Raw genomic sequence first — 113,689 nt, 5'->3', positions numbered from 1 at the left:
GTCGGACCGCCGCGCCGCCCGGCGCGATGCGGTGAGTTGGACGAGTGGATCTGCGGCACACGTTCAGACTATCGGTAGCCGAGCCGACTACTGTGCACCCCATGACCTCTCGGGGACCACTAGGTGGTTCGACCAGCGACGCGTATCCGGGCGCGGCTTCGGCCGCGCAGAGCTCCCTTCCGGTCGTCCGACGCGCGCGAACCTCCGACGTGCCCGAGATCAAACGCCTCGTCGACGTCTACGCCGGCCGCATCCTGCTGGAGAAGAACCTGGTCACCCTCTACGAGGCGGTGCAGGAATTCTGGGTCGCCGAACTCGACGGCCGCGTGGTCGGCTGCGGGGCGCTGCACGTGCTGTGGGCCGATCTCGGGGAGGTGCGCACGGTCGCGGTGCATCCCGACGTCAAGGGCAGCGGTGTGGGCAAGCTCATCGTGCAACGTCTCGTCGCGGTGGCGCGCGAACTCGAGCTGGAACGGCTGTTCGTGCTGACCTTCGAGGTGGAGTTCTTCGGCAGGCACGGCTTCGTCGAGATCGACGGCACGCCGGTCACCGCCGAGGTGTACGCCGAGATGTGTCGCTCCTACGACACCGGCGTGGCCGAGTTCCTCGACTTGAGCTATGTGAAGCCGAACACTCTCGGCAATACTCGGATGCTGCTGACGCTCTGAGCCCAACCCACAGGAAGCGATACCCGTGCCGATCTTCGCCGTCCACTACGCCTATTCCGAGGCCACCGCCGCAGACCGCGACGTCCACCGACCCGAGCACCGAGCCTGGCTGGCCGGGCTGCTCGAGTCGGGCACCCTGCTGAGCAGCGGTCCGTACCCGGACGGGTCCGGAGCGCTGCTGCTCTTCCGCTCGCCGGACGCGGGACAGCTGAAGGACCTGCTCGCCCAGGACCCGTTCGCCCGCGCGAACCTCATCGACGAGGTCCGCGCCGTGGAATGGGCTCCCGTCTTCGGCGCCTTCGCGCCCTGAGCGGCTACCGGTCCGCTCGGACCCGCGTGCGGAGCAGGCTGGCGACCGTCGCGACCACCAGGATGACCAGGATCACACCCAGCGAGACCGACGTGGAGATCTCCGGGACCGCGACGTGCTCGCCGCCGTTGACGAACGGCAACGTGTTCTCGTGCAGGGCGTGCAGCACCAGCTTCATGCCGATGAACGCCAAAATCGCCGCCAGCCCGTAGGACAGGTACACCAGCCGGTCGAGCAATCCGCCGATCAGGAAGTACAGCTGCCGCAGGCCCATGAGCGCGAACGCGTTCGCGGTGAAGACCAGGTACGGCTGCTCGGTCAGTCCGTAGATGGCCGGGATGGAGTCCAGCGCGAAGAGCAGGTCGGCGAACCCGATGGCCAGTAGCGCCAGCAACAACGGCGTGACCACCCGGCGTCCGTCCACCCTGGTCACCAGCTTGTCGCCGTCGTATTCATCGGTGGTCGGCAGGACCCGCTTGGCCAGTGCGACGATCCGGCTGTCTCGTTTCTCCTCGACCTCGACCTCGTGGCCGCTCTCGCGCAGCAGCTTGACCGCGGTGTAGACGAGGAACATGCCGAACAGGTAGAACACCCAGCTGAATGCGCCGATCGCGGCCGCGCCGACGGCGATGAACGCGCCGCGCATGGCCAGGGCGAGCACGATGCCGATCAGCAGCACCTTCTGCTGGTAGATCCGCGGCACCGCGAAGGTGGACATGATGATCAGGAAGACGAACAGATTGTCGACCGAGAGCGCTTTCTCGGTGACGAAACCCGCGTAGTACTCCCCGGCGTAGGTCGAACCCCACTGCCAGGCGACCACGCCGCCGAACAGCAGCGCCAGCCCGATGTAGACCCCGGACCAGAAGCCGGATTCCCGGAACGTCGGCTCGTGCGGAGTGCGCACGTGGGCGTAGAAGTCGAAGACGAACAGGCCGAGGATCACCACGACGGTGATCCCCCATTCGAGTGCGGTTACGTGCATGCGGCGTGCCGATCGAAGAACATGATGTCCATAATGCCCGATTTGTCCGTTACTGCGCGATAGCGAGGTGATTGCCGACCATAATTCCACATGCGTTCACCCGGCCGTTCGTGCCACCGTCGACGTTCGTGGCCGACGACTACCGCACCGCCTACTTCGAGACCGACGCCTGGTTCAGCCGGACTACCACGCACGAATGGAACCACGGTCTCGGCGAGGTCGTGACCGCGCTGCCGCGGCGGACCTCACGCTGACCGGACTGGTCGAACACCGCAGTGTTCCGTGGAACGCGCTGCCCGGCCTGATGACGGGCCGGGACGGTGAATGGCGGCTGACCGGGCACCCGGAGAGGCTACCGTTGAGCTATACCCTTCAGGCACGGAAGAACTGACCGGGTAGGGTCGTCGGCTAGGGAAAAGCGGTTCCCAACACCGACATCCGGTGTTACCTTCTGAGCCGGCGAAGATCAGACCACAGGAAGGCGAGACGATGACCGGGACGGCGGAGCGACAGGTGTCGCCGAGTGATGTCTCGCGCACCGGCGCCGCGCTATCGGCTTGGTCCGTCTCCTGGCGAGCCGCGCGGAGCCGCCCCTGAACGTGTCTTTCGCAGACCGTATCGAAAGGGGTCACTCCGCGGCGAATCGCCAGGAGCGACCCCTTTTTCATGCGAACGGACGCAGCTCAGCCGGTAGAGCAGCGGTCTCCTTCAGGTCGGAACCCCGACCGATCCCTCGTAGCCCAATCGGTAGAGGCGCCGGACCTAGATTCCGGTAGATGCGAGTTCGAATCTCGCCGAGGGAACCAGCCGGATCACTCCGACTCGTCGGAGTCGCCGCCGTCCCCGCCGCCGCGGATCGACCACAGCAACCCTTCCAGTTCATCGGGTTTCACCAGCACGTCGCGCGCCTTGGACCCCTCGCTCGGGCCGACCACGCCCCGGGTCTCCATGAGGTCCATCAGCCGTCCCGCCTTGGCGAAGCCGACGCGCAGCTTGCGCTGGAGCATGGAGGTGGACCCGAATTGCGAGGTGACCACGAGTTCCACCGCCTGCAAGAAGACGTCGAGATCGTCGCCGATATCGGGGTCGACGTCCTTCTTCTCGCCCGCCTTCGCGGCGGTGACGCCTTCTTGGTATTCCGGCTCCGCCTGGTTCTTGGTGAAGTCGACGACGCCGTGGATCTCCTCGTCGCTGATGAACGCACCCTGCAACCGGGTCGGCTTGCCCGCCCCCATCGGCAGGAACAAGCCGTCGCCCATGCCGATCAGCTTCTCCGCGCCGGGCTGGTCGAGGATGACGCGCGAGTCGGTCAGCGAGGAGGTCGCGAAGGCGAGCCGGGAGGGCACGTTGGTCTTGATCAGACCGGTTACCACGTCCACCGATGGCCGCTGCGTGGCCAGCACGAGGTGGATGCCGGCCGCACGAGCCTTCTGCGTGATGCGGACGATGGCGTCCTCCACGTCGCGCGGAGCGGTCATCATGAGATCGGCCAGTTCGTCGACGATGGCGAGGATGTACGGGTAGGGCCGGTACACCCGTTCGCTGCCCAGCGGCGCGGTGATCGCCCCCGACTTCACCTTCTTGTTGAAGTCGTCGATGTGGCGCACCTTGTTGGCCTGCATGTCCTGGTAGCGCTGCTCCATTTCCTCCACCAGCCAGGCCAGGGCGGCCGCGGCCTTCTTCGGCTGGGTGATGATCGGCGTGATCAGGTGCGGAATGCCCTCGTACGGCGTCAGTTCCACCATCTTCGGATCGATCAGGATCATCCGTACCTCGTCCGGCGTCGCCCGCTGCAGCAGCGACACCAGCATCGAGTTCACGAAGCTGGACTTACCCGAACCGGTGGAACCGGCGACCAGCAGGTGCGGCATCTTGGCCAGATTCGCCGAGACGAACTCACCCTCGATGTTCTTGCCCAGACCGATCACCAGTGGATGGTGGTCGGTACGCGTAGAGGGCGCCTTGAGCACGTCGGCCAGCCGGACCAGCTCGCGGTCGGCGTTGGGCACCTCGATGCCGACGGCGGACTTGCCGGGGATCGGCGCGAGCAGCCGGACGTTCTCGGTCGCGACGGCGTAGGCGATGTTGCGCGCGAGCGCGGTGATCTTCTCCACCTTCACGCCGGGCCCGAGTTCGACCTCGTAGCGTGTCACCGTCGGGCCGCGCACGAACCCGGTCACCGCGGCGTCGATCTTGAACTGCACCAGCACCTCGGTGATCGCCTCGATCATCGATTCGTTGGCGGCGCTGCGTTTCTTCGGTGGATCCCCGTCGGTCAGCAGCGACAACGGCGGCAACGTGTAGTCGCCTTCGACCTCACGGTCGGTGACGAACTCCAGCTGCTTCGGCGGCGGTGGCGTCTGATCCTCCACCACCGCGGCGGGACGCTGCTTCTTCGGCTTCGGTTTCGGCGCGGGTTCCTCGGCCCCGATCTGCTTGGCGTCGCGCAGCGGGGGCTCGCCCAGCGACTCGGTGACCGCGTCGGGATCGCCGAACTCGTCGGGCGGGTAGTTCTCCGCGGGCGTGCGACCGCGCCGCTTGGCGGCGGCGCGATGCACCGGGAATCCGTCGGCGTCGTAGTCGGCCGGGTCGTAGTCTCCATGCTCGCCGTCGAATTCGCCGTATTCGTCGCCACCTGTCTCGGTGCCGAGGTAGCGCCGCAGCTTGGCGGGGACCTCGCGCACCGTCGTCCCGGTCACCAGCAACGCGCCGAAGACGATGGCCAGCAAAAGGATCGGGACCGAGAGCCAGGCGGTGAGGCCGTCGGTCAGCGGCCCGCCGGTCACGAAGCCGATGAAACCGGCTGCGCGGGAACGCCCGTGCGCGTCGGTGGGGGCGCCCGCGGCGATGTGCCACAGCCCGAGGACCGGCAGGCCGATCAGCAGGCCGCCGAGCACCAGCCGCGGCCGGATCTCGGGGCGCGGTTCGGTGCGCATCAGGACGACGGCGATTCCGGAGGCGACGAACGGCAGGCATGCGGAGGCCGATCCGGAGATCGCGCGGATCACGTCCTCGACCAGGTGGCCGATGGGACCGCCTGCCGACAACCAGACCGCCGCCGCTATCACGGCGCTCACCGCGATCAGCGCCAGCGCTACGCCGTCGCGCCGATGTCCGTGTTCGATCTCGCCCGCACGGCTCAGGGCGCGTGTGGTGGCGCCGAGCCCGCGGGCCAGCATGGTCCAGCCGCTGCCGATACCCCGGGTGATCACCGTCAGCGGAGCCGTGTCGGACGGACGGCGCGCCGGGCGCCGGGCCGCGGTGGCGCGTCGGCGGGGCGTGGCGGTCGCCCTGGGCGTGGCTGCGCGGGGCGTGGCCGTGCGGGGCGTGGCCGCGCGAGACCGCGCCGCAGTGGTCCTCCCCCGCGCCGATCCCGCCCGCGCCCGACTGGTCGTGGTGCTGCGGGACTTACCTGCCATGGCCCCAGGCTAGCCGCAATCGCCCCATCCGGACCATCCGCAACACTGGTGCCGTTGCGCCTCTGGCGGCTTTTCGCCGATCCCCCGGTCCCGCGCGACGGGGTGGCGGCGCGGAAATCAGAACGACCGGTCGGACTCGAGTACCGCCCGAACGGCCTCGGGAGATCCGGCGGTCTCCAGCCGCACTTCGTCCCGGCCGAAGGCATGCAATACCAGTTCCGACGGCTTGCCGGTCAGCGTGACGACATCCTCGGCGGCGGACCGCACCACCGTGCGCCTGCCGTCCGGCGTCGCCAGCTCCACCGTGACCGGCGCCTTGCGGTAGGCCATCCTGGCCATCTTGCGCAGCACCGACCACAGCTGTTCCTCGTCGGCTGCGGGCAGTTCACGTGGCTGCCAACCGGGCTCGGCGCGGCGCACGTCCTCGTGATGGACGAACATCTCCGACAGATTGACCACGGCGTCGACCGGTCGCAGCGGCGACCACCACGGCGGGCCGGTACGCACCAGCTCCAGCAGTTCGGGGAACGGCTTGCCCGCCGCCTTCGCTTGCACACGCTCGAGATACCCCGCAAGCGGCTTCAGCAGGATGCCCGGCGCGGCGTCGGGCCGCCGTTCGCGAACCACCAAGTGCGCGGCCAAGTCCCGCACCGTCCACGTACCGCAGAGCGTCCGCGCGTCCGGTCCCGCGGCCTCCATCGCCGCGACGATTCCCCGGCGTTCCCGCTGTGCCATAGTCACACCCTGAACATACCGACCGCTCGGCCATGCTGCCGCGCGGCGCGACGCACCGCGATCACCGCAACCGCCGCGCCACCAGCCGATACCGCACCGGGATCTGACCGCAGCGCGCGGCCGACCGCGGAAACCGAAGCACTGCCGCGCCTCGGCCTCATCCGGAACCGGATTGTTACGACCTTGCGGTTCAGCGGGTTTCACCGCACAAAAAGGCAGCGTGAGTCCCGCCTCCGGGTTGCGAGGCAGCTGACCGTGGGCCACACTTGGCGCCACGCCGATCGACGTGCATCCATAGCATGGCATTCGCGGCTCTCCCTGCCGGGAAATCTCCGGCTAGCGTAATGAGAATCGGCTCTGTACCTTGTCACTCGGTCCATCGGGTCGTGGGCCAATGACAAGAAGGGGCAAATCCTCGTGAAGAAGTTTGCTACCGGTGTGGCCGCGCTCGCGGCGGTAGGTGCCGCGCTGGCTGTCAGCGCGCCTGCCGCGAATGCCTACACCAACAACTACGGCGCGATCGCGCTGTCCACCTCCACCGGTCTGATCGGGTACTCCTACGACTACCCGAACTCGGCTGCCGCGGAGCAACGCGCGATCAACTCTTGTGGCGCAGGGGATTGCCAGTCGGTGGTCTGGTTCCGCAACGGCTGCGGCGCCGTGGCGTACTCCAGCGGCACCGGCACCTGGAGCTGGGGGTACGCGTCGTCGCGGCGCAGCGCGCAGGGCCAGGCCTTGGCGCACAACGATTCCGATGCCTACATCGTGCACTGGAACTGCACGTCCAACCACGGCTGACGCCCGGAATTCGAGAAGGAAACAACGTGAAGCACCGCACTTTCCGGACCACCGTGGCCGTCGTCCTCACCGCACTGGCGTGCTCGTTGACCGCCTGCGCCTCCAACGACGACTCCTCGTCCCCGAGCACCAGCGCCGCTCCCGGGCACCCCGCGGGTGAATTGGAGGGCGGCTCGGGCAAGGGCGACAAGGAGGCAGGCTCCGCGCCGACCACGCCGTCCTCGCCCGTATTGCCGAAGCCCACCACGCAACAGCTCAACGAGCGGCTGCAGAAGGCGTTCGACCCGAACGTGCCGAACACCGAGAAGATCAGCTGGATCCAGGCCGCCGAGCAGGATCCCTATCTGGTCGCCAACCTCGTCGACGCCGCGAAGAAGCAGAAGGTCACCGTCGAGGTCACCAACGTGGGCGACCCGAAGGACGGCAAGCTCAAGGCCGACGCCAAGGTCACCATCGACGGCACCCCGGTGGACAGCGCGTTCATCCAATTCGTGTCCGAGGGCGGCCAGTGGAAGGTCGACCACACCTTCGCCTGCAACATCGTCAAGAGCGCGAAGATCGAGTCCGCGGCCTGCCAGGAGTAAGCCGCTACCGCGTGAGAAGCGCCGGGCAGCTGGGCTGCCCGGCGCTTTTCGCTGTGCGGAAGGTCAGACGCCGATCACGGTCGGCACGATCATCGGACGACGACGGTAGGTATCGGCCACCCAACGGCCCACCACGCGGCGCACGCCCTGCGCGATGCGATGGGTGTCGGTGACGCCCTCGCCGGCCAGCCGCAGCAGTTCGGCTTCCACCAGTTCGGCCGCATCGAGCAGTGCGGTGGGATCGTCGGAGAAGCCGCGTCCGCTCAGCTCCGGCGTGCTCACCGCCTTACCGGTGGTCTCGTCGATGGCGACGGTGATGGCGATGAAACCGCCCTCGCCGAGCACCAGCCGGTCCGACAACGTCGATTCCCCGACGTCGCCCACCGAAAGCCCGTCGACGTAGACGTGTCCCACCGGCACCCGGCCGACGACCGAGGCTATGCCGTCGACCAAGTCGACCACCACGCCGTCCTCGGCGAGCACCACCCGCTCCTGCGGCACCCCGGTCGCCACCGCCAGCGCCGCGTTCGCACGCAGGTGGCGCCACTCGCCGTGCACCGGCATCGCGTTGGTCGGACGCACCGCGTTGTACAGGTACAGCAGCTCGCCCGCCGAGGCGTGCCCGGAGACGTGCACCTTGGCGTTCTGCTGGGTGATCACCGTGGCTCCGAGCCGAGCCAGGCCGTTGACCACCGCGAACACCGAGTTCTCGTTCCCCGGGATGAGCGAGGAGGCCAGCACCACCAGGTCGTCGGGGCGGATGTTGATCTGCCGGTGGTCGCCGCGCGCCATCCGCGACAGCGCCGACAGCGGCTCGCCCTGCGAACCCGTCGAGATCAGCACCAAGCGATGGCCGGGCAAGGTGGCGGCGACGTCGAGGTCGACGACCACGCCCTCCGGCACGGTGAGATAGCCCAGATCCTGGGCGATCTGCATATTGCGGACCATCGAGCGGCCGACGAAGCACACCCGCCGCCCGTACTTCTGGGCCACGTCGACGACCTGCTGGATGCGGTGCACGTGACTGGCGAAGGATGCGACGATGACCCGGCCGCGTGCCTTGCCGATCACCGAGTCCAGCACGCCGCCGATCTCCCGCTCCGGCGTGACGAAGCCGGGGACCTCGGCGTTGGTGGAGTCCACCAGGAACAAATCGACGCCCTCGTCACCGAGCCGGGAGAATCCGGCCAGGTCGGTGAGCCGCCCGTCCAGCGGAAGCTGGTCGAGCTTGATGTCACCGGTGTGCAGGGCGACGCCGGCCGGCGTGCGGATGGCGACGGCGAGCGCGTCGGGAATGGAGTGGTTGACGGCGAAGTACTCGCAGCCGAACGGGCCGTGCGCGGTGTGCTGCCCCTCGGTCACTTCGATGAGCTTCGGGTGCAGGCGGTGTTCCCGGCACTTCGCGGCGACCAGCGCCAGGGTGAACTTCGAGCCGACGACCGGGATGTCGGGCCGCAGCCGCAGCAGGAACGGCACCGCCCCGATGTGGTCCTCGTGCCCGTGCGTGAGCACGACGGCCACGACATCGGCGATCCGGTCCTCGATGGGGCGGAAGTCCGGCAGGATCAGGTCGACACCGGGCTGCTGGTCCTCCGGGAACAGCACGCCGCAGTCGACGATCAGCAGTTGGCCGCCGTACTCGAAAACCGTCATATTGCGGCCGATTTCGCCGATGCCGCCGAGGGCGACCACGCGCAGGCCGTTCTCGGGGAGGGCGGGCGGAGCGCCGAGCCGGTCGTGCGCGGCGATCGGATCCGCCTGCGCCGGAGGCTCTTCGACCCGCCGCGCACCGGACTGTCCCCGTCCGCGGCCCGCTCGCCGGGATCCCGCATCCTGCGTCCTGGTCTGTCGACGCGCCTGCGCGGGCGCGGGCTGCTCGGCTGGAATGGCGGGCACCGTCGTCTCGTCGAGCGCCGGTTCGGGCAGCGCGACGGTTTCCGACGGCGTCTGCTCGGCCGGTGCGGCGGGGGCGGGCGCTCCGGCGGGACGGGACGCGCCGCGACGGCGGCGACGGGGTAGGGACTCGCTCACGAAAGCACTCCCACCGCTCGCAGGTCCGCGGCGAGCACTTCCAGCTGCTCGCCGGTCGGCATCAGTTGCGGCAGGCGCGGTTCGCCGACCTCCACGCCGAGCAGCCGCAAACCACCCTTGCTCATCGCGACGCCGCCCAGCCTGGCCATCGCGGCGTGCAGCGGCAGCAGCGTGGTGTTGATCTCGCGGGCGCGCACGACCTCGCCCGCCGTGTACGCCTCCAGCAGCGCGCGCAGCCGTTCGGGCGCGAGATGTCCGATGACGCTGATGAATCCGGCCGCGCCGACCGACAGCCAGGGCAGGTTGAGCGCGTCGTCACCGGAGTAGAACGCCAGACCGGTGCTCGCGATGAGTTCGGCGCCCATGTTCAGGTCGCCCTTGGCGTCCTTGACCGCGACGATGCGCGGATGCTCGGCGAGCTTGCGGATGGTGTCGCTGGCGATCGGCACCACCGACCGTCCGGGGATGTCGTACAGCGTGACCGGCAGATCGGTGGCATCCGCGACGGCGGTGAAATGAGCGATCAGTCCCTCCTGCGAGGGCCGGGAGTAGTACGGCGTCACCACGAGCAAACCGTGCGCACCCGCCCGCTGCGCGTTGCGCGCGAGCTCGATCGAATGGGCGGTGTCGTAGGTGCCCGCCCCCGCGATCACGGTCGCCCGCTTGCCGACGGCGTCGACGACGGCGCGCAGCAGATCGGCCTTCTCCGATTCGGTGGTGGTCGGCGATTCACCGGTGGTTCCCGAGATCGCGAGCAGGTCGACGCCGCGGTCGACCAGGCGGGCCGCGAGCGCGACCCCGGCATCGACGTCGAGCTTGCCGTCGGCGCTGAAGGGGGTCACCATAGCGACACCTACCGTGCCGGACGCACGCAGCTCCGTTGGCGTCGATTCACCGTTCTTCATGGTCAGAAAGGCTACCCGGTCGGGGACACGCCCTCGACACCGTCGTCGGCGATCAGGCCGCAACAAGGACGCGAATCCATATCGACGACGGTGAGATGATGTCATTTCGCCGCTTGCCTGATGTCATTCATGACGTCACACTGACATCATGGATTTGAACAAGTACACCGGCCAACTGCGCGAGAGCCTGATCGCCGCCGCGGCGCTCGGTGACGAGAAGACGCAGGCCACGGCGGCCGCACTGGCCGCGGCGACGGAAGGCCCGGCCCGCTTGGTGCTGCTCGCCGCGCTGTCGGACCTCGCCGCCGAGGTCAGCGCCGCGCTCGGCGACCGCACGGTGCACGTCTCGGTCGACGGCACCGACGCCTCCGTCGATGTGCGCAAGAGCACGGTGGGCGAGCAGAGCCCCTCCTTCGAGGAGATGACCGGGGACATCAGCAGGGTCACGCTGCGGCTGGTGGAACAGATGAAGGCGCGTGCGGAAGAGGCTGCCGCACAGAGTGGTCAGTCCCTGAACTCGTGGCTGTCGAGCGCCGTCCACGGAGCATTGCGCGATCAGATGCGCGGGTACGGGCCCAAACGAGACATCTGACCCGAACGCGCTACAGCAATGCGGCGAGATTGCCGCGATCGCCTGTCGCGACCTCGTCCAGTTCGAGCCAGTCCGCCAGCTCGCGCAGCGCGCCGCCGAGGGCCTGCGCGGTGGCCGGAGTGTCGTAGCCGGGCTCGGCGAACGCGGCCGGCACCCACAACCGGCCGTTCGCGCGTTCCGCCCGCAGATCGACGCGGCCCACGAGTTCGCCGTCGAGCAGGAACGGGAAGACGTAATACCCGTGCACCCGTTTGTGTTCCGGGGTGTAGATCTCGATGCGGTAGTGGAAGTCGAAGATCCGCTCCGTGCGGGCGCGGAAGAAGATGAGCGGGTCGAACGGGCACAGCAGCGCCGCGCCTTCGATGCGACGCGGCGTGGGAGTGCCCGCCCGCAGATAAGCCGGTTTCCCCCAGCCCGCCACCTCCACCGGGATCAGCTCGCCCGCGTCCACCAGATCGGCGATGGCGGGTTCGGTCTGAGTGCGTTGGAGGCGGTAGTAGTCCCGCAGGTCCGCTTCGGTGCCGATGCCGTGCGCGGTGGCGGCACGCAGCACGAGCTCACGAACGGCGTCCTGCTCGGTGACGTCGCGTGCCAGCACCTCGGCGGGCAGCACCCGCTCGGTCAGGTCGTAGTGCCTGGTGAACCCCACACGCGTGGCCACAGACAGCGCGCCCGCCGCGAAGAGCTGCTCGCAGATCATCTTCGTATCGCTGAGATTCCACCAGGAGCCCTTCGGCCGCGGCTTGTCCAGCTCCAGGTGACGCTCCACCTCACCCGCGGTGGCCGGGCCCACCGCGGTGATCACGTCCAGGATGTCCTTGCCCAAGGTCGGATTGCGCTCGACCACCTTGCGCATGCCGGACCAGCGCCCGTGCTCGTAGCGCCGCATCCGCCAGCGCAGCAGCGGCCAGTCCTCGACCGGGATGAGCGCGGCCTCGTGCGCCCAATACTCGACGAGCGACCGTGGCCGCCGCGAGCCGTTGCTCCACACGGCCTGATCCAGGAGCGTGCGGTCGTAGGGCCCGATCCGGCTGAACACCGGCGCGTAATGCGCCCGCACCACCGCCGACACCGAATCCAGCTGCAGCAGTTGCGTCCGGTCCAGCACGCCGAGCACCGTCCGCCGCGTGATCCGATCGGGCTTGCGCGCCCCGAAGCCCTGCGCCGCCAACGCCGTTCGCCGCGCCGCCGCCGCACCCATCTTCCGCATAACCGACAACGATGCCATGGGGCACCGACAGGTCAGGTGGATACCGTGACCGCGCCCGTGGCGTCGATCTCCGTGCGGCGGTCGCGGTCCGACGCGGTAGCCAGGACGGTAGCCAGGATGCGGCGGCCGGTCGGGAGGATGCGGACGGTGACCGAACCGTCATTGGCGGCGTCCAGTTCTTTGGTGGCGGCGTCGATCACCTGCTGGCGCACCCGATGCGGGACGCCGGTGAAACCGCCGTCGTCGAGCAGGATCACCTCGACACCGCGGGAGCGCGCTCCGCGGGCGGCGCTGTTGAGTTGATCGGTGGCCAGCTGCGGTGCCCGAAGCCCGTCGCGGAGTTCGGCTTCCAGGAGCCTGCACTGTTCCCGCTCGGCGGCGGTGAGTTCGTCGCCGTCGGCGATGCGTTCCAGGATCGGGCGCGCCACCGCGTCCAACCGAGCCAGCTGACGGGTGCGTTCGGAGTTCTCCGCGGCCATGGCGGCTTCGGCGGCGGCGCGCATGGCCGCTTCGTCGCGCAGCAGCCGCAGCGATCGCTGGGTGGGCCGCATGATCGCCGCGAACAGGGAAACCCCGGCGACCGTGGCGACCGGCACGATCGAACCGACGACGACGCCCTCCCGCAGGCCCGCCACCACACCGACCACGGCGATCACCACGCCGATGCCGGCGACACCGAGCCAGGCCGCGGCCGATCGTCCGCGCAGCACCAGCACGGCCAGCACGTAGGACGCGGCGAACGCCGTCCACACCTGCTTCGACCAACCGTGCTCGACATCGAACGAGGTCAGGGTGGTGGCCAGCGGTCCGGAGGCGGCGACGAACACGGTCGCGGGCCAAGGCAGCGGGTCGGTGGGCGCCGCCATCACCACGACACCGGCCAGTGCCAGCACGACCAGTGCCGCGACCGCCGCGGCCACCGGCGATTCCGAGAAGTTCCGGACCATGTACAGCACGATGGTCGCTTCGAGCACGACCAGGAACAACCAGGCCGCGCGGTCGCGGAGCCCGAGCAGATCGCGCAACCCGAATTCGGTTTCCGTCTCAGCCATTTCCGCCCCACACCAGCGTCACGGTCGTTCCCTCGCCCGGCTCGGATTCCACGAACCCGGCGCCGCCGGACAGCTGACGCATGCGGCCCAGGATGCTCACCGAGATGCCGAGCCGATCGACGGGCACCGCGCTCAGGTCGAAGCCCGCTCCGTCGTCGCGGAACACCACGCGAATCCCGCCGGCGCTGATCGTCACAGTGACGGTCCGGCGCACCTCTCGCCCGACGACGGTGGCGTGCCGCAGGCTGTTGCGCACGGCCTCGGCCAGCGCGGCCGCGATCGTGCTCGCGGCGTCCACCGGCAGGTGCAGATCGTCGAATCCGGCCCAGCGCCGCGTGGTGAACCGGATACCGGGGTTCACCTCGTGCACGGCCGAGCGCAGGAACCCGATCGCGGATTGCGCGTCCAGCCGGTCGGGTTCGATCTCGGCGCCCCGGCACTCGTCGAGTTGTTCCAGGGTCCGTTCAGCTTGGCGGCGCAGCACCGGAGATTCGGTCCCGGTGCGAGAGGCATCCAGCAGAGTGGACAGCACGGCGTCGTGGATCAGCGCGGCGAATCGCGCTCGTTCCCGTTCCCGGGCCGCCGTGCCCGCGACCGCCGCCGCGCGGCTGCTCTCGATCGCCGACTCACGATCCACTCGGGCCGCCGCCGCCCTGGCATAGATCACGCACCACAGGAACAGCGCGCTCAGTCCCGCCGCCCTGGCGAAATCGCCCAGCAGCGCGAGTGCGGTGGTCTCCCGCAGCACGACCAGATTGGCCAGCGCGCTGAACGCGGCACCCACCACCAGGTAGGCCACGGCCAGCGGTGGGCGCCAGGCGAGCACGGCCGCGAGCACGCCGAGTGCCAACACCCGATACAGCCACACCGAAGCCGCTTCGGCATTCGGCGCCGCGTACGCCACCGGAACCACCGCCATCGCCCCGAGGAAACTCACCGCCGCCGCACCGGCCACCCGCTGGATCACGCGCGGGCCCATACCGACCGAAACGACCGCGAGCACCGGGAACAGTCCGAACGCCAGCACCACCTCGACGATCGTCCACTGAACGGGCACGAAACGGCCTTGATCGGCGATCTCGGGCAGTTCCACGATCGCGGCGATCACGCCGGCGATGCCGATGGCGAAACCGAACCGGCGCAGGATGCGATCGGCGGCGCCCTCGGAGACCTTCTCCCTGGACAGCGCGACGACTCCGCGACGCCAACGGCTCGCACGCGGCCGGTCGAGCGGGCGGGAACGGGGGTGCGACGGAGTGTCCAGCATGCTGGACGCGGTCATCCGCGCGGCTGCCGCTCGGGAACCGGCAGCCACCCGTCCTCCACCGCCCGCTTGTAGAGGTCGGTCTTGGTGGGCGCCGGACGACCGGCGTCGGCGTACTTCTGCCGGATCCGGCCGAGATAGTCGTTGACCGTCTGCTCGGACAGGCCGGTCAACCGCGCGACCCGGGATGCCTTCTCTCCGGACGCGTACAGCGTGAGCACTTCCTCCTGGCGCGGGCTCAGGCCCACGTCGGACAACTGCGGATCGCCGTCGATGGCGGCCGCCCAGTCGGTGGTGACCACCTGTTCGCCGCTGGCCGCACGGCGCACGGCGGCGACGACCGTCGGCACGTCCTCGGACTTGCGCACCACACCGAGCACCCCGGCGCGCGCGGCGGACCGCACCAGGAAGGCGTTGTCCGCGCCGGTGAAGACCAGCACCTCGATGCCGCGGTCACGCAGGGCGCGCACGTTGTCCTCGGGCGAGGACCCGTCGGCCAGCCGCAGGTCCAGCACCACCAGATCCAGCTTCGGCGCGCCGTCGGCGGCGGACAGCAGTTCCGGCACGGTGCCCGCGGTCAGCACCAGATCGAGATCCGTTTCCCGCGCGAGCATCGCGGCGAGACCGATCGCGACCGATTCGTGGTCCTCGACCAATCCGATTCGGCGCGGGGCGTTCTCGCTCCCTTCGGCCCAGGTCACCTGGCTCTCCCATCCCGAGGTACTCGTCCACATCCCCACCGCGACAACATCGCAGACAGTATGCCGGGCAATGGTGCGCCATGGTCAGACACCAGAATTCGGGGGATCAGGGCATCAGCCCGGCCGCGAGCGTGGCGCCCAGCTCCCAGCACCGCTGCAAATCCTCCTTGGCGGGCGGACCGGAGACCACGACCGCGGCGGAGGCCTGCTCCCAGCCCAGTCCGGTGGTGATGCTCGCCACCCCGCGCTCGGCGCCCTCGGTGCCTTCGTTGCCGTGCAGATACATGCCGTACGGACGCCCGCGCGTGGAGTCCAGGCACGGATAGTAGAACGTGTCGAACGCGTGCTTGAGCGCACCACTCATGTATCCCAGGTTCGCCGGACTGCCCAGCAGATATCCGTCGGCGGCCAGCACGTCGGACGCGGTGACGGCCAGCGCGGCTCGGCGCACCACCTCCACGTTTTCGATCTCGGGGTCCGTGGCCCCGGAGACGACGGCCTCGAACATCGCCTGCATGTGCGGGGACGGCGTGTGATGGATGATCAGCAACCGGGCCACCCTGCGATGGTATCGGCCCGCGCGCTCGTCAGTCGGTGCCGCGCTCGTGCCGTTCCAGGGCGACCGCGCGGCGCATGGTCTCGCGGGCCCTGGTGCGGTCACCGGCGTAGTCGTAGGCGCGCGCGAGGCGGTAGGAGACGCGCCAGTTGTCCGGGTCGGCCTCCCACTCCGCCTTGACCGTCGCGAAGAGCTCGTCGGCGGCCGCACGTTCGATGCGGCCGGACGGCAGGCGCGGCAACGCGGAGGTGTCGAGTTCCAGGCCCTCGTCGTGGATGCGCCGCGCCAGTTGCTGATGCGCCAGGGCCGCACGCACCGTGGCCACGACGATCCAGACGCCCAGCAGCGGCAGGATCAGCACGCCGACGCCGATCACGATCGCCGCCACCTCGCCCGAACCGATCAGGCTGAACGCGATCCGGCCGAGCAGCAGGAAATAGAACACGAGCACCAAGATGAGCACCGCGATCGGCGCGACCACCTTGACGATTTCCCCGCTGCCCTTGCGCTCGGCAGGCTCCGAGCCGCTCACGGTCGCGCTCCAGCCCGCCGCGGCGCTCGCCGCCGGCTCACAGGTCCAGGAACGGGTCGAGTCCGACGGTGAGGCCGGGGCGGTTCGCGATCTCACGCACGCCGAGCAGGACACCGGGGGCGAACGACGAGCGGTCGATCGAGTCGTGCCGGATCGTGAGCGTCTCACCCTGCGTGCCGAACAGCACCTCTTGGTGGGCGACCAGACCGGCGAGCCGCACCGAGTGCACCCGCACCCCGTCCACCTCGGCGCCGCGCGCACCCTCCAGCTCGGTTGTCGTCGCGTCGGGACTGCGGTTCAGGCTCGCTTTGTCCCGGGCGGCGGCGATCAAGCCCGCGGTGCGGTAGGCGGTCCCGGACGGCGCGTCCGCTTTGTTGGGGTGGTGCAACTCGATGACCTCCACCGATTCGAAGAACCGGGCGGCCTGCTCGGCGAAACGCATGGTCAGCACCGCGCCGATGGCGAAGTTCGGCGCGATCAGCACGCCGACTTCTGGGCGACCCGACAACCAGCTCCGCACCTCCGCCAAGCGAGCCTCATCGAAACCGGTGGTGCCGACCACCGCGTGGATGCCGTGCTCCACCAGGAACTTCAGATTCCCCATCACCACGTCGGGGTGGGTGAAGTCGACGACCACCTGGGTATCCGCCGCGACGAACCCGTCGAGCGAATCGTCCTTGTCGACGGCGGCGACCAGTTCCAGATCGTCCGCCGCCGTCACCGCCGCGCAGATCGCCTGTCCGACTTTGCCTCGCGCTCCGAGCACTCCGACCCGAATGGCCACCGCACCTCCTCGTTCCGTTTCCGGTCGTGATCAGCCTAATGGGCCGGGCCGACCGCGAACCCGCCGCCCGACAGTGCCCCGCGAAAGGGCGGCAACCGCCTATCGCGCCCGCTGCGGTTCCCCGATCTCCGAGTTCGGCGCGCCGCCGAGATTCTCGACCATCCGCTGCAGGGTCCGCACGGTCGCGGCGAACTGTTCGTCACTGATTCCCTCCGCGAATTGCCTTCTACGCTCGGCGATCCGAACGAATGCCTGGTCGTGAGTGATGCGGCCCTCAGCGGTCAGCGACAGCACGCCACCGTCGTCGGAGACCAGCCCGTCGGCGACGAGTCCGGCCAGTTCGGTCGGCCATTCGGAGTCGTCGGTCCAAAACGTGTCGAGCGCGTGGCGGATGTCATCGGCGCGCTGCGGTCCGTCGGCCAGCGAGTGCGTCACCTGCCAGCGCCTGCGAGTGAGTCGACCCGAGGCGAGGTCTTCGTCGAAGCGCTGGTTGATCAGTCGATCGAGCTCCACCAGCCAGTACCCGATGGGGCGATGAACGGCCATGACCACTTCCAATCTATGCATGTCAACAACTACATGTAGTATTACATATAAATTCCGGGCATGACAAAGTGAGCGAATGGACGAGGACGATGCGATCACCGTCGCCGTCGAAGCGGCGATGGTTCGGATCCGGCGCAGGCAGACACGCGGTGCGCTGAGCGACGGCGCGATTCCGGTCGCGGTGTTCCGCGCGCTGGACGCCGTGGCCGACGGCGCGGCCGACACGGTCGGCGCGCTCGCTCCCGCGCTCGGCGTGGATCAGCCGAGGGCCAGCCGCCTCGCAGCCCAGGCGGTGTCCTCCGGCCTGCTGGAACGCGTCGCCGATCAGCGCGACGGACGGCGTTCGGTCCTGCGCCTGACCGCCGCCGGGAACCAGGCGGTGGCCGCGGCCAGAGCGGGCAGGCGCGCCGCCATGGCCGCCGCCATGGCCGACTGGACCCCCGCCGAGCGCGCCGAGTTCGCCCGCCTGCTGGAGCGATTCGTCGACCGGATGGACCGGCCCGCCGGTTGAGCGACGCGCGCCGCACGCCCGCGGTCGAGCGGGTTCCGGCGGCGCACCGGGTCAGTCGAAGACGATGACCTGCCGCAAGGCGTGGCCCGCGGCGAGTTCGTCCATGGCGCGGTTGATTTCGTCGAGCCCGACGTGCGCCGAGACGAGCCGCTCCACCGGCAGACGTCCCGCCCGCCACATGCGGACGTACTCGGGGATGTCCCGCGACGGCACCGCGGAACCGAGGTAACTGCCGACGATGGAGCGCCCCTGGGCGACCAGCGCCAACGGCGAGATGCTGGCACGGGCGTCGGGAGCGGGCAGTCCGACCGTCACGGTCGTGCCGCCCGGAGCGGTCGCGGCGACGGCGGTCTCGAAGGCACGGACGTTGCCCGCCGCCTCGACCACCACCTCGGCCTGCACACCGAGCTCGGCGACCTCGGCCGGGGTGTATGCCGCGTGCACGCCCAATTCCCGGGCGAGCGCCAGCTTCTCCGGCACGGTGTCGACCGCGATCACCTCGTGTCCCTCGGCGGCGAGCGACACCGCGACCAGCACCGCCGCCATCCCGACGCCGCCCAGGCCGACGACCATCACCCGGTCACCGGCGCCGGGTCGCGCCGAGTTCAGCAGAGCGCCACCGCCGGTCAGCACGGCGCAACCGAGGACGGCGGCGACCTCGGCGGGCACGTCGTCCTCGACCGGCACGACCGACCTGCGATCCACCACCGCGTGGGTGGCGAAAGCGGACACACCCAGGTGGTGGTGCACCTCGGCGCCGTCACGGGACAACCGCCTGCCGCCGTTGAGCAATTCGCCCGCGTTGTTGGCGACGCTGCCGGGCACGCAAGGCGTGCGACCGTCGGTCGCGCACCCCGCGCACTCACCGCACCGCGGCAGGAACGTCATGACCACGCGCTGCCCGACCGCGATATCGCCGTCACCGGGACCGACCGCTTCCACCCGGCCCGCGGCCTCGTGGCCAAGCAGCATGGGCACCGGCCGGACCCGGTTGCCGTCCACCACGGACAGGTCCGAATGGCAGATCCCCGCCGCCTCGATCCGGACCAGCAGTTCTCCCGGCCCCGGCTCGCGCAGCTCCAGATCGCACACGGTGATGGGCGCCGACTCGGCGAAGGGCGCCTGCGCCGCGATCTGCTCCAGGACCGCTCCACGAATCTTCATGCCGCCGACGCTACCGCGCCCTGCGGTCCGGGCACATGGGACGGTCGCCGCTCCTCGCCACGTCGGTCGCCGCCTGCGTACGATGCCGCGCATGGGTGTGGATCTGGTGGATGCGGTCGAGCGGTTGCACGCCGACCTCGCCACGTGGCTCGGGTCGCAAGCGCAGGCGGAGGTGTTCGAGCGATTCGCCGCGGCGCAGCACGAGCGGTTCAGCATGGTGACGACCGGTGGCGAAGTACTCGGGCGCGGCGCGTTGCTCGCGGGTGTCCGCGGCGCGCGAAACGCTCTGCCCGGATTGGCGATCGAAGTGTCCGAAGTCGAGGAACTCCTGCGCTCCGGCGACATCGCGGTGGTGCGATTCCTGGAGACACATCGGACGGCCGGAAGCGTCACCAGCCGCCGGGTGACCGCCGTGCTGACCACCGATGACCCCGGCGCGGTTCGCTGGCTGACGGTGCACGAGACCGAGTCCGCACCGACCTGACCCTTCCCAGCGTCGGGATGCGCGCGATGCGTTCTGGTCCCCGGCGCCCCCAGCTTGCGCGCGGTGTGGGAACCCGCGCACGACGAACCGACGGGCTGATGCGCTCGGTATCTCCGGAGCGGTGATTCCTCGCCGGACGGGACGACCCGGGCGCTCCGGGCCGACTCGACCGGCGAGGAATCACGGCCACCCCGAGTCCCGTTGCGGTGTAGGCGACTCGAGGTGGCTCGATAGTGCGGTTGTCGAATGTCGGCACATGGCATCTACCTCCGTTCTGGCGGGCAGCGCACGGGCTGCCGGTGGATGGGCGCGAGAATCAGGCGTACAGCTTCGCCAGGAACGTGTTCAGGTTGTCGCGCACCCGCTCGATCTTCTCTTCTGGCGTGAGGTCCTCGCGGTATCGGCTCCCGAGTGCGGGGCGCTTCTTGTTGCGCGCGTAGAGCGAGCAAGCGAGATCGGTGCACATGTAGGTGCCGACCGAGTTGCCCCTACGGCCGGATTCGCCCGCCTTGTGCGCGGTCATCAGCGAGACCCCGCCGCCGGTATGGGTGGTCAGGCAGATCGTGCACATCTGCGCCCGGCCGGTGCCGCCGGTCGCATAGCGCAGCGCCACGCCCACCAAGCGGTCGTCCTGCGGGACGACCAGGTAGCCGCGCCCGGGCAGAGACAGATCGCTCCAGCCGAGGAAGTCCAGATCCGCCCAGGGCCGTTCGTCCAGGTCCTTGGGTACCGGCAGCCGTTTGGCGTCGCCTTTCGAACAGTTGACGAACGACGACCTGATGTCGCGTTCGGTGACGGGTTCCACGATGGGTCTCCTTCGGTCGATCGGTGGACAAACTCGAGCGACGTTACGGTTCCGTGCTACGGGGAACAACGGATTTTCCGCCCTCCGCGCACCGCGCCCAGCACCCATCGAGTGCGCCGAAATCATCGAACATCACTGCCTCCGAATCTGTTTCGGAGCCCACCTGCCGGGTATCCGTCGCGAGCGGAGGTGAGGCGGGTGGCGCAGGGATTGCAGAAGAGGTTTGCGGTGCGACGCCGGCTGCGCGGGCCCGCGGATCTGCCGTGGCGGTCGTGGTGGGGCGTGGTCGAGCGGTCGGTCGGCGAGTTCCAAAGGGACAATCTCACCGACTGGGCCGCGGCGCTGACGTACTACAGCGTGCTGTCGCTGTTTCCGGGGTTGATCGTGTTGACCGCAGGACTGGGCATGCTGGGACGCGACGACACCAAGGCGCTGATCGACACCATGCGCGAGATCGCGCCGGGCAGCGGTACCGATCTGCTTGTCGACGCGGTGAACAACATAGAGCAAGCGCAAGCACCCGCCGGACCGCTGGCATTGCTCGGATTGGCGTCGGCGCTGTGGACCGCGTCCGCCTACATCGGCGCGTTCATGCGCGCGACCAACGCCATCTACGACATCGCGGAGGGGCGGCCCGTCTGGAAGACCGTGCCGGTGCGGGTCGCCCTGACCGCCGCGGTGGTGGTCTTGCTGGGCGCCTGCACCGTCGGCGTCGTCGTCAGCGGTTCGCTGGCCGAGCAGATCGGCCGGTGGCTCGGCCTCGGGCACGCCACGATCACAGTGTGGGGCATCGTCAAGTGGCCGGTGATGATGGCACTGATCGGTCTGGTCTTCGCCCTGCTGTACTGGGCGGCGCCGAACGTGCGGCAGCCGGGATTCCGCTGGCTGACGCCCGGTAGCGCCATAGCCGTTCTCCTCTGGGCGGGCGCGTCCTGGGGATTCGCTTTCTATGTCGGCCACTTCGGCTCCTACAACCGGGTCTACGGCTCTCTTGGTGGCGTGGTCGTCTTCCTCGTCTGGCTGTGGATCTCGAACATCGCGATCCTGCTGGGGGCGGAACTCGATGCCGAACTCGCGCGTGCGCGCAGCATCGCAGGCGGCCACCCCGAGGAGGCCGAGCCCTACTTGCCGCCGCGCGACGAGCCGGACGAATGAGCGACAACCGCAAGGGTTTCGCGGGGCAGCGCCGGCGCATCGGTGACACAGCCGCGCCGCACACGGCGTTTGAACCCGGCCGGTCAGGTAAACCGAAGCCCGTCTGGATCGGGCATTTTCGAGAGGATTCGCATGGCTCAGCGCACTGAAAACCCCGTCGCCGGAAAGCCCGCCACCATGCCGTCGGACATCAAGGGAAAACTGTCGGTGTTCGACCGCTTCGCGACAGCGGCCAGCGCACTGGCCTCCAAAGCGGGATTCTTCGTCTTCTGTGTGATCCTGGTCTTGGTGTGGGCGCCGACGATCTTCCTGCTGCCGAGCGTCGACACCTGGCAACTGGTCATCAACACCGCGACGACGATCATCACCTTCCTGCTCGTCGCGTTGCTGCAGAACACCCAGAGCCGCTCCGACGCCGCCATCCAGCAGAAGCTCAACGCCATCGCCGACGGGCTTGGCGATCTGATGCGCGAGCTGAGTTCCGAGCACCCCGAACTCCTGCGTCACCGCCGCGAACTCACCGACGCCGTCGGCCTCGAGAACCGGGAGAGCGCGGGATGATCGGCGCGCAGGCCGGCAGCAGCCGGCCTGCGCGTCCGCCGATCCGTCACCGCTGCTCGGTCTCGCCGCTCTTGTCGGCTTCCCGGATCGCTTCGGCGAGCTCACGGCGCAGGCGCTCGGCATTCGCCTCGTCACCCGCGTCCGAGGCGGTGGTGATGTCCTGGCGCAATTGCGCGATCGTGTCCTGCGAAACCATAGGGCCTCCTTGTCTCTCGGGACGGCGTTGCAGAAGGACGCCACCGCGCCCTTCGTGGTCAGGGTGGCCGCTGAGGTGCGGACGAAACACGTCGATGCCCGCGCCACCCGCGCGTGCCCGTCCCAGGCGCCCGGTGCGATCGCCGCGCGGCGGGTAGAGTAGGAGTCTCCCGACGGTTGAAACGCAGCCGGAGCGGGTATTCACCTCATCTCGGTGCGTGCGGGATCGGAGCCTCGTCGCAGTTGGTGGTACCAACCGCGCGCCTCGCCTGAATCGACCACGATTGTGACCAGGCCGCACGTCGAAGCAGAGTTGCTCGACAAACCTTTTACGACGTGCTGGGCGGGATGCCTTATCGAAACAGCAGGAGTGTCGCAGCAATGGAGTCCTTGGCCTTCCACAGCGACAGTTTGGGCGACACAGAGGAATTCCTCAATTCCAACTACACCAGGATGCGGATCGGCACCAGCACCGGTGTGGCGGTGCGCACGGACATCACCCGGAAAATGCTCGGTCCGGTCAGCCTGGATGATCTCGACCTGAGCTTCGACATGAAGTACGACGCTCAGCCGCTGGGCAAGATCTGCCTGTGCGAGGTGGACTCGGGATCGATCGAAGAGAACTATGCCGACGGCACCACCGACTTCTTCCAGCCCGGTGAACTCGGGCTGCTCACGCCACCGGACCTGCCGTACTCCGGGGTGGTCCACCACGCCCGCTACCGCATCACGATGTTCGATCCCGCGCTGCTGACCCGGGTGGCGGCCGCGAGCCCCGAGCACGACCTGGAGCCGGTTCGCCTGACGGGTCATCGCCCGGTCTCCGCGGTCGCGGCGAAGCATCTGTCCGACGTACTGGGGCATATGCGCGGTGTCGCCGCGGATCCTGTGGCCAGCGAGGCGCCGCTGATCGCATCCACCGCCGTGCAGTACCTGGCCGCCACCGTGCTGCACACCCTGCCGAGCACCGCACACCTGGATCCGACGGCTGGCGACCGCAACGACGCCCATCCCGACACCGTGCGGCGCGCAGTGGCGTACCTCGAGGCACATGTGTGCGAGGACATCAGCGTGGCCGACATCGCCGCGGCCTCCTATGTCAGCGCCCGTGCGCTGCAACTGGCGTTCCGCCGCCATCTGGACACCACGCCCATGGCGTATCTGCGGCGGCTTCGCCTGCGCGGGGCGCACGAACAACTGCGCGACTTCTCGCCCGACGACGGGCACACAGTGACCTCCATCGCCGCGGCTTGGGGCTTCGCTCACCCGGGACGATTCGCGACCGCCTATCGCGGCGCGTACGGCCGACCCCCGCACACGACGCTCAGCGCGTGACGCGGCGGGGCCTTCGGCCCGCGACGAGTCCGGGCGACCGCGGTCAGTCCCGCATGGCGCGCTCGCGCAACTCGGCGAGCGTCCGTGCCAGCACCCGGGAGATGTGCATCTGCGAGACGCCGAGCACCGCGGCGATCTGTGCTTGCGTGCGCGATTCGAAAAAGCGCATGTGCAGCACGCGCCGCTCTCGCTCGGGCAGTTCGGCGAGCAGCGGAGCGATCGCCAGGGCCTCGTCGGTCAACTCGTAGGACGGGTCCTCCTCGCCGAAGGTCTCCGCGATCCGGACCGAGGTGCTGCCGGTGTCGTCGTCCTCGACGACGGCGTCGATCGAGTTCGTGGAATAGGCGTTGCCTGCCAGCAGCGCTTGCGTGACTTCCGTCAGGTCGAGGTTCAACTCCACGGCGATCTCCAGAGCGGTCGGCATCCGTTCCAGGCGCTGGGAGAGCCGCTCCACGGCCGGGCCGATCGTCAACTGGATCTCCTTGATCCGGCGCGGCACCCGCACCGCCCAGCTGTGATCGCGGAAGTGGCGACGCACCTCGCCCATGATCGTGGGGACCGCGAACGACAGGAACGACGGTCCCCGCGCCGGGTCGAACCGATCGACCGCGAGCACCAGCCCCACAGTCGCGATCTGGTACAGATCGTCGTAGTTTTCCCCGCGACCGACGAAGCGACGGGCGATGTGCTCGGCGAGCGGTAGACACCGCCGCAGAATCGCTTCCCGCAATCGCGAGCGTTCGGGATCGTTCTCGTCCATCGCGGACAGTTTCTCCAGCCACGGTTCGATGCCGTCGTAGCTGTCGGTTCCGCGCCGCGTCCGGCGGGGTGTGGCGGTCCTGTGGTTCGCGGTCGCCAATGACATGAGCTTCCTCGATTCCCGTTGTCCAGCGATCGACGCGCTCACCGGTGGTGAACGAGGCGATGATCGCGGGGTACCGCCCGGCGGCTGCCTCAAGCGCTCGTGGGCGGTCTTGTTCGTAAATCGGACGGCCGACAGCGTGGATCTGCGTTCTCGGGACCGCGGGTCAGCGCCGGACGCCGCCGGAGCGGAACTCCGGACGAACGGCACTCGCGCGGGTCGTGGGCGCCGCCATGTACCGCAGGCGCCGGGCACGCGACGACCGGCACGCTCCGTCCCACTCCGAGGACGTCCACGATGCGCCGCACGGGGCCGTCGTCGGGCACGGTCACGCCGACCGAGATGCCCGCTCGCGCAGCCCATCTCGCCAGCCGCAGCACCATACTGACGCCCGCGCAGGAAAGAAAACGCAGCCCGCAGAGGTCGATCACGACCGAAGTGGGATTCGCGGTTGTGTCGCAGTAGTTTTCGACGACATCGATGATCGCGGTGAAGCACTCGTCGGCGTTCGCCGCGTCCAGTTCACCGTACGTCACCACGAGCAGACCATCCGCGGTCCGGATGCCTTTCACGCCGTACCGACAGGTCATGCGCACCTCCCGCGGCCGGTGTCGGCACGAGACCGCATGCTCGAGCCTGACAGCCATCGACGTGCATGTCAGCGCGATAGACGAAGTCCCACGGAACATCGGTCCGAAAAACGAAATGCCCGCACCGCCGGGGAGCCGCCTCTCGCACGATCAGTCGGGCGGTATCCGGTGATGGACGGTGAGCAGGATGTGGTCGAACGCGGCGACCAGGTCCGCAGGTGGCGGCGGGACGAGCGGAAGTTCGGCGATCAGTTGCTGGGCGAGCGCTCGTAATTTGGTGTTGGTCTCCTGAGAACGCCAGCGCAGCACTTGGAACGCCTGATCTGCGCTGATTTGATAGATGCGCATGAGCACCCCTTTGGCCTGCTCGATCACCGCGCGATTCTCGTAGAGTCCGGGCAGGGTCGCGGCGAGCATGGCTTGGTGCGCTTCGGCGATGGTGCCGGAGAGGTCGACGTAGAAACCGGAGGTGCCGACGGCGGTGCCGGCGTCGTCCAGGATCCGGTCGGCGACGACGAGCACGGTGTGTTCCTGACCGGACAGGTCGATGAACCGGTGCCTGCTCGAGAAGGTCTCCCCTCGATCGATGGCGCGCTCGATGATCTCGGCGACGTGCGTGCGGTCGTCCGGGTGCTTGTGCGCCAGCAACAACTCCGTGGTGGGCTCGATCTCACCGGGCCGGTAGCCGTGCATGCGATACACCTCGGCCGACCATTCCCAGCGACGGGTGGCGAACCAGAACCGGAAGCTTCCCACCGCGGGCTGGTCCGACGGCATGGAGCTATCTGCGAGCACATCGGACATGTGGGGTTGCACGTGTTGAGTCATGAATGCAATGCCTCTCCGAGGTACAGGGGCTTGCGGCCGCGACACCACGGCACCGCCGCCATCCCTTCGACGGGATCGCGCGGACACGGGCGCGTTCGGCCGAGAATCCGCTGTTGACTCAACGGCCGGCGCGCGCACATCGTGATGGCAGCCGGTGACCTGCGAACCCAGTATGTCATCCGCGGCGGGCTCGGGCACGAGGAGGTTCGGTTACCTCCGGAAAAGCGAGGCAGGACTCGGTTTCCGAACTTCGGGGTGATCGCTTGGTACACAAGGTTTTCGAGGCAGGCGGATCAGGTCCACAGCCGGTCGCGGGCGGCGGACGCTCCGGAAACCGTCGCCGCTTCCGTCTCCGAGAACGCGGCGGCGGCGCCCGACCCGACGAACTCGGCTGCCGCGAGCACCGCGCGGCGCACCGCGCTCTCCGGTCCACGCCCCTCGGCCAAGCGGGCTGCCGCGGCAACGGCGAAGCTGTCCCCCGCACCGCAGGTGTCGGCGCCATCCGGTGCCCTGGCCACGGACGGAAGCGGGATGCGCAGGCGTTTGCCCGACGCGCGCAGGCAGACCAGGGCCCCTTCCGTTCCGAGGGTCACCGCGATCGCCCCGACAGCCCACCCTTTGGCGAGCCTCCACAGGTCAGGTCCGTCGTCGAGCCGCCCGGACAGCAGGGTGAGCGCTTCCGCGTGATTCGGGGTGACCAGGGCCGCGCCCGGGATCGGTACGGGTCCGCGGGGATGGGGGTCCCAGACGATCGGAACGTGGTCGGCGTGGGCGCGCAGCAGCCCACGGATCTGCGGGTGGGCCGCGGCGCCGCCACCATAGTCCGAGACCAGGACCGCGCGCGCCGCCGCAAGCACGGCGACCGCCTCATCGGGAAGCAGGTCGGCGCCGACCTGCCCGGCGCCGGAGTCGATTCTGGTGATCAGGATGGGCCGCAGGGACTGCCGGGCACGGGCGTGGCCGTTCGGGGCGCAGGGGCCGATCGCCCGCACTCGCTGTTTGCAGACCGTCGAACCGCGCTGGGGAAGGGCGATGACCCGCACGTGCGAGTCCAGCAGCCCGCGCAGCCGGGCAGCCGCCTCGTCTGCCGCGAAGCCCGCGATCAGCACCACTTCGCGCTCCTGCGCCGCGGCGAGCCGGGCCGCCAATCCCGCGCCACCGGGGCGGAACGTCCGGTGCGCGACGTCGACGACGGGAGCGGTCGTATCCGGGCTGCATCGGTCGGCGCGGCCCTCGACATCGATGTCGAGCAGCGCGTCGCCGATCACGACGAGCGGGTCGCCCGCTGCCATCACGGCCGCTCCAGCTGGGAAGACCCGAAGTCGGCCGACAGGTGCCGGGCTTCGGCGGCGCTCCCGCCACGGCCGTCGCCACCGGATCCGGCCGCCGGGCCCGCGTGCTCGGACACCGTGACGATCTGCACTGCTGTCTCCGTTCGCCGAGGACGATTGGATGGAACGCGCAGTTACCGATCCGGGCCTCACGGCGAAGCCCGCACGTGCGGACATGCCCGGACCGACCGCGCCGAAACATTCCGTCTCGGATGCGGCGCGGTTTGTGCCGTCGGACCCCGGGTAGAACGACGACATTCGTTCCGGGCCGTCGGATCGTCTCCACAGGAGGTCGCATGGGACAGACGAGCGCGATCGATCCCTCGACCGGGACATGGCGGTCGTCCTCTTGGGCTCGGAGCCCGATCGCGACCTCGTCGAGGACCTCCGCTGGCGTATCGGCGCGCGATCGTCCGACGGCGTGCGGACCCGGCAGGTCCGCACGCTGATCGGCGCGCCGCTGCCCACGCTGTGCGGCGTCCTGGCCCGCAGTGCGATCTTCGTGGGCAACGACAGCGGACCCCGTCATCTGGCCAGGGCGTTCGGTACCCCGACCGTGGGCATCTTCTGGATCGGCAACGTGATCAACGCCGGGCCGCTCGGCCGCGCCCGTGACCGGGTGCTGATGTCGTGGACCACGGCCTGCCCGGTCTGCCACTGCGACTGCACCGACGAAGAACTCCCCCGCTGCCCGCACGACGTGTCGTTCGTCGCGGGCGTACGGGCCGGAGACGTCGTCCGCGACATCGATGATCTGCTCGATCACCGCTGACCACAGACCGATACACACCCGCGCGAGTCCGGGGAACCGCTCACCAGGCGACTGATACACGTTCTACGCTGGTTGGCCGGTACCGCACAGCAGGTCCACCGGGGGATGGCGAGTGACCATCGACTGGATGTGATCGCGTGAATCCGGCGGAGCGGCCGGGTGATTTCGTGGAGCGGATGACGGGATTCGAACCCGCGACCCTCACCTTGGCAAGGTGATGCGCTACCAGCTGCGCTACATCCGCATTCGCATCGCGGTGACCGTGATGCGACACAGAACATTAGCGGACACTCATGACAAAAAGCCAATCGCCGCTATGCCCGTACGACCCCAGACCGGTCGCGGCGCAGGCCGAGACCGGCCGCGATCAGGCAGGCGACGGCGACGACACCGACGAACCACGGGAACACGGCGCTCAGGCCCCAGGTGGTGGCCGCCCAACCGGCCGCGATAGTGGGCAGCGCCATGGCCGAATAGGCGAGCAAGTAGTACGCCGACATGGTCTCGCCGCGCTTGTGTTGCGGCACGACATCCGACAGGTGGCGCAGCGATCCGCCGAAACCGAGTCCGAAGGTCGCGCCCAGCGCGACGCCCGCGGCGAGCACCACCACCCAGTTGTGTGTGGCCAGCGCGGGCACCGTCAGCACAAGCGCCAGCGCCATGCCGGTGTCGCCGAGGATCGCGGCCCGCCGAGCGGGCACGCCGGTCGCGAACAGTTGCGCGGTGGCGCCGGAGAGGGCGGTCGAGGCGACGACGGCGCCGCCGAAAACCAAGTTGTGGATGCCGGTCTGCTGCGTGGCCAGCGACGGGTACAGCGACAGCAGCACGCCCAGCACCGACCAGGCCGCCATCACGCCGATGGCCGAGAACCAGAAGTCGGCCCGAATCTCCGGCGGCACGGCGGGTTTCGCGATCCGGATGCGCCCGGCCACCCGGGCCGAATGCGGTTCGCGCAGCGCGAGCACACCGACGCCGATCGCGAGGCAGACGACGGTGATCACGACGTACGGCGTCCGCAACGGATGCGGCGCGTACTGAGCCAGCAGCGCCGAGCCCAAGATCGCCACCGCCATTCCCACGTTGAACGCGACGCCGCTGAGTTGCCCGGACCGCGCGCCGCGGTGCGGACGCAGATCCAGCAGCGCGGCCGCGCCCGCGACCACGGTCGAGCCGACCGCGACGCCGTGCAGCGCACGGGCCAGCAGCAGCATGGGCACGCTGTCGGCGAGCACGAATACCAGCAATCCGGCGACCATTGTGGCGAAGGCGCCGAGCAGCACCGGTTTCCGGCCGACCACATCGGAGATCCGCCCGGATACCAGCACCGCGCCCAGGGCGGCCACCGCGTAGACCGCGAACACGATGGTCGTGGTGAGCGGCGAGAGATGCCACTGTTTCTGATAGATGCCGTAGAGCGGCGCGGGAACGCCCGAAACCCCCAGCGCCACGCCGCTGGCCGCCAGCACCAGGGCGTAAGCCCAGCGCTGTGAGGTCTGCTCGTCGACGGCCACCGCCATCGTCGCTGCCATCGGAACTCCGATCAGGTAGGTTTGATGATGATCGAACAGCAGTCGACGATACATCCGGTACGACGATCATCAAACCCGAGAGTGAGCCAGATCATGGTCGATGTCCGAGACGCGGACCAGCAGGCGCCCCCGGTGGCCACCCTGCCCGCGGTGCTCAGCGCGCTGCAGGACCCGGTGCGCCTGGAAATGGTGCGCCGGCTCAGCAACGCGGGAACGGCGGTCCGCTGCGGCGCGCTCTACGAGGTGATCAACAAGTCGACCGCCACCCACCATTTCAAGATCCTGCGCGACGCGGGCGTGATCGAGCGCCTGGTCATCGACGGCCAGACCTGCCAGCGTCTGCGCACCGACGACCTCGAGTCCGCTCTGCCCGGACTGGTGCCGACGATCGTGGCGGCCGCCAACCGCGCCCGGCCGGAATGACCCGGCCGAGCGGGTCTGCGGTCAGCAGTTGTCGAAGCGCCACTGCCCGTCGACGAATGTCCAGGTCTTGGGCTTCGAGTCGTCCTGGGCGGCGCGGGCGTCGAAATTCTTGACCGTGACCGTCCCGGTCGATCCGGACGTGGTGACGGTGATCTCCGACGGCTTCGACTTCAGGTCCCGGCCGTCGTACAGCTGCGCCATGGACGCCACGTAGTCGTCCTCGTTGAGCGTGAGCCTGCAACGCGCGGAACGGAATCGGTACGCGGCGGCGTAGTCGTGACTCGCCAGCGCCTCGGTCATCTTCGTGGCTTCCGTGCGCAGTGCGGCCTCGGTCGGCTCACCCGGCTTGCCCGCGTCCGCGTCCGTTCCGCCGCACCCGGCCAGCACGACGACGGACAGCGAAACCGCGCCGAGCACGCGAAGGGCACGACTTGTTCGGTTCATCTCGACTCCTTGCCAGAGATCGCCGGATCCGACACCCGGACAATCGAGTTCAGCGCCCTCCGGCGAAGAACCGACGGCCGGGCGGCCGAAACAGTATCGCGGCGGGGGATGCTCCGCCAAGCGGCAACCCCGCGCCCGCGTGCGGATCAGCTCGGCACCAGCCGCCGGACGGCAGCGGGCAGATCACGGGTGCGCTTGTACGGTCCGGCGACCGACGCGGCGAACGGCCGCGCCAGCAAGGTCCGCGCGACGGCCGACACTTCCTCGGTCGTGACCGCGTCGATGCGGGCCAAGGTCTCCGACACGGTGCGGTGGTTGCCGTAGCTGAGTTCGCTGCGCCCCAACCGGTTCATGCGCGAGGCCGAATCCTCCAGACCGAGCACCAGCCCGCCGCGCAACGAGCCCTTGGCGCGGGCGCACTCGGCGTCGCTGATGCCGTCGGCTGCGACTTCCTCGAGAACGCCGCGGGCCAGTGCCGCCACCTGACCGAGGTTCTCCGGCTGGCAGCCGATGTAGACCGAGAACGCTCCGGTGTCGGCGAAGGTGTCCACGCTGGAATACACCGAATAGGCCAGTCCGCGCTCCTCCCGGATGCGCTGGAACAGACGGGAACTCAACCCGCCGCCGACCACGGTGTTCAACACCGACAGCGGCCAGCGCCGGTCCCCTTCGTGCCGCCCGAAGGCGCGCACGCCGAACACCAGATGAGCCTGCTCGCTGTCGCGATGGCTCCAGTGCAGCTGCGGGTCGCCGTGTGGGCGGAACCGGCCCTCGCGCCGCCGGGCGGGCGCCGCCGCCAGGTCGAGCCGGTTCTCGAAGGCACGATGCACCAATTCCACGGTGTGGTCGTGCTCCACGTTGCCCGCGACCGCGACCACCATCCGGTCCGGCCGGTAACGCCGCAGGTGGAACGACCGCAGCTGCGCGGCCCGCATCCCCTCGATGGATTCGATCGAGCCGATCACCGGACGCCCGATCGGATGATCGCCGAACAACGCCGCCAAGAAGGAGTCGCCGACCAGGTCCTCGGGGTCGTCGTCGCGCATGGCGATCTCCTCGAGCACCACCTGCCGCTCCACGTCCACGTCCGAGGCCCGGCACAAGCCGTTGAGCACCACGTCGGAGACCATGTCGACCGCCAAGGGCAGGTCGTCGTCCAGGACATGCGCGTAGTAGCAGGTCTGCTCCTTCGCGGTGAACGCGTTCAGCTCGCCGCCGACCGCGTCCATCGCCTCGGCGATGTCCAGGGCCGACCGCGTCGGCGTCGCCTTGAACAGCAGGTGCTCCAGGAAGTGGGCAGCTCCCGCGACGCTCGGGCCCTCGTCACGCGACCCGACACCGACCCAAACACCCACGGACGCCGAACGCACCCCGGGCAGATGCTCGGTGACCACCCGCAATCCGCCGGGCAGTACGGTACGCCGCACGCCGCTGTCCGAGTCCGCCCGCAGCTCGAGTGACGAACCCCCCTGCCCGGTGCTGAGCAGAGGGGTTGTCGTCTTCTTCTTCGTCACAGAGACAAGTACTACTCGGTCCCGGCCGAACCCGCATCGGCCGTGTCGTCGCCGGTCTCCTCGGCGTTCTCCTCGACCGGCACGAGCGAGATCTTGCCGCGGTTGTCGATGTCGGCGATCTCCACCCGCAGCTTGTCGCCGACGTTCACCACGTCCTCGACCTTCGCCACGCGCTTGCCGTTGCCCAGCTTGGAGATGTGCACCAGACCGTCGCGGCCCGGCAGCAGCGAGACGAACGCGCCGAAGGCGGTGGTCTTGACGACCGTGCCCAGGAAGCGCTCGCCGACCTTCGGCAGCTGCGGGTTGGCGATGGCGTTGATGGCGTCGATCGCGGCCTGCGCGGACGGGCCGTCGGTCGCGCCGACGAACACGGTGCCGTCGTCCTCGATGGAGATGTTGGCGCCGGTGTCCTCGGTGATCTGGTTGATCACCTTGCCCTTGGGGCCGATCACCTCGCCGATCTTGTCGACCGGGATCTTGATCGCGGTGACGCGCGGCGCGTACGGGCTCATCTCGTCCGGGGTGGTGATGGCCTCGGCCATCACGTCCAGGATCGTGGTGCGCGCGTCGTGGGCCTGGCTCAGCGCGCCGGCCAGCACCTGCGACGGGATGCCGTCCAGCTTGGTGTCCAGCTGCAACGCGGTGACGAACTGGCGGGTCCCCGCGACCTTGAAGTCCATGTCGCCGAAGGCGTCCTCGGCGCCGAGGATGTCGGTCAGCGCGACGTAGCGGACTTCTTCCTCACCCTGGTCGTTGGTGATGGTGTCCGACACCAGACCCATCGCGATGCCGGCGACCGGCGCCTTCAGCGGCACACCGGCGTTGAGCAGCGACAGGGTGGAGGCGCACACCGAACCCATCGAGGTGGAGCCGTTGGATCCCAGCGCCTCCGACACCTGACGGATGGCGTAAGGGAACTCCTCCTGGCTGGGCAGCACGGGAATCAGCGCCCGCTCGGCCAGCGCGCCGTGGCCGATCTCGCGACGCTTGGGCGAACCCACCCGGCCGGTCTCGCCGGTGGAGAACGGCGGGAAGTTGTAGTGGTGCATGTAGCGCTTGCTGGTCTCCGGGCCGAGCGAGTCGACCTGCTGGGCCATCTTCACCATGTCCAGCGTGGTGACGCCCAGGATCTGGGTCTCGCCACGCTCGAACAGCGCCGAGCCGTGCGCCCGGGGCACCACAGCGACCTCGGCGGACAGCGCGCGGATATCGGCGAGCCCGCGGCCGTCGATGCGGAAGCCGTCGGACAGGATCCGCTGGCGGACCAGCTTCTTGGTGACGGAGCGGAATGCCGCGCCCAGTTCCTTCTCCCGCCCGGCGTAGTCGTCGGCCAGGCGGTCGAGCACGGCGAGCTTGATCTCGTCGATCTTCTCCTCGCGCTCCTGCTTGCCGGAGATGCTCAGCGCCTCGCCCAGCTCACGCTTCGCGGTGCCCTCGACGGCCTCGTACACGTCCCGGCCGTACGGCGGGAAGAGCGGGAACTCCTCGGTGGGCTTGGCGGCCAGTTCGGCCAGGTCCTGCTGCGCGCGGCAGAGGCGGGCGATGAACGGCTTGGCGGCCTCGAGCCCCTCGGCGACGACGGCCTCGGTCGGCGCCTGCGCACCGCCGTCGACCAGCGCGATGACGTTCTCGGTCGCCTCCGCCTCGACCATCATGATCGCGACGTCACCTGACTCGACCACGCGGCCCGCGACGACCATGTCGAATACCGCGCCCTCGAGCTGCTCGGTGGTCGGGAAGGCCACCCATTGGGATCCCGCCCCGTCGTGGATCAGCGCGACGCGCACGCCGCCGACCGGGCCGGAGAACGGCAGGCCCGCGATCTGGGTGGACGCGGACGCGGCGTTGATGGCCACCACGTCGTAGAGGTCCTTGGGGTCCAGGCTCAGCACGGTGACCACGACCTGGATCTCGTTGCGCAGGCCGTCGACGAACGACGGACGCAGCGGACGGTCGATCAGGCGGCAGGTCAGGATCGCGTCGGTGGAGGGGCGGCCCTCGCGGCGGAAGAACGACCCGGGGATGCGGCCCGCGGCGTACATCCGCTCCTCGACGTCGACCGTCAGCGGGAAGAAGTCGAACTGGTCCTTGGGCTGCTTGCCCGCGGTGGTGGCCGACAGCAGCATGGTCTCGTCGTCCAGGTAGGCGACGACCGAACCGGCGGCCTGCCTGGCGAGGCGTCCGGTCTCGAACCGGATGGTGCGGGTGCCGTAGCTGCCGTTGTCGATCAGCGCTACGGATTCGAACACGCCCGGCTCGACCTCGACGGCCGAGCTCTTGCGTTCAGTTGTTTCGGTCATTCTTCTCTCTCAACCTCTCGTCTTCGCCGGCTCCAGCGCACGCTGGCGCGATCCGGCTGTCGTCAGCCGTACCGGGTACGGACGCGCGGCAACCCTCCTGGCTGCGGCGCGCACACCCGGCCGAATCCCCTTGGACACGGCGACGCGGAGGCGGTCATCGATCGAAGCCCGACGGCGCCAACTCGCTGCCGATAGGCCACTACCGAAGACCGACGCCACGCGACGGGTGCATACGGCTGTGCAATGTTGTCGTGCGACGGGGGCAATCCGCACCCCTGTACACATATAACCAACGGTGCGATTGTACGTCTCCCCGTTGGCCGAACCAGCGACCGCCTCGGACACCCCCGTGTCGAGCAGCCGCCTACCGCTCCGTCCATCGGCGCACCGGCTGCCCGGTGGCCACGGCCGGAAACCGCGCAAGCAGGGCCGGACCGATACCCCTGATTTCTGACGCGGCAGGCGCAACAACCCCCGGCCCGCGTCGGGTCCGTATGAACCACGACGGATCGCCTCACGAGCACGTAGGCGTGCACGACTCGGCAGCGCGAAAGCACCACGAGCAATGGTTACCAGCGGCGACCCGAACGCTTAGAACAGCAACTCTCCATCGACGGCCCCGCCGGACGGCGAACGAACGAACCGACACCGCAGCCCCACCAACGGATACTTCCCGAACAACACGGCCTCGTCGGCGGATAACTCCCGACAACAAGGCCCCGCCGACGGATAACCCTTGACAACACGGTCCCGCCACCCGGACCGCACCGTCAGCACAAGGCGCGCTCAGCTCACCTCGACCACGTCTTCGAGCGAAGCGAGACCAAGCCTGTTCCGTTCGCCGCCCGGCTCGCGTCCGAGTGGCCGCTGCGTCCGCGACGAAGTCGCCAGCAGTGGCCGCTCGGACGCGAGCCATGAAGGGGCGGCGAACACCCAGCGCCGCAGGCGCTGGAAATCAGCGCCTGAGCCCGAGCCGCTCGATCAGCGAACGGTAGCGGTTGATGTCGTTGTCCTGCAGGTACTTCGACAGCCGCTTGCGACGACCGATCAGCGCCATAAGGCCGTGGCGGGTGTGGTGGTCGTGCTTGTGCTTCTTCAGGTGCTCGGTGATGTCGGCGATGCGCTTGGAAAGCAGCGCGATCTGCGCCTCCGGGGAACCGGTGTCCTTCTCGTGCAGGCCGTACTCGGCGAGAATCGCCGACTTCTGCTCGGTGGTCAGTGCCATGGGGCATCCACTCCTGTTTCTCAGTTCCGCGCTCGAATGTCCGGTTACCCGGGTGCGGGCGCCACCGCGGACCGCAGCAAACCCGAGGGACCACCCTACCGGACCGGGATCTTCCCGCCGAAATCGCGGGCCGACCGAGTCCCATCCGGGCAACGACGCTCGCCCGCGCTGATCGAGCACGAGACCCGCCGCTACAGCGATCCGCTCGAGTTCGGAATTCCCGACGCTCAGCGGGCGTCGACGGCGGTGAGGATTTTGCGCGCGGTCTCCACGTCGCGGCCCATGCACTCGATGAGCTCGTCCACCGAGTCGAATTTGCGCTGGCCCCGGATGTGCTCGACGAAGTCCACCGCGACGTGCTGACCGTAGAGATCGGCCTCGCCGTCGAGCACGTACGCCTCCACCGTGCGGGCGCGTCCGGAGAAGGTCGGGTTGGTGCCCACCGAGACGGCGGCCATGGCCCGCTCGCCCGGGGTGACGGTGCCGATGGTGGGGCCGGGGCCGAGCACGGTGAACCACCCGGCGTACACGCCGTCGGCGGGAATGGCGGCATGCATCGGCGGCGCGACGTTCGCGGTCGGGAAGCCGAGTTGCTTGCCGCGGCCGTCACCGTGTACGACGACGCCCTCCACCCGGTGCGGACGCCCGAGCGCCTCGGCGGCGGCCGCCATGTCCCCCGCGTCGACGCACGAGCGGATATAAGTCGAGGAGAAGGTCACGGCGTGTTCGGCGAGCAGCGTCACGCCGTCGACCTCGAAACCGAATCGCTTGCCGAGCTCGCGCATGGTCTCGACCGTGCCCGCGGCCTTCTTGCCGAAGGTGAAGTTGTCGCCGACCACCACCTCCACCACGTGCAGCCGCTCCACCAGCAGGTCGTGGACATAGCTCGCCGGAGTCAGCTTCATGAACTCCTGGGTGAAGGGCATGACGCAGAACACGTCGACACCCAGTTCCTCGGCCAGTTCGGCGCGGCGGGTCAGGGTGGTCAATTGCGCGGGGTGTGACCCGGGGCGGACCACTTCCATCGGGTGCGGATCGAACGTCATCAGCACCGCGGGCACGCCGCGCGCGGCGGCGGACTTCACGGCCCGGCTGATCAGCTGCGCGTGGCCGCGGTGCACACCGTCGAACACACCGATCGTGAGGACACAGCGCCCCCAGTCCGCGGGCACCTCGTCGAGACTTCGCCATCTCTGCACAGTGCGCAGCCTACGCAAATCAGGTAGCGAACAGTATTCGGGCGTGCTGATCTCACACAACGGTTGCGCGGCCGTGAGCCGACGTGGAAGTGCGAACCGCGCCGGGGCCCCGCGCGCAGGTCGCGCGCCGCGCGGCCGCGCCGCGAACCGGTCGGATCATCCGAACCGCGGCACGACTCGTGCCGCAACCGCGGCGGTGGGATAACCGGCAGGTCGCCGTGGCCGTCGCACGACGGCGCGCCGCGGGGCCGCTACGTCGGGGTCGGCGACATCGCCGCGGAAGTCTTCGCGCACCGGAAACTAACCGGACGGATTCGCGAAAGCGCCGATATACCCCGGGTTTTCCACGGGCCCGCAAGCTCGTCTCACCAGCAGCGGGAATGGTCTAGCGTCCAATTCGTCGATGACGGAATGCCCCGGAGTAGCCATGAAAAGCGCAGTCAAGCACGTGCGTGTGATCAAACCGTCCGATGCGGCCGAAACAATCGGACGGCAACGACAACGCCTCATTCCTTGCATCACCACGGAAACCTGTGGCGCCACCGGCATTTCGGCGGGCATGGTCAACATGGCCCCGGGAGCGATGTCGAAAGCGCATTATCACGCGCACAGCGAGATCGTCGTCGTTTGCCTGCGCGGGCGAGCGGCCACCTTGATCGGCCCGGAACTGACGCCCTATTTCCACGGGCCCGGTGAGTTCATCTACATCCCCGACGGCGTCGTGCACGTGGCGGTGAACCTCGACGATGCCGAGGACCTGGTCGCGGTGGAAATGCGGACCGATCCCCTGTTCAACGACGACGTGGTGCTGACGCCGGAGTACGACGCCCACGTGCCCGAAGCCGTTGCCCGCCTGCGGCGGCGCGGGCCGGCGGGCGCCTGACATGGCCGTCGGCAAACGCAGCCGCGGCGCGGCCGAGGTGACCAGCGGTCCCATCGACGATATCTTCGCGGCACTGGCAGGCCGCCCCGACGTGGTGTCCTTCGCGGTCGGAGCGCCCGATCCCGCTCTGCTGCCGAGCGAGCTCGTGGCGACGCTGGCGCAAACGGTCATCGGCAGATACGGCAGCGCCGTCCTCCAATACGGCATGACCCGGGGATTCGCTCCGCTGTTGGACGAAGCCCGAAACCTTCTGCACGGCCGCGATATTCAGTGCACGCTCGAGCGCCTGCATATCTCGACCGGCGGCTCCGGCGCATTGCACAACGTGTGTTTGGCGCTGCTCGACCCGCAGGACGTGGTTCTGGTCGAAACCCCCACTTACGGCCCGGCGGTCAAGGAATTCCGCAGCCACGGAGCGACCGTCGTGGCGGTGCCGTCCGACGAATTCGGCATCGTTCCGGAAGCGCTCGAAGAAGCCCTGGCTCGATACGATACGGCGTTCGTCTACCTACTGCCGACTTTCCAGAATCCGACCGGCCGGACGATGCCCGTCGATCGGCGCGAACGAATCGCCGAGATCGTCGTCCGCCACGGCACGCTGGTCATCGAAGACGACGTCTACACCGACCTGCGCTATCGCGGTGTGGCACCGCCCGCGTTGTCGTCTTTCGCCCCGGACAACTCGGTGTACATCACGTCCCTGTCGAAAACTCTCGCTCCTGCGATCCGCGTCGGGATCACCGTTATGCCCCCGGATCTGCTGCGGACCGTGCTCGCGTTGAAGCAGGGCATCGACATGCAGACCTCGACATACTGCCAGGCGATTGCGGCCGAATTTCTCGGCAGTCCGGACGGGGCCGCGCACCTCGCTCATGTCGTCGACGCCTATTCGGCCAAGTTGGACGCGTTGACGGTCGCGCTCGAGCGGCATTTCCCGGCCGGGTTCCGGTGGGTCGAGCCGGAGGGCGGGATGTTCCTGTGGGTCGAGGGGCCGCCGGGTTTCGATGCCGACGCGCTGCTGGCGCGGGCACTGCGGCACGGAGTCGCGTTCCTGCCCGGCAGCGCGTTCTACGCCGACGACATCACCGAGCACCGCAACACCATGCGGCTGAGTTTCGCGAACGTGCCGCGCGACGCCATCGATCGGGGCATCGCCGCACTGGCGTTCGTCTGCGGGGAGACGGTATGAGTGGTCAGGCCCGGAGGCGGCAGCGCAGCGTGATCGCGCAGAGGCCAACTCGTGCCGGCAACGAACACAGCGCGAGCGATCGGCATCCGGTGCTCGGCACCTGGGAGGTTCGCGCCGACGGCGCTCCGTTCGGCTACCACGTGATGCAGTTCCACCCTGGCGGCACGATGCTGCAATCGAATCCCGACCACGGCAATCGCGCCACGAGCGACAGCAACGGCATGGGCACCTGGCACGGCGCGGGCAACCGGGTCACCGGCGCCTTCTTGGAGTTCACCGTCGATCGCACCGACCCCGCCGTAGTCCGCAAAGGGATCGTCGCCTTCGAACTCGACGTGACCGGCGACGACTTCACCGGACGCGCCACGGCGACGTTCTACGAGTTGTCCGGCGAGCCGGTCGGCGCGCCCGCGACCGCCCGGTTGGCCGGTCGCCGATTCGACGGCGTGGCCGCGCATCGGAACACGCTGGATCTGTCGAGAACGGTATAACCCAGGCGGACCGGCATCGGTCCACCGCTTCCAAATGGGTGAACGGCGAATAGCGATTCGCTGTCGATCGGCCGACGGCAGGTCGAGGATGTGTGTATCGGCGCGCCAGTGCCTAAGCTCGGGTATGTGCCAGGTAAACGAGATATCGCCACTCGACGCGAGTTGGCCGACGCCCCGGCGCCGGGCGATGCGCACGGCGGTACCGCGACGATCGCGCCTGTGCTCTCGTCGGTCGCCCAGGACTACCTGAAGGTCATCTGGACCGCGCAGGAGTGGTCGCAGGAGAAGGTGACCACCAAGTTGCTCGCCGAACGGATCGGCGTATCGGCCTCGACCGTGTCCGAAGCCGTCCGCAAGCTCGCCGACCAAGGGTTGGTCGAGCACGCCCGCTACGGCGCGATCGCCCTCACCCCGGAGGGCCGCCGAGCCGCCGTCGCGATGGTGCGCAGGCATCGGCTCATCGAGACCTTCCTGGTGAACGAGCTCGGCTACGGCTGGGACGAGGTGCACGACGAAGCCGAGGTGCTCGAGCACGCGGTCTCCGAGCTGCTGATGGCCCGGATCGACGCCAAACTCGGATACCCCGATCGCGATCCGCACGGCGACCCGATCCCGTCGGTGGACGGCGCGGTGCCCACCCCGCCCGCGCGCCAGCTCAGCGACTTCCATGCCGGTGAATCCGGCCGGGTCGCGCGCATCTCCGACGCCGATCCCGACATGCTGCGCTACTTCGACTCCGTCGGCATCGCCCTGGACACCGCCATCGCCGTCGTCGAACGCCGCGACTTCGCGGGCACCATCGCCATCCGCATCGGCGCCACCGAATCACCGACCGACCTCGGGCGCCCCGCCGCCGAGGCCATCTGGCTCACCGCCTGACCGGGGCTCCACAGATCAGGCCCACTCCGCCGAACCGGCGGTAGCGGATGCGGCGGGCAGCGTCGGGCTCGGATGCCGCCGGGCGTGCCATCGGTGCCGCACTGGGTAACGGCATGGCGCAGGACCGGGGTCACGCAGCCCTCCGCCGGCCACGCGACGACTCGAGCCCGGCGATAGATGACCACCGCGAAGCCCGATGCCCGAAAACTGGCGAAACGATCCCGCCCAGACCGCTTCCGAACCCCCCGGTTTCAAGGGTTCCGGCCGCGGGCTCAGCCCAGATCGGCCCCGAGGGCGGGACGCACCAACTCGGCCGCGCGGGCGGCGATGGCGTCGCCCAGTTCGTCGGTGGTCGAGGTGCCACCGAGGTCCGGGGTGCGGACCTCCCCCGCGGCGAGCACGTCGCACACCGCTCGGTCCACCGCGGCCGCCGCGGCGGACTCGCCGAGATGATCCAGCAGCATCGCGCCCGCGAGGACCTGCGCGACGGGGTTCGCGATGCCCTGACCGGCGATGTCGGGCGCGCTGCCGTGCACGGCCTCGAACATCGAGGGGCCGGTGCGCTCGGGGTTGACGTTGCCCGACGGCGCCAAGCCGAGCCCGCCGGTCACCGCGGCGGCGAGGTCGGAGAGGATGTCGCCGAACAGGTTCGAGCCCACGATCACGTCCAGCCGGTCCGGGTGCAGCACGATTTCGGCGGCCAGCGCGTCGACGTGCATCTGCCGCGTCCGCACCTGGGGATACTCGGTCCCGACGCGTTCGAACACACTGTCCCAGTAGGGCATCGAATGGATGAGCCCGTTCGACTTGGTCGCCGAGCACAATCGCCCGGATCGTTCGGCGGCCCGCTCGAAGGCGTAGCGGATGATTCGCTCGCATCCGGTGCGGGTGAACACCGATTCCTGGAGCACGAATTCGTCGGGGCGGCCCTCGTTGTGGATGCCGCCGATCCGCGAGTACTCGCCCTCGGAGTTCTCCCGCACGATGAGGATGTCCAGATCGTCGGCGGTCCGGCCGCGCAGTGCCGATTCCGTGCCGGGCAGCAGGCGCACCGGGCGCAGGTTGACGTACTGACCGAAGGCGCGGCGCAGCGGGATCAGCAGGCCCCACAGCGAAACATGGTCGGGCACACCGGGAAAGCCGACAGCGCCGAGCAGGATCGCGTCGAAGCCCGCGAGCCGCTGCGCGCCGTCCGGCGGCATCATGGCGCCCGTGCGCACGTAGTTCTCGCACGACCAGTCGAATTCGGTCCATGCCAGACCGGGCAGCACGGCGTCGAGCACACGTACCGCCGCCGCGGTGACGTCGACTCCGATCCCGTCACCCGGGATGGTGGCGATGCGGTACTCGCTCACTGGCACTCCTTCACAGTCGCACTCCGATGTACTTGGTCTCCAGGAATTCGTCGATCCCGGTCAGCCCGCCCTCGCGTCCGAGCCCGGATTCCTTGACGCCGCCGAAGGGCGCGGCCGGATTCGACACCACGCCCTGGTTGAGTCCGACCATCCCGGTTTCCAGCGCCTCGCACACCCGCAGTCCGCGCCGGAGATTCTCGGTGAACACGTAGCTCACCAGCCCGTAGGGAGTGTCGTTGGCCCGGCGCACGGCTTCGTCCTCGGTGTCGAAGACGCCGATCGCGGCGACCGGTCCGAAGATCTCGGTGTGGCACAACTCGGCGTCGTCGGGGACGTCGACCAGGACGGTCGCGGGATAGAAAGTGCCCGGTCCGTCCCAGGCCGCCCCTCCGGTGAGCACCCCGGCCCCCCGGGCGCGGGCATCGTCGACCAAGCGCTGCACCTTGGCGACGGCCTCGGTATCGATCAGCGGGCCGACCACGACGTCCGGCTCGGTGCCCCGGCCCATCGGCAGGGCCGCCAGCCGCTCGGCGAGCCTGCGCGCGAAGACCTCGGCGACGCCGCGCTGAACCAGAATCCGATTGGCGGCGGTGCACGCCTGACCGATGTTGCGCATCTTCGCCGCCACCGTGCCCTCGACCGCCTCGTCGAGATCCGCGTCGTCGAAAACCAGCAGCGGCGCGTTGCCGCCCAGTTCCATCGAGGTGCGCATCACCGTCTGCGCGCACTGCGCGAGCAACTGCTTGCCGACCGCCGTCGAGCCAGTGAACGACAGCTTGCGCGAGCGGTCGTCGAGGATCAGCGGAGTCATCACCGCGGCGGGATCCGCCGTCGTGACGACGTTGACCACCCCGGCCGGCAACCCGGCGTCCGCCAGCACCTGAGCCAGCGCCAGCATCGAAAGCGGCGTCTGCTCCGCGGGTTTCACGACGCAGGTGCAGCCCGCGGCGAGCGCGGGCGCGATCTTGCGCGCGCCCATGGCGACGGGAAAGTTCCATGGCGTGATGAGCAGGCTCGGACCGACCGGCTGCCGGGCCACCAGAAAACGCGAGCCGCCGGTCGGCGCGGGCATGTACCCGCCGTCCAGGCGGACGGCTTCCTCGGCGAACCAGCGGAAGAACTCCGCGGCGTAGGCGATCTCACCGCGCGCCTCGGCCAGCGGCTTGCCCATTTCGAGGGTCGCGATCAGCCCGAGCCGGTCGGTGTCGGCCAGCAACGCGCGATGCACGCGCATCAGCAGATCGCTGCGCTCGCGCGGCGCGGTGGCTGCCCAGTCGGCCTGCGCCGCGCACGCCGCGTCCAGCGCCGCGCGACCGTCGTCCGGCGTCGCGTCGGCTACTTCGCACAGCAGTCCACCCGTCGACGGATCGAAGACCGGCAGCGTGCGGGTCGTCGCCCGCCACTGCCCCTGGACGAACAAACCGCGCGGCACCGTGTCGATCGCGGCGCGTTCGGGCGCGCTCAGCGCGCTTTCGGTGAGCATGGTCGGTGGCTCCTTTCGGCAGCGCGCAGCGTCCGGCCATTGCTGCGACCCGTGCGGCCATGTTATGCATATTGTCGACAATCCGACAATAGACAATGGCCCTCCATCTCACCCGCACCGGGAGGCGAACCACCATGACCGAGCTCTCGCCCATCCTGAAACAGGCCACTCCGGTGACCGTCGACCACGGCGCGGGGTGCTACCTCTACGGCACCGACGGACGCCGCTACCTGGACTTCACCGCCGGCATCGGCGTGACCAGCACCGGCCACTGCCATCCGAAAGTGGTCGCCGCCGCGCAGGCACAGGTCGCTTCGCTGATCCACGGCCAGTACACGACCGTGCTGCATCGGCCGCTGCTGGAGCTGACCGAACGGCTCGGCGCGGTGCTTCCGGAAGGACTGGACACGCTGTTCTTCGCGAACTCCGGCAGTGAGGCGGTCGAGGCCGCACTGCGACTGGTGCGCCAGGCCACCGGGCGGCCGAACGTCGTCGTCTTCCACGGCGGTTTCCACGGCCGCACCGTGGCCGCCGCGACCATGACCACCTCGGGCACCCGCTTCTCGGCCGGGTTCAGCCCGCTCATGCCGGGCGTGCACGTCGCGCCCTTCCCCACCGCCTACCGCTATGGCTGGAGCGAGCGGGAGGCCACCGCCTTCGCGCTGCGCGAACTCGACTACTTGTTCGCCACGCTCACCTCGCCCGCCGAGACCGCCGCGTTCATCGTGGAGCCGGTGCTCGGTGAGGGCGGTTACGTCCCCGGCAACACCGAGTTCTTCCACGGGCTGCGCGAACGCGCCGACCGGCACGGCATCCTGCTGGTCTTCGACGAGATCCAGACCGGTTTCGGCCGCACCGGGAAGTTCTTCGGGCATCAGCACTTCGGCGTCCGGCCCGACGTGATCACCATCGCGAAGGGCCTGGCGAGCGGCTTTCCCCTGTCCGGCATCGCGGCGCCGCGCGAACTGATGGCGCGGGCGTGGCCGGGTTCGCAGGGCGGCACCTACGGTGGCAACGCGGTGGCGTGCGCGGCGGCGATCGCCACGCTCGACGTGATCGAATCCGAAGGGCTGGTGGACAACGCGGCCGCCCGAGGGGCGCAACTGCTGCGCGGTATGCGCGAGAGCGCCACCAAGGCGATCGGCGACGTCCGCGGCCTCGGACTGCTCGTGGGCGCCGAGTTCACCACGGCCACCGGCGAGCCCGACACGGCCACCGCCGCGGCCGCCCAGCGCGCGGCGGTGGACAAGGGACTGCTGCTGTTGACCTGCGGCGCGCACATGAACGTGGTGCGGATGATTCCGCCGCTGATCGTGACCGATACTCAGATCGAGGACGCTCTGGCGATCTGGTCCGAGGTGCTCGCCGAGTTGTAGCGCGCACCCCACCCGTCCGCAGTGCCCGCCCGGCGGGCCCGATCAGGAAGCAGGACCGCATGGCCCGCTACATCACCATCACGCTCACCAAAGCCGCGGTGACCTGCCGCGCCCGTTTGCTGGACGAGGAAGCGCCGCAGACCTGCGCCGCGGTGTGGAACGCGCTGCCCCTGGAAGGCGACGCCTTCCACGCCAAGTACGCCCGCAACGAGGTGTACACCCTGCTCCCGCGCATCGGCGCGGCCCCGCATCGGGAGAATCCGACGGTCACGCCCATCCCCGGCGATGTGTGCCTGTTCGATTTCGAGCCGTGGGAGATCGGCAATCCGGCCTACGGCTACGAGCCCGGTTCCGCGGCCGAGCATGAGCGCGGGGCGACCGATCTCGCGCTGTTCTATGGCCGCAACAACCTGCTGATCAACGGCGACCTGGGGTGGGTGCCCGGCAATGTGTTCGCCACCATCGAGGAGGGGCTCGCCGAGATGGCCGCGGCCTGCAACACGCTGTGGTTGCACGGTGTGCAGGGCGAGACGCTCGCCTTCGCCCGCGCCTGAGCGACGGTGACGAGTGGCCCCGCGGTCTTCCGCGGGGCCATTCGCTTTCAGGAAGCCAGCACGAATTCGGCGTAGCGGGCTACCGCGAGGATCAGATCGTCGGAGTGGCGTGGGCCGATGATCTGCAACCCGACCGGTAGACCCGCGCGAGTCGTGCCCGCCGGGATACTGATCGCGGGTTGCTGGGTCATGTTGAACGGGTAGGTGAACGGCGTCCATTCGGGCCAGCTGCGCAGGCCGCTGCCCGGTGGCACGTCGTGTCCCGCTTCGAACGCGGGAATCGGCACCGTCGGAGTGATCAGGATGTCGTAGTCGTTGTGGAAGGCGCCCATGGCGATACCGATCTGGGCCGCGACGTTGCGCGCGTCGAGATACTCGACGGCGGTGACGGTTTCACCGCGCTCCCAGACCGCCCGCAGGCCCGGATCCACCCGTTCGCGCGTACCTTCCGGGTACCCGGACAGCATGGTGGCCGCGCCGGCCGCCCACAGCAGCTCGAACGCCTCGCGCGGATCGGCGAATCCGGGATCGGCGGCGCTGACCCGGAGTTCGGCGTCGGCCAGCCGGGTCACCGCCGCTTCCACGATCGCGGCGACCTCGGGGTCGACCGTGGCGTAGCCGAGCGCAGGTGAGTACGCCACGCGTAATCCCCGCACGTCGCGTTGCATTTCGGCGCGGAAGGCGGTGAGCGTGGGAGCCAGTGCGGTGGGATCGCGCGGATCCGGTAGCGACAGGATGTCCATCAGCAGCGCCGCGTCCTCGACGGTGCGCGTCATCGGTCCCGCATGCGCCAGCGGACCGAACGGGCTGGCCGGGAACAGCGGAATGCGGCCGTAGGTGGGCTTGAAGCCGACGATGCCGCAGAAGGCGGCCGGAATGCGCACGCTGCCACCGCCGTCCGTGCCCACCGACACCGGGCCCATGCCCGCGGCGACGGCCGCGGCGCTGCCGCCGGAGGAGCCGCCCGCGGTGGTGGACGGGTCGGCCGGATTCCGCGTGACACCCGCCAGCGGACTGTCGGTGACCGCCTTCCACGCGATCTCCGGAGTGGTGGTCTTGCCGAGGAAGACCATGCCGTCCTCGCGCAGCCGCGCGGCCACCGGACTGTCCACCAGCCACGGTCCCGCCGGGTCGATGGACGTGGAGCCGCGCCGGGTTGGCCAGCCCTCGGTCAGGAAGACGTCCTTGATCGAGATCGGCACGCCGTCGAGCAGCCCTCTGGCATGACCGGACTGCCAGCGCGCCTCGGAGTCCTTCGCCTGCACCAGGGCGCGATCGGGATCGACCAGACAGAAGGCGTTGAGCGCGCCGTCGCGATCGGCGATCGCGCGCAGGATCGCCTCGGTCGCCTCGACGGGCGACAGCGCGCCCGCCGCGTAGGCCGAGACCAGCTCGACCGCGGTCATGGCGGTCGGGTCGGTGGGTTGGTTCTTGTCGGGGTAGCTCATGGATGGGCTCCTTCAGCCGGGCACGTACCCCAGCCTTTTGTCGACCACGTTGTCCAGCGGACGTCCGGCGATCCAGTTGTCGAAGTTCTCGGTGAACGCGTCGACGATCTCGGTGCGCCATCCGATGAAGTCACCGGAGTTGTGCGGGGTGATCCGGACGTTCGGCAGTTCCCACAGAGGGTGATCGGCGGGGAGCGGCTCGGGGTCCACCACATCGAGCGCCGCCGCGGCGATCGATCCGGTGCGCAGCGCGGCGACGAGATCGTCGGTCACAACGAGTTCCCCGCGGCCGACGTTGACAAACCTGGCGTGCGGCTTCATCGCGGCGAAGGCGGCGGCGTCGAACATGTTCCTGGTCCGCTCGGTGAGCGGAGCGATCGCGACGACGTAATCGGCGCGGGCCAGTTCGGCGTGCAGATCGGTGGTGACCTCGCCGAAATCCGGGTCCGCCGCGCGCTCCCGCCTGCCGACGGCGCGCACGGTCATGCCGACCGCGCGCAGCAATCGGGCGATATGACGCCCGATCGAGCCGGTGCCCACGATCAGCGCCGTCGACCCCGCGACCCGTTCGGATTCCCGATGCCGCCACTCGTGCCGTTGTTGCAGCAGCAACGAACCGGACAGGTCCTTGGCGAAACCGAGAATCTGCCCGAGCACGTACTCGGCGATCGCGGCGTCGAAGACGCCTCTGGTGTTGGTCACGACCACGTCACTCGCCCGCAGTTCGGGAAACATCGCCGGATCGACGCCGGTGGATCCCATGTGCACCCAGCGCAGCCGGTCGGCGGCATGCCAGGCGCCGGGCAGCGCCCGGGTGCGAAAGTCGTAGACGAACAAGATCTCCGCTCCGCGCAGGGCGTTCGCCAACCCGGGCGCCTCGGTGTACCGGATGGTGGCGCGGCCTGCTACTCGGTCCATTCGTTCGTCGTCGGGCACACTGTCACTGTGCAGGACGACGACAATCGGGCCCTGTTCCACATTGACACACTAAGATCACATCGTATGATTGTCAACAATCCGATCGTGTTCGGAGGTCGTCCCGGCTGAGCGCGAGAGGGGCCGTAGTGGATTTGAGCTTTCCCGACCTCGAGGGGCCCGTTGCACAACGGGGTATCGGGATCATCGCACCGTTCGACCTCGCCCTCGAACGAGAGCTCTGGCGCTGGGCGCCTCTGGAGGTGAGTCTGCACCTGGCCCGTACCCCCTACGAACCGGTTCCGGTGTCGCTGGAGATGGCCGAATTGGTCTCCGACGCGGCGCATCTCACCGCGGCCACCCGCAACGTCCTGCACGTGGAACCCGAAGTCGTGGCTTACCTGTGCACATCGGGCAGTTTCATCAAAGGCCTCGCCTACGAGAAGTCGTTGCGCGACACCATCTGCCGTGCCGGGGCGCTGGACGCGGTCACCACCTCGGGAGCGTTGCTCGAAGCGATCCGCCATCTGGACCTCACCCGGATCTCGGTACTGACCCCGTACGACGAGATCCTCACCCACCGGCTGCACGAGTTCCTCGCGGAAGCCGGCTGCACGGTGGTCCGCTCCGATCACCTCGGGCTCGGCGGCGGCATCTGGAAGGTCAGCTATCGCACGATCGCCGAACGCATCGTCGGCGCCGACGACCCCGGGGCCCAGGCCGTCTTCGTCAGCTGTACCAACCTGCCCACGTACGACGTGATCGAGCCGCTGGAGAAAGCCCTCGGCAAGCCGGTGCTCACCGCCAACCAACTCACCATGTGGGCATGTCTCGGCCGGATGAAGCTCCCGATGATGGGCCCGGGCAAGTGGCTGCTCAACGTTTTCTGAAGGAAGAACATCACATGCACGCACCCACCGTCGGTTTCATCTACCCCGACCACGCGGCCGAGGACGACTACCCGCTCGCGGCGGCAGCGCTCGGCGCGCACCTTCCGGTGGCCCACATCTACGGCACCGATCTGCACGCCGTCCCCGAACTGCTCGAACTGGGCAGCCCGGAGAAATTGCGCCTCGGCGCCTCGCTGCTCGCCCGGCACCGCCCCGACGCGATCGTCTGGGCCTGCACGTCGGGCAGTTTCGTCTACGGACCCGAGGGCGCGCGCGATCAGGTGCGCGCGCTGGCCGAGGTCGCGGGCGTCCCGGCGACAAGCACCAGCATCGCGTTCGCCGACGCCGTGCACACGCTGGGACTGCGCACCGTCGCGGTCGCCGCCAGCTATCCCGACGAGGTCGCCCGGCTGTTCGTGGAGTTCCTCGCCGACGCGCGCATCGACGTCGTCTCGATGTCCAGCGCGGGGATCGACACCGCCGCTGAGGTCGGCACCCTCACCCCGGCCCAGGTGCTGCGGCTGGCGGCGGACAACGACCATCCCGACGCGGAGGCGCTGCTCATCCCCGACACCGCGATGCACACCGTGGCGGTGCTGCCGGACCTGGAGGCTACGCTGGGCAAACCGGTGCTGACGGCCAATCAGGTCACGATCTGGGCAGGGCTGCGGCTGGCCGGCGCCGAGCCGGTCGTTCCCGGATTCGGGACCTTGTTCGCGGAAAGGCAGATCGATGTCCGTCGTTGATTTCGAGCCGGTGAACCGGCAGTCGACCGCGGAGATGATCGCAGATCGGCTCCGCGAGGCGATCATGCGCGGCAGTCTCGCGCCAGGGTCGCAGCTCGGCGAGGCCGACCTCGCGGCGCGGTTCGCGGTCTCGCGCGGGCCGGTGCGCGAGGCGATGCAGCGCTTGGTGTCCGAGGGTCTGCTGCGCAGCATCCGCCACCGCGGCATCTTCGTCATCGAACTGAGCCTCGACGACGTCGTCGACATCTACCGGGCCAGGACGGCACTGGAGGGCGGCGCGCTGGAGCTGATCCTGGACGGTCGCCGCCCCATCGCCTACGAGGCGCTCGGTCCCAGCGTCGAGGAGATGATCGCGTGCGCCGAACGCGGCGACGCGGTCGGCGTGTCGGAGGCCGACCAGGCCTTCCACGAGGCGCTGGTGGAGAGTGCGGCCAGTCCGCGGCTGGTACGCGCGGCTCGCACCTTGCTGATCGAGACGCGCATGTGCTTGGGCGCCTTGCAGACGACCTATCCGGACCTGCGGGAACAGTCCCGCGAACACATCGGCCTGCGCGACGCGATCGGCGCGGGCGACCCCGCGCGCGCCCGCGCTCTGCTCGTCGAGCACATGGACGACGCCGTGCAACGCCTCCGGCACCAGATCGGCTCCTGAACGCCGGCTCACCGCGACAAGAAGTCCAGCAGCACGCGGATCACCTTCGCCGCCGCTACCCGGCCACGGCCGCCGCAGGCGGCTTTCCCACCCCGGCGGCGCCGCCGACCAGCGCCGCGCCACCGACCAGGACCGCGGCCATCGCCGCAACGGTTCGCATCATCGACCAACTCCTGACCGCGAGGTGGTCGACCATTGTCGCCCGGGATCAGAGATTGGCGGGGCGGACGACCATCACCGAGGACGCGCGATTACCGGATTCCCGGAGCAGGGCGATAGCGCGGCCTTCCGGATCGATGGCGGCGTAGACACCGGCCATTCCGGCCGGAGCCAGCCAACGTCCGTTGCGCAGGTCGTCGGCCTGCTTGTCATCGATGTCGCGGCGCGGGAACGCCGTTCGCACCGCGGCATCGATATCGAGGCTCAGTGGCGGCACGCCGGACTCAGCGGCGGCGGCCAGATCGTCCAAGGTGCGTGCATGCTCGAGCGTGAACGGCCCGACGCTGGTGCGGCGCAACGCGGTCAAGTGGCCGCCGACGCCGAGCCCGGCGCCCAGGTCTCTGGCCAGCGCGCGCACGTAGGTGCCCGAGGAACATTCGACCACCACGTCCAGGTCGACGAAATCGCCGACATCGCGCCGCGCGAGCACGTCGAACCGCGACACCGTGACCGGGCGGGCGGCCAACTGCACGTCCTCGCCCGCACGGTGGCGGGCATAGGCACGTTCGCCGTTCACCTTGATCGCGCTGACGGTGGCGGGCACCTGCTCGATGTTCCCGGTCAGTTCGGCTGTGCGCGTGGCGATGTCGGCGTCGGCGAGATGACCGGCCCGTGTCGTGGCCAGCACCTCGCCCTCGGCGTCGTCGGTGCTGGTCGCCTGCCCCAGCCGGATGGTCGCGGTGTACGCCTTGGTGGTCAGGGTGAGCAGGCCGAGCAGTTTGGTCGCGCGTTCCACGCCGAGCACCAGCACACCGGTCGCCATCGGATCGAGCGTGCCCGCGTGGCCGATCTTCTTGGTGCGCAGCAGCTTCCGGCATTTCGCCACGACGTCGTGACTGGTCCAGCCACCGGCCTTGTCGATGACGAGCAGCCCGCCGAGTCCGTCCATCAGACGTGCGCGATCGCGGTCAGGATGTACCCGTCGGTGATCAGCCAACGGCCGTCGAACGCGATCAGCGGCGTGCCGCCGTCGGTGGTCTGCCCCGGCACCAGCAGTTCGGTATGGAAGCTGCCGCGCCCGGAAGCGGCGGAGCTGTCCTCGATCTCGAACGTGATGTGCGCGTCCTCGAAGCCGAGCCAGCGCAGCGTCAGCGGGAACCACGCCTTATAGGTGGCCTCTTTGGCGCAGAACAGCAACCGGTCCAGGTGCAATTCGGACTCGGTGGTCTTCAGCCATTCCCGCTCCGGCGGCAGGCTGACCGAGTCCAGTACGCCGTCCGGCAGGGTGGCGTGCGGCTCGGCGTCGATGCCGATGGAACGGAACCGCAGTTTGTGACCGAGCGCGGCGGCCTGGTAGCCGTCGCAGTGGGTCAGGCTGCCGACGATTCCGCGCGGCCACACCGGAGCGCCGCGCTCGCCCTTGCCGATCGCGACCGGCTGCTCACCGAGTTGCGTGAGCGCAAGGCGGGCGCAATGCCGCGCGCCGATGAAGTCACGGCGCCGCTTCTCCACCGACTTGGCGATGAGATGCTCCTCCGCCGGATGCGGCCGCAGATCCTCCGGGTACGCCAGCAACTCGGCCGAGGCCACACCCGCGGGCAGAATGTTCTCGATCATCACCGACGAGCGTAGTCGAGCCGCACCGGGTGGGATCGCAGCGCCATGTGCGTGGGACTACGCCAGCCCGCGCCGCTGCTGCGCTTTGCTGCGCATCTCCGCGGCGGCGGCTTCCATCTCGGGAGTCACCTGGAAGTGTCCGCCCCACTTGTTCAGCGTGCCCGGCGGATACTGCGGGGTCGGCAGGATCTGGCGCAGCAATCGCTCGGGCAGGCCGCGGCGCTGCCACTCGCGCGGGTAGCCGAGCGAGACCTCCTCGAATCGGACGCCGTCGTAGTGCGAGGTCCGCGGGATGTGCAGGTGACCGTAGACCGAGCAGACCACGTTGTAGCGGGTGTGCCAGTCCGCGGTGAGTTCGGTGCCGCACCACAGCGCGAACTCCGGGTAGAACAGCACGTCGGTCGGCTGCCGCACCAGCGGGAAGTGGTTGATCAGGACGACCGGGGTGCCCGGGGCGAGCGCGTCGAGCTTGCGCTTGGTCACCTGCACCCGGGCATGGCACCACGCGTCCCTGGTCAGGTACGGATCCGGCGAGAGCAGGAATTCGTCGGTGGCCACCACGTTGCGCTCACGCGCGATCGCCAGACCCTCCGCTTTGGTGGTGGCTCCTTCCGGCAGGAACGAGTAGTCGTACAACAGGAACATCGGAACCAGCGTGACCGCTCCGCCGTGTTCTTCCGCGCCCGCGCCCTGCCACACCGGAAACGGATCCTCCGGCGTCAACACATCCAGGTCGCGGCAGATCGACACCAGGTAGTCGTAGCGTGCCACCCCGACCATCTGCACCGGGTCCTTCGCCGTCGTCCACAGCTCGTGATTGCCCGGCACCCAGATCACCTTGGCGAACCGGCGGCGCAGCAGCTCCAGCGCCCACCGGATGTCCTCGGTCTTCTCCCCCACGTCGCCGGCCACGATGAGCCAGTCCTCCGGCGAGTCCGCCTTGATCTGCTCGACGACCGGCCGATTCCCCTGGTGCCCGACATGAATGTCGCTCACCGCCATCAACTTGGGTATCACCACACCTACCTTGGCACATCGTTTCGGATTCGCGCGCACCGGCCGAGCCGGGTGTCGCTCACCTCGGTACTTCGGCGCCGACCAGGGCCCAGCGGCCCGACAGCGCCCGCCCCGCGACGGCGATCAGCCGCAACAGCATGAACGCGGCGAGGCCGGACCAGATTCCGGCGACGCCCCAGTCGAAGGCCAGCGACAACCAGATAGCGGGCAGGAAGCCGAGCAGGGCCGCTCCGAGCGTGGTGGTGCGCAGGTAGGCCGCGTCACCGGCTCCGAGCAGGATGCCGTCGAGCGCGAAGACGATGCCCGCCACCGGAATGAGCGCGACGAAGAACCACCACACCACGTGCGCGCGCTCCAGCACGTCCGGGTCATCGGTGAACAGCGCGGGGATCGCCACCGCCCCCGCCGCGAAGCAGGCGGCGAGCCCCAGGCTGAAGATCTCCGACCAGCGGGTCACGCGCCGGGCGATCCCTCGGGCGCCGGTGGCATCACCCGCGCCCAGAGCCGCGCCCGTGAGCGTCTGCGCGGCGATGGCCAGCGCGTCCAAGGCGAGCGCCAGGAAGTTCCACAGTTGCAGCACCAACTGGTGGGCCGCTACCGACGCGGCGCCGAAACGCGCGGCGACGGCAGCCGCCGAGACGAAGCACGCCTGGAAGGCGAAACTGCGGACGATCAGGTCGCGTCCGAGGACGAGCTGGGCACGCATCACCGACCAATGCGGGGCGAGGGAAACCTCCTCGCGGATCAGCGCGTTCAGGAACAGGACCGCGGTGACGATCTGACCCGCCACGTTCGCCGCGGCCGAGCCCGGCAGACCCAGGCGCGGTGCGCCGAACAGTCCGTGCACCAGCGCCGGGCAGAGCACCGCCGACACCCCGAGTCCGGCGACGACGTAGACCAACGGCCTGCGCGTCTCCTGGACGCCACGCAGCCACCCGTTCCCCGCCATGGAGATCAGGATCAGCGGCACGCCGAACAGCGCGATCCGCACCCAGTCCAGCGCCTGCGCCGCGATGTCACCACCGCCCGCGATGGCGCTGGTCACCGGCACGGCGAACGCTTGGACCAGCAGCAGGATCGCGACGCCGACGGCCACCGCGATCCACGTGGCCTGCACGCCCTCGGCGACGGCTCCTTGATGGTCGCCCGCGCCGTGACGGCGCGCCGAGCGCGCGGTGGTGCCATAGGACAGGAAGGTCAGCTGCGAACTCGTCTGCACGAGGATCAACCCGCCCACGGCGAGCCCGGCCAGCGCGAGCGCGCCGAGCCTGCCGACCACGGCCAAGTCGAACAACAGGTAGATCGGTTCGGCGACCAGTACACCGAGGGTGGGCACCGCGAGGCCGAGAATGCGTTTGGGCCCGGCGGCGGCGGCCCGGTCGATAGTTTCCGGCTCGCTCGCGCGCAGGACCGGGTCACCGATATCCGCCCCACTACAACCCTGCGCGCTCACGAACACCTCCCCCGCATGTCGTCCTTCGAGACCACCGTCGTTGCGATCCGGCTCCCACCTTGGCACGGCCCACCGACAAACTCGGCGGCGTCCGGCTCCGGTCGCGGAGAGGGTCGCATCACCGGTGATTCCGGATGTGTGGCACGACGCCGAACCAGGCTCGGATGGCGAGGCGGGCGAACCGGCTCGACTTCCAGCGCCACTCGACAGGCAAACGCCCGCAGGGCACCGGGCACGAACGCGGGGCGCCCCGCACACGCCGAGAGTGCGCCGCATCCGCACACCGCCCCGGTCGATCCGTCGACCCGTCCGGACGACGAATTCGGCCTCAGCACTCGAAAACCCGACGGACCGGGACGTTTTGGTGAGAGCCGACCCGGCATTCGCCGATGATCGAACACGATCATCCGAGCGCGGTCAGCAGCGCGCCGATCAGGTCCTCGGGCGCGCCGTGTGCGGTGTACCCGGCCGCGAAGCGATGCCCACCACCACCCAGTGTCGTGGCCACCTCTGCGACGTCCACCCCGTCGCCCGCACACGCTCCGCTGTCCCGTGAGCGCAGCGATACCGTCCACCGATCCGGCACCACACGAGATTGCTTGAACACCGCGGCGATTCCCGCTTCGGCGGTCGTGCGCACGATATCTATGACGCTCTCGACTTCCTCCGAACGCACGTCGTCGATGTCGTCGCGCCGCACGAACGCGTACACCAATCCGACGCCGCCGCGCGCCTCCGGGACGAGCTGCGCCGTCCCGAGCACCCGCGCCAACATGGGCAGCCATCCGAACGGGTGCGTGTCCATCAAGGTGCGGGCGATATGCGCGCCGTCGATTCCGGTGGCCAGCAGCCGCTCCGCCAGTTCGTGGGTACCCGGCCGCACCCACCGGAACGAGCCCGTGTCGGTGACCAGACCGGCATACAGGCAATGCGCCACGTCCGCATCGATCGGCACACCCCACGCGTCGAGCAGTCGCGCGATCAGGCTAGTGGTGGACTCCGCGGCGGGATCGACCACGTTGATCGCTCCGAACCGCGTGTTCGACCGATGGTGATCGATCACCAGTGTCGTTGCGGCATCGGACAATCGGTCGGCGAGCGCACCGAGCCTGCCCGCGCTGCCGCAGTCGACCGCGACCAGCAGGTCGACCTCGGCGCGCACTTCGGCGGGCGCCACCAGGTGCCTTACGCCGGGCAGCGACCGCATCGATACGGGCAATTCCGCCGGCTCGGCGAACGACACCTGCACCGGGACGCCGCGCCGGTGCAGCACCAGCGCCAGCGCCAGACCACTTCCTATGGTGTCCGCATCGGGCTGCACATGGCAGACGATGGTCACCGAGCGCGCGGCGTCGAGCGCCGCCACGGCCGTGTCCAAGCCGGCCGTTTCTCGCATCGTCGTCATCGACTACCGCATGTCACTCGTCGGCGTCGCGTTCGATCTTGTACGGGTCGGCGTCGCCCGCGGGCCTGGCGGTGGCGGCCACCTTGGCGACCTCGTCGTCCGCGGCCCGCGCCCTGGCGAGCAGTTCCTCCATCTGCCGTGCCGCGTCGGGCACGGTGTCCAGTACGAATGCCAGCGTCGGGGTGAACTTCACCCCGGTTCCCGCGCCCACCTTGGAGCGCAGAACTCCCTTGGCCTTCTCCAGTCCGGCCGCCGCACCGTCGTAATCCGGTTCGGCGTCGAGGGTTTCACCCATCACGGTGTAGTACACCGTCGCCTCCCGGAGATCGCCGGTCACCTTGGCGTCGGTCACGGTCACGAAACGCAGCCGCGGGTCCTTCACCTCGTATTCGATCGCGGTCGCGACGATCGAGGAGATCCGCTTGGCGAGTCGGCGTGCCCTGGCTTGATCCACCATGGCCGTTTCCTCCTCACTATCAACTCTGTTCGATGGCGGTCGGAGCGTGGCTCGCGGCCGCCACCCGAGCTCCGTCGCTGCGCCGCGGTCAGTCCTCGGGCCCGAAGATTCGGCGGCGCACCGCCAGCAACTGTAACTCCGGACGGGCCGCGACGTGCCGTTCACATTTGTCCAGCACCTCGGTCAGATGATCCATGCCCGCACTGACCATGGCCACGCCCAGCAGCGAACGACGGTATAGATCGTGTTCCCCGCCTTCGGCGGCACTCACACCGAAACGCTGCAATTCGGCCAGGATAGGCCGGATCACCGAGCGCTTCTGTTTCAGTGAATGCACATCGCCGAGCAGCAGGTCGAACTCCAGTGCACCCAGGTACACCCACACCCTCCCCAGTCAGGAAGACCCGCCGGGCGCCGCGCACTTCGCGCGGCGCCCGGACTCGTCTCGGTCTATCAGTCGCGCGGCTTCTCGCGCAGTTCGTAGGCCTCGATGATGTCGCCTTCCTTGATGTCGGAGTAGGTGACCGTCATACCGCATTCGAAGCCCTCGCGGACCTCGGTGACGTCGTCCTTCTCCCGGCGCAGCGACGAGATCGACATCGTCTCGGCGATCACCACGTTGTCCCGGAGCAGGCGCGCCTTGGCGTTGCGCTTGACCGAGCCCGACGTGACCATGCAACCGGCGATGTTGCCGATCTTCGACGAACGGAAGATCGCCCTGATCTCGGCCCGCCCCAGCTCGACCTCTTCGTAGATCGGCTTGAGCATGCCCTTGAGGGCCTTCTCGATCTCGTCGATGGCCTGGTAGATCACCGAGTAGTACCGGATGTCGACGCCCTCACGGTTGGCCAGCTCGGTCGCTTTGCCCTCGGCGCGGACGTTGAATCCGATGATGATCGCGTTCGACGCCGAAGCGAGGTTGACGTTGGTCTCGGTGACGCCACCGACGCCGCGGTCGATCACCCGCAGCCGCACCTCGTCGCCCACCTGAATCCCGAGCAGCGCCTCTTCGAGGGCCTCGACCGTACCCGAGTTGTCGCCCTTGAGGATCAGGTTCAGCTCGCTGGTTTCCTTCAGCGCGGCATCCAGATCTTCCAGGCTGATCCGCTTGCGGCTGCGTGCGGCCAGCGCATTGCGCTTGCGCGCGTTGCGCCGATCGGCGATCTGCCGGGCGATCCGGTCCTCGTCGACCACGAGCAGGTTGTCACCCGCGCCGGGCACCGACGTGAAGCCGATGACCTGAACCGGCCGCGACGGCAGCGCCGCCTCGACGTCGTCGCCGTGCTCGTCGACCATCCGGCGCACCCGGCCGTAGGCGTCTCCCGCCACGATCGAGTCGCCGACCCGCAGGGTGCCGCGCTGGATGAGCACGGTCGCCACCGGGCCGCGGCCACGGTCGAGGTGCGCCTCGATGGCCACACCCTGCGCGTCCATGTCCGGGTTGGCCCGCAGGTCCAGCGCCGCGTCCGCGGTCAGCAGGACCGCCTCGAGCAGCGCATCGATGTTGATGTTCTGCCTGGCGGAGATGTCGACGAACATGGTCTCGCCGCCGTATTCCTCGGCGACCAGGCCGTACTCGGTGAGCTGCTGACGCACCTTCTGCGGGTTGGCGCCTTCCTTGTCGATCTTGTTGACCGCCACGACGATCGGCACGTCGGCCGCTTGCGCGTGGTTGATCGCCTCCACCGTCTGCGGCATGACGCCGTCGTCGGCGGCGACCACCAGGATCGCGATGTCGGTGGCCTTCGCACCACGGGCGCGCATGGCGGTGAACGCCTCGTGACCCGGGGTGTCGATGAAGGTGATCAGCCGGTCCTCGTCGCCGAGGTGGGTGAGCACCTGGTAGGCGCCGATGTGCTGGGTGATGCCGCCTGCCTCGCCCTCGCGGACGTTCGCCTTGCGGATGGTGTCCAGCAAGCGGGTCTTACCGTGGTCGACGTGACCCATGACGGTCACCACCGGCGGACGCTGTTCGAGGTCTTCCTCGCCGCCCTCGTCCTCGCCGTAGGTGAGGTCGAACGACTCCAGCAGCTCGCGGTCCTCGTCCTCGGGGCTGACCACGTGGACGACGTAGTTCATCTCGCTGCCCAGCAGCTCGAGGGTCTCGTCGTTCACCGACTGGGTCGCGGTGACCATCTCACCGAGGTTGAACAGGGCCTGCACCAGCGCGGCCGGGTTCGCATCGATCTTCTCGGCGAAGTCCGACAGCGACGCGCCGCGAGCGAGCCGGATGATCTCGCCGTTGCCGCGCGGCAGCCGCACGCCGCCGACGGCGGGCGCCTGCATCGAGTCGTACTCTTGCCGCTTCTGCCGCTTCGACTTGCGGCCACGCCGGGGCGCGCCACCGGGACGGCCGAACGCGCCTGCCGCACCACCGCGGCCACCGGGACCGCCAGGACGACCGCCGCCGCCACCGCCGCCACCGGGACGACCGCGGAAGCCACCGGCCGCACCACCGGCACCGGGCGCACCCGCACCCGCACCGGGAGCGCCGCCACCGCCACCGCGGTAGCCACCGCCACCGCCGCCACCGGGACGACCGGCACCGGCGCCACCGGGACGACCGGGACGACCCGCACCGGGGCCTCCGGCGCCGCCGGGACGCGCCGCACGCGACGGCATCGCGCCGGGATTCGGACGAGGCGGCATCGAGCCGGGGCTCGGCCGCGGGCCGCCGGGACGCGGACCACCAGGGCCGGGCGCCGGACGCGGGCCACCCTGAGCGGGGCCGGGACGCGGACCACCCTGGGACGGACCGGGACGCGGACCACCCTGAGCGGGGCCGGGACGCGGACCACCCTGGGACGGACCGGGACGCGGACCACCCTGACCGGGGGCCGGACGCGGCGCGGGACGCTCGGGAGCCGAGGAATAGGGGTTGTTACCGACACGCGGGGTCTTCGGCCCAGGACGCGGGCCGGGAGCCGCGCCACCCGGGCGATGTCCACCCTGGCCGGGGCCGCCGGGACGCTGCTGCTGCTGCCCGGGGCGCGCGCCGCCCGGCGTCGGACGCGGACCGGCCGGGGCGGGCGCGGAACTCGCGCTCGCGCCCGAAGCCGCGGCGGCCTGCGGGTTGATCGATTCCCGGGCGGCGGGCTTGGGCGCCGGGGACGGTCCGGGACGCGCGGCGGGGCCCGGCTTCACGGCCGGGGATTCACCGGTACGCGCGGCCGGGGCCGCGGTCTCCTGTGCGGTGGGCGCCGGAGTGGGCGCCGACGGACGGGGACCTGGACGCGGGCCTCCGCCCGCGGGCTTGGGGGCCGGACGACCGGACGGTCCGGGGCGTGCACCCGGCTTGTTGCCGTTGGACGGGGCGGATTTCGCCGCGAACGACTCACGCAGCCGGCGGGCGACGGGAGCTTCCACCGTCGAGGACGCCGACTTCACGAACTCGCCCTGCTCCTTGAGCGTTGCGAGTAGTTCCTTGCTCGTGACACCGAGTTCTTTTGCCAACTCGTGCACGCGGGCCTTGCCTGCCACTGCTCTCCTCACTGAGAGGCCGAGCAGCGCCACCGTTGGGGACGGCGGCCCGCACGACCTCGGGTTATCTCCGATGGACGTTCATCGTTGGTACTTCACGGTGTGCTCATGAGTGCTCGTGCCTGTTCTCGAGGTAATGCTCCAGGGCTGAGATATCCAGATGTCCGGACACTCGTAGTGCTCTGCCGATCGCTCGGCGCCGCTCTGCCGCGCGCAGACAAGCCGAAAGGGGGTGCAGCCAGGCACCCCGTCCGGGAAGTCTGCGCCGCGGATCGGGAACGATCTCGATGACGTGGGAGCCGTCTCCGGTCTCACGGTCCCGAGCCACGATCCGCAACAGATCGACGGCCAGCTCGCGCTTCCGGCACCCGATACACGTCCGTACCGGAGCCGCTCGGCGCCGGGGCGCCTGGTGCTGCTCGGTGGTGCGGTCGGGCATGGAAACCGAAGACTCGGACTGAACCTTGGACCACTCTACCGCTGCCACGCTCGGAACGCCGAACCCCTCCCCCGCGGAAGTTACGAACCTGTCATCCCGAGCACTCCGCGGGCGGGCTCCGGTCAACTGCGATGCGCCTCCGTCCGAACGGATCCGCCCATGTCGGGCGCGGCATCGCTGCGGATATCGATGCGCCAGCCGGTCAGCCGCGCGGCCAGGCGGGCGTTCTGCCCCTCCTTGCCGATCGCCAGGGAAAGCTGGAAATCGGGGACCACTACGCGGGCCGCCCTTGCCTCCGGGTCGACGATAGTGACCGAAACCACTTTCGACGGAGAGAGCGCATTGCCGACGAAGGTCGCCGGATCGTCGGCGTAGTCGATGATGTCGATCTTCTCGCCGGCCAGTTCGCTCATCACGTTGCGCACGCGCTGTCCCATGGGCCCGATACAGGCGCCCTTGGCGTTGACGCCGGGCACCGTGGTGCGCACGGCGATCTTGGATCGGTGCCCCGCCTCGCGCGCCACGGCGACGATCTCCACCGAGCCGTCGGCGATCTCCGGCACCTCCAGCGCGAACAGGCGCCGCACCAGATTCGGGTGGGTGCGCGACAGCGTGATCTGCGGTCCACGCGGCCCACGGGAGACCCCGACGACGTAGCACTTGATCCGGTCGCCGTGCTCGTAGGTCTCGCCGGGCACCTGCTCGGCGGGCGGGATCAAGCCCTCCGCGCCGTGCAGTTCGCTGCCGATGCGCACCACGATGGTGCCGCGGGCGTTGGCGCGCGCGTCGCGCTGCACCACACCGCCGACGATGTCGCCCTCGTGGGTGGAGAACTCGCCGAAGGACTTCTCGTTCTCCGCGTCGCGCAGCCGCTGCAGTACGACCTGCCTGGCGGTGGTCGCCGCGATCCGGCCGAACCCCTCCGGGGTGTCGTCCCATTCGGAGATCACGTTGCCGTCGGCGTCCACCTCGCGCGCCATCACCCGGACCACGCCGGTCCTCTGGTTGATGTCGATGCGCGCGTTGGGCTGGTGGCCCTCGGTGTGGCGGTACGCGGTGAGCAGCGCCGACTCGATCGCGGAGATCACGGTCTCGATCGAGATCCCCTTGTCGGCGACGATCGCGCGCAGGGCTTCGATTTCGATGTTCATTCCACGATCCCTTCGGTCGGCGAATCGGACGCTGTTACGGATTCGGACAGTGCATTCGGTGTTCCTCGGAGCTGCGCGGCGTCCTCGACCGCCACCGCGTCGTCCGCACCCGGAGCGGGCCGCCCCGGAACGACTCCGCCCGTGAGTTCCAGCTCTCGAGCACTCGGCGGGGAGAACTCGACTTGGACCACGGCCGTGGCGATGTCGGCGAGCGGGACCGTCACCCGGTGCGGGTCGCGTTTGCCGCCGAGCACCAGCGCCACCGAATCACCGGTGAGCGCGCCGACCCTGGCCTCGAAGGTCGCCGACCCCTCCGGCGGCTGTGCGCCTTCGCGTAGTCGCACGCGCACCTTCCGCCCGCGCGCCCGACGCCAGTGCCGGTCGGCGGTCAACGGGCGGTCGATCCCGGGGGTCGTGACTTCCAGCAGGTAGGGCGTCTCGCCGAACTCCCCCGCGTCGTCCAGCAGCGCCGACAGCTCCGTACTCAGAGTCGCCAGGGAGTCCAGATCGGAGGTGTCGCGGTCCACGGTCACCTGCACCCGAGCCTGCGCGTCCACGCGCGTGCCCGCCGTCGAGATCTCGACGCCCTCGAGATCGAATCCTCGGCGTTCGACGAGACCAGCTACTAGCTGGCTCACCCTTTCCTCGGTCGGCATCGGCATGTGGGCGGCTCCTGGTTCAGTTGTGACGCGGCGGGAAATTTCTCTACCGAAGGTCTAGCGTAACGCGCCACGAGAGTGTAAAGGACCAGCGGTCTCGGAGTCCGCACGCCACGGCCGATGCTCGTCCGGCGACGCCCCGCGAGTCTGGCACGATAGTGCCGTGCCCATCCGCCTTCCCGCCCCGCCGCGTGCCGGGCGCACTACCGGCATGCCCTCCGACCGGCACGAGCCCCGCCGCGCCGCCCTGGATCGTCGCAGCGCGCTACGTCTTGCCTGCGGCGGAACGGCCGGGGTGCTCGCCCTCGGCGCGCTGGTCGGCTGCACCGGTGACGACGTGGTCCACGAGCCGGATCCGCTTGCCGCACAAGAGGTCGCGGCCCGCTCCGACGCCGCGGCGGCGACCGCGGCCATCGCCGTCGCGCCCGACCGGCACGCCGCGTTGGCGGCGATCGCGGCCGAGCGCACCGCCCACGCCGACGCCTTGCGCACCGAGATCGACCGCGCGATCGGCGTCTACGCCGACGGCACCAAACCGGCGCACCGCACCCGCGCCGGTGCGTCCGGCCCGTCGGCCGTGGCTTCGGGCAGCGCCGTGCCGCCCACCGCGCCGCCGAGCGTCGAGACGCTGCGCACGCAGCTCACCGCCTCCCAGAAATCGGCGGCCGAACTCGCCCGCGCCCTGACCGGCTATCGGGCCGGTCTGCTCGCTTCGATCAGCGCGGCCTGCGCGGTGCAGACGGGGGTGTTGCTGGCATGACCGAGGACGAACGCCGAGCGCTCATCGGCGCGCTGAACGCCGAATACGGCGCGGTGTACGCCTACGGGGTGATCGCCGCCTACGCCTCCTCCGAGCGCACCAGGCTGGTCGCCGAGCACACCGCCGCGCACCGGGCTCGCCGCGACACCACGGTGGACGCCCTCGCTCTGGGCGGCGCGACGGCGCCGCCGCCGGACGCGGCCTACACGGTGCCGTTCGCCGTGACCGATCCGATCTCGGCCGCCAAGCTGGCCGTGACGGTCGAGTCCGACACCGCCGTGGCCTGGCGGTCGGTGGTCGAGCGCGGTGACTCCATGGCCATCCGGCGCACCGGTGTCGAAGCGCTCACCGAGGCCGCCGTCCGGCTGGCCGCGTGGCAGTCGATTCTCGGCGCGAATCCGCCCACGGTCGCGTTTCCTGGCAAAGCCTGACCCGTCGACCTGATCGACTGCCCGAGATCTGATGCGCCGCAAAGGAGACGACGCGAACGGCGGCCGCGGGCGACCCGGGCCGCCGTTCGCTCGACAACCGACCTACGGCCGCATCTCGTACGCGCCGTCGTAGGACGCGACCTCGGCCCACACCCGGTCGAAGCGCGGGCGATCGGCGACCGGCGGCCGCAACGCGGATGCCGCCCAGCCCTGCTGGTCCGGCGTGGCCGACGGCTTGCCGTACAGCGCGGTGGCGTAGCCGTTGAAGTCGCGGACCTGGAAGTCGAAGATCTGGTCGATCAGGTCGCGGTCCAAGCCGGTGATCGCGGCCTGCTCCAGAATCAGCTGGCCGTAGACCACCAGGGAGAACAGGTGGCCGATGGTCAGCATGAAGTCCAGGTCCTTCTGCTGCGCGGCGTCCGGTGCCGCCGTGGTCAGCAGCGTGCGCAGCGCCTGCGCCTGCTCGTAGAACCGGCTCACATTCGGGATGTCGGCGTGCTTGTCGTAGATCGGCGCCCAGTCGGCGAAGCGCACCTTGCCCGCGCCCCGCGCCGGGCCCTGGCGCCAGAAGAACGCGTCGTCGGCCGCGTCCTGCCGGGTGCCGATCTCTGGGTAGTCCTGCGGGTCGAACAGATAGTTGGGCATGAACTTCAGGATCTGCCCGACGTTCACGTGCACCGTGCCCTCGAGCCGGGGCAGCGTGCTGATCAGCCGTTGCACCTCGGCGAAGTAGGTGTTCTTCTCGAATCCCTTGGCGGCCAGCACATCCAGCAGCAGCGTCATGACGGTTTCGCCCTCGGAGGTCACCTTGGACTTCGTCATCGGGTTGAACAGCAGGTACCTGCGATCCTCCAGGCTCGCGCCGCGGAAGTAGTCGATCGCGCGGTCGCTGAACAGCTTCATCGCGATGATGCGCGCGTAGGCGTCGACGAAATTCGCCCGCACGTGCGGGAATTCGGTGACCGGGTTGCCGTAGAGGACGCGGTTGTTCGCATGGGTGATCGCCTCGTAGAAGGAGTGCTCGACCATGCCGATCCCGCCGTGGCACAGATTGAACTTGCCCACGTTCACGGTGTTCAGCGCCGCGGAGAACGCCTCGGGGCCGGTGTGCAGGATGTCCTCTGCGCGCACCGGGTAGTTCTCCAGCCGGAAGGTGCTCACGTACATCTGCTGGTGCACGACGTTGCCGAGCAGGCGATAGTTCTCGTGCCGGGAGTCGGCGGCGAACCAGACGTACGCGTCGGCGCCTTCGAGGTCGGCGCGGCGGGAGAACACCGACACCATGCTGGCCACATTGCCGTTGCCGATGTAGTACTTCTCGCCGTTGGCGCGGAAGAGGATTCCGGCTTCGGCGTCCGCGCTTCCCGGCTCGGTCGGGGTCAGCACCAGGTCGGTGTTGTAGATGTCGGCGCCGTGGGTCTGCTCGGACAGACCGAACGCCATCACCTCACCCGCGGCCAGGTCGGCGGCCGCGCGCTTCTTGGCTGCCTCGTTGTCGCTCTGCCAGATCGGGCCGAGACCGAGGATGGTCACCTGCTCGGCGTACCAGTACGCCAGACCGTAGAAGCCGAAGATCTCCGACAGCGCCGCGTTGCGCGCGGCGTCCCAGCGGCGGTCCGGGTCACCGTCGGCGTACGCCGCGGGGGTCAGGAAGGTGGCGAACAACTTCTCCTTCTTCACGAAGTCGAGGAAGTCCGCGGTCCACACCGCATTCGCGTCGTCGGCGAGCAGACGCTGCTTGCCCCGCCCCTCGAACCACTCGATCGTGGCGCGCAGCAGGCGCCGCGTCTCGGCGTCGAACTGCTGCGGATCATAGGTGGCGGGGTTGAACAACCGCACGTCGGTGTTTGTCATGCGGGTTAACTTACCAGCGGGTAACAGCAGCGTGGACGAGGTCTGCGGATCTGTGACCAGCGAATTCAGGTTACGGTCGCGTAGGTGGACACCGTCCCCGTTCCCGCGTGCGCATTCTCCTGCGGCCTTCGTGCCGATAGCGAACGGCCCCCGGCATTTTCTGCCGGGGGCCGTTCGGGGAAACGAGTCAGCCGCGAACTCTGGCCACCACCGCGTCCACCGCGGAGGCGGCGGGCAGTTCCTCGGTCTCGCCGGTGAAGCGGTCGCGCAGTTCGACCTTGCCCTCGGCCCAGCCGCGGCCGATCACCAGCACCAGCGGCATGCCGAGCAGCTCGGCGTCCTTGAACTTCACGCCCGGCGAGGCGGTGCGATCGTCGAAGAGCACGTCCAAGCCCTGCGCGTGCAGGCCGGACACCACCTCTTCGGCGCCCGCGCGGGCCGCGTCGTCCTTGTTCGCGATGACGACGTGCACGTCGTAGGGCGCGACCGCCGCGGGCCAGCGCAGCCCCTTGTCGTCGTGCTGCTGCTCGGCGATCACCGCGACCATGCGGGAGACGCCGATGCCGTAGGACCCCATGGTCAGCCGCACCGGCTTGCCGTTCTCACCGAGCACGTCCACCTCGAACGCGTCGGTGTACTTGTTGCCGAGCTGGAAGATGTGGCCGATCTCGATGCCGCGCGCCGCCACCAGGGTGCCGCGCCCGTCGGGCGAGGGGTCGCCGTCACGGACCTCGGCGGCCTCGATGGTGCCGTCCGGGACGAAGTCGCGGCCCGCGACCAGGCCGACGACGTGCCTGCCCGGCTCGTCGGCGCCGGTGATCCAGCTGGTGCCGGTGCCGACGCGGGGATCGACCAGGTACCGAATGCCGTTGGCCTGCAACGCCTTCGGGCCGATGTAGCCCTTGACCAGGAACGGATTCTCGGCGAAGTCCGCTTCGGTGAGCAGCTCGACCTCAGCCGGTTCGACCGAGGCGCCGAGGCGCTTGTCGTCGACCTCGCGGTCACCGGGGACGCCGATGCCGACGATCTCGGTCTTCCCGTCCGGGTGGCGCAATTTGACCATCACGTTCTTCAAGGTGTCGGCCGCGGTGACGGGGCGACCGTAGCGCTCGGCGATGCCCGCGCCGTTGGCCCAGTCCACCAGCGTCGCGATGGTGGGAGTGTCCGGGGTGTCGTGCACGACCGCCTCGGGCTGTCCTTCGATGGGCAGCGGTTCGGGAGCGGGCGTGACCACCGCCTCCACGTTGGCCGCGTAGCCGGATTCCGGGCAGCGCACGTAGGTGTCCTCGCCGACCGGGCTGTCGGCCAGGAACTCCTCCGACGCGCTGCCGCCCATCGCGCCCGAGGTGGCGGCCACGATGACGTACTTGACCCGCAGCCGGTCGAAGATGCGCTGGTAGGCCTGGCGGTGCGCGTGATAGCTGGCCTTGAGGCCGTCCTCGTCCAGATCGAAGGAGTAGGAGTCCTTCATCACGAACTCGCGCCCGCGCAGGATGCCCGCCCGCGGGCGCTCCTCGTCGCGATACTTGGTCTGGATCTGGTACAGCGTGACCGGCAGGTCCTTGTAGGAGCTGTACTCGCCCTTCACGGTGAGCGCGAAGAGCTCCTCGTGGGTGGGCCCGAGCAGGTAGTCCGCGCCCTTGCGGTCGCGCAGCCGGAACAGGCCGTCGCCGTATTCGGTCCACCGGTTGGTGGTCTCGTACGGTTCGCGTGGCAGCAGCGCGGGTAGCGAGATCTCCTGCCCCCCGATCGCGTCCATCTCCGCGCGCACCACGTCCTCGACCTTGCGCAGCACACGCAGGCCCAGCGGCAGCCACGAGTAGACACCCGGGGCGACGCGGCGCACGTAGCCGGCACGGACCAAGAGTTTGTGGCTGGGCACCTCCGCGTCGGCGGGATCGTCGCGGAGAGTGCGCAGGAACAGGCGGGAGAGGCGGGTGATCACGGAAGCACAGGGTAGTCGCTGGCCGGACGCAGGTCCCAGCGCATTACCGTATTCGTTCGTGCTGGTCCTGCTGCCTCCCTCCGAAACCAAGTCCGACGGCGGCGCCGGGGCGCCGCTCACCCTGGACTCGCTGGCGATGCCGCAGCTCACGGCGGTGCGCGCCCGGCTGATCGAGGAAGTGGTGCGGCTGGCGGCCGACCCGGAACGCTCCCGGCACGCGCTCGGCCTCGGCAAGGGGGCCGACGGCGAGATCGCCCGCAACGCCGCGCTGCGCACCTCGCCGACGCGGCCCGCGCTGGAGCGCTACACCGGCGTGCTCTACGACGCGCTCGACGCGCGCTCGTTCACCAAGGCGCAGCGGGCCAAGGCGGATGCCCGGCTCGGTATCGGCTCCGCGTTGTTCGGCGCGGTCCGCGCCGGTGACCCGATTCCCGCGTACCGTCTGTCCGGCGGCTCGAAACTACCCGGGCTGCCTACTCTTTCGGCCGTCTGGCGCGACGAGCTCGCGGCGGCGCTGCACGCCGAGGCGGCGGGCGAACTCGTCGTCGACCTGCGCTCGGGCACCTATCAGCAGTTGGGGCGGGTGCCCGGCGCGATCACCGCCAACGTCCTCACCGAGCATCCGGATGGGTCGCGCACGGTGGTGAGTCATTTCAACAAACACCACAAGGGTCTGCTGGCGCGTGCCCTCGTGCTCACCAGGGCCGAACCAGCCGACGTGCGGGGCGTCGCACGGGTGGCGGTCAAAGCGGGGTTGCGAGCCGAGATCGCCTCTGCCACCGAACTTCTGATAATCACCTGAGCGCGTCCGGCTGTTCCGTGGTGAGCGCGGCGAGTTCGGCCGCGAGGTTGGCTCGGGCCCAGTCTCACGCGAACCGCGGTCGCGCGACAACAGCGTGGCGACCGGGATCACCCCTGACCCGGACCCGCCGTGAGATCACGGATCAACAGCGCGGTGTGCAGGGAGGTGCGGGACTCGCCGTTGTCGAGATCGACTTCGAGGATGCGCGCGATGCGGGCGAGCCGTTCGTAGAGGGTGGGGCGGCTGATTCCGAGCCTGCGGGCGAGTTCGGTCTTGTTGCCCGCGAGATCGAGGAACTGCCGCAGCGTGCGGGTCAGATCCGCGTCGTGGCGGATGTCGTAGCGCAGCAGCGCGCTCAGCTCGGTCTCGGCGAAGCGCTGCACGCCCGGCTCCGCCCGGATCAGCGACAGCAGTCCGCGTAGCCGCACGTCGCCGCTGCGATAGAACGGCCGAGACGCCGAAGTTCGCAGCGAGAGCGCGACTTCCGCGACGTGCGCGGCGTGCGGGAGGCCGTGGGCGGTGTCCAGCAGTGTGTCGGATACCGCGCCCGCGCCGATCACCACTCCGCGCACGCCGTCGACGCGCCGGACCTCGCCGAGCATCGCGGCGCACGCGGCGGCCAATGCCTCGTCCGGATCACCGGCCCGGGGCAGCGCGACGATCAACGACACCCGGTCGCCCGGCTCGGTGGCGACCAGCGCGGTCACCTTGGCCAGCCCCAGCCCGTGCGTCACCGCGTCCACGATGCCCGCCGTGCGGCGCTGACCCGCCAGCGGATCGGACTCGGCCGCCGCGGCGACCTCGACGGCCAGCGGCACGTAGACGGCACGGCGAGCCAACCCGAGCGCGGCGGCGCGCGCGAGGGCGTCGCGCTCGTCCAGTCTGCCGTTGACCAGGTCGTCGATCAGTCCGGTCTGCGCCTGGCGGTGCAGGCCGAAGCGATCCCGCTCGATCATGCGGTGCAACGTCAGCGTCTGGGCGGCGCGTTCGAGCACCATGCGCGCCCGTGCGGTCGGCACGCCGTCGGCGCGCAGGATCAACCGTCCCCAGCGCTGCGGGTGCGGGCCGACGGCCACCGCGTTCCAGTCGTCCGGCAGCAGGCGGGAGGTGGCCTCCCAGTTCTCCAGCACCGCCGAGGCGGACGCGTGGCGCGCGGACAGGGCGAGCACCCGGTGCGCCAGGTCCTCCAGCACCACCGAGGCGTCGAGCATCGCCGCCGCGGTCTGCACGATCTCGGCCAGCGCGGCGCGACGCACACTCAGCTCCGTGAACGTCTCGTGCACGGTGCGCGCGAACTCCACTTCCGCGTACTGCTCGGCGACGATCACCCGGTGCACCGCCTCGGTGATCTCCACGAATCGGGTCACCCGGTGCAGCGCGATCAAAGGAAGCCCCAGCGCGTCGGCCGTCGCCCCGACAGCGGGCGACACCTCGGGCACGTGGTCGCCCAGTTCGACCACCAGTCCCGACACGCCCGCACCGGCCAGCGCGGTCAGATACCGCGTCGTCGCCGCATCGCCGTGGCTCATGGGCTGCCCGGTGGTCAAGATCAGCTCGCCGCCGACCAGCAGATGCGCCACGTCGGCCACCTCGCTCACGTGCACCCAGCGCACCGGCCGCGCCAGCGATCCCCCGCCGACGACCTCCGGTTCACCGGCACGCAGCACCGGCATCGCCAGCACGTCGGCGACGGAGAGGAGCATTGACGAATCGTAATACTCGCTCCCGAATTCCTTACTGATCGTCGGCACATCGAGAAGGGTGTATGCCGGACAGTGGTAGTCAGGCCGCGTTCTCGCCCCCGATCCGGTCCAGGCGGGAACCACGGCACCGCCGATGCTCACCGATCGAATCGAGGAGACATGCAAACCATCGCGCACTGGCTCGACGGCAAAGCTTTCGCGGGCACCAGCCAGACGACGGCCCCGGTGACCAACCCGGCGACCGGCGAAGTGACGGGACAGGTCGCGCTGGCGACCGTCGCCGATACCCGCGCGGCCATCGATTCCGCCGCGAAGGCCTTCCCGGCTTGGCGGGACACCTCGCTGACCCGGCGCACCCAGATCCTGTTCCGGTTCCGTGAGCTGCTGAACGAACGCAAGGAGGAGCTGGCCCGGCTGATCACCGCCGAACACGGCAAGGTCGTCGCCGATGCCGTCGGCGAGGTGAGCCGCGGCCTGGAAGTCGTCGAATTCGCCTGCGGCATACCGCATCTGCTCCAGGGCGGCTACACCGAGAACGCCTCGACCAAGGTCGACATCTTCTCCATCCGCCAGCCGCTCGGACCGGTCGCGATCATCTCGCCGTTCAACTTTCCCGCGATGGTTCCGATGTGGTTCTTCCCGATCGCCATCGCAGCGGGCAACACGGTGGTGCTCAAACCGAGCGAGAAGGACCCGTCCCCGTCGCTGTGGCTGGCGCGGCTGTGGGCCGAAGCCGAACTGCCCGCGGGGGTGTTCACCGTGCTGCAAGGCGACAAGGTGGCGGTCGACGAACTGCTGGACAACCCGGGCGTCAAGGCCGTCTCGTTCGTCGGCTCGACGCCGATCGCCCGGTACGTCTACCAGCGCGGCACCGCCGCGGGCAAGCGGGTGCAGGCGCTCGGCGGCGCGAAGAACCACATGGTGGTACTGCCGGACGCGGACCTGGAACTGGCCGCCGACGCCGCGGTGAACGCCGGGTTCGGCTCGGCGGGCGAGCGGTGCATGGCGATCAGCGTGGTGGTCGCCGTGGGCGGGGCGGGCGATGCGCTGGTCGGCAAGATCGCCGAGCGGGCCGGGACCATCAAGACCGGCGACGGCACCCGGGGCGCCGACATGGGCCCGCTGGTCACCCGGGCGCACCGCGACCGGGTCGCCGAGTACATCGCGGCCGGTGAATCCGCCGGAGCCACCGTGGTTCTCGACGGCCGGGGCGTCGAAGCGGACGGCGCGGCCGACGGCTTCTGGCTCGGTCCGACGATTCTGGACCGGGTCACCACCGACATGAGCGTCTACACCGACGAGATCTTCGGACCCGTGCTGTCGGTGGTGCGCGCCGACAGCTACGACGACGCGCTGGCGCTGATCAACGCCAACCCCTACGGCAACGGCACCGCCCTGTTCACCAACGACGGCGGCGCGGCGCGGCGCTTCCACAACGAGGTCGAAGTCGGGATGGTCGGCATCAACGTGCCGATCCCGGTTCCGATGTCCTACTACAGCTTCGGCGGCTGGAAGAACTCGCTGTTCGGCGACGCGCACGCGCACGGCGCCGACGGCGTGCGGTTCTTCACCCGCACCAAAGCGGTCACCACCCGCTGGCTCGATCCAAGCCACGGTGGACTGAACCTCGGCTTCCCCCGGAACAGGTAGGCGGACGCGATGACAGAAAGCAAGGCCCGGGCGTCGGTCGACCGGGCCAACGACCTCGATCGCAGGCACGTCTTCCACTCCTGGTCGGCGCAGGCGCATCGGGACCTCATGACGATCACCGCGGCGGCGGGTTGCTACGTGTGGGACGGCGAGGGCAACCGACTGCTCGACTTCTCCTCGCAGATGGTCAACACCAACATCGGCCACCAGCACCCGAAGGTCGTCGCGGCCGTGCAGCAGCAGGCGGCGAAGCTGTGCACCGTCGCGCCGCAGCACGTCAACGAGGCCCGTTCGGAGGCGGCGCGACTCATCGCCGAGCGCACTCCCGGCGACCTCGACCGGATCTTCTTCACCAACGGCGGCGCCGACGCCGTCGAGCACGCGGTGCGGATGGCGCGGCTGCACACCGGCCGCTACAAGGTGCTCTCGCGTTATCGCTCCTACCACGGCGGCACCGAGACCGCGATCAACCTGACCGGCGACCCGCGGCGCTGGCCCAACGACCACGGCAACAGCGGCGTGGTCCATTTCTTCGGACCGTTCTTGTACCGCAGCCAGTTCCACGCGACCACCGAGGCCGAGGAAGCCGAGCGCGCGCTCGCACATCTCGAGCAGACCATCGCGTTCGAGGGTCCGGAGACGATCGCGGCGATCGTGCTCGAAACGGTCCCCGGCACCGCGGGCATCATGGTCCCGCCGCCGGGATACCTGGCCGGCGTGCGGGCCCTGTGCGACGCGTACGGGATCGTGTTCATCGCCGATGAGGTGATGTGCGGCTTCGGCCGGACCGGCAAATGGTTCGCCCTCGAGCATTTCGACGGCGTCGTGCCGGACCTGCTCACCTTCGCCAAGGGCGTGAACTCCGGATACGTGCCGCTGGGCGGGGTCGCGATCGGTCCGGCCATCGCCGCGACCTTCGCCGACCGGGCCTACCCCGGCGGGCTCACCTACTCGGGGCATCCGCTGGCCACGGCCGCGGCGGTGGCCACCATCACCGCGATGCGCGAGGAGTGGATCGTGGAGAACGCCGCCGACATCGGCGCCCGCGTGCTCGGACCGGGCCTGCGGGAACTCGCGCAACGCCATCCCAGCGTCGGCGAAGTGCGCGGCCTGGGCGTGTTCTGGGCGGTCGAGCTGGTCCGCGACCGGGAAACCCGCGAGCCGCTGGCACCGTACGGCGGCTCGAGCCCGGCGATGACCGAACTGGTCGCGGCATGCCGGGCGGCCGGGTTGCTGCCGCTGGTGAACTTCAACCGGCTGCACGTCGTGCCGCCGTGCGTGCTCACCGAGACCGAGGCGAAGGAGGGGCTGGCGATTCTGGACCACGCGTTGGCGGCGGCGGACCGGCACACCGTCTGAGTGACAGCGTCTTTCGCGGCCGACGGGAATGCGGGGCCGTCTGGCGCTGTTCGCTCAGAGCGTGACCACTACCGCTGAGTTCTCCGACGAACTGAAGAAGTACCTGGACGAAGAGAAGGTCTTCGCCACCGCGGCCACGATCGGCCCCAACGGGCAGCCGCACCTGACCGTGATCTGGCTGAAGCGCGACGGCAACGACCTGCTCTTCTCCACCACGACAGATCGCCAGCAGGGCAAGAACCTCGCGCGCGACCCGCGCATCACCGTGCTGATCAATCCGCCGGACAACCCGTACGTCTACGCGGAGATCCGAGGCAGCGCGACCCTCACGCCCGATCCGGAGAAGACGCTGCCCAACGAGCTGTCGGCGAAGTACACCGGACAGAAGTACGTGGACTTCAACCCCGCCTCCGTCAACGACGGCCCGCGCGTCATCGTGCGCGTGACACCCCGTCGAGTAGCGGGGAGGTTCTGAGTTCAGGCCTGCTGGGCTTCTTCTTGGGCGTGCTGGGCCATGGCCAGTTGCTGCGGGGTGAAGCGCAGGGTCAGGGCGACCAGCCCGGCCGCGAACGCGGCGAAGGCGCAGACGAACAGCACCAGGGTGTAGCCGTTGCCGAGCGCGGCGATCTCCGCGGACGTCATCCCGGCCACCTTCTCGGTGCGGCCGCCGAGCGAGAGGGTGCGGGAGGCGGCGATCGGGGTGAGCAGGCCGATGGCCACGGGAGTGGCAAGGTTCATGAACATCTGCCCGACCGCGGCCAGCGGGCCGATATTGGCGGGCGGCACGCCGACCAGCACGCACAGCGGTGCGAGCACCATGGCGATGCCGACGCCGAAGCCGATCACCACCAGCAGCGGCAGCAGCGTGGCGAAGTACATGACCTCGCCGTCGAGGGTGGAGCCGAACAGCAGTCCGACACCGAGCACCACGGCCGCGCCCGCGAGCAGCCAGCGCGGCGCGATGTACAGCGCCGCCTTGGAGGCCACCGCGCCGCCGATGCCGATGCCGACGGTGAACGGAATCGCCGCGACGCCCGCCTTGAGCGGCCCGTACCCGATGACGTTCTGCATGAACTGGGCGACGAAGAAGGTCATCGCGCCCAGCACGCCACCGGCCAGGAAGATCAGCAGGAAGGTGGCGACGCGGTCACGGCTGTCGAACAGCGACCACGGCAGCAGCGGGTCGTCCACCCGCCGTTCCAGCGCCACGAAGACTATCAGCAGCACGACGCCCGCGATCAGCGAACCGATGATCGCCGGGTGCCCCCACCCCATCTCCGGCCCCTCGGTCGCGCCGAACACGATCGACGCGCAGGCGAAGGTGCCGAGCACCGCGCCGGGGATGTCGAGGGCCGAACGGTGATGTTCGGTGTCGGCGAGCTTGTAGGCCGCGCCGAGGATGATCAGCGCGCCGATCGGGACGTTGATCAGGAAGATCCACCGCCACGACAACTGGGTCAGCGCGCCGCCGACCACGAGGCCGCCGACGGAGCCGATGCCGACCATCGACCCGACGATCGCGATCGCCTGGTTGCGTGCCTTGCCCGGCGCGAAGGTCGTCGCCACGAGCGCGAACGCGGTCGGCGCCGCGACGGCCGCGCCCGCGCCCTGGAAGGCCCGCGCGGCGAGCAGCATCGCCTGGTTCTGCGCCAATCCGCACAACAGCGAGGCCAGCGTGAACACCGCGACACCGACCACGAGCATGCGCTTGCGGCCGAACGCGTCACCGAGCCTGCCGCCGAGCAGCATCAGACCCGCGAAGGTGAGCCCGTAGGAGGTCACCGTCCACGCGCTGCCCGCGCTGGACAACCCCATTTCCTCTTGCAGCCGCGGCAGCGCGAAGATCACGACCGTGCCGTCGAGCACGACCATGAGCTGCAATCCGCTCAGGACTAGGATCGCGAGCCCGAAGGCCCGCTGCGTCACTGGATACTGCATCGTCGCAGCGGGGTTCCGAAGCACAGTGAGTCACTGTAATTGATGCCGCTGCCGTATTTGTCCGCCCACCGGCCCGGCCGGGTACACGACGGGGAGCGCGCCCTGTGATCCGGGCGGCCCGAAAGGTCTCCGGCTCGTCCACTCCAGTGCCAGCCCTCGGTCGACTGAGCGACCTGCTGTGCGGCACGTCGCGGGGCGGATCGGGCGCCGGCCCGCGAGCGACGACGCGCGCACTCGGCGGGCGGCCACCGGCACGGGTGCCACCGCGGCCGGGACGGGCGGCGGTCGACGCGGCCATGGTCTCGCGGAATCGGATCGCCGCACCGCCGCGGACGCTAGCCCGCCGCGGAGTCGGCGTGCGGAACGAGCGCGTCGGCGGAGAAACCGGCGGTCGGGCCGATCACCACGATCGCGGGTGGGCGGATGCCCTCGGCGCGAACCCGGGCGGCCACCGTGCCGAGATCGGCGCGCAGCACGCGCTGCGTGCGCAGCGTGCCCTCCTGGATGACGGTGGCGGGGGTACCCGCCGGACGACCGCCCTCCAGCAGCGCGGCGGCGAATTGTTCGATCCGCTCCACCGCCATCATCAGCACCAGGGTGCCGCGCAGCCGGGCCAGTGCGGGCCAGTCCACCAGCGAATCCGGGTGATCCGGCGCGACGTGCCCGCTCACCACCACGAACTCGTGGGTGACGCCGCGATGGGTCACCGGGATACCCGCCGCGGCGGGCACCGAGATGGGACTGGTGACGCCGGGCACCACCGTGACCGGGACCCCGGCGGCCACACAGGCCTCCAGCTCCTCGTACCCGCGCCCGAACACGTACGGGTCGCCGCCCTTGAGCCGCACCACGAACTTGCCCGCCTTCGCGCCTTCGATCAGCGCGTTGTTGATCGCTTCCTGCGCCATCGCCCGTCCGTACGGGATCTTGGCGGCGTCGACCACCTCGACCTCGGGCCCGAGCTCGGCGAGCAGTTCCGGCGGCGCGAGCCGGTCGGCCACCACCAGATCCGCCCTGGCCAGCAGCCGCCGTCCGCGCACGGTGATCAGGTCGGGATCACCGGGCCCACCGCCCACCAGGGCGACACCGGGCGCGATCGGCGTCGAGTCGTCGCTCACGACACCGGATTGCAGGGCTTCCAGCAACGCGTTGCGCACGGCCGCCGAGCGCCGGTGCTGCCCGCTCGCGAGCACACCGAGGGTGAGCCCGTCGTAGCGCGCGGTGGCCGGGGTGACCGCCGTGCCCAGCCGTGCCGTGTCGGCCCGCACGCAGAAGACCCGCCGCCGGGTCGCCTCCGCCACCACCGCCGCGTTGGTCTCGGGTTCGTCGGTGCACGCGATCGCGTACCAGGCGCCGTCGAGGTCGCCGTCGGCGTAATCGCGCAGCGTGACGGTGATCTGCCCGGAGCTCGCCATTCCCTCGACCGCCGGCGTGACGGCACGACTCACGACGTGGACGTCCGCGCCGGAGGCGATCAGCAGGCCCAGCCTGCGCTGCGCCACCGACCCACCGCCGACCACGACGACACGCCGTCCGTGCAGATCGAGCCCGACCAGGTAGTTCGGGTCGCCGGTGGGCTGCTCTTGCGTTGCGTCTGACGTGTTCGGCACAAGTTTCGAGCCTACGGCGTGACCGTCGGGCACCGGCAATCGACCGGCACGCCCGCACGGACGACGCAACGACCGCGCGGCCGGGCAAACCTACTGTGACCAGCGGTAACAAGCGATTCGACGGTCCGCGGCGGTAGGTTGCGGTGTAGTCGTCCAGCTCGGAAAGGCGGACCGATGAAGCAGCCGACACCGGCACGACTGCTCGACGTGGCCTACGACGAGGCGCTGCGCGGGCTCGCCGAGGGCGGGATCCCGATCGGCGCCGCCCTCTTCGACGCGGGCGGCACCCTGCTCGGGCGTGGCCGCAACCGCCGGGTGCAGTCCGGCGACCCCAGCATGCACGCCGAGACCGACGCCTTCCGCGCGGCGGGACGTCGCCGCGATTACCGCGACACCATCATGGTCACCACGCTTTCGCCGTGCTGGTATTGCAGCGGCCTGGTCCGTCAGTTCGGCATCGGCTCGGTGGTGGTCGGGGAGTCGCAGACCTTCTCCGGCGGGCACGAATGGCTCGCCGGGCACGGCGTCGCCGTCACCGTCCTGGAAGACCGGCGCTGCATCGACCTGATGACCCGCTTCATCGCCGAGCATCCCGCGCTGTGGCACGAGGACATCGGATTCGCCGACGATCTCGAGGCTTGACCCGAGCCGCGGGCGACTCAGCGGAAATACGGATATTCCTGCACCCAATGAAAACCACGGCTGCGCAATGGGAAGTCCTCGAGCGCGACCGAGGTCAGCGCCACCGAGACCGGCTGCCCGGCGAGCGTGCCCGTCAAGGTCAGCCGTTCGGGCGCGGGCCGGTCGAAGCCGAAACTGCCCAGCGGTTGCGGTCCCCCGCCGACGGCCGTCGGCGGCGCGGCCATGACAAGCGTGCGCGCGCCGGGATCGACCATGGCGAGCACCGGGACCAACTGACCGTCCATTCGTTGCACGGTCGCCCCGTCCCGGTCGAAGACGATTTTCTGCCAACGTAATTGATCGGTGCTCAACGGTGGAAGCGGTTTGCCGTCCACGCTGAAGTCGGTGACCGCCCAGATGCCGTACAGCGGAGGTTCCGGCCGCCCGGCTCCCTCTTCGTTCCACCTTTCCCAGCCGGTGTAGGCGTTCGAGAACACCAGCCACACCCCGAGCGCGATCTGCGCCGCGGCCGCGATCCGACGGGCCCGGGGCGAGTGCAGCAACGGCGGTGTCGTCGACGGTCCGGTGGGCCGGTCCAGTACGAGCGCGTTCGCCAGACGCCCGGCCTCCGGAACGAGCAGCACCAGGCACAGCAACATCAGGTGGAACGACAGGATTTTCGCGGGCACGTCGTAGGTCATGTCCAGCACGAACACCTGTGTCGTGCATACCAAGGCGAGCATGGCGCCCACCAGCGCGGTGCGCGGTACGAACAGCAGCACACCGGCGAGCAGTTCTGCCGAGCCCAGCAGGATCTCGTACTGCGGCGACACCCCGATGTGGTTCCAGAGCACCGCCATCGGACTGAAGTTCCCGTAGGGCTCGAGCAATCGGCTCAGCGGTGTGGGCGGCATCTGGGTCGGGACGGCCTTCGCCATGCCGTAGGAGACCAGCTGCCCCGCCAGGCACAAACGCACGAACAGCAGGAACCACGGTTGCACGGCGCGGTAATGCGGCCGCTGCCGATCCAGCACGCTCCAGAGCAGGGTTCCGAACACCGCGGCCACCAGGACGACGAACACCAGCACCCAGAAGTACGCCTGGTCACCGCTGATCGAAGCGGTGTTCGCCGCGACGGACGCGCCGAACACGCGCGTCCCGACCCCCTCCACCACCGGACGCAGCGCGCGGGCCGCGCCGTAGTTCACCCAGTCCGGCAGCCATTCGCGCGTCAGTCCGAGGAACTCCGGGACGATCGACGGATACGCCAGGCAGAACAGTCCGAAGTACAGGAAGCCGAAACGGAACGTCACCCGGGTCGCCCCGCTCCACGGCCGGACTCCGGCGTCCTCCGCGCTAGCGGCGGCGTCTGTCCGATCCAGGATCGCTTCGGTCACGACGGCCCTCCAGTCCGAGTCGATGCAGACCGAAGGTATCGAAAAGAGCCGTGGCCGTAGGGGATTTCAGCGGAAGTACGGGTATTCCTGAACGAAGTGGAATCCCCGGCCGCGCAGCGGGAAGGAATTCAGGTCCATCCGGTCCAGCGACAGGGTCACCGGCGTTCCGTTCAGCTCACCCGTCAACGACAGCGTGTCGGTACCGGGTCGGGTGAAGGTGAAGGCGCCGAGGCGGGCGGACGGAGCGCCTGCCGACTGGGGAGCCACCGACAGAACAATGGTGTGCGCGGCCTCGTCGACCACCGCCACGACGGGCACGAACGAGTCGTCCATCTTCTGCACGGTCGTGCCATGGCGGTCGAAGACGAGCCGCCGCCAGCGGCCCTCGTCGGTGAGCAGCGGCGGCGCCGGATGCCCGTCCCTGGTGAACTCGCCGACGGTCCAGATGCCGTAGAGCGCGGGCTTCGGCGCGCCGTCACCCGACTCGCGCCAGGTGTGCCAGCCGATGTACACACCGCCGATCAGCACCCACAGGCCCAGAGCCACTTGCGCCGCCGCCGCGATCCGGTTCGCGCGGCGGGAACCGAACAGCGGCGGCTGCGCGGCCGGTTCGGACGGGCGTTCCAGCACGAGCAGGTTCGCCAACCGCCCGGCCTGCGGCGCCAGCACCACCAGCGAGAGCAGCAGCAAGTGGAACGAGAGGATCTTTACCGGCACGTCGTAGGTCATGTTCAGCACGAAGACCTGCGCCATGCTCACCAGACTGAGCAACGCGCCCGCCGTCGCGGTGCGCGGGAGGAACAGCAGCAGGCCACCGAGCACCTCGGCCGTACCGAGCAGGATTTCGTACATGGGCGCGGCGCCGACCTGGTTCCAGAGCACCGACGCCGGGCTCATCGTCCCGTACGGTTGCAGCAGCGCGGTCAGCGAAGGCGCGGGCATCTGCGACGGAATCGCCTTGGCCAGACCGTAGAAGAGCATTTGGCCGCCCAGGCACAGCCGGATGAACACCAGGAACCAGTTGCGCAGTGCCGTGTAGTCCCGGCGGCGGCGATCGAGGATCGACCAGACGATCGTGATCAGCGCCGCGGCGACGAGTTCGCAGAAGATCAGCAGCCAGATCGCGGCCTGGTCGCCGCTGCCCGAATTCTCGTGCAAGACGGCTTCGACCCCGAAGACATGCTCGCCGACCCACCCGACCAGCGGGCTCGTCGTGCGCATCTGCCACAGGATCGCGCTCTCGGGCAGCCACTTGCTCAGTATCCCGGTGAAGACGAAGAGGATCTGGGCGAACAGCAGGCAGAACAGACCGAAGTAGGCGAAGACGAAGCGGAACGCGATCCGGGCCGGCAGGCTCCATGGCCGCCGCTCGCCACCGGTTCGCGCCTCGCCGCTCGTCAGGACTTCCATTTCGACGGTACGCACACCGCTCCCCTCGCAGGCCGACAGATTGGCCAGCCGAAAGTATCCGACCAGGTCATGGGATGACCTCCGGGAAAACCCTGGATTTCCGGGTACTTCTTTCGGCCTACGTGCCCGCCGCACCGAGCGGCGCCGGGATTCGTTCCCGGTTCCGGCCCGTCAATAACTAGAACGCGTTACAGTCGCGTATCCCGGCGCACCGCCAGCGGTGCACCCGGGCCGCACGTGTCAGGAGGACAATGATGACCGACGATCCGGACCCGGCACAGCGACAGCAGCTGACCGTCAGCGAACGCGACCTGGACACGCTCGCCGGGAACCTGGCGCGCTGGCTGAACGCGAAGGTCGCCGCGGACGAGTTGCCGCGCATCTCGGATCTGTCGCGTCCACAGTCCGGCGGCATGTCCAGCACCTCGATTTTGTTCGACGCCGAATGGACCGTCGGGGGTCGGGCGGAGCGCGGGTCGTTCGTGGCGCGGATGGCGCCCGAGACCGGATCGTTCCCGGTCTTCGAGACCTACGACCTGGCCACCCAGTACCAGGTGATGGCCGGCGTCGCCGCGGCCACCGACGTGCCGGTGCCGGGCCTGTGCTGGCTGGAGAACGACGAAAAGCCGCTCGGCGCACCGTTCTTCGTCATGCGCCGGGTGGACGGACGGGTGCCTACGGACAACCCGCCGTACGTGTTCATCGGCTGGCTGTTCGATGCCGATCCCGCCGACCGCCTTCGGCTCACCCACAACACCGTCGAGGTGATCGCGAAGATCCACGGCGTCCCCGACCCGGCGGCGCACTTCCCGATGCTGAGTGGGCCGGGTGACTCGCTGCGCAGGCACGTCGCCGCGCAGCGCTCCTGGTACCGGTGGGCGCTCGCGGACGACGGCTACGAGATCCCACTCATCGAGCGAAGTTTCACCTGGCTGGAGGAGCACTGGCCCGCCGACCCCGGTCCGGATGTGCTCACTTGGGGCGACGCCCGCCCGGGCAACATCATCTACCGCGAATTCGACCCGGTGGCGGTACTGGACTGGGAGATGGCCGCCCTCGGGCCGCGGGAACTCGACCTGGGCTGGGTGATCTTCATCCACCGGTTCTTCCAGGATCTGGCCACCCGCTTCGGGCAGCCGGGGCTCCCCGATTTCCTCCGCCGCGACGACGTGGTGTCGAAATACGAGGAGCTGACCGGTCACACGGTGCGCGATCTCGATTTCTACCTCGTGTACGCCGCGCTGCGGCACGCGATCGTGATGGCGCGGGTGAAACGCAGGATGATCCACTTCGGCGAGGACACCGACACGCCGGACCGCGACGACTACGTCATGCACCGGGCAAGCCTGGAAGCGCTGCTCGACGGAACCTACGAATGGGACTGATCATGCCTGTGCCCTTGGACGAGTACCCGATCCACCAGACCCCGCTGTCGCTGGCCCGGGTGGCCAGTAGCGATCGGAACTTCTACGACCGCAGCTACTTCAACGCGCACGACCGCGACGGCGGCACGTTCCTGATCACCGGTCTCGGCGTGTACCCCAACCTCGGGGTGACCGACGCCTACGCCGCCGTCCGGCGCGGCGACACGGTGCGCGCGGTGCGCTTCTCCGACGCGCTCGGCGACCGGAGCCTCGACCAGCGCGTCGGCGGCTACCGCGTCGAAGTGATCGAACCGCTGCGGCGCATCCGGGTGGTCTGCGAGCACGACGATCTCGGCTTCGACCTGACCTGGACCGGGGCCTTCCCCGCCGTGCAGGAACAACCGCACCTGATCCTCGCGGGCAACCGGCCGATCATCGACGCGTCCCGATTCGCGCAGGTCGGCTCGTGGGCGGGAACGCTGCACGTGGACGGCGACGACATCATGGTCGACCCGGCGGTGTGGACCGGGACCAGGGATCGTTCGTGGGGCATCCGCCCGGTCGGCGAGACCGAGCCGCCCGGACGCGCGGCCGCCGAGCCCTCGGGCGGATTCTGGTGGCTGTACGTGCCGCTGCGGTTCGACGACTTCGCCGTCGTGGTCATCGTGCAGGAGGAGCCGGACGGCAGGCGCACCCTCAACGACGCGACCCGGATCTGGCCGGACGGACGCACCGAACAGCTCGGCTGGCCCCGCATCGCCATCGACTATCGTTCCGGCACCAGGCTTCCCGTCGGGGCGCGACTGGAGCTGACCACGCCGGACGGCAAACCCCTGGAGATCGAGATCACGCCGGGCACGGGCGTTCCCTTGCACGTCGGATGCGGCTACGGCGGCGATCCCGACTGGCAGCACGGCCAGTGGAAAGGCCGCGACTGGTCCTCCTCCAGCCGCTACGACCTCACCGACCCCGGGATCGCCGCCCGCATCCCCTACGGCGTCACCGACCACGTCGCCCGCGCCCGCTGCGGCGACGCCGAAGGCTGGGGCCTGTTCGAGCACGCCAGCATCGGCCGCCACGACCCCACCGGCTTCGCCGACTGGGGCTCGGTCGCTCCCTGAAACAGGGGCCGGAGCAGGGTCGAACGGCTCTATCGCTCATAGAGCGCTGCAGCGAGCACCACGCCGTGCACGACGCGCTTGGACAGCACCAGCGGCCCGCCTTCGGCGGCGAGCAGCGCCGCGGCCTCCGCGACGCTGGCCGTGCCGATGGCGGCACGCGTCCGGTCTCCCGGGTTCGGGACGGTGACCGCCGCCAGTTCGTCGGCGGAGTAGGACCGTAGCGGCACCCTGAGGTCAGCGGCGACCGCGCGCAGTCCGGGTTCGGCGGAGCGCCGCGTGATGGTGGCGAGGCACACGATCCGATGGTCGCCCACGCTCTCGTGCAGGGCAGCGCGAATCGTGCGGGCCGAAGTGCGCGGTCGCAGGCCGATGCCGACGACGATCTCAGCGGACGGCACGGGAACTCGCGAAACGCACTGTCTCCGTTACGAATCGACGCACCGCCTGGGGATTCCCCGCCGGATGTGTATGCAGGTACGAGGCATGCACGTTGCCGCTGAGCGCCCCTTCCTGGACGCGCTCTCCCGCGCTTCCGCGCCATCCCCACGCCGGATTCCGTGGCGGCGCGGACACCACGCGCGTGCGGTGGAATTCGTGCCCACGGACCCGTTCCCCGGCCCGCCACAACGGCGAGTCGGCGAGCGCGACGGCGTCTCGGTAACCGAGCGTCAGGCGCGGCCCGAACGCGGCGTCGGCCTCCACCACTCCGGCCATCGGGTGCCCGTCCAGCGAACGGGTCAGATACAGCAGCCCGGCGCATTCGGCATGGACCGGCATCCCGTGGCGGGCGGCTTCGGCCACCGCCCGCAACAGGCCGGAATTGGCGGCCAGCTCCGCGGCGTGCTCCTCGGGGAAGCCACCTGGCAGCACCAACCCTGCTGTCCCGGCGGGCAATTCGTCGTGCAGCGGATCGAAGACGACCACTTGTGCCCCCGCGGCCGTCAGCAACTCGCGGTGCTCGGCATAGCCGAACGTGAACGCCGGGCCACCCGCCACGGCGATCAGCGGACCCTCCCGATCGGCGGGTCCGCCGATGACGATCGCGCCGTCCGTGCTTTCGTCGGCTCGCGAGATACCACCAGGCTCCGTGGAGACGCGCGAGTCCCGATCACCGCCGACAAATGTCGTCGCCGCCATGTCACCGGCTTCACCGAGCGACGCCGCGGTGTCCTCTATCCCTTCGAGCCCACGCACGGCCGCGGCGGGATCCCACGCGGGTCCCGCCACCGACGAGCGAGCGAGTGCGGCGACGGCGTGCAGGTCCACATGCGCGGCGACGAGGTCCGTCATCGCCGCCACCGCCGCTGTCGCGGCAGAACCGTGTTCCACGGCCGGGATCAAGCCGAGATGCCGGGAAGGCACCTCGAGTTCGGCCAGGCGCGGCAACGACCCGAGCACCGGCAGCCCGACGCGATCGCAGGCGGCGCGCAGCACTTGCTCGTGCCGTTCGCTGCCGACCCGATTCAGGATCACACCGCCGAGCCGGACGCCGCTGTCGAAGGTCGCGAATCCGTGCAGCAGCGCCGCCAGGCTCTGGCTGTGCCCGCGCGCGTCGACCACCAGCACCACAGGCGCCCCGAGCAGAGCCGCGACCTGCGCCGTCGAACCCTCCGCCACCGCGCCGGAATAGTGTTCATCGATCCGCCCGTCGAACAGCCCCATCACGCCCTCGACCACGGCGAGATCGCACCCCCACGCGCCGTGCCGGTACAACGGCACAACCCGTTCCTCCCCCACCAGCACCGGATCCAGATTCCTCCCCGGCCGCCCCGCCGCCAACCCGTGATATCCCGGATCGATGTAATCCGGCCCCACCTTGAACGGCGCCACCCGATGCCCCACCCGCCGCAACGCCCCCACCAACCCGGTCGCCACCGTCGTCTTCCCGCTCCCCGACGCCGGCGCCGCCACCACAACGGCTCTCATCCCCGCCTCCGCTTCACGAGTGGCACACCCTCGTGCGGCCCTCTCGCGATTCGCCGCAGCCATGTGCCACTCGCGGAGATCACCATTCGATGCCTCGTTGGCCTTTGCGGCCCGCGTCCATGGGGTGTTTGAGTTTGGTCATTTCGGTGACCAGGTCGGCGGCTTCGAGGAGGGGTTGGGGGGCGTCGCGGCCGGTGATGACGACGTGTTGGTTTCCGGGGCGGGTGCGGAGGGTTTCGACTACTTCGGCGGTGTCCACCCAGCCCCATTTGAGGGGGTAGGTGAATTCGTCGAGGACGTAGAAGCGGTGTTGTTCGGTTCTCAGGCGGCGGGCGATCTCCTGCCAGCCCGCCAGCGCGGCCGCGGCGTGGTCGTCTTCGGTGCCCTGCTTGCGGGTCCAAGACCAGCCCTCGCCCATCTTGTGCCATTCGACCGGCCCGCCCGCGCCGGTCTGCTCGTGCAGTGTGCCGAGAGCGCGGAAGGCGGCTTCCTCCCCGACCTTCCATTTGGCGCTCTTCACGAATTGGAACACCGCGACGTCGAAACCTTGGTTCCAGGCCCGCAGCGCCATCCCGAACGCGGCCGTCGACTTGCCCTTGCCCGGCCCCGTGTGCACGGCGAGCACCGGCTGGTTGCGCCGCTGCCGCGTGGTCAGTCCGTCGTCGGGAACGGTCTCGGGAACACCCTTGGGCATCGAATCTCCTTGCTCTCGACCTACAGCGTGTCCAGGTCGGAAGCCACGACCTCACACAACCGGCCCGGACCGAACGGGCGCGTGCTCGCTCGACCGATCGCGCCGCCCACCAGGCGAGTGCCGCCGAGCGGCACGTAGCGGACACGCCGATCGAAAGTCGTGATCACGCCGCTCGAACCGCACCACTCGGGCGTGCGGAACTCGACCGCACGACATCGGCGACCGAATCGCCGGTCAGCTCGGCCAACCGCAGATATCCGCCGCGCAGGTCGCGAGCCAGATCCGCGGCGAGACCGAGGCGGATCATGCCGCGTTCGCAGTCGACCACGATCGAGGTGACCGCGTCCCTGGCGAGCAAGCGGGCCGCGGCGCGGGCGCGGGGAACCGGGTCCGCACCACCGGTGGCGCGGCCATCGGTGAGCAGCACCAGCATGGGCCTGCGGCGCGGATCCCGCACCCGCTCGCGCAGCACGATCTCCCGCGCCTTCAGCAGGCCCGCGGCCAACGGCGTCTTCCCGCCCGTGCGCATCCCGGACAACCGGCGCACCGCGATGTCGACCGACGAGGTGGGCGGCAGCACGAGTTCGGCCTCCGCACCCCGTACGGTGACGACGGCGACCTTGTCGCGGCGCTGGTAGGCGTCGCGCAGCAGCGTGACGACCGCGCCGGTGACCGCGGACAACCGGTCGCGGGCGGCCATCGAGCCGGAGGCGTCGACGACGAACACGACCAGATTCCCTTCGCGGCCTTCCCGATACGCACCACGGAGGTCCTCGGCGGCCAGCCGCAACGGCCCGGCGGCCCGCCCGCGCGCATGCTGATGCGGCGCGGCCGCGAACACGGTGCCGAGCAGGTGCAGCCCCGAGGAGGTGTCGGTGCTGGAACGCACCGCTCGCCCGTGCCGGGATTCCGCGCGTGAGCGGCGCCCCGGAGCGCCCTCGCCGACACCGGGCACCTCCCAGCGCGGTGTCCGCGCACCAGCGGAAACCGGTGTGCCGGTACGACCTTCACCCGAGCGCCCGCCACCCGGACCGTCCGGCGGCGACGGGTCTTCATGGCCTCCGCCCGGACCTTCCGGCGGTAGGGGGTCGTCCGGGTCGTCCCCGGGACGAGCCCGTCTTTCGTCGTCCGTCACCGCACCGTCGGCCTCCCCGGCGTCCTGCTGCGCGGACGACGGCTGTTCGCGTTGCGCCTCCGCGGCGGCGTCGCGCATGGCGTCGTCGAGCTGTTGCTCGCTGATGCCGGGCTCGTCGAACGGATCGCGCCTGCGCCGGTGCGGCAACGCCAGTTCGGCGGCCACCCGCACGTCGTGCTCGGTCACCGCGTCGCCGCCGCGCCATGCGGCGTGCGCTGTCGCGGTGCGCGCGACGACCAGGTCGGCGCGCATGCCGTCGACGTCGAACGCGGCGCACAGCGCGGCGATCCGGCGCAGCTCCACATCGTCGAGCGCCACCTGTCCCAGCCGGTCGCGAGCGGCGAGAATCCGTTCGGCCACTTCCTGGTCGGCCTCGGCGTACCCGGCGGCGAATCGGGCCGGGTCGGCCTCGTAGTCCAGCCTCCGGCGCACCACCGCCATGCGCACGTCCACGTCCCGGGAGGCGGCCACGTCCACGGTCAGGCCGAATCGGTCCAGCAGCTGTGGACGCAGCTCGCCCTCTTCTGGATTCATGGTGCCGACCAGAACGAATCGCGCCGGGTGCGAATGCGACACACCGTCGCGCTCGATGTGCACCCGGCCCATCGCCGCGGCGTCCAGCAGCACGTCCACCAGATGGTCGTGCAGCAGATTGACCTCGTCGACGTACAGCACACCGTGATGGGCGGCGGCCAGCAGGCCGGGTCGGAACGCCTGCTCCCCGTCGCGCAGCACCCGCTCCAAGTCCAGCGAGCCGACCACGCGGTCCTCGGTCGCACCCACCGGCAACTCCACCAAGCGAGCGGGCCGGGCGCCGGTCTCGTCCACCACCGGCGGCAGCAACTGCGCCAGCGCGCGCACCACGGTCGATTTCGCGGTGCCCTTCTCGCCGCGCACCAGCACGCCGCCGATACCGGGATGCACCGCGCAGAGAATCAGCGCCAGTTGCAGCCGTTCCTGCCCGACCACCGCCGAGAAGGGAAATCCCGCCTCACCGTCCGAGGCGGAAAGTGTTCGGCCGCGCTGATCGGACGTAGGCACTGTTTCGGCATGGGACAGGGACACGCCCCAACTCTAAGGGCGCGCCCGCACCCATCCGACAGGGCCCTTCGATTCAGAACCGATGCGGGCGGGCCCCGAAAGCGCCGCACCCGCCCCGGAGACTTCCGGAGCGGGTGCGAATGGCGGACGGAGTGGCTACTCGCCTCCCCTGCGCATCGGCACGTGCGCGATGCCGTCTTCCTCGAACTCCGGGCCGTCGACCTTGAAGCCGTGCTTGGTGTACAGGTCGATCAGGTAGCTCTGCGCGCTCAGGCGCACCGTCGCCGAACCCGCCTCGGCCAGCGCCGCCTGCAGCAGTCGCGTGGTGTACCCGTGTCCGCGAGCGGGGACCGCGGTGCAGAGCCTGCCGATACGGAAGCTCTTCACACCGTCGCGGTGCTCTTCGCACAACCGCAGCGTGGCGATGACCTCGCCCTCGTCATCGAGCCAGAAGTGCCGGGTCTCGGGAAGCAGGTCCTTCCCGTCCAGTTCGGGGTACGCGCACTTCTGTTCGACGACGAAGACTTCGACGCGAAGTTTCAACAGCTGGTAGAGCGTCGCGGTATCGAGATCCTGCGCCCAGGAGCGTTTGAGAGCAACCGTTGACATCATCGCGCCTTGCTATCACAACCTAGGCGTTCGCCGCGACCCCTGCACGTCTCGGCGTGTTGTCGCCGCCGTCGACGAGGTTGAGCGCTTTGGAGGTCCAATCCCACACTTCGTGGAACAGCGCCGGGTCCTCCGAGAGCTTGACGCCCAGCGAGGGCACCATCTCCTTCAGCTTCGGCGTCCATTCGGCGTACTCCTGCGGGAAGCACCGCTGCAGCACGTCCAGCATGGCGGTCACGCAGGTGGAGGCGCCCGGGGACGCGCCGAGCAGACCGGCGATCGTGCCGTCCTGGGCGGCGATCACGGCGGTGCCGAACTCGAGCACGCCACCCGCGCCCTTGCGCCGGATCACCTGCACGCGCTGGCCCGCGGTGATCAGCTCCCAGTCCCTGGCCTCGGCGCGCGGGATGAACTCCGACAGCGTGATCACCTTGCCCGCCTCCGACTTCAGCAGCTCGCTGACCAGGTACTTGGTCAGGCCGAGTTCGGTGACGCCGACGCCGAGCAGCGAGAAGATGTTGTTCGGCCGCACCGACTTGAACAGGTCGGTGTTCTTGCCGTCCTTGAGGAACTTCGGCGTCCAGCCCGCGTACGGGCCGAACAGCAGGCCCGGCTTGCCCTTGATGACGCGAGTGTCCAAGTGCGGCACCGACATCGGCGGAGCGCCGACCGCGGCCTTGCCGTACACCTTGGCCTCGTGCTGGTTGATCAGCGCCGGGTTCACGCAGCGGAAGAACTGACCGCTCACCGGGAATCCGCCGAAGCCCTTCGCTTCCTTGATATTCGCCTTCTGCAGCAGCGGCAGCGCGCCGCCGCCCGCGCCGACGAAGACGAATTTGCTGATCAGCGTGCGACTTTCGCGGGTGCGTACGTTGCGGACCGTGACCAGCCATGATCCGTCGGACTGCTTGGACAGGTCACGCACCTCGTGCCCGAAGGCCAGGTCGGCGCCGGAGGCGCCGAGGTAGGCGAGCAGTTCCTGGGTGAGCGAGCCGAAGTCGATGTCGGTGCCGCCGTCGGTCCAGTTCAACGCGATCGGATCGGAGAAGTCGCGCCCGCGCGCCATCAGCGGCAGTCGGCGGGAGAACTCGTCGGGGCTGTCGATGTACTCCATGCCCTCGAACAGCGGGTGCGGCGCCAGCGCCTCGTACCGCTTGCGCAGGTACTGCACGTTGTCGGCGCCGTGCACGAAGCTGACGTGCGGGATGGGGTTGATGAAGGCGGACGGATCGCGCAGGATGCCGTTCTCCACGCCGTAGGACCAGAACTGGCGGGAGACCTGGAAGCGCTCGTTGATGTCGACGGCCTTGGTGATGTCCACCGAGCCGTCGGGCGCCTGCGGGCTGTAGTTCAGCTCGCACAGCGCCGAGTGTCCGGTGCCCGCGTTGTTCCACGGATCGCTGCTCTCCGCGGCGGCGGCGTCGAGCCGCTCGAACAGGGAGATCGACCAGTCCGGCTGCAGCTGCCGCAGCAGCGCGCCGAGGGTGGCACTCATGATGCCGGCACCGATGAGTACTACATCGGTCTTTTCAGTCATGGCAGCGTTCGGCACGGGTAGATCGACTTCCTTGTCTGCGCGGGCCCACCGGGCGGGTGGACCAGCCTGGGCACGGTGTAGTTGTGGCTCGGTTCCGGCGTCCGCCGGTTCCGAACGGCATGGCGGGAGTCAGGTTACCCGCCGTTCACCTAAGCCCAATTGTGCACCTCACCACGCCGCCACCCCGCAGCGAACCTGCGGAATGTGCGGAATGCGACAGAGACGGTCGTCACTTCGGCGGCCGGGCGGCGGCCGCGGACTGTCCGCGTTCGACACCGTCCAATAGATTGGTCGCGTGACGAACGAACAGTCGCTTGCCGAGCCGGTCAGCACCTCCCCGGATGGCGCAGGCTGGCGCCCCGACGTCCTCGGCCCGCACTATCAGCAGCGCACGCTGGACCTCGGTCCCGACCCCGACGGCGAGGGCGAGGTGGTCGCCACGCTGGTGCGCTACGTCCCCTCCGGCGACGTCGAGCAGACCGCGGGCGCGGTGCTCTACGTCCATGGTTTCACCGATTACTTCTTCCAGGAGCACCTCGCCGAGCACTTCACCGCGCGCGGGTTCCAGTTCTACGCTCTCGACCTGCGCAAATGCGGGCGGTCGCTGCGTGAAGGGCAGACTCCCCACTATGTGACGGATCTCGCTTTCTACGACCGCGAGCTGGCGGAGTCGCTGCGGATCGTCCGGGCCGAGACCGGTGCTCCCGTCGTGCTCAACGCCCACTCGACCGGCGGCCTGGTCGTGTCGCTGTGGCTGGACCGGCTCAATCGGGCCCAGGGCACGGCCGCCGCGGGGATCACCGGCGTCGTGCTCAACAGCCCGTGGTTCGACCTGCAGGGTCCCGCGTACTACCGGAGCATCGGAACGCCGATCATCAAGGCCGTGGGACGGTTCCGGAAGATGGTCCAGCTGCCCGGCGGCAAGATCAGCACCTACGGCGACAGCCTGCACCACTCGGCGTCCGGTGAGTGGGAGTACAACCTGGACTGGAAGCCGTTGCAGGGCTTTCCGGTCCGGCTCGGCTGGCTGCGCGCGATCCGCAACGGCCACGCGCGGCTGCACCAGGGCCTGGACATCGGGGTGCCCTCCCTGATCCTGCGCTCCCGGATGACCAAGTTCGCCAAACAGTACGGTCCCGCCGTGGCCGTGGCCGACGCGGTGCTCGACGTCAAACAGATCCAGCGCTGGTCGGGTTGCCTTGGCGACCGCACCAACATGGTGCCGATCGACGGCGCCAAGCACGACGTGTTCCTGTCCGGCCCGGAACCGCTGGCCCAGGCGTTCCGCGAGCTCGACAGCTGGCTCGACTGGCTCGCGGACTACCAGGGCGCGAAGTCACCAGAGGCTGGTGCGTAGCACGATCTCGGTGGCCAGCTCGTGGTCGGCTTCGGTGGCCACGTCGGTGACGTCGACCTCGACCACCCGGAATTCGCCGTAGACGAACCGCCCCGACGTGTCGGCCACCGAGCGCGGCAGATTCTTGGTCACCAAGAGCGTGGTGGGCACCTCGACCGGACCGGTGGACGCATCCACCACCGTTCCGTCGGCGCCGGGAGTCGCCGGGTGGCCGCGATCGGCCACGACCAGGCTCTGGAAGCGGCCGAAGCCGTGTGCGCACGCCTGCCAGGCCAACACGGCACCCGCGCCGCATCCGGCCACGTTGACCCACGGCAACCCCAGCTCATCGAGGATCGCGGTCACACCGGCCGCGTCGAGGCCGTCGATCGACTCCACCGCGAAGGTGCGCAGATCCGAGGTGTGCAGGCGAGCGCACACCCGATCGAAGACGTCCGCCGGCTCGCCCGCGTCGGGCAGCAGCAGCACGCTGTGCCGGGATTCCGGTCCGTCGATCCGCACGGTCCACGCCCGGTCACCCACCGTGATCTGCCGAGATTCCATGCCGATTCACGCTACACGGCTCGCGGCGCCGTGGCGGCGGGTCCGGGGTGGCGGAATCAGGCGAGCAGGCGCATCCCGGCCCGCTCACCTGCGTTGTGGTCGAAGGTGACGGTCAGGTCACACCCGGCCTCCTGGCCGAGCTGCTGGATCAGCGCGTCGGCGAAGTCCGCGCCGTCGGCGGCCCGGCGCAGCGCCTGGCGAACGGTGTCGGCGCGCTCGACCACGATCTCGCTGGAATCGAGCAGTCCGAGCAACACGTCGGTGACCGCTTCGGGATCCTGTTTGTAGCCGCGGCGCAGCACCCAGTGGATCTCGGCGAGCACGATCATCGTGATGTAGCCGGGTTTGCTCTCGCTGAGCCCGTCGATCACCTGATTGGCGCGGGCGGATTGCTCCGGGTCGTCCTGGGTGAGGTAGCGGATCAGCACGTTCGCGTCCAGGCCGATCATTGCGCCTTCCCTTCCACCACGTTGCCCGCGATGGCCTCGTTCATCTCCGCGAGGCCGATCGGCGAGCCGGACCAGCCCACGATGCCCTTCAGCGACTTGATCGTGCGCGTTTCGGGAACCAGTTCGTAGGTGCCGCTGGGCGTGGGGACGAAGGCGACCCGCACTCCGGTACGCAATCCCATCGCCACACGCACGTCGATCGGGATGGTGATCTGCCCCTTACTGGTCACCGTCGCCGACACCACATTGCCCCCTCGGCTGTTGGGTCTCTTCTCCGCCGCCATCATCCTCGCACCCGACCGCACTCGCTCGACCCAGCCTTACCTGGAGCCGAATTCCTTACTGCAAGGTAAGGCGCGGGGTGGCTCCCGTCAACCGATACGGTCGCTCGCGAGCACCACGTCGGTGGCCATGATCGGCAGACCGGCGGGCGCGCCCTCGGCGACCAGGCGCTCGAGCGCGGCGAGGTCGAGGTGAGCTTCGATCAGGTCGGCCAGCAGATCGAGTTGCGCGGCGCGCACCCCCGCGACCGAAACATCGTCGGCCACAGCGAATCCCGACCGGCCCGCCGCGGCGGCGACCGCGCGGAGCCACCCGCGGCGGAACTCGTCGGACTCGAGCAGCCCGTGCAGGTGGGTGCCCCACACCGCGCCGCGGACGCTGCCCTCCGGCTCGCCGTCGATCGTGAGCCACGCCGGGTCGCCGCGATGCGTGACGCGGCCGTGATGGATCTCGTAACCGCGCACGGCGACGCCCGCCGCGTGCCCCGCGCTGCGGCGCAACACCTTCGGCTCGGCGAAATCGACGGTGAGGTCGAGCAGCCCGAGCCCGTCCACCGCACCGGCGCCGGACTCGACGCGGTCGAGAACGCGGGTGCCGAGCATCTGGTATCCGCCGCACACGCCCAGGATCGGCCCGCCCGCAGCGGCGCGCGCCACCAGCGCGTCGGCGATGCCGGTACGCCGCAACCACCGCAGATCCGACACCGTCGCCTTACTGCCGGGCAGCACCACCAGATCGGCGTTCGCCAGCCGGGACGGCTCGGTCACCCAGCGCACCGCGACGCCCGGTTCGCAGGCAAGCGCCTCGACGTCGGTGGAGTTGGAGATGCGCGGCAGCCGGATCGCGGCGACGGTCAGCCATTCCTCGCCCACCGGCGGCAGGGGGCGGCCCACCGGCGCGTCGGCGAGGGTGCCCAGCGAGTCCTCCGCGTCGATCCACAGGTCTTCGGCGTACGGCAGCACACCGAGGGTCGGGCGACCGGTGAGTTCGGTGAGACGCTCCAGTCCCGGCTGTAGCAGCTCCACCGCGCCGCGGAACTTGTTCACGATGAAACCCGAGATCAGTTGCTGGTCATCGGGTTCCAGGATGGCGACGGTGCCGAACAGGTGGGCGAGCACGCCGCCGCGATCGATGTCCCCGACCAGCAGCACCGGCAGTCCCGCCGCGCGCGCGAGGCCCATGTTCGCCAGATCCGTCGCGCGCAAGTTGATCTCGGCGGGCGATCCGGCCCCTTCGCAGACGACCACGTCGAATTCGGCGCGCAGCGCGGCGAGTTCCGCGGCCACCACATCGCGCAATTCCCGCCGATGCCGGAAGTAGTCCTCGGCGCCGACGGTGCCGATCGCCTTGCCCCGCACCACCAGCTGGGAACGGCGGTCGCTGCCGGGCTTGAGCAGGACGGGATTGAACCGCACGCTGGGCTCCAGCCCGCACGCCTGAGCCTGCAACGCCTGCGCCCGCCCGATCTCCCCGCCGTCGAGCGTGACCACGGAATTGTTGGACATGTTCTGCGCCTTGAACGGCGCGACCCGCACGCCGCGCCGCGCCAGCATCCGGCAGATCCCGGCCACGACGACGCTCTTCCCCGCGTCCGAGGTCGTGCCCGCGACCAGCAGCGCGCCCTTCATCGCGGGCCGGTCTTCCGGCGCACGGCCGGGCCCCCGGTCACGGGAGGGTCAGGATCTCGGTCCCGGAATCGGTGACCACCAAGGTGTGCTCGAACTGCGCGGTCCACTTGCGGTCCTTGGTCACCACGGTCCAGCCGTCGTCCCAGATCTCGTAGTCGATGCCGCCGAGGTTGATCATCGGCTCGATGGTGAACGTCATGCCGGGTTCGATGATGGTCTCCACCGCGGGCTGGTCGTAGTGCAGCACCACGAGCCCGCTGTGAAAGGTCGGGCCGACGCCGTGGCCGGTGAAGTCGCGCACCACGCCGTAGCCGAAACGGTTGGCATAGGACTCGATGACGCGGCCGATCACGTTCAGCGCCCGACCGGGACGCACCGCTTTGATGGCCCGCATGGTGGCCTCCTCGGTCCGCTCGACGAGCAGGCGCACCTCCTCGTCGACGTCACCGGCGAGGAAGGTCTTGTTGGTGTCGCCGTGTACGCCGTCGATGTAGGCGGTGACGTCGATGTTGACGATGTCGCCGTCCTCGATCACGGTCGAGTCCGGAATGCCGTGGCAGATGACCTCGTTCAGCGAGGTGCAGCACGACTTCGGGAAACCCTTGTAACCGAGGGTCGACGGGTAGGCGCCGTGGTCGCACATGTACTCGTGCGCGATGCGGTCCAGCTCGTCGGTGGTGACACCGGGGGCGACCGCCTTACCCGCCTCCTCCAGCGCCTGCGCGGCGATCTTGCCCGCGATGCGCATCTTCTCGATCGTCTCGGCGGTCTGCACCCAGGGCTCGCGTCCCTCGTTGGCGGTCTTCTTCCACGCGTATTCCGGGCGCTCGATGGCGCGCGGGACTTCGCGGGTGGGCGACAGCGTTCCGGGGACGAGGGGCTTGCGGGTGCGGACAGACATAGCGAACAGCGTAATCGGCCGACCCCAGCGGTGCCGAGGGCCTGCGGGGACAGGGCCGGACCACGGGCACCGTGCTCATCGGCACACCCTCGGAACGAGCTATCCCGGCACGTCGGCATAGGCGACACCCGAGTGAGTAATTCCGCCGACCACGTCCTCCGTTCACATAAAATCATCTGTCGACCGAGGGCCCCTCTTCCGGTGGGAGTGAAAATGGCCACTGAACCAGCTTCTCCACCGCACCGAGACGGAAATGAAGCGGCTTCGTCGCCCGAGATCCCCCCCGACCAGTCCGATGAAAACTCCACGACCGCGTCGGCCGCGCAAGAGGACGTGCACCCGCGCGAGGCGGACGCGACCACCAGAAGTGGACGCTACGCGCTCATAGCGGCCCTGTGCGCTGCGCTGATCTCCAGCATCGTGTCGGCGTCGGCGGCCGTGTACGTAACGGTCAACAAGGCAGACAGAGACCAGCAACTAGCGTTGATACAGGTGACTCGCGAGAATCGCCAGAAGTCATACTACGAATTTCTTGCGAGCACTTTCAATTTCGTGGAGCAGACGGGAAAGATGGCCGGTCTCCTTAGCGTGGACAACCTCGACGGGTTCCGCTCCGCGACAGCTGAGTTCAGCCAGCGCATGAACAAGTTCCTGTCCACTCTCTATATGGCCTCCATGACATCCAGCGAAGACATGATCCACGTGTTGGACAAATTTCCCGAAGAGATCAACGAATTGATGGACAAGCACTACATGCCCTTCGTACGGAAATACACCGCCAGGACCGAGGCCCCTTCCGACAGCGACGAACGGAAGCTCGACGGCGCCGCCCTCGATACGGCGCTCATGAATTTCATCGACAAGCTCGATTCTTTGGTGAGCGACTTCATCGAGCAGGGCCGCAGGGACCTCGGCTAGCCTGCCGGTCCGTGATCGTACGGAATGGGCATGCACTGCCTCTGAGCCGAGCATGTAGGGTCGCCGCCCCAACCCGGTAGCCGCGGCGGGCACCGGAGTCCACCCCTTGCTCGGCTCGGCAGCCTGGCAACGAGATCACGCCGCCGACACCGCACTCCCGGTCCCCCTACCATGGGCGCGTGTCCGCACTACCTCTCATCTTCACCGCAGGCTGGGCCAGCGGCGTGAACGCATACGCGGTGGTCCTGCTGCTCGGAATCCTGGGCCGGTTCGGATTCACCGATTCGGTACCGGAAGGATTGCAGCGCACCGATGTCCTGATCGCGGCGGCGGCATTGTTCCTGATCGAGGCCGTGGCCGACAAGATCCCGTATCTCGACTCGTTCTGGGACGCCGTACACACTGTGGTGCGGCCGATCGCGGGAGCCGTGGTCGCGGCGCTGCTGGCCGGACAGGACGGTTCGCTGCCACAACTCGCCGCGGGCGCGGTCGGCGGCACGGCCGCGCTGGTGAGCCACCTGGTGAAGGCCGGAACGCGCATGGCCGTCAACACCTCGCCCGAGCCCGCCAGCAACATCGTGGTCAGCACCGCCGAGGACGTGACCGTCGCGGGCGTGGTCACCCTGGCGGTGTTCCACCCCGTGGCGGCGGCAGTGATCGCGGCGGTGCTGCTGATCATCGGCCTGGCGCTGGTGTACTTCTGCGCGAGCCGGATCCGTCGCTATCTGCGCCGACGGCGCGCCCGCCGGGCAGCGCGCGCGGGCAACCGAGTCGGAATCGCTGAACAATTGCCACGCGGGTGAGTCCGTCACGGGCGTGCCGCGCCAGTCGACCACGCGGCACGCCGGGCGGGGCGCCCCGTTGCGCCCGCCGTCACTGTGCCGGCGACAAGAGCGCCCGGCTGGAGCGGAACTCGGCACCGGGACGTCGCCATTCGGACGAGTGACGCTGCGGGGCAGTGTCACTATCGCGGACGAGACCACCGTCGCGGCGAACTCATTGTTCGGGCAAACGGCGGCGGCCACCGGCCACGTCGGTTACCAGGTCAGTGTACCCGTCGACGAGTTCAGCCAGTTGGTACCAATGTTTATGGGTATTGTCGCTGCGTCCGCCCTCGACGTGGATGACTTGATTGGCATCCACCCAGCTACGCGCCATCCGGTCCACCACGGCGCCCAGGCTTTCGGTGTGCAACGAGGCGCCGTTGCGATGCTGCGGGATCTCCTGCGCGACCCAGTCGTTGATGTCGTCGACCAGTTCGAGGCGACGGCAGTCGATTTCGGCGATGAGTGCGGCGTCCACCACCTGCGCGCGGCGCTGGTGCAGCTCGGCGAGTGCGTGTGCGGACCGCAGCAGTTCCCGGTCTTGGAAACGCCGTCCCTGGAAAGCGCACAACAATTGCGGCGCGGTCGGTAAGGCGCCGACCGTCGGCGCGCTCACCGCCGCACTCCGAGTTGACCCGACCCCAACGCTCTTTGTACCAACATAATTGGCTCTCGATTCGGTTATCCCGGCCATCGGATGGGTTGTCACAACTAGGCTAGCTGGATCATGCACGTACAGATGCAAGAACGCAAGATTGCGTCTGCATTTCTGCGGTCAAGGGCTCCATACGGCGCGCGGAGGCCCAGAGCAGACCGGTCGCAACCTTTTTCGGCTCACCGATCGAGCGCTTGCGGCGCCGGTCGGCGATGACGAGCACCACCACTCGTTCCCCATTTCCGGCCGCCCGCTCGGCCGGTCGCCGGCCCGTGCGCACGAATTCGCCCACTGCTGTGCACCTTCGGTAGCCGACAGTGCGCTGTCGATCTTCCTTACGACGTGGGAAGCCCCTCGCGGGCGCCTTGCCACGCGCGCCGATACCTCAGCGTCGCACCGATCCTCAGCCGCTCGCCGACTACGCGGCCACGTTCACAGCTGGGTCACGGCGGCGAGCAACGTCAGCGCGGGCAAGGCGCCCTGCACCACCGCGCCCCTGGCGAACCGGCGGTCGTGCGCCACCAGCACCACCGCCGCGGCCAGCATCGATCCGCAGCCGGCGAGCACCAGCGCCCATCCCGCCGCGGGCACCGACCGCAGGATGGCCACGCCGACCAGTGTCGTCACCGCGAGGAACAGGTTGTAGAAACCCTGATTGAACGCCCACGGCCGCGCCGCGGGCAGTTCGGCTCCGGAAACCCGGAATACCCCCTGGTACACCTTGGGGTCGCCGAACCGCACGGACTCCATGACGAAGATGCCGACATGGAGTAGGGCGGCCGCGACGGCGAACACCTGTACGACCCAGAGCATTCGACCTCCTCACGATGCGCGCCGGGGAATCCTATGGCCCCCAGCCGCGGAACGCCGCGCAACACACCGCCGACACGCCGCCGCGCTAGTCGGTCAACCGGCCAGTCCGAAAACGCGTCGGGCATTGCCGCCCAGGTACAGCTCGCGAGTCTCGTCGTCCAGGCCGAGCGCGGCGAGGCCGTCGAGCGCGTGCTGCGGGAAGATCATCGGATAATTCGTACCGAACAACACCTTGCGGCGGCCGCTACCGGACTTCAGGTACGACACCAGTTCCGCGGGAAGGCGTTTCGTCGTGTACGCCGAGGTATCGATGACGACGTTCTCGTGCTTGCGCGCGACCGCGATCATCTCCTCGGTCCACGGATAGCCGATATGCCCGCAGACGATCGTCAGCTCCGGGAAGTCGAGCGCGACCTGATCGATGTACGGGATGGGGCGCCCGGTTTCCGACGGCCGCAACGGTCCCGTGTGCCCGACCTGCGTGCAGAACGGGATTCCCGCATCGACGCACGCGGCGAACAACGGATAGAAGAGCCGATCGGTCGGGGGCACTTCCCACAGCCACGGGAGCACCCGCAGCCCCTTGAAGCCCTGGTCCACGCGGCGGCGCAGCTCCCGTACCGCGTCCATCGGCCTGCGCAGATCCACCGACGCGATGGGGAGCAGGCGCTCCGGCGCCTCGGCCGCCCAGGCCGCGACCTCGTCGTTGGAGATGAGGACGCCTTCCGGCGCGTGCCACGCCGAGATGAGCGCTCGGTCGACGCCTGCGGCATCCATCGCGTCGAGAGTGAACGACAGCGGGATCTCGTCGGTCGGTATAACGGCCCCGGTCCACCGCCGCAGCGAGGCGAACATGTCGTGGGCGAGGAATCGCCGAGTCGGATGCTGCGCCCAGACGTCGATGGTCATGCGCGGATTCTGACATACGTCATAGCGCCCCGGACACCCCCGCTATGACGCGCGCCGTGGAAAGGCACTTTCGCGACAAACGGTGCGAGACAGCGACTTCCATAACCACGGACAGATATTGCCGAGTCGCGTCAGCCACACCGCGCCCGCCCCCGAAACTGGTGATAATACCCTCCCCACCTCATGGTCTATATCAGCCGTAATAACCAGGCAAAGGGTTCGCTGGGCATAAACTGGGTATCTACCGCAGGACCACAGACAGCCGACAAGAGCAGGGCCATGGCAGGTTCGGACCCGTTCGCCACACAGCACGATCGACCTCCAGGTATCGAGCGGGAACTGGAGGGCGCGGGTCTCGACGACCCCGAAGTGATCGGCAAAGGCGGGTTCGGCGTCGTCTACCGCTGCAGGCAGCGGGCGTTGAACCGCAGCGTCGCGGTCAAGGTACTCACCGCCCGGCCGGATCTGGAGCCGGAGAACGTCGAGCGATTCCTGCGCGAGCAGCAGGCCATGGGCGCCCTGTCCGGGCATCCGAACATCGTGCCGATCCTCCAAGTGGGCACCACCCGCAGCGGACGCCCCTACTTGGTGATGCCGTATCACTCGCACGGTTCGCTGGAGAACCGTATCCGCCGGGAAGGCTTTCTGCCGTTGCCCGAGGCGATCGGGATCACCGTCAAGCTGGCGGGCGCTCTGGAGACCGCGCACCGGGCCGGGATCTTGCACCGCGACATCAAACCGGGGAACGTCCTGCTCACCGACTACGGCGAGCCGCAACTGACCGATTTCGGGATCGCCCGCGTCGAAGGTGGTTTCGAGACCACCACGGGAGTGGTGACCGGCTCGCCCGCGTTCACCGCCCCGGAGGTGCTGCGCTCCGGCGTTCCGTCCGTCGCCTCGGACGTCTACGGGCTCGGCGCGACGCTGTTCGCCATGATCACCGGCCACGCGGCCTACGAGCGACGTTCCGGTGAGCAGATCGTCGCGCAGTTCCTGCGCATCTCCGCCGATCCGCTGCCGGACCTGCGGCTCGACGGCATCCCCGACGAGGTCGCGGCCGCCATCGAGGCAAGCATGGCGCACAATCCCGCGGATCGTCCGCCCTCGGCCGCCGCCTTCGGCGAGATGTTGCGCGAGATCCAGCGCGGTAACGACATGCCGGTCGAGCACATGACCCTGCCCACCGGCGAGCAGCCCGCGCCCGAAGACCTCAGCACGCGGCCGCTCACCGCCACAGCGCGTTTTCCCACTCCCCACCCCAAGACGCCGCCGACACCCGAGACCAAGTTCCGCCCGGCGATGTCCACCCGGCCGCTGGTCCAGCGCGAGCGCCTCATCGACGCGTTGCAGACCGAGCCGCGGCCCCGCCTCGCCGTCATCCACGCCCCGGCCGGGTTCGGCAAGAGCACGCTGGCGGCCCAGTGGGCCAAGCGTCTCGCCGACACCGAGAAAGTGGCCGTGGCCTGGTTGAACGTCGACCGCGACGACAACAACGTGGTGTGGTTGCTGACCCACCTGATCGAGGCGTTCAACCGCGTGAGCCCCGCGCTGGCGCCCGGCCTTGCCCCGGTCCTCGAAGAGGGCGACACCAGCGCAGCGCGCTACGTGCTCACCACGCTGATCAACGCCATCGACGAACGCGACGAGCGGTTCGCCCTGGTGATCGACGACTGGGACCGGATCACCGACCCCGCCGCGGTCGATGCCCTGCTCTACCTGATCGACCAGGGTCCGCGGCACCTGCAGATCATCCTGACCAGCCGATCGCTGGAGGGTCTGCCGCTCGGCACCCTGCGCGTTCGTCACCAACTCGTCGAAATCGACGCCGCCGCACTGCGTTTCGACGCCGGGGAGGCGCGGGCCTTCCTCACCGAGCAGACCGGTCTCACCCTGGCCGACACCGAGAGCGCCGAGCTGCGCGACTACACCGAGGGCTGGGCGGCGGCCTTGCAGCTGGCCTCGCTGTCGCTGCGTGAGCATCCCGATCCGGCCTCGCTGATCGCCCACCTGTCCGGGCGTCATCACGCCATCGCGGAGTACCTGGCCGAGAACGTGCTCGACACCGTCGAGCCCGAACTGCGCGAGGTCCTGCTCGCCACCTCGCTTCCCGAACGGATCTCCGGCGGCCTCGCCACGGCGCTGACCGGGGACCCGCACGGGCAGGCCCTCCTCGAGAATCTCGAACGCCGCAACCTGTTCCTGCGCCGCGTCGACGAAGGCGGCGAATGGTTCCGCTACCACCATCTGTTCGCGGAGTTCTTGCGCCAGCGCCTCGAGCGCGATCATCCCGAGCGCGTGCGCGAACTGCATTGCAAGGCAGCCTCGTGGTTCGGCGACAACAGGATGCTCAGCGAGGCCATCGACCACGCGCTGGCCGCCGACGACGGCGACATGGCCGCAGACCTCCTCGAGGCGAAATCCCGCGCTCTGGTGCAGGACGGGCAGCTCGCCACGTTCCTGGGACTGCTCGACAAGCTCCCGCCCGGCATCGCCGCCGGCCGCCCCATGCTTCAGGTCGGTGTCGCCTGGACGCACGTGCTGCTGCGGCGGCCCACCGAACTGCATGCCGCGTTACGGCTGGTGCGGGCGTCGCTGGAGAACGACCCCGCCGCAGATCCCGATGTCGCGCTCGAAGCCGACCTCATCGAGAGCGTGGAGCGCGCCTTCGGCGACCACCCGGAAGGACTGGACGCCGTGGTCGGCAAATGCCTGGCCCGGGCCGACACGTTGGGGCCGTGGGCGCTGTGCGCGGCCGCCAACCTCGCCGCGTTTTCCGCGATCACCAAGTTCGACTACGAGCGGGCACGGGAGTGGAACGACTGGGCCACCCCCTTCTATCGCAAGAACCGCAGCACGTTCACCTTGATGTACAGCCACTGCCTCGTCGGCATCGCGGCCAGGGAACAACTCGACATCGCCACGGCGGAACACAGCTTCCGCACGGCGGTCGAGATATCCACCACCTCGTCGGGCCCGCGGTCTTATGCCGCTCGCTTGGCCGGCGCCCTGCTCGGCGAGCTGCTCTATGAACGCGACCAGCTCGCCGCGGCCGAGCGCCTGCTGGACGAAGCAGGCAAGCTCGGCACCGAGGGCGGCCCGGTCGACCTGCTGATGGCCAACTACGCCACCGGCGCGCGGATCAAAGCCCTGCGCGGTGACCTGGCCGCCGCCGCGCGACGGCTGGACGAAGGCGCCGAGTTGGCGCGGGCCATGAAGCTGCCGCGCCTGGCCACCCGCGTGGCCAACGAGCAGGTCCGGCTGGGCCTGACGGCCACCTACGTCACCGAACCGCCGGCCGGAGAGGGCGGTATCGCCACGATGGCCGCGGAAATGCGTGAGGACTCCGCTATCCGCATGCTGCTGCGTTCGGGGGCCGCCAAAAGGGTGACCGCCGCGTCCACGCGCGCCCGTCAGCTGCGGGATTCGATCGACCCCGATCGACGTCCCCGCGCCGCGGCACAGGCATCGCTGCTGCTCGCCTCCTGCCTCGCGGCGGCGGGAAAGACCGAAGCGGCCAAAGACGAGCTGGCCCCGGTGGTGGTCAGGTACGCCGATGCCGGTCTCATCCGGCCGCTGCTCGACGAGGGCCCCTGGATCATGTCGTTGCTGCACAGCCTGGACTACGACCTGCGCGAAGGCCTCTGGGACGAGGAACGACCGATGATCCCGCCCGCGTTTCTGCGCAGGTTGCTGGCCCGCTGAGCGCCATCGGCCGCCTGAGTCGCCACCCGCCGCGATACCTCTGCTCGAACGCGGACGCCGGACATCGCTCGGCCGCGACAGTCACGCGCCGACGGGCGGTGGCTCGCTTCCGCCGCTCACAACACCGGTTGCGGACCGAGCGAAGTGTCGGTGTCCAGAATGTGCAACACCCACCGGCCCTTGCCGTCGGCCTTCGCCCGGTAGAGGCCGGTGTCCGCCGCGTCGAGCAGCGATTCGGCGTCCGCGCCCGCGACCGCGGTGACGACCGCGCCGATGCTGATCGACATGCGTAGTCGCCGGTCACCGGCCGTGATCGGGTCGACAAGCGCCTCGAGCAGGCTGTTCGCCACCGTGGCCACCCGGTGATCGCTGGCGGGCGGCGGGATCAGCGCGACGAACTCGTCCCCGCCGATGCGGGCGACCAGACACCCGGATCCGCGCACACTGTCCTGCAGGCGTCCGGCGACCGCGGTCAATATCTGGTCACCCGTGCCGTGGCCGTAGCGGTCGTTGATGTGCTTGAAGCGGTCGATGTCGACGAAACACAATCCCGCCCGATCCCCGTTGCGCGCCTCGTCGATCATCGCGTCGATTCGTTCGATGAGATGCCGCCGGTTCGGCAGTCCGGTGAGCGGATCGTGCCGGGCCTGCCGGTGCAGTTCCTCGCGCATCCGGTGCTGTTCGGTGACGTCCTCGCCGACCGCGAGCAGGTAATCGCTCTGCCCCTCCGCGCCCTTGACGAAGGTGATGGCGAACGACGCCCACCCGTAGCTGTCGTCGGCGCGCCGGATGCGCTGTTCCAGTTTCACCGTGCCCGCACCGGCCGGGACCAGTTTCTCGTACACCAGCGTGCGGATGCCCTCGCGGTCGTTGGGGTGCGCGAAGTCGTAGACCGACACCCCGCGCAAGCTTTCCACCGGGACTCCGATCATCTCGGCCAGACCCCGGTTGACATCCAGCAACGTACCGTCGGTGTCACCGATGGCGATCGCGATCGCCGCGTTGTCGAACACCACACGGAACCGCTCGTCATCGGATCGGTGCGCGTCCTCGTTCGCGCGCCGCTGGGCTTCGTATCCCTGACCGACCTCCGCGAGCAGCGCCGCGAGCCGCCGGCCGGCCTCCGGAGCCGTCGCCTGTTCGGCCAGCCCGTACAGGACCTGGGCCGACGTGCTGGGCACGGCCGGGTCGTCCAGTCCCGCGGAGGCCAGCGACGCGCCGACACGCCTGCCGACGCTCGCGTCGAAGGGTTCGGCTTCCAAGCCGGAAGCCAGCTCCTCGATCATCCCGAGTAGCGCGAGCTCGGGGTCCGGTACAGACGCGGACCCACCGGCGACGGCCTGCAGAGCGCGCCACCACATGTTCGCCATCCTGGCGAGTTCGATCTGTTCCACCGCAACCCCCTCACCATTCAGGCCGGAGATAGCCCCCGACGCATCGTATCCACACATGTTCGAGACCGTCGAGTACTGCCGCCTGGAAGCATTCCCAGGAATGGTGAGAGTGGAGCTATAACTGCAACCCGTTCTCCCGGAAGATCGACGCCCCCTTGTACCGCAGAGTCTTCACCTGCCAGACCCAGGTCGCCTGGACGCAGGCGACCAGATCGGCGAGGTGGGTCGCGACGGTGGACGCCAAGGCGGCGTCCACCGCTGCCAGTCGGTCGCACCGTTCGGTGGCGACCGCACACAGTTCCCGGAACTCGGCCAGGCGCGCGCGCACGATCTCCGTGGCGCCACGCACGGCGTCCTCCAGCGAGTATCCGGGGTGGTTCAGCAACACCGCGGGGATCAAGTTGAAATCCGCCAGATCGACAATGCACTCCTTCTCGAAGGAGAACACGTCGTTCATCAACGCGCCGATCTCGACGGTCAGCACCCGCAGCCGGAGGAGGTCCCCGGCCAGCCCCGTCCGCCGGATCAGCTCCCAGGGCAGATAGTCGTCCCGGCCGAACTCGCACAGCGCGATCGCCGGGTACATACCCGAGACCTGAGCCCGCAGATCGATGTACTCCGCGACGCTGAGCAACCCGCCGCGCGCCCGGGCGTTCTGGTCCTGGATCGCGGGCCGCAGGTGCGCGACGGTGGCTTCGATGAACCGATCGAGCCAGTCCGCGTTCGCGCGGGCGGACAGCATCGTGAGGAACGCCGAGGTCGAGGTCTCCAACGGGGTGGCGTCCGCCGGTGCCGACCCTGTGCACAGGAGCGCGCACAGCCGATCGATCGCCACCCGCGCCTGTCGCTGTTCGTCGTCGCCGAGGTGCCCGAACTTCTCCCGGCCGACAGTGTCGTTGAGCCAGAACAGGATCGCGTTGTACAGGCCGATGATCGTCATCCGCTCGGCGCTGACGGCGCCGGGGTGCAGATAGGGCGTCATGCTGTTGTAGTGCGGGCCCGCGGGCTCGAGCCAGATGCCGTGCTCGCGGCAGAAACGTTCCACCTCCGCACAGGCTTGCTCCCCGAACCGATTGGGCCGGAAGTCGCGGCAGTAGTCGATGATGTCCCAGTCGGGTGTGCCGAACATCGCGCGCAACGACCACTGCCGCCCGGTCCGCAGCAACATCTCGTGTTGCCCGCGCATGTCGACGATTTCCCGCTCGAGTGCCGATGTGTACTCACTGACCACAACGACTCCCTCCCACTATGGTTACTTCTAATGAATTGTCTCCGACTTATCGGTAGTGGGACCGGTCGAAGGGCGAAGATCACGCAACACTCGCGCCCTGAATGGCATTGGTGCATCGCGTATTCGACGGCGACACCGCGGCAAACGGGAGCTCGGTCCGCAGCGCGGCGCCACGGCTCGAGAGTCGACATGGCGCATGGAGGCAAGCGGCCGGTACGGGACGCGCAGGGTGCTCCGGTGCCGATGTCGCCGGACGCGACCTCCCCGTAGGGCCGCCTATCGGGTATCGGTCACCGGTACGGCGCTCACTTCGACGCCAGGATGTCGTGCATGGTCAGCAGCAGATGGTCGAAGCGCGCCCGTTGCGCCGCAGGACCGCCACCCATCGCGGGAACCTCGCCGACCAGTTGTTGCGCCAGGGTCCGCAACTTGATGTTGGTTTCCTGGGAGCGCCATTGCAGCACCCGGAAGGCCTGTTCGGCGTTGATGCCGTAGACCACCATGAGCACACCCTTGGCCTGCTCGATCACCGCCCGTGATTGCACCAGTTCGGGCAGCGTGTCGTCGAGGATCTCCTGCCGGTTCTCCTCGAGTGTGCCGGACACGTCGATGAAATAGCCCGCGGTGCCGACCACCGACTCCTGGTCGTCGAGCATGCGATCGGCGACGACGATGACGTGATGGGTGCGCCCGGCGGTGTCGATGACGCGGTGACGTCCGCAGAACGGCTCACCGGTTCGCACGGCGGAGGCGATGGACTCGGCGACGAGAGCGCGGTCGTCGGGATGCTTGTGCGCCAGCAACAGCTCCGTACTGGGTCGCGCACTCCCCTCGGTGTAGCCGTATATCGCGGCCGCCGCGTCCGACCATTCCCATCGCTGATCCTCGAACCAGAAGCGGAAGCTGCCCACGCTCTGCGGCGTGCCCGCGATGACGCTCTCGATCGCGGAGGCGCTTCTCAGCGCGAGGTCGTCCATCCTCGTCACGCGGTCATTATCCATCGGCGCCCGAGGGCCACGGCCGGGAACACGAGATGAAACCAAATTGTGGCAAACTTTCGGCATCATCACGAAAAGGCCCTCTAGCTCGACACTATGGACTTAGTTCATATGTATGAATGCATTGGCAATTAATCCGCAATGGGCGTGATGCCGGGCGGTCAGCGCTATTGCCCACGCCCCGAGCCGGAATCCACACCGGCCGCGTTGCGTCGCCCAGGCGCGGCAGCCGGGCCTCTCCCGGCCCGCACGGACGCGCGGCGTCGTCCGGCGATCACGTTCGAGCGTGGCGTTCCCACCGCCCGGAAAGCGGCTCCGCACAGTTCGGCGAGTCTCCACGTACCCCCGCAACCGAGCGGTCGGTCCGGTTCGCCCCGCGATATCGCCCAGCGGCCGTAAACGCACACGAAAACACCGACCATAAGGTGCATCACGGGAGGTAGTCTCTGTTGCTGTGCCCACACCAGGCACAGATCCGCTGCACGCAGGCCGCATTCGAGGTCGAACGTCAGAACACGTTCCAGCAAGTGCGCACACCGAAGGGGTTGGACTGATGGCAGGCAAGCGCACCGTACTGACCGTCCGGTTGCGGCGGCTGGCGGCGATGCTGCACGAGATGCGCGAGAACGCTCAGCTCAGCAAAGAAGAGGTCAGCGCGAAGACCGGGATCAACGTCACCACGCTGTACCGGATCGAGACCGCGCAGGCGCGGCCGCAGCGGCGCACCCTCATGGCGATGCTCGACCTCTACCGCATCGGCGACGAGCAGCGCGAGGACGCGCTGGAGCTGCTGTCCGACGCGCTGAAGCCCGGCATGTCACGCGCCTACGAGGGCAGCGTGTCGGAGGTCTACGCCGCCTACATCAATTTCGAGTCCGAGGCGTTGTCCGCGCGGCACTACCAAACCTCTTTCATTCCAGGCCTTTTGCAGACCTACGAGTACGCCACCGCCGTGATCGACACCTCCATGCCGAAGCTGGAGGCGTCGGTCATGGAGAGTAGGGCGAAGGCGAGGATGGATCGCGCCGTCAACCTGACCAAGGACGACCCGCTCGAACTCTGGGTCGTCCTGGACGAGGCCGCCATCCGCCGCACCGTCGGCGGGCCCGCGGTGATGCGGGGGCAGCTCGAGCGACTGCTGCAAGAGATCAAGCGCAAGAACGTAATCCTGCAGATCCTGCCGTTCGACGCGGGCGCGCACCCCGGCATGGCGGGTTCGTTCACCTTGTTGGACTTCCCCGACCCCGCCGATCCCGAGCTGGTCTATGTGGAGGGCATCGCGGGTGACGAGCTGATCGAGGGTCACTCCGAGATCCGTCGCTTCGGCGTGATCTTCGACCAGCTGCGCGCCATGGCGCTGAGCCCGCGCGACTCCGCGGCCATGATCGTGGAGGCCGCGGGGCAGATGGATCGGGAGGGCTAGCAGCCCGCCCCTGGCAGGTGAAATCCAGGCGAAATACGGCCCGGTGCACGACTATTCCGTATCGGAATGGGTACCCTCGCCCTACTGCCGAGGGGAGGACGCATGTCCGAAGTCACAGCCGATCCGACGTCCGACTCCGGGCCCGAACTCAAACGGGTAATGGGGCCGGGATTGCTCTTGTTGTTCGTCGTCGGCGACATCCTCGGCACCGGCATCTACGCGCTCACCGGCAAGGTGGCCAACGAAGTCGGCGGGGCGGTCTGGGTGCCCTTCCTGGTGGCGTTCCTGGTCGCGCTCATCACCGGTCTCAGCTATCTGGAGCTGGTCACCAAGTACCCGCACGCCGCGGGTGCGGCCCTCTACACGCACAAAGCGTTCGGCATCCACTTCCTCACGTTCATGGTCGCTTTCGCGGTGATGAGTTCCGGCATCACTTCCGCGTCCACGGCCTCGCGGGCTTTCGCGGCCAACTTCGCTGAGGCCTTCGATCCGGATCTCGGCAGCGGCACCGCGGTAACGGTGATCGCGCTGCTGTTCATGGCCGTGGTGGCGGCGATCAACCTGCGCGGGGTGAGCGAGGGTGTCAAGCTCAACGTGGTGCTCACCTGTGTGGAGCTGACCGGGCTGCTGATCGTCATCGGGATCGGCTGCTGGGCATTGGGCGTGGGCGACGGCGACTTCTCCCGCATCGTCGAATTCGACACCGGGGAGCGCAACGCGGTCGGCGGCGTCATCGTGGCCACCACGCTCGCGTTCTACGCGATGGTCGGTTTCGAGGACTCGGTGAACATGGCCGAGGAGTGCAAGGAGCCCACCCGCATCTTCCCGAAGGTGCTGCTCGCGGGACTGATCATCACCGGGCTCATCTACGTGCTGGTATCGATCAGCGCGGTCGCACTCGTGCCCGCAGACCAACTCGGCGAAGGCGACACGCCGCTACTCAAAGTGGTCCAGGTCGGCGCGCCGAGCTTCCCGACCCACATCTTCGCCTACATCACCATGTTCGCCGTCGCCAATTCGGCGCTGATCAACATGCTGATGGCCAGCCGACTGATCTACGGCATGGCCCGTCAAGGCGTGTTGCCCCGGCCGTTCGGCCGCGTGCACCAGCGGCGCCGGACGCCCGTCACCGCCATCGTCTTCACCACGCTGCTCGCGCTGGGGTTGATCCTGTTCGTCGGCGAGGTACCCGAACTCGGTGGCACCACGGCCCTGCTTCTGCTGGCGGTGTTCACGGTGGTCAACGTCGCGGTGCTGGTGTTGCGCCGAGACCCTGTGTCGCACAAGCACTTCAAGACGCCGACGCCGCTGCCGGTCGTCGGCGCGCTCAGCTGCGGCTTTCTCGTCACACCCTTCACCGACCGCAATCCGGCGCAGTACGCCATCGCCGGCGTGCTGCTGGCCATCGGGGTCGCACTGTGGGGCCTGAACTACCTGGCCATTCGGGCCATGCGGGCACAACCCTTGGACAGCGGGTCATCCGCTGAGTGACCGATCGCGTTGTCGCGCCGCGGATCACCTTTTGTCGGTATGCCCGGATTCCGCAGATGACTAGTCGCCGACCGATGGGTAAGGTGGGCGCCGATGACCAGCATGGAAGCCCGTTTCGGCGATGCCACCCGGACCGTGCCCCTCCCGAACCCGTGGAATCTGACCGCTTACCTGGCCGCGGTGGCCGCCCATCGCGGACGCTCGATCAGCCTGCATCCGGTGCCCAAGGCGATGTTGGCGGACACGGGTTGCGGCGGAGGCGGCTTGTGGGTGGCACGCAAGCACGACGACATCATCGTCTACGACGCCGCGGCGACCGGCCGCAACGCCGATCACGTCATCTTGCACGAGATCGGTCACATGCTCTTGGGTCACCACAACGACCAAGAACGCGGCGATCCGTTGCCGCCCTCGTTGGCCGTCGTCCTGCCCTCGATTTCGCCGCAATCGATCGAACACGTCCTCGGCCGTGCCGAGTTCGGCGCCGATCGCGAGCGGGAGGCGGAGGTCTTCGCCGACATGACCATGGTGTACGCGACTCTGCCACGTCGGCGCCGCCGCTCGTTCCGGCTGTTCGGGCGAGGTCGGTAGCTACCAGCGGTCGTAGCGCCCGTCGGGTAGTCGTCTGGCTCCGGCACGCAGGTCGTCGATGAGATCCTGGTAACCGTCGGCCAATTCGTCGATTCGGACCCATGCGTCGTAGAAGACCGATTCCGGCGCGTGCGCCAGCGCCACGAACGCCTGAGCGGCCAGCATGGCCAGCCGGTCGACGATGTGGCCCACGGTCTCGGCGTGTTCGGGCGCGCCCGGCGGCGGTATCGGCGTCGCCAGGGTGACCCAGCGGTCGATGCCGCGCACGAGTTGCACTCGACGCCGGTCGAGTTTGTCGCACCGGCTCGCGGGAGTGCGTTCGCGTGTCTGATGCAGCTGAGCCAGTTCTCCGGCCGCTTCCAGCATCGGATGATCCATGTGCGGCAAGCCCCGGAAGGCAGCCAGCAGGAGTTCTTTGCCCGGAATCACCCGGGCCTCGGACACCTGTTCCATTCTCCGGACCCCCATTCCGACCAGCGTGGACGCGTCTCGGTCGCGCCCGCGATGCCTTGCCTCGCCGGTGTCCCGGCACTGCCCGAACATCCACATATGCCCAGCGTGACCGAGAGTGGTCCGGGTCGCGTCGAATTCGATCACTTCCGCGCACGCGACACGCCCATTGACCGATTTATCCGGTCACACGCCACCCTCCAAAGCTTTGGCAAACATCCAGTGACCTTGCGTTTTTCGACGATAGAGCCATACCTCCTGGGATTATTGCCAGCCGAGACGACACGCCAGCCACGCTCCGGCGAGCCGGGCAAACCCCGACTGATGCTCACGCAACCGCGGCGAACGCGGCGGACCCGGCTTCCGGCAAGCCGCCGCCCAATACCCCGCGAGCGCGCAGACGAAAGCGTCGACCGCCACGGGGTCCACGTCGCGAGTCACTGAATGGGTGGCGATGATCGGATCCGGATCAACACCGGCGGCCGCGATCGACGGCGCGAGCGCGACGAGGTCGATCCACGCGGCGCCCCGGCAGGCCCAGGCCCAATCGACCGCCAGCACCGCACCATCGGGCCGCCGCAGCATGTTGTCCGGCCGAAGATCCGTGTGCAGCAAAGTGTTTCCTTCCGCGGCCGTCGGCCACGCGGCTTCCAGTTCGGCCAATTTCGTCAGGTGACGAAGCGACCAACTGTCCAAGTCCGCCGGAGGCCCTTCCGTCACGAACGTTCGCCAGCCGGTCAGCTCCGGTCCGTAGGCGTCCGCAACCGTCGGCACATCAGCCAGTGGGCTCGGAGTCAGCTCCGCCGCCAATCGCGCCACCAGCTCGAGAGTGTCTCGCAACTCCCCCGGCTCGCCGAGTCGGGGAAACGCTCCCTCGACATCGTCGAAAACCGCGACGAACCACCCCGCGATCTCCGTCGCGAACCGGCATCGCGGTGCGGGCACCGTCGCCGGGAGCCGAGCCGCGATCCGCGCTTCCTGCCGATACATCACCGCGAGACCGTCTTCCGCCTCGATCGCCTTCACGAAGGCAGCACCACCGCCGACGGTGCGCAAGCGCGCTGCCACACCGTGGCTGAACCCTCCGCGCTGATCCTCGGCAGTGTGGACGGCGTCTCCGAGTACGCGCGCTACTTCCGCCCGTACCGGCTCCGGCGCCTCGGCCCATCCGATCCGCAGAGCGGTGCCCTGGTAATCCACCATCACTCGATCGTCCGAGCCGCACCGGGAACTCACCACCGAATTACGCGCCCGCATGCGCTCGGATCGGCACTGCACCGCCGCACTTCTTCATGAGGCAAGGCCGAACGCAAGGGCGACCTCGTCGCACATGGGCAAGCGCTTCGACTCTGGACAATTCAGCTTTCGCGCCGCAGGGCGTCTCCGCACTCGAGGCGCTGGCGTCTGATGGGATTGGTGCGAAATTCGAAGCGCGCGTTCCGGATGGTTCTCCCGGGCACTACCGGAGCGCTTCTATTCCCCGCGGCGCGATCGACACGCGGCGTGGCCGGTTGCCGCCCACGGCCGGAACGCGCCACGCCTGCGGATCGGCATCGCTTCAGGATGTGATCTCTTGCGCGTCGAGATAATCCAGACCTCCGATGTAAATGGTGTGGCCGGGGTCAGCGGTGGCGGCGGTGGCATCGGCGACCGCGGTGGCGAACTCCGTGACCGTGGGCAAGTCGCCGTGCTCGCGGCGCGCGGCGACGGCGTCGGGATTTCGGCGTTCCAGCAGTTGGACGATGATCGTGCCGTCGACCATGTCGCCGGAGACCACGTGCAGGGCGATGCCCATGGCATCGAGTTCCGGGATCATGGCGCGCAGCGCGTCCTCGCCCGCGCGCTTGCTGGCGGCGATGGGTTCGTAGTCGGCGGGGACGGGCTTGCGGCCGTGGAAGTGCGCCTGATGGCTGGTCACGAAAACGATCCGCGCACCGGAAGGCATGTGCGGCAAGGCAAGCCGCACAAGCCGTTCCTGCGCGTCACGATTGAGGGCCATGGCATAGTCGGGCCGGGCATCGCGCTCCAGCCCACCCGACGCGTTCAGCACCAGCACATCGAGACGGCCGAACTCCTCGGCGACCCCGGCGACCAGCGCCCGGGCCGAATCCGCGTCGGCGATGTCGGCGCCCGCCGTCGAGGCACTGCCGCCCGCCTGCCGAATCGACCCCGCCAGCGCGTCGGCCCGCTTCGCCTTCTCCCGGTAATTGATCACCACATGGTCGCCTCGCGCCGCGAGCACCCGGGCGGTCTCCGCGCCGATCCCGCGGGAGGCGCCCGTGATCAGAACGATTCGCCGACCGGTCCTCTCGTCCACCGTCACCCTTTCGGTCCGCCCGGCACCCGGGCCAGTGCTTCTGATTCAGAACCACTATGCTGGTTCTAAATGAGAAGCGCAAACGAACCCAAACCGCCGCGTGGGCGGGACGACCCGGCGAACGCGCCGTTACTGGCCACGATGGACTTACTCGGCCAACGCTGGATCCTGCGCATCCTGTGGGAATTGGAACCCGACCGCCTCGGCTTCCTCGAACTGCGCCGACGGATGGGCAACTGCTCCTCGAGCATGCTTTCGGTCCGCCTGCAACACCTGCAATCCGCGGGCCTCATCGCGAAGAACCCCGACAAGTCCTATGAACTGACCACCGCGGGAGCCGAACTCGGCACGGCACTCGGATCGGTCTGGGACTGGTCGCGCCGCTGGCGCGTGACCCCCATCGAGGCCGGGGCCGACTGACTCGCGCCAGGCTCGACGGTTCGCGGTTCTGCGAGTGGCGACCTCGTATGCGTGAGACGCGAATCACAGCATGGTCAGGATGAAGGAACCGTTCACCGGCGCGTTTTCCCCCACCCTTGGCCCCTCTGTTAGAGCACGTCCGAGTGACAGGCGACGGCCGTGTGCTCTACCTCGACCAGTCGCGAAACTCTCGCGACACCGCCAAAGGCGGAGACCCGGCCGCCGATGCTGGATCTGTTCATCGCGATCCTGCCGCAAGTGCTGAAGCTCGTCGATGCTTTCACGTGGCCGGCGCACATACGCGGCCGGATGTCGAGCGCCTCGGTCTGCCCGTCCAGTTGCCATGTCCTGCGGTTGTGCACCACCTGATTTGCGGCGGGCAACACCGACAGCCCCGCGAAGTCGCGGACACTGCGCCCTGGCGGGCTGCGGCAACTTCGGCTTTCCCGCAGCTCGGCAGCGTGCGCATCGCGTTCCAGCAGCGGAACACATGGACTGCGATTGGTTGCTCCACCCGCGAAGTTGACCTTCGAGTTGGTTGAGGCTCCATGATGGCCGGGTGGTGAGTACGGAGTCGACAGGGTTGATCACGATCGGCGTGCTCGCGCGAGCCAGCGGGCTCACGGCGAGCGCGCTGCGGTTCTACGACGACTGCGGCCTGCTCGTTCCGGCCAGAGTCGATCCGCTGACCGGATACCGCTACTACACCGAGGCGCAGCGGGAGCGGGCGGTGCTCATCCGGCAGCTGCGCTCGATCGATCTGCCGCTGGACACCATCGCGGAGATCCTCGCCGGTGACACCGACCGGGCACGATACCTGCTCGATCGTCACGTCGCGGAACTGGCGCGGCGAGCGGACGAGGCCGCGCGCGTCGCCGCCGTGGTCGAACAGTCGCTCGGCACGCAGGTGGCGATCGATGCGGCGACGCTGGCCGAGGCGCTCGACCAGGTCCGCACCGCCGTCGCCCGTACCCGCGAGATACCCGTGCTGGCGGGCGTTCTGCTGGAAGCGGGTGCCAACGCGGTAACCCTGACCGCGACAGATCGCTACCGGCTGTGCACCCGCACCGTGGTGGCGACCCGGCAGCACGGCGGCGAGTGGTCCGTGGTGCTCGATTCGAACGGGCTCGAGTCGATCACCGACCGGTTGCGCGGCATGGACGAGGTCGTTGCCGCACCGTCCGGCGGCGGGCTGCTTCTGACGGGAGGCGGCGCGGAACACCGACCTGCCGTCATCGACGCTCCCTTCCCCGACCACCGCGCCGTACTGGCGGGATTGGGACCGGTGCGCACCAGAGTGGTCGTCGCGCGGCATTTGATGCTGCGGGTTCTCGAGAAATCGGATGAAGCACTGCAATTCGCGATTGATCCGACCGAAATCTCGGTATCGGTGCCGGGGGATGTGCAGAGCCTGCCCGCGAAGGTGACCGGCTCCGCCGTCACACTGTCGTTCGACCCCGCGACACTGCTGCCCGCCGTCCACACCGCGCTCGGCCCCGACCTCATGCTCGACATCATCGCCGCCGATCAGCCGGTGGTGCTGCGCTCCGCCACCGACGGAGACCTCACCACCCTGGCCATGCCGGTCCGGTCTCTCCACCACAACGTCTCCGTATAAGTCGTCCGCGCCGACGGCCATCGCCCGCGCAAACCACTGCGCGGCACGTACCACCGCGTCCCTCCCGCTCTGTTGGCACCGCGATCCGATCACCCATCTCGGAATCGCAGGTGCCCGCCCACAGCCACTACTTCCGATCGATCACCCATCTCGGAATCGCAAGTTCCCGCCCACCGCCACTACTTCCGATCGATCACCCATCTCGGAATCGCAAGTTCCCGCCCACAGCCACTACTTCCGATCGATCACCCATCTCGGAATCGCAAGTTCC

General features: G+C 69.1%; 113 protein-coding genes and 2 tRNA genes. 43 read left to right on the top strand and 72 right to left on the bottom strand.

Going from position 1 to position 113,689, the window contains the following annotated elements; all coding sequences use genetic code 11:
* The first annotated feature begins 101 nt into the window (after positions 1-101).
* Both ABZW96_RS01330 and ABZW96_RS01325 read left to right on the top strand, forming a co-directional pair.
* On the top strand, positions 102-668 hold the full coding sequence (locus tag ABZW96_RS01330) for an amino-acid N-acetyltransferase (RefSeq protein ID WP_355070195.1): 567 nt from the start codon (positions 102-104) through the stop codon (positions 666-668).
* Between the two features lie 25 nt (positions 669-693).
* Complete coding sequence (locus ABZW96_RS01325) at positions 694-978, top strand: YciI family protein (RefSeq protein WP_355070193.1); 285 nt, start codon at positions 694-696, stop codon at positions 976-978.
* A gap of 4 nt (positions 979-982) precedes the next feature.
* Here the strand turns inward: ABZW96_RS01325 and ABZW96_RS01320 are convergent, their stop codons facing one another.
* Positions 983-1,963, bottom strand: coding sequence for a TerC family protein (locus ABZW96_RS01320; protein ID WP_355070191.1), 981 nt, complete (start codon positions 1,961-1,963; stop codon positions 983-985).
* Positions 1,964-2,091: 128 nt separating this feature from the next.
* Between ABZW96_RS01320 and ABZW96_RS01315 the strand changes: the two genes are divergently transcribed.
* Positions 2,092-2,217 carry a hypothetical protein gene (locus tag ABZW96_RS01315; RefSeq protein WP_355070189.1) on the top strand — a complete coding sequence of 42 codons (126 nt, stop codon included), beginning with the start codon at positions 2,092-2,094 and terminating at the stop codon, positions 2,215-2,217.
* Positions 2,218-2,692: 475 nt separating this feature from the next.
* Positions 2,693-2,769, top strand: a tRNA-Leu gene (locus ABZW96_RS01310).
* Positions 2,770-2,775: 6 nt separating this feature from the next.
* Here the strand turns inward: ABZW96_RS01310 and ABZW96_RS01305 are convergent.
* Both ABZW96_RS01305 and ABZW96_RS01300 read right to left on the bottom strand, forming a co-directional pair.
* Positions 2,776-5,382 carry a DNA translocase FtsK gene (locus ABZW96_RS01305; protein ID WP_355070187.1) on the bottom strand — a complete coding sequence of 869 codons (2,607 nt, stop codon included), beginning with the start codon at positions 5,380-5,382 and terminating at the stop codon, positions 2,776-2,778.
* Positions 5,383-5,499: 117 nt separating this feature from the next.
* Entirely contained in the window at positions 5,500-6,123 is a 624-nt protein-coding gene (locus tag ABZW96_RS01300; protein WP_355070186.1) for a TIGR03085 family metal-binding protein, read from the bottom strand.
* 411 nt (positions 6,124-6,534) lie between these two features.
* On the opposite strand from ABZW96_RS01300, the gene ABZW96_RS01295 reads away from it, so the two are divergent.
* Entirely contained in the window at positions 6,535-6,915 is a 381-nt protein-coding gene (locus ABZW96_RS01295) for a DUF4189 domain-containing protein (protein WP_355070184.1), read from the top strand.
* A gap of 26 nt (positions 6,916-6,941) precedes the next feature.
* Positions 6,942-7,499: a hypothetical protein gene (locus ABZW96_RS01290; RefSeq protein ID WP_355070182.1), complete on the top strand. Its 558-nt coding sequence runs from the start codon at positions 6,942-6,944 to the stop codon at positions 7,497-7,499.
* A gap of 63 nt (positions 7,500-7,562) precedes the next feature.
* On the opposite strand, the gene ABZW96_RS01285 is transcribed toward ABZW96_RS01290, so the two are convergent.
* Together ABZW96_RS01285 and dapA are read right to left on the bottom strand one after the other, a co-directional pair.
* Positions 7,563-9,530 carry a ribonuclease J gene (locus ABZW96_RS01285; protein WP_355070180.1) on the bottom strand — a complete coding sequence of 656 codons (1,968 nt, stop codon included), beginning with the start codon at positions 9,528-9,530 and terminating at the stop codon, positions 7,563-7,565.
* Complete coding sequence (dapA, locus tag ABZW96_RS01280) at positions 9,527-10,435, bottom strand: 4-hydroxy-tetrahydrodipicolinate synthase (protein WP_355070179.1); 909 nt, start codon at positions 10,433-10,435, stop codon at positions 9,527-9,529. The genes ABZW96_RS01285 and dapA overlap by 4 nt, the downstream gene beginning before the upstream one ends.
* Before the next feature lie 148 nt (positions 10,436-10,583).
* Here dapA and ABZW96_RS01275 point away from each other — a divergent pair, with 148 nt between their 5' ends.
* Positions 10,584-11,027 (top strand): hypothetical protein, encoded by a 444-nt coding sequence (locus ABZW96_RS01275; RefSeq protein WP_355070177.1) that lies wholly within the window; start codon positions 10,584-10,586, stop codon positions 11,025-11,027.
* Positions 11,028-11,037: 10 nt separating this feature from the next.
* Here the strand turns inward: ABZW96_RS01275 and ABZW96_RS01270 are convergent, their stop codons facing one another.
* The 8 genes from ABZW96_RS01270 to ABZW96_RS01235 all read right to left on the bottom strand — a co-directional run bounded on the left by ABZW96_RS01270 (position 11,038) and on the right by ABZW96_RS01235 (position 17,693).
* Positions 11,038-12,237, bottom strand: coding sequence for a crosslink repair DNA glycosylase YcaQ family protein (locus ABZW96_RS01270; protein WP_355070175.1), 1,200 nt, complete (start codon positions 12,235-12,237; stop codon positions 11,038-11,040).
* Between the two features lie 32 nt (positions 12,238-12,269).
* Positions 12,270-13,289, bottom strand: coding sequence for a hypothetical protein (locus tag ABZW96_RS01265; RefSeq protein WP_355070174.1), 1,020 nt, complete (start codon positions 13,287-13,289; stop codon positions 12,270-12,272).
* Entirely contained in the window at positions 13,282-14,604 is a 1,323-nt protein-coding gene (locus ABZW96_RS01260; protein ID WP_355070173.1) for an ATP-binding protein, read from the bottom strand. The genes ABZW96_RS01265 and ABZW96_RS01260 overlap by 8 nt, the downstream gene beginning before the upstream one ends.
* The gene (locus tag ABZW96_RS01255; RefSeq protein WP_355071007.1) at positions 14,568-15,287 is read right to left on the bottom strand and encodes a response regulator transcription factor; all 720 of its coding nucleotides are present in this window, start codon (positions 15,285-15,287) and stop codon (positions 14,568-14,570) included. Before ABZW96_RS01255 ends, ABZW96_RS01260 begins: the two co-directional genes overlap by 37 nt.
* A 73-nt stretch (positions 15,288-15,360) precedes the next feature.
* Positions 15,361-15,813, bottom strand: a complete 453-nt coding sequence (locus tag ABZW96_RS01250) for a flavodoxin family protein (protein WP_355070171.1) — start codon at positions 15,811-15,813, stop codon at positions 15,361-15,363.
* Positions 15,814-15,841: 28 nt separating this feature from the next.
* On the bottom strand, positions 15,842-16,342 hold the full coding sequence (locus tag ABZW96_RS01245; protein ID WP_355070169.1) for a hypothetical protein: 501 nt from the start codon (positions 16,340-16,342) through the stop codon (positions 15,842-15,844).
* 37 nt (positions 16,343-16,379) lie between these two features.
* Positions 16,380-17,126 carry a 4-hydroxy-tetrahydrodipicolinate reductase gene (dapB, locus tag ABZW96_RS01240; RefSeq protein WP_355070167.1) on the bottom strand — a complete coding sequence of 249 codons (747 nt, stop codon included), beginning with the start codon at positions 17,124-17,126 and terminating at the stop codon, positions 16,380-16,382.
* Between the two features lie 99 nt (positions 17,127-17,225).
* Positions 17,226-17,693 carry a hypothetical protein gene (locus tag ABZW96_RS01235; protein WP_355070165.1) on the bottom strand — a complete coding sequence of 156 codons (468 nt, stop codon included), beginning with the start codon at positions 17,691-17,693 and terminating at the stop codon, positions 17,226-17,228.
* Positions 17,694-17,748: 55 nt separating this feature from the next.
* Here ABZW96_RS01235 and ABZW96_RS01230 point away from each other — a divergent pair, with 55 nt between their 5' ends.
* Positions 17,749-18,183, top strand: coding sequence for a MarR family transcriptional regulator (locus ABZW96_RS01230; RefSeq protein WP_355070163.1), 435 nt, complete (start codon positions 17,749-17,751; stop codon positions 18,181-18,183).
* Positions 18,184-18,234: 51 nt separating this feature from the next.
* On the opposite strand, the gene ABZW96_RS01225 is transcribed toward ABZW96_RS01230, so the two are convergent.
* On the bottom strand, positions 18,235-19,347 hold the full coding sequence (locus ABZW96_RS01225; RefSeq protein ID WP_355070161.1) for an alcohol dehydrogenase catalytic domain-containing protein: 1,113 nt from the start codon (positions 19,345-19,347) through the stop codon (positions 18,235-18,237).
* Between the two features lie 91 nt (positions 19,348-19,438).
* Between ABZW96_RS01225 and ABZW96_RS01220 the strand changes: the two genes are divergently transcribed.
* On the top strand, positions 19,439-19,831 hold the full coding sequence (locus ABZW96_RS01220; protein ID WP_355070160.1) for a DUF4440 domain-containing protein: 393 nt from the start codon (positions 19,439-19,441) through the stop codon (positions 19,829-19,831).
* Positions 19,832-20,147: 316 nt separating this feature from the next.
* Here ABZW96_RS01220 and ABZW96_RS01215 read toward each other — a convergent pair whose 3' ends face one another.
* Entirely contained in the window at positions 20,148-20,636 is a 489-nt protein-coding gene (locus ABZW96_RS01215) for an FBP domain-containing protein (protein ID WP_355070158.1), read from the bottom strand.
* A gap of 198 nt (positions 20,637-20,834) precedes the next feature.
* On the opposite strand from ABZW96_RS01215, the gene ABZW96_RS01210 reads away from it, so the two are divergent.
* Both ABZW96_RS01210 and ABZW96_RS01205 read left to right on the top strand, forming a co-directional pair.
* On the top strand, positions 20,835-21,791 hold the full coding sequence (locus ABZW96_RS01210) for a YihY/virulence factor BrkB family protein (protein WP_355070156.1): 957 nt from the start codon (positions 20,835-20,837) through the stop codon (positions 21,789-21,791).
* A gap of 132 nt (positions 21,792-21,923) precedes the next feature.
* A complete protein-coding gene (locus ABZW96_RS01205) occupies positions 21,924-22,352 on the top strand; it encodes a low affinity iron permease family protein (protein WP_355070154.1) in 429 nt (142 codons plus the stop codon).
* 46 nt (positions 22,353-22,398) lie between these two features.
* On the opposite strand, the gene ABZW96_RS01200 is transcribed toward ABZW96_RS01205, so the two are convergent.
* Positions 22,399-22,548 carry a hypothetical protein gene (locus ABZW96_RS01200; protein ID WP_355070152.1) on the bottom strand — a complete coding sequence of 50 codons (150 nt, stop codon included), beginning with the start codon at positions 22,546-22,548 and terminating at the stop codon, positions 22,399-22,401.
* Positions 22,549-22,557: 9 nt separating this feature from the next.
* Here ABZW96_RS01200 and ABZW96_RS01195 point away from each other — a divergent pair, with 9 nt between their 5' ends.
* Together ABZW96_RS01195 and ABZW96_RS01190 are read left to right on the top strand one after the other, a co-directional pair.
* On the top strand, positions 22,558-22,710 hold the full coding sequence (locus tag ABZW96_RS01195) for a hypothetical protein (RefSeq protein ID WP_355070150.1): 153 nt from the start codon (positions 22,558-22,560) through the stop codon (positions 22,708-22,710).
* A 218-nt stretch (positions 22,711-22,928) separates the two neighbouring features.
* Positions 22,929-23,882 (top strand): helix-turn-helix transcriptional regulator, encoded by a 954-nt coding sequence (locus ABZW96_RS01190; RefSeq protein WP_355070148.1) that lies wholly within the window; start codon positions 22,929-22,931, stop codon positions 23,880-23,882.
* A 43-nt stretch (positions 23,883-23,925) separates the two neighbouring features.
* On the opposite strand, the gene ABZW96_RS01185 is transcribed toward ABZW96_RS01190, so the two are convergent.
* The 5 genes from ABZW96_RS01185 to ABZW96_RS01165 form a co-directional block, all read right to left on the bottom strand.
* Entirely contained in the window at positions 23,926-24,747 is an 822-nt protein-coding gene (locus ABZW96_RS01185) for an RNA polymerase sigma factor SigF (protein WP_355070146.1), read from the bottom strand.
* 89 nt (positions 24,748-24,836) lie between these two features.
* Positions 24,837-25,334 carry an STAS domain-containing protein gene (locus tag ABZW96_RS01180; protein ID WP_355070144.1) on the bottom strand — a complete coding sequence of 166 codons (498 nt, stop codon included), beginning with the start codon at positions 25,332-25,334 and terminating at the stop codon, positions 24,837-24,839.
* Positions 25,335-25,484: 150 nt separating this feature from the next.
* Complete coding sequence (locus ABZW96_RS01175; RefSeq protein WP_355070142.1) at positions 25,485-26,162, bottom strand: PAS and ANTAR domain-containing protein; 678 nt, start codon at positions 26,160-26,162, stop codon at positions 25,485-25,487.
* Between the two features lie 293 nt (positions 26,163-26,455).
* On the bottom strand, positions 26,456-27,454 hold the full coding sequence (locus ABZW96_RS01170) for a PfkB family carbohydrate kinase (RefSeq protein ID WP_355071005.1): 999 nt from the start codon (positions 27,452-27,454) through the stop codon (positions 26,456-26,458).
* Complete coding sequence (locus ABZW96_RS01165; RefSeq protein ID WP_355070140.1) at positions 27,454-27,585, bottom strand: hypothetical protein; 132 nt, start codon at positions 27,583-27,585, stop codon at positions 27,454-27,456. Before ABZW96_RS01165 ends, ABZW96_RS01170 begins: the two co-directional genes overlap by 1 nt.
* A gap of 242 nt (positions 27,586-27,827) precedes the next feature.
* On the opposite strand from ABZW96_RS01165, the gene ABZW96_RS01160 reads away from it, so the two are divergent.
* On the top strand, positions 27,828-28,265 hold the full coding sequence (locus ABZW96_RS01160; protein ID WP_355070138.1) for a glycosyltransferase family 9 protein: 438 nt from the start codon (positions 27,828-27,830) through the stop codon (positions 28,263-28,265).
* 168 nt (positions 28,266-28,433) lie between these two features.
* Here ABZW96_RS01160 and ABZW96_RS01155 read toward each other — a convergent pair.
* Both ABZW96_RS01155 and ABZW96_RS01150 read right to left on the bottom strand, forming a co-directional pair.
* Positions 28,434-28,509: transfer RNA gene (locus ABZW96_RS01155), tRNA-Gly, on the bottom strand.
* A 70-nt stretch (positions 28,510-28,579) separates the two neighbouring features.
* Positions 28,580-29,794, bottom strand: a complete 1,215-nt coding sequence (locus ABZW96_RS01150; RefSeq protein WP_355070136.1) for an MFS transporter — start codon at positions 29,792-29,794, stop codon at positions 28,580-28,582.
* Between the two features lie 93 nt (positions 29,795-29,887).
* On the opposite strand from ABZW96_RS01150, the gene ABZW96_RS01145 reads away from it, so the two are divergent.
* A complete protein-coding gene (locus tag ABZW96_RS01145) occupies positions 29,888-30,217 on the top strand; it encodes a helix-turn-helix domain-containing protein (RefSeq protein ID WP_355070134.1) in 330 nt (109 codons plus the stop codon).
* 21 nt (positions 30,218-30,238) lie between these two features.
* On the opposite strand, the gene ABZW96_RS01140 is transcribed toward ABZW96_RS01145, so the two are convergent.
* From ABZW96_RS01140 to ABZW96_RS01120, 5 genes are all read right to left on the bottom strand, one after another.
* Positions 30,239-30,661, bottom strand: coding sequence for a hypothetical protein (locus ABZW96_RS01140; protein WP_355070132.1), 423 nt, complete (start codon positions 30,659-30,661; stop codon positions 30,239-30,241).
* 146 nt (positions 30,662-30,807) lie between these two features.
* The gene (locus ABZW96_RS01135) at positions 30,808-32,148 is read right to left on the bottom strand and encodes a pitrilysin family protein (protein WP_355071003.1); all 1,341 of its coding nucleotides are present in this window, start codon (positions 32,146-32,148) and stop codon (positions 30,808-30,810) included.
* A gap of 38 nt (positions 32,149-32,186) precedes the next feature.
* The gene (locus ABZW96_RS01130) at positions 32,187-34,475 is read right to left on the bottom strand and encodes a polyribonucleotide nucleotidyltransferase (RefSeq protein WP_355070130.1); all 2,289 of its coding nucleotides are present in this window, start codon (positions 34,473-34,475) and stop codon (positions 32,187-32,189) included.
* A gap of 955 nt (positions 34,476-35,430) precedes the next feature.
* Positions 35,431-35,700, bottom strand: coding sequence for a 30S ribosomal protein S15 (rpsO, locus tag ABZW96_RS01125; protein WP_039799352.1), 270 nt, complete (start codon positions 35,698-35,700; stop codon positions 35,431-35,433).
* A gap of 227 nt (positions 35,701-35,927) precedes the next feature.
* Positions 35,928-36,899, bottom strand: coding sequence for a bifunctional riboflavin kinase/FAD synthetase (locus tag ABZW96_RS01120; protein ID WP_355070128.1), 972 nt, complete (start codon positions 36,897-36,899; stop codon positions 35,928-35,930).
* Between the two features lie 403 nt (positions 36,900-37,302).
* Between ABZW96_RS01120 and ABZW96_RS01115 the strand changes: the two genes are divergently transcribed.
* The 4 genes from ABZW96_RS01115 (at position 37,303) to ABZW96_RS01100 (ending at position 40,341) form a co-directional block, all read left to right on the top strand.
* Positions 37,303-37,782 (top strand): cupin domain-containing protein, encoded by a 480-nt coding sequence (locus ABZW96_RS01115; RefSeq protein WP_355070126.1) that lies wholly within the window; start codon positions 37,303-37,305, stop codon positions 37,780-37,782.
* Between the two features lies 1 nt (position 37,783).
* Positions 37,784-38,971, top strand: coding sequence for a PLP-dependent aminotransferase family protein (locus ABZW96_RS01110; RefSeq protein ID WP_355070124.1), 1,188 nt, complete (start codon positions 37,784-37,786; stop codon positions 38,969-38,971).
* Positions 38,968-39,462, top strand: a complete 495-nt coding sequence (locus ABZW96_RS01105) for a hypothetical protein (protein ID WP_355070122.1) — start codon at positions 38,968-38,970, stop codon at positions 39,460-39,462. The genes ABZW96_RS01110 and ABZW96_RS01105 overlap by 4 nt, the downstream gene beginning before the upstream one ends.
* A 210-nt stretch (positions 39,463-39,672) precedes the next feature.
* Positions 39,673-40,341 carry a metal-dependent transcriptional regulator gene (locus ABZW96_RS01100; RefSeq protein WP_355071001.1) on the top strand — a complete coding sequence of 223 codons (669 nt, stop codon included), beginning with the start codon at positions 39,673-39,675 and terminating at the stop codon, positions 40,339-40,341.
* Positions 40,342-40,613: 272 nt separating this feature from the next.
* Here ABZW96_RS01100 and ABZW96_RS01095 read toward each other — a convergent pair whose 3' ends face one another.
* Positions 40,614-41,696, bottom strand: coding sequence for a tartrate dehydrogenase (locus ABZW96_RS01095; RefSeq protein WP_355070120.1), 1,083 nt, complete (start codon positions 41,694-41,696; stop codon positions 40,614-40,616).
* A 10-nt stretch (positions 41,697-41,706) separates the two neighbouring features.
* A complete protein-coding gene (locus ABZW96_RS01090; RefSeq protein ID WP_355070118.1) occupies positions 41,707-43,179 on the bottom strand; it encodes an NAD-dependent succinate-semialdehyde dehydrogenase in 1,473 nt (490 codons plus the stop codon).
* A 134-nt stretch (positions 43,180-43,313) separates the two neighbouring features.
* On the opposite strand from ABZW96_RS01090, the gene ABZW96_RS01085 reads away from it, so the two are divergent.
* Positions 43,314-44,555, top strand: coding sequence for an aminotransferase class III-fold pyridoxal phosphate-dependent enzyme (locus tag ABZW96_RS01085; protein ID WP_355070116.1), 1,242 nt, complete (start codon positions 43,314-43,316; stop codon positions 44,553-44,555).
* Between the two features lie 59 nt (positions 44,556-44,614).
* Positions 44,615-45,109, top strand: coding sequence for a DUF3830 family protein (locus ABZW96_RS01080; protein ID WP_355070114.1), 495 nt, complete (start codon positions 44,615-44,617; stop codon positions 45,107-45,109).
* A 47-nt stretch (positions 45,110-45,156) separates the two neighbouring features.
* On the opposite strand, the gene ABZW96_RS01075 is transcribed toward ABZW96_RS01080, so the two are convergent.
* Positions 45,157-46,557: an amidase gene (locus ABZW96_RS01075; RefSeq protein ID WP_355070112.1), complete on the bottom strand. Its 1,401-nt coding sequence runs from the start codon at positions 46,555-46,557 to the stop codon at positions 45,157-45,159.
* 12 nt (positions 46,558-46,569) lie between these two features.
* Entirely contained in the window at positions 46,570-47,535 is a 966-nt protein-coding gene (locus tag ABZW96_RS01070) for a D-2-hydroxyacid dehydrogenase (protein WP_355070110.1), read from the bottom strand.
* 86 nt (positions 47,536-47,621) lie between these two features.
* Here ABZW96_RS01070 and ABZW96_RS01065 point away from each other — a divergent pair, with 86 nt between their 5' ends.
* From ABZW96_RS01065 to ABZW96_RS01055, 3 genes are read left to right on the top strand one after another with little or no spacing between them, the layout of a single operon-like run.
* Entirely contained in the window at positions 47,622-48,362 is a 741-nt protein-coding gene (locus ABZW96_RS01065) for an Asp/Glu/hydantoin racemase (RefSeq protein WP_355070108.1), read from the top strand.
* Between the two features lie 14 nt (positions 48,363-48,376).
* Positions 48,377-49,108 carry a maleate cis-trans isomerase gene (locus tag ABZW96_RS01060; protein WP_355070106.1) on the top strand — a complete coding sequence of 244 codons (732 nt, stop codon included), beginning with the start codon at positions 48,377-48,379 and terminating at the stop codon, positions 49,106-49,108.
* Positions 49,095-49,760, top strand: a complete 666-nt coding sequence (locus ABZW96_RS01055; protein ID WP_355070104.1) for a GntR family transcriptional regulator — start codon at positions 49,095-49,097, stop codon at positions 49,758-49,760. The genes ABZW96_RS01060 and ABZW96_RS01055 overlap by 14 nt, the downstream gene beginning before the upstream one ends.
* 208 nt (positions 49,761-49,968) lie before the next feature.
* Here the strand turns inward: ABZW96_RS01055 and truB are convergent, their stop codons facing one another.
* The 11 genes from truB to rimP all read right to left on the bottom strand — a co-directional run bounded on the left by truB (position 49,969) and on the right by rimP (position 61,600).
* Positions 49,969-50,868, bottom strand: coding sequence for a tRNA pseudouridine(55) synthase TruB (gene truB, locus ABZW96_RS01050; protein ID WP_355070102.1), 900 nt, complete (start codon positions 50,866-50,868; stop codon positions 49,969-49,971).
* The gene (npt, locus tag ABZW96_RS01045; RefSeq protein WP_355070100.1) at positions 50,868-51,536 is read right to left on the bottom strand and encodes a 4'-phosphopantetheinyl transferase Npt; all 669 of its coding nucleotides are present in this window, start codon (positions 51,534-51,536) and stop codon (positions 50,868-50,870) included. The genes truB and npt overlap by 1 nt, the downstream gene beginning before the upstream one ends.
* Positions 51,537-51,593: 57 nt before the next feature.
* A complete protein-coding gene (locus tag ABZW96_RS01040; RefSeq protein WP_355070098.1) occupies positions 51,594-52,553 on the bottom strand; it encodes a metallophosphoesterase in 960 nt (319 codons plus the stop codon).
* Between the two features lie 58 nt (positions 52,554-52,611).
* On the bottom strand, positions 52,612-53,937 hold the full coding sequence (locus tag ABZW96_RS01035; RefSeq protein ID WP_355070999.1) for an MATE family efflux transporter: 1,326 nt from the start codon (positions 53,935-53,937) through the stop codon (positions 52,612-52,614).
* Between the two features lie 472 nt (positions 53,938-54,409).
* Complete coding sequence (locus tag ABZW96_RS01030) at positions 54,410-55,411, bottom strand: bifunctional oligoribonuclease/PAP phosphatase NrnA (RefSeq protein ID WP_355070096.1); 1,002 nt, start codon at positions 55,409-55,411, stop codon at positions 54,410-54,412.
* A gap of 13 nt (positions 55,412-55,424) precedes the next feature.
* Positions 55,425-55,868, bottom strand: a complete 444-nt coding sequence (rbfA, locus tag ABZW96_RS01025; protein WP_355070094.1) for a 30S ribosome-binding factor RbfA — start codon at positions 55,866-55,868, stop codon at positions 55,425-55,427.
* An 88-nt stretch (positions 55,869-55,956) separates the two neighbouring features.
* Complete coding sequence (locus ABZW96_RS01020; RefSeq protein ID WP_067810001.1) at positions 55,957-56,247, bottom strand: DUF503 domain-containing protein; 291 nt, start codon at positions 56,245-56,247, stop codon at positions 55,957-55,959.
* A 74-nt stretch (positions 56,248-56,321) separates the two neighbouring features.
* Complete coding sequence (infB, locus tag ABZW96_RS01015) at positions 56,322-59,348, bottom strand: translation initiation factor IF-2 (RefSeq protein WP_355070091.1); 3,027 nt, start codon at positions 59,346-59,348, stop codon at positions 56,322-56,324.
* A gap of 106 nt (positions 59,349-59,454) precedes the next feature.
* On the bottom strand, positions 59,455-59,787 hold the full coding sequence (locus ABZW96_RS01010; RefSeq protein WP_355070089.1) for a YlxR family protein: 333 nt from the start codon (positions 59,785-59,787) through the stop codon (positions 59,455-59,457).
* 122 nt (positions 59,788-59,909) lie between these two features.
* Complete coding sequence (nusA, locus tag ABZW96_RS01005; protein ID WP_355070087.1) at positions 59,910-60,938, bottom strand: transcription termination factor NusA; 1,029 nt, start codon at positions 60,936-60,938, stop codon at positions 59,910-59,912.
* Entirely contained in the window at positions 60,935-61,600 is a 666-nt protein-coding gene (rimP, locus tag ABZW96_RS01000; protein WP_355070085.1) for a ribosome maturation factor RimP, read from the bottom strand. The genes nusA and rimP overlap by 4 nt, the downstream gene beginning before the upstream one ends.
* Before the next feature lie 160 nt (positions 61,601-61,760).
* Between rimP and ABZW96_RS00995 the strand changes: the two genes are divergently transcribed.
* Both ABZW96_RS00995 and ABZW96_RS00990 read left to right on the top strand, forming a co-directional pair.
* Entirely contained in the window at positions 61,761-62,357 is a 597-nt protein-coding gene (locus ABZW96_RS00995; RefSeq protein ID WP_355070083.1) for a hypothetical protein, read from the top strand.
* The gene (locus ABZW96_RS00990; RefSeq protein ID WP_355070081.1) at positions 62,354-62,788 is read left to right on the top strand and encodes a ferritin-like domain-containing protein; all 435 of its coding nucleotides are present in this window, start codon (positions 62,354-62,356) and stop codon (positions 62,786-62,788) included. The genes ABZW96_RS00995 and ABZW96_RS00990 overlap by 4 nt, the downstream gene beginning before the upstream one ends.
* A gap of 102 nt (positions 62,789-62,890) precedes the next feature.
* On the opposite strand, the gene ABZW96_RS00985 is transcribed toward ABZW96_RS00990, so the two are convergent.
* Both ABZW96_RS00985 and ABZW96_RS00980 read right to left on the bottom strand, forming a co-directional pair.
* Positions 62,891-64,642: an acyl-CoA dehydrogenase family protein gene (locus tag ABZW96_RS00985; RefSeq protein WP_355070079.1), complete on the bottom strand. Its 1,752-nt coding sequence runs from the start codon at positions 64,640-64,642 to the stop codon at positions 62,891-62,893.
* A gap of 187 nt (positions 64,643-64,829) precedes the next feature.
* The gene (locus tag ABZW96_RS00980) at positions 64,830-66,587 is read right to left on the bottom strand and encodes a proline--tRNA ligase (protein ID WP_355070077.1); all 1,758 of its coding nucleotides are present in this window, start codon (positions 66,585-66,587) and stop codon (positions 64,830-64,832) included.
* A 58-nt stretch (positions 66,588-66,645) separates the two neighbouring features.
* On the opposite strand from ABZW96_RS00980, the gene yaaA reads away from it, so the two are divergent.
* Positions 66,646-67,389, top strand: a complete 744-nt coding sequence (gene yaaA, locus ABZW96_RS00975) for a peroxide stress protein YaaA (protein ID WP_355070075.1) — start codon at positions 66,646-66,648, stop codon at positions 67,387-67,389.
* A 107-nt stretch (positions 67,390-67,496) separates the two neighbouring features.
* On the opposite strand, the gene ABZW96_RS00970 is transcribed toward yaaA, so the two are convergent.
* Complete coding sequence (locus tag ABZW96_RS00970) at positions 67,497-69,092, bottom strand: PucR family transcriptional regulator (RefSeq protein ID WP_355070073.1); 1,596 nt, start codon at positions 69,090-69,092, stop codon at positions 67,497-67,499.
* A 159-nt stretch (positions 69,093-69,251) separates the two neighbouring features.
* On the opposite strand from ABZW96_RS00970, the gene ABZW96_RS00965 reads away from it, so the two are divergent.
* From ABZW96_RS00965 to ABZW96_RS00955, 3 genes are all read left to right on the top strand, one after another.
* Positions 69,252-70,742 carry a CoA-acylating methylmalonate-semialdehyde dehydrogenase gene (locus tag ABZW96_RS00965; RefSeq protein ID WP_355070071.1) on the top strand — a complete coding sequence of 497 codons (1,491 nt, stop codon included), beginning with the start codon at positions 69,252-69,254 and terminating at the stop codon, positions 70,740-70,742.
* Positions 70,743-70,751: 9 nt separating this feature from the next.
* Positions 70,752-72,101, top strand: coding sequence for an aspartate aminotransferase family protein (locus tag ABZW96_RS00960; RefSeq protein WP_355070069.1), 1,350 nt, complete (start codon positions 70,752-70,754; stop codon positions 72,099-72,101).
* Positions 72,102-72,162: 61 nt separating this feature from the next.
* Positions 72,163-72,576, top strand: a complete 414-nt coding sequence (locus ABZW96_RS00955) for a PPOX class F420-dependent oxidoreductase (protein ID WP_355070067.1) — start codon at positions 72,163-72,165, stop codon at positions 72,574-72,576.
* A 2-nt stretch (positions 72,577-72,578) separates the two neighbouring features.
* Here ABZW96_RS00955 and ABZW96_RS00950 read toward each other — a convergent pair whose 3' ends face one another.
* Complete coding sequence (locus ABZW96_RS00950) at positions 72,579-74,039, bottom strand: MFS transporter (RefSeq protein ID WP_355070065.1); 1,461 nt, start codon at positions 74,037-74,039, stop codon at positions 72,579-72,581.
* Positions 74,040-74,374: 335 nt separating this feature from the next.
* Positions 74,375-75,649, bottom strand: coding sequence for a uroporphyrinogen-III C-methyltransferase (gene cobA / locus ABZW96_RS00945; RefSeq protein ID WP_355070063.1), 1,275 nt, complete (start codon positions 75,647-75,649; stop codon positions 74,375-74,377).
* Between the two features lie 198 nt (positions 75,650-75,847).
* On the opposite strand from cobA, the gene ABZW96_RS00940 reads away from it, so the two are divergent.
* Positions 75,848-76,291, top strand: a complete 444-nt coding sequence (locus tag ABZW96_RS00940; protein WP_355070998.1) for a nucleoside deaminase — start codon at positions 75,848-75,850, stop codon at positions 76,289-76,291.
* Positions 76,292-76,308: 17 nt separating this feature from the next.
* Here the strand turns inward: ABZW96_RS00940 and ABZW96_RS00935 are convergent, their stop codons facing one another.
* Positions 76,309-77,667 (bottom strand): DoxX family protein, encoded by a 1,359-nt coding sequence (locus ABZW96_RS00935; protein ID WP_355070061.1) that lies wholly within the window; start codon positions 77,665-77,667, stop codon positions 76,309-76,311.
* A 66-nt stretch (positions 77,668-77,733) separates the two neighbouring features.
* The gene (locus tag ABZW96_RS00930) at positions 77,734-79,092 is read right to left on the bottom strand and encodes a DoxX family protein (protein WP_355070059.1); all 1,359 of its coding nucleotides are present in this window, start codon (positions 79,090-79,092) and stop codon (positions 77,734-77,736) included.
* Between the two features lie 239 nt (positions 79,093-79,331).
* Between ABZW96_RS00930 and ABZW96_RS00925 the strand changes: the two genes are divergently transcribed.
* Together ABZW96_RS00925 and ABZW96_RS00920 are read left to right on the top strand one after the other, a co-directional pair.
* A complete protein-coding gene (locus ABZW96_RS00925) occupies positions 79,332-80,462 on the top strand; it encodes a phosphotransferase family protein (RefSeq protein WP_355070057.1) in 1,131 nt (376 codons plus the stop codon).
* Between the two features lie 2 nt (positions 80,463-80,464).
* A complete protein-coding gene (locus ABZW96_RS00920; protein WP_355070055.1) occupies positions 80,465-81,562 on the top strand; it encodes a hypothetical protein in 1,098 nt (365 codons plus the stop codon).
* A 29-nt stretch (positions 81,563-81,591) separates the two neighbouring features.
* Here ABZW96_RS00920 and ABZW96_RS00915 read toward each other — a convergent pair whose 3' ends face one another.
* From ABZW96_RS00915 to mqo, 7 genes are all read right to left on the bottom strand, one after another.
* A complete protein-coding gene (locus tag ABZW96_RS00915; protein ID WP_355070053.1) occupies positions 81,592-81,960 on the bottom strand; it encodes a cobalamin biosynthesis protein in 369 nt (122 codons plus the stop codon).
* A complete protein-coding gene (locus tag ABZW96_RS00910; protein WP_355070051.1) occupies positions 81,947-83,488 on the bottom strand; it encodes a cobyrinate a,c-diamide synthase in 1,542 nt (513 codons plus the stop codon). The genes ABZW96_RS00915 and ABZW96_RS00910 overlap by 14 nt, the downstream gene beginning before the upstream one ends.
* Before the next feature lie 79 nt (positions 83,489-83,567).
* Positions 83,568-84,182: a cob(I)yrinic acid a,c-diamide adenosyltransferase gene (cobO, locus tag ABZW96_RS00905; RefSeq protein WP_355070049.1), complete on the bottom strand. Its 615-nt coding sequence runs from the start codon at positions 84,180-84,182 to the stop codon at positions 83,568-83,570.
* Between the two features lie 20 nt (positions 84,183-84,202).
* Entirely contained in the window at positions 84,203-84,349 is a 147-nt protein-coding gene (locus ABZW96_RS00900; RefSeq protein ID WP_355070047.1) for a hypothetical protein, read from the bottom strand.
* On the bottom strand, positions 84,346-86,358 hold the full coding sequence (locus ABZW96_RS00895) for a VWA domain-containing protein (RefSeq protein ID WP_355070996.1): 2,013 nt from the start codon (positions 86,356-86,358) through the stop codon (positions 84,346-84,348). The genes ABZW96_RS00900 and ABZW96_RS00895 overlap by 4 nt, the downstream gene beginning before the upstream one ends.
* A gap of 156 nt (positions 86,359-86,514) precedes the next feature.
* Positions 86,515-86,970: a GNAT family N-acetyltransferase gene (locus ABZW96_RS00890; protein ID WP_355070045.1), complete on the bottom strand. Its 456-nt coding sequence runs from the start codon at positions 86,968-86,970 to the stop codon at positions 86,515-86,517.
* Between the two features lie 19 nt (positions 86,971-86,989).
* Positions 86,990-88,504 carry a malate dehydrogenase (quinone) gene (mqo, locus tag ABZW96_RS00885; RefSeq protein ID WP_355070043.1) on the bottom strand — a complete coding sequence of 505 codons (1,515 nt, stop codon included), beginning with the start codon at positions 88,502-88,504 and terminating at the stop codon, positions 86,990-86,992.
* Positions 88,505-88,799: 295 nt separating this feature from the next.
* On the opposite strand from mqo, the gene ABZW96_RS00880 reads away from it, so the two are divergent.
* Positions 88,800-89,861, top strand: coding sequence for an alpha/beta hydrolase (locus ABZW96_RS00880; RefSeq protein WP_355070041.1), 1,062 nt, complete (start codon positions 88,800-88,802; stop codon positions 89,859-89,861).
* Here the strand turns inward: ABZW96_RS00880 and ABZW96_RS00875 are convergent.
* The 5 genes from ABZW96_RS00875 to map form a co-directional block, all read right to left on the bottom strand.
* Positions 89,841-90,404 carry an alpha/beta hydrolase gene (locus ABZW96_RS00875; protein ID WP_355070039.1) on the bottom strand — a complete coding sequence of 188 codons (564 nt, stop codon included), beginning with the start codon at positions 90,402-90,404 and terminating at the stop codon, positions 89,841-89,843. The genes ABZW96_RS00880 and ABZW96_RS00875 overlap by 21 nt on opposite strands.
* Positions 90,405-90,460: 56 nt before the next feature.
* Positions 90,461-90,853 (bottom strand): type II toxin-antitoxin system VapC family toxin, encoded by a 393-nt coding sequence (locus ABZW96_RS00870; protein WP_195149221.1) that lies wholly within the window; start codon positions 90,851-90,853, stop codon positions 90,461-90,463.
* Complete coding sequence (locus tag ABZW96_RS00865) at positions 90,850-91,083, bottom strand: AbrB/MazE/SpoVT family DNA-binding domain-containing protein (RefSeq protein WP_355070037.1); 234 nt, start codon at positions 91,081-91,083, stop codon at positions 90,850-90,852. Before ABZW96_RS00865 ends, ABZW96_RS00870 begins: the two co-directional genes overlap by 4 nt.
* A 141-nt stretch (positions 91,084-91,224) precedes the next feature.
* Complete coding sequence (locus ABZW96_RS00860) at positions 91,225-92,763, bottom strand: cobyric acid synthase (RefSeq protein WP_355070035.1); 1,539 nt, start codon at positions 92,761-92,763, stop codon at positions 91,225-91,227.
* A 37-nt stretch (positions 92,764-92,800) separates the two neighbouring features.
* A complete protein-coding gene (gene map / locus ABZW96_RS00855) occupies positions 92,801-93,664 on the bottom strand; it encodes a type I methionyl aminopeptidase (protein ID WP_355070033.1) in 864 nt (287 codons plus the stop codon).
* A 213-nt stretch (positions 93,665-93,877) separates the two neighbouring features.
* On the opposite strand from map, the gene ABZW96_RS00850 reads away from it, so the two are divergent.
* Both ABZW96_RS00850 and ABZW96_RS00845 read left to right on the top strand, forming a co-directional pair.
* Positions 93,878-94,582: a hypothetical protein gene (locus ABZW96_RS00850; RefSeq protein WP_355070031.1), complete on the top strand. Its 705-nt coding sequence runs from the start codon at positions 93,878-93,880 to the stop codon at positions 94,580-94,582.
* A 179-nt stretch (positions 94,583-94,761) separates the two neighbouring features.
* The gene (locus ABZW96_RS00845) at positions 94,762-95,385 is read left to right on the top strand and encodes a DUF4126 domain-containing protein (RefSeq protein ID WP_355070029.1); all 624 of its coding nucleotides are present in this window, start codon (positions 94,762-94,764) and stop codon (positions 95,383-95,385) included.
* Positions 95,386-95,578: 193 nt separating this feature from the next.
* Here ABZW96_RS00845 and ABZW96_RS00840 read toward each other — a convergent pair whose 3' ends face one another.
* From ABZW96_RS00840 to ABZW96_RS00825, 4 genes are all read right to left on the bottom strand, one after another.
* Entirely contained in the window at positions 95,579-96,022 is a 444-nt protein-coding gene (locus tag ABZW96_RS00840; RefSeq protein WP_355070027.1) for a DUF4254 domain-containing protein, read from the bottom strand.
* Between the two features lie 109 nt (positions 96,023-96,131).
* On the bottom strand, positions 96,132-96,353 hold the full coding sequence (locus tag ABZW96_RS00835) for a hypothetical protein (RefSeq protein ID WP_355070025.1): 222 nt from the start codon (positions 96,351-96,353) through the stop codon (positions 96,132-96,134).
* Between the two features lie 140 nt (positions 96,354-96,493).
* Complete coding sequence (locus tag ABZW96_RS00830) at positions 96,494-96,874, bottom strand: DUF1304 domain-containing protein (RefSeq protein WP_355070023.1); 381 nt, start codon at positions 96,872-96,874, stop codon at positions 96,494-96,496.
* A 93-nt stretch (positions 96,875-96,967) separates the two neighbouring features.
* The gene (locus ABZW96_RS00825; RefSeq protein WP_355070021.1) at positions 96,968-97,783 is read right to left on the bottom strand and encodes an amidohydrolase family protein; all 816 of its coding nucleotides are present in this window, start codon (positions 97,781-97,783) and stop codon (positions 96,968-96,970) included.
* Positions 97,784-98,062: 279 nt separating this feature from the next.
* Between ABZW96_RS00825 and ABZW96_RS00820 the strand changes: the two genes are divergently transcribed.
* Positions 98,063-101,485, top strand: coding sequence for a protein kinase (locus ABZW96_RS00820; protein WP_355070019.1), 3,423 nt, complete (start codon positions 98,063-98,065; stop codon positions 101,483-101,485).
* 116 nt (positions 101,486-101,601) lie between these two features.
* Here ABZW96_RS00820 and ABZW96_RS00815 read toward each other — a convergent pair whose 3' ends face one another.
* The 3 genes from ABZW96_RS00815 to ABZW96_RS00805 form a co-directional block, all read right to left on the bottom strand.
* The gene (locus ABZW96_RS00815; RefSeq protein ID WP_355070017.1) at positions 101,602-102,879 is read right to left on the bottom strand and encodes a diguanylate cyclase; all 1,278 of its coding nucleotides are present in this window, start codon (positions 102,877-102,879) and stop codon (positions 101,602-101,604) included.
* Positions 102,880-102,994: 115 nt separating this feature from the next.
* Positions 102,995-104,110 carry a terpene synthase family protein gene (locus tag ABZW96_RS00810; RefSeq protein WP_355070015.1) on the bottom strand — a complete coding sequence of 372 codons (1,116 nt, stop codon included), beginning with the start codon at positions 104,108-104,110 and terminating at the stop codon, positions 102,995-102,997.
* A 305-nt stretch (positions 104,111-104,415) separates the two neighbouring features.
* Entirely contained in the window at positions 104,416-105,087 is a 672-nt protein-coding gene (locus ABZW96_RS00805; RefSeq protein ID WP_355070994.1) for a PAS and ANTAR domain-containing protein, read from the bottom strand.
* Positions 105,088-105,661: 574 nt separating this feature from the next.
* Here ABZW96_RS00805 and ABZW96_RS00800 point away from each other — a divergent pair.
* From ABZW96_RS00800 to ABZW96_RS00790, 3 genes are all read left to right on the top strand, one after another.
* Positions 105,662-106,531, top strand: a complete 870-nt coding sequence (locus tag ABZW96_RS00800) for a helix-turn-helix transcriptional regulator (protein WP_355070013.1) — start codon at positions 105,662-105,664, stop codon at positions 106,529-106,531.
* 102 nt (positions 106,532-106,633) lie between these two features.
* Complete coding sequence (locus ABZW96_RS00795) at positions 106,634-108,022, top strand: APC family permease (RefSeq protein WP_355070011.1); 1,389 nt, start codon at positions 106,634-106,636, stop codon at positions 108,020-108,022.
* 93 nt (positions 108,023-108,115) lie between these two features.
* A complete protein-coding gene (locus ABZW96_RS00790) occupies positions 108,116-108,613 on the top strand; it encodes a hypothetical protein (protein WP_355070009.1) in 498 nt (165 codons plus the stop codon).
* Here the strand turns inward: ABZW96_RS00790 and ABZW96_RS00785 are convergent, their stop codons facing one another.
* The 3 genes from ABZW96_RS00785 to ABZW96_RS00775 all read right to left on the bottom strand — a co-directional run bounded on the left by ABZW96_RS00785 (position 108,614) and on the right by ABZW96_RS00775 (position 111,386).
* Positions 108,614-109,057 (bottom strand): DUF4254 domain-containing protein, encoded by a 444-nt coding sequence (locus tag ABZW96_RS00785; RefSeq protein WP_355070007.1) that lies wholly within the window; start codon positions 109,055-109,057, stop codon positions 108,614-108,616.
* Positions 109,058-109,327: 270 nt separating this feature from the next.
* Entirely contained in the window at positions 109,328-110,266 is a 939-nt protein-coding gene (locus ABZW96_RS00780; protein ID WP_355070005.1) for a phosphotransferase, read from the bottom strand.
* Positions 110,267-110,621: 355 nt separating this feature from the next.
* Positions 110,622-111,386, bottom strand: a complete 765-nt coding sequence (locus tag ABZW96_RS00775; RefSeq protein ID WP_355070003.1) for an SDR family oxidoreductase — start codon at positions 111,384-111,386, stop codon at positions 110,622-110,624.
* Positions 111,387-111,449: 63 nt separating this feature from the next.
* Between ABZW96_RS00775 and ABZW96_RS00770 the strand changes: the two genes are divergently transcribed.
* The 3 genes from ABZW96_RS00770 to ABZW96_RS00760 all read left to right on the top strand — a co-directional run bounded on the left by ABZW96_RS00770 (position 111,450) and on the right by ABZW96_RS00760 (position 113,418).
* A complete protein-coding gene (locus tag ABZW96_RS00770) occupies positions 111,450-111,800 on the top strand; it encodes a helix-turn-helix domain-containing protein (RefSeq protein ID WP_355070001.1) in 351 nt (116 codons plus the stop codon).
* 225 nt (positions 111,801-112,025) lie between these two features.
* Complete coding sequence (locus ABZW96_RS00765; RefSeq protein WP_355069999.1) at positions 112,026-112,169, top strand: hypothetical protein; 144 nt, start codon at positions 112,026-112,028, stop codon at positions 112,167-112,169.
* A 190-nt stretch (positions 112,170-112,359) separates the two neighbouring features.
* The gene (locus ABZW96_RS00760) at positions 112,360-113,418 is read left to right on the top strand and encodes a MerR family transcriptional regulator (RefSeq protein WP_355069997.1); all 1,059 of its coding nucleotides are present in this window, start codon (positions 112,360-112,362) and stop codon (positions 113,416-113,418) included.
* Positions 113,419-113,689: the final 271 nt, after the last annotated feature.

It is taken from the genome of Nocardia sp. NPDC004168 (assembly GCF_040610355.1).
Lineage (GTDB): Bacteria > Actinomycetota > Actinomycetes > Mycobacteriales > Mycobacteriaceae > Nocardia > Nocardia sichangensis.
The sequence above is the reverse complement of the archived record's forward strand: the minus strand, read 5'-3'. Positions and strand labels throughout refer to the sequence as shown.

Coding starts and splice junctions, on each gene's coding strand:
- ABZW96_RS01330 (WP_355070195.1), top strand. CDS start 102: ATGACCTCTCGGGGACCACTAGGTGGTTCGACCAGCGACGCGTATCCG.
- ABZW96_RS01320 (WP_355070191.1), bottom strand. CDS start 1,963: ATGCACGTAACCGCACTCGAATGGGGGATCACCGTCGTGGTGATCCTC.
- ABZW96_RS01305 (WP_355070187.1), bottom strand. CDS start 5,382: ATGGCAGGTAAGTCCCGCAGCACCACGACCAGTCGGGCGCGGGCGGGA.
- dapA (WP_355070179.1), bottom strand. CDS start 10,435: ATGAAGAACGGTGAATCGACGCCAACGGAGCTGCGTGCGTCCGGCACG.
- ABZW96_RS01275 (WP_355070177.1), top strand. CDS start 10,584: ATGGATTTGAACAAGTACACCGGCCAACTGCGCGAGAGCCTGATCGCC.
- ABZW96_RS01270 (WP_355070175.1), bottom strand. CDS start 12,237: ATGCGGAAGATGGGTGCGGCGGCGGCGCGGCGAACGGCGTTGGCGGCG.
- ABZW96_RS01265 (WP_355070174.1), bottom strand. CDS start 13,289: ATGGCTGAGACGGAAACCGAATTCGGGTTGCGCGATCTGCTCGGGCTC.
- ABZW96_RS01255 (WP_355071007.1), bottom strand. CDS start 15,287: ATGTGGACGAGTACCTCGGGATGGGAGAGCCAGGTGACCTGGGCCGAA.
- ABZW96_RS01235 (WP_355070165.1), bottom strand. CDS start 17,693: ATGCATAGATTGGAAGTGGTCATGGCCGTTCATCGCCCCATCGGGTAC.
- ABZW96_RS01230 (WP_355070163.1), top strand. CDS start 17,749: ATGGACGAGGACGATGCGATCACCGTCGCCGTCGAAGCGGCGATGGTT.
- ABZW96_RS01225 (WP_355070161.1), bottom strand. CDS start 19,347: ATGAAGATTCGTGGAGCGGTCCTGGAGCAGATCGCGGCGCAGGCGCCC.
- ABZW96_RS01220 (WP_355070160.1), top strand. CDS start 19,439: ATGGGTGTGGATCTGGTGGATGCGGTCGAGCGGTTGCACGCCGACCTC.
- ABZW96_RS01205 (WP_355070154.1), top strand. CDS start 21,924: ATGGCTCAGCGCACTGAAAACCCCGTCGCCGGAAAGCCCGCCACCATG.
- ABZW96_RS01200 (WP_355070152.1), bottom strand. CDS start 22,548: ATGGTTTCGCAGGACACGATCGCGCAATTGCGCCAGGACATCACCACC.
- ABZW96_RS01190 (WP_355070148.1), top strand. CDS start 22,929: ATGGAGTCCTTGGCCTTCCACAGCGACAGTTTGGGCGACACAGAGGAA.
- ABZW96_RS01185 (WP_355070146.1), bottom strand. CDS start 24,747: ATGTCATTGGCGACCGCGAACCACAGGACCGCCACACCCCGCCGGACG.
- ABZW96_RS01180 (WP_355070144.1), bottom strand. CDS start 25,334: ATGACCTGTCGGTACGGCGTGAAAGGCATCCGGACCGCGGATGGTCTG.
- ABZW96_RS01175 (WP_355070142.1), bottom strand. CDS start 26,162: ATGACTCAACACGTGCAACCCCACATGTCCGATGTGCTCGCAGATAGC.
- ABZW96_RS01170 (WP_355071005.1), bottom strand. CDS start 27,454: ATGGCAGCGGGCGACCCGCTCGTCGTGATCGGCGACGCGCTGCTCGAC.
- ABZW96_RS01160 (WP_355070138.1), top strand. CDS start 27,828: ATGGCGGTCGTCCTCTTGGGCTCGGAGCCCGATCGCGACCTCGTCGAG.
- ABZW96_RS01150 (WP_355070136.1), bottom strand. CDS start 29,794: ATGGCAGCGACGATGGCGGTGGCCGTCGACGAGCAGACCTCACAGCGC.
- ABZW96_RS01145 (WP_355070134.1), top strand. CDS start 29,888: ATGGTCGATGTCCGAGACGCGGACCAGCAGGCGCCCCCGGTGGCCACC.
- ABZW96_RS01140 (WP_355070132.1), bottom strand. CDS start 30,661: ATGAACCGAACAAGTCGTGCCCTTCGCGTGCTCGGCGCGGTTTCGCTG.
- ABZW96_RS01130 (WP_355070130.1), bottom strand. CDS start 34,475: ATGACCGAAACAACTGAACGCAAGAGCTCGGCCGTCGAGGTCGAGCCG.
- rpsO (WP_039799352.1), bottom strand. CDS start 35,700: ATGGCACTGACCACCGAGCAGAAGTCGGCGATTCTCGCCGAGTACGGC.
- ABZW96_RS01115 (WP_355070126.1), top strand. CDS start 37,303: ATGACGGAATGCCCCGGAGTAGCCATGAAAAGCGCAGTCAAGCACGTG.
- ABZW96_RS01110 (WP_355070124.1), top strand. CDS start 37,784: ATGGCCGTCGGCAAACGCAGCCGCGGCGCGGCCGAGGTGACCAGCGGT.
- ABZW96_RS01105 (WP_355070122.1), top strand. CDS start 38,968: ATGAGTGGTCAGGCCCGGAGGCGGCAGCGCAGCGTGATCGCGCAGAGG.
- ABZW96_RS01090 (WP_355070118.1), bottom strand. CDS start 43,179: ATGCTCACCGAAAGCGCGCTGAGCGCGCCCGAACGCGCCGCGATCGAC.
- ABZW96_RS01085 (WP_355070116.1), top strand. CDS start 43,314: ATGACCGAGCTCTCGCCCATCCTGAAACAGGCCACTCCGGTGACCGTC.
- ABZW96_RS01080 (WP_355070114.1), top strand. CDS start 44,615: ATGGCCCGCTACATCACCATCACGCTCACCAAAGCCGCGGTGACCTGC.
- ABZW96_RS01075 (WP_355070112.1), bottom strand. CDS start 46,557: ATGAGCTACCCCGACAAGAACCAACCCACCGACCCGACCGCCATGACC.
- ABZW96_RS01060 (WP_355070106.1), top strand. CDS start 48,377: ATGCACGCACCCACCGTCGGTTTCATCTACCCCGACCACGCGGCCGAG.
- ABZW96_RS01055 (WP_355070104.1), top strand. CDS start 49,095: ATGTCCGTCGTTGATTTCGAGCCGGTGAACCGGCAGTCGACCGCGGAG.
- truB (WP_355070102.1), bottom strand. CDS start 50,868: ATGGACGGACTCGGCGGGCTGCTCGTCATCGACAAGGCCGGTGGCTGG.
- npt (WP_355070100.1), bottom strand. CDS start 51,536: ATGATCGAGAACATTCTGCCCGCGGGTGTGGCCTCGGCCGAGTTGCTG.
- ABZW96_RS01030 (WP_355070096.1), bottom strand. CDS start 55,411: ATGACGACGATGCGAGAAACGGCCGGCTTGGACACGGCCGTGGCGGCG.
- rbfA (WP_355070094.1), bottom strand. CDS start 55,868: ATGGTGGATCAAGCCAGGGCACGCCGACTCGCCAAGCGGATCTCCTCG.
- ABZW96_RS01010 (WP_355070089.1), bottom strand. CDS start 59,787: ATGCCCGACCGCACCACCGAGCAGCACCAGGCGCCCCGGCGCCGAGCG.
- nusA (WP_355070087.1), bottom strand. CDS start 60,938: ATGAACATCGAAATCGAAGCCCTGCGCGCGATCGTCGCCGACAAGGGG.
- rimP (WP_355070085.1), bottom strand. CDS start 61,600: ATGCCGATGCCGACCGAGGAAAGGGTGAGCCAGCTAGTAGCTGGTCTC.
- ABZW96_RS00990 (WP_355070081.1), top strand. CDS start 62,354: ATGACCGAGGACGAACGCCGAGCGCTCATCGGCGCGCTGAACGCCGAA.
- ABZW96_RS00985 (WP_355070079.1), bottom strand. CDS start 64,642: ATGACAAACACCGACGTGCGGTTGTTCAACCCCGCCACCTATGATCCG.
- ABZW96_RS00970 (WP_355070073.1), bottom strand. CDS start 69,092: ATGCTCCTCTCCGTCGCCGACGTGCTGGCGATGCCGGTGCTGCGTGCC.
- ABZW96_RS00965 (WP_355070071.1), top strand. CDS start 69,252: ATGCAAACCATCGCGCACTGGCTCGACGGCAAAGCTTTCGCGGGCACC.
- ABZW96_RS00960 (WP_355070069.1), top strand. CDS start 70,752: ATGACAGAAAGCAAGGCCCGGGCGTCGGTCGACCGGGCCAACGACCTC.
- ABZW96_RS00950 (WP_355070065.1), bottom strand. CDS start 74,039: ATGCAGTATCCAGTGACGCAGCGGGCCTTCGGGCTCGCGATCCTAGTC.
- ABZW96_RS00925 (WP_355070057.1), top strand. CDS start 79,332: ATGACCGACGATCCGGACCCGGCACAGCGACAGCAGCTGACCGTCAGC.
- ABZW96_RS00920 (WP_355070055.1), top strand. CDS start 80,465: ATGCCTGTGCCCTTGGACGAGTACCCGATCCACCAGACCCCGCTGTCG.
- ABZW96_RS00910 (WP_355070051.1), bottom strand. CDS start 83,488: ATGAGAGCCGTTGTGGTGGCGGCGCCGGCGTCGGGGAGCGGGAAGACG.
- cobO (WP_355070049.1), bottom strand. CDS start 84,182: ATGCCCAAGGGTGTTCCCGAGACCGTTCCCGACGACGGACTGACCACG.
- ABZW96_RS00890 (WP_355070045.1), bottom strand. CDS start 86,970: ATGATGTCAACGGTTGCTCTCAAACGCTCCTGGGCGCAGGATCTCGAT.
- mqo (WP_355070043.1), bottom strand. CDS start 88,504: ATGACTGAAAAGACCGATGTAGTACTCATCGGTGCCGGCATCATGAGT.
- ABZW96_RS00875 (WP_355070039.1), bottom strand. CDS start 90,404: ATGGAATCTCGGCAGATCACGGTGGGTGACCGGGCGTGGACCGTGCGG.
- ABZW96_RS00870 (WP_195149221.1), bottom strand. CDS start 90,853: ATGATCGGCCTGGACGCGAACGTGCTGATCCGCTACCTCACCCAGGAC.
- ABZW96_RS00860 (WP_355070035.1), bottom strand. CDS start 92,763: ATGAAGGGCGCGCTGCTGGTCGCGGGCACGACCTCGGACGCGGGGAAG.
- map (WP_355070033.1), bottom strand. CDS start 93,664: ATGTCTGTCCGCACCCGCAAGCCCCTCGTCCCCGGAACGCTGTCGCCC.
- ABZW96_RS00850 (WP_355070031.1), top strand. CDS start 93,878: ATGGCCACTGAACCAGCTTCTCCACCGCACCGAGACGGAAATGAAGCG.
- ABZW96_RS00830 (WP_355070023.1), bottom strand. CDS start 96,874: ATGCTCTGGGTCGTACAGGTGTTCGCCGTCGCGGCCGCCCTACTCCAT.
- ABZW96_RS00825 (WP_355070021.1), bottom strand. CDS start 97,783: ATGACCATCGACGTCTGGGCGCAGCATCCGACTCGGCGATTCCTCGCC.
- ABZW96_RS00820 (WP_355070019.1), top strand. CDS start 98,063: ATGGCAGGTTCGGACCCGTTCGCCACACAGCACGATCGACCTCCAGGT.
- ABZW96_RS00805 (WP_355070994.1), bottom strand. CDS start 105,087: ATGGACGACCTCGCGCTGAGAAGCGCCTCCGCGATCGAGAGCGTCATC.
- ABZW96_RS00800 (WP_355070013.1), top strand. CDS start 105,662: ATGGCAGGCAAGCGCACCGTACTGACCGTCCGGTTGCGGCGGCTGGCG.
- ABZW96_RS00795 (WP_355070011.1), top strand. CDS start 106,634: ATGTCCGAAGTCACAGCCGATCCGACGTCCGACTCCGGGCCCGAACTC.
- ABZW96_RS00790 (WP_355070009.1), top strand. CDS start 108,116: ATGACCAGCATGGAAGCCCGTTTCGGCGATGCCACCCGGACCGTGCCC.
- ABZW96_RS00780 (WP_355070005.1), bottom strand. CDS start 110,266: ATGGTGGATTACCAGGGCACCGCTCTGCGGATCGGATGGGCCGAGGCG.
- ABZW96_RS00770 (WP_355070001.1), top strand. CDS start 111,450: ATGAGAAGCGCAAACGAACCCAAACCGCCGCGTGGGCGGGACGACCCG.
- ABZW96_RS00765 (WP_355069999.1), top strand. CDS start 112,026: ATGCTGGATCTGTTCATCGCGATCCTGCCGCAAGTGCTGAAGCTCGTC.